Source organism: Sphaerisporangium sp. NPDC049457 (assembly GCF_055586705.1).
On record NZ_JBVJHR010000007.1, the window covers coordinates 231,372 to 330,546 of the forward strand.

The window sequence follows — 99,175 nt, forward strand, 5'->3', positions numbered from 1 at the left end:
GGGTGAGACCGTCGGCGTCGGCATGCCCATCATGGTGCGGTTCAGCGCGCCAGTGGGCGACAAGAAAGCCGTGGAACAGGCGCTGAAGGTCACCGCCGAGAAGCCGGTCGCCGGAGCCTGGCGGTGGATCGACGACAGCCTGGCCATCTACCGGACCGCCAAGTACTGGCCCGCCCACCAGAAGGTGCGGTTCGCCGCCTACCTGGAGGGCGTGCGCGCCGGCAAGGACACCTACGGCGTCCGCAACTACGCCACCACCATGAAGGTCGGCGCGGCGTGGGTCAGCAGCGTCGACGCCCGCACCCACCAGATGATCGTCCGCAAGGACGGCAAGATCGTTCAGCGGATGGCGATCAGCGCCGGCAAGGCCACCACGCGGGAGTACACCACCACCAACGGCGTGCACCTGACGATGGAGCGCGGCAACCCGGTCACCATGATCTCCCCGGGCAAGAAGAAGGGCGACCCGGGCTACTACAAGGAGATCGTCAACCACGCCGTGCGCATCTCCAACAGCGGTGAGTACGTGCACAGCGCGCCGTGGTCGGTGGGCTCGCAGGGCCGCGCCAACGTCAGCCACGGCTGCGTCAACGCCCGCCCCGACCAGGCCAAGTGGTACTACGACAACTTCCACCGCGGCGACGTCGTCAAGATCGTCGGCACCAACCGCGCGCTGGAGTGGAACAACGGGTGGGGGTACTGGCAGCTGCCGTTCAAGCAGTGGAAGAAGGGCAGCGCGCTGGCCGGCTGACCCACCCGCGACCCGGGGCCGGGTGACGGTGCCGCACAACGCGTACGACGCCGCCTACGACGCCGCGGACGTGCGAGCGGCCTGCGAACGAGGACACCGGCGACACCTCGTGACGGGCGGCGAGCCGCCCGCGGCCGGTCCTCGCGCGCGGACCGGCGCTGTCCGGCGCTCGGCGAGCGAGGCGGGCCGCGCGGTGGCGGGAAGCTCGTCCTTGCGCAGCGCGGCGGTGATGGCGAACCCGGTGCGGGGAGTGAGCTCTCCGGTGTGCGCGATGTGCAGGCGCGCCGCCAGGTCCACGCCGTACAAGTCGACGGTCGCCTCGGTCAGGTCGGCCAGGGTGGCGGCCGCCGCGCGCGACTGGACGCGCGCCGCGACGGCGACCACCGCGGCGATCAGCGCCGAGGGCCACCACACCAGGGCCAGCGCCGCGTACAGCACCGTCCAGCCGGCCAGGCGTGCCGCGGCCGTGTAGGCGGCGTGCGCGGCGGCCAGCTCGGTGCGGACGGCGTCGGGAACGATGAGCCACAGCCGGGGCCAGGCGGCGGCCAGGTCCAGGCCATAGCGGGCCTTGACGCGCGCCGCCGGCGCGCTCAGCCGGTCGCCGATCCAGGTGGGATGCTCGGGCTCGACCGGACTGATGCGCTCGCGGGCCGCGACGGCGGCCCGGACGCCGTGCGCGTCCCCGGCCACGGCGGCGTCGATCGCCGCGGCGACGCGCTTCTCGGCCTCCTTCCATCGGTCGTGCCGCCACCGGGTGGGCCGGCGCAGCGGTGCCAGCGTGCGTCCCGGCAGCGTCCACAGGTAGGCCGTGAGGCGTCCGAGCGCCGCCGCGCACAACCCGGCGCCGGCCGCGGCGAGCGACACGGCGGCGACGACCAGCAGCACGGCGCCGACGCCGGGAGTGCGCGGGCCGTCCAGCCGCGCGGTGAGCCACGTGGCGAGCGCCTGGACGTCCAGCGCGTCGCCGTGGCCGAGGCGGACCCCCATGACGGCGCAGGCCACGAACAGCAGCCCGGGCAGCACCAGGAGCGTGACCCACCGGTCCAGCAGCCGCTTGCCGACCTCGCCGAGGATCGCGGTCATGCGCCGAGCCGCTTCCTTACCAGCGGCACCCCCTGCACCGCGCATGCCGGTCCGTCCTGCGCGGCAGGATCGACGGGCAGCCAGCGGGTGCAGCGCGTCGCCGGGCAGGCCCACACCTCGATCGCGGGGTGCGGGTCGCCCGCGGCCGCGGGGCTGGGCTCGTACAGCCGCCGGGCGGGCGGCAGCAGGCCGCCGGGGATCCCGTAGGCGACGAGCTCGGCGTCCAGCGCGTCCAGGTCGCAGGCGAGGGTCGTGGTGTCGGCGCCGGAGGCGAGCACGGCGACGATACGGTGCAGGACCGGTTCGGCGCCGATCTCGGCCACGATGTCCTGCAGGTCGCCGCGTTCCATCTCACGGCACAGGGCGGCGATGCGCTCGGCCGGCTCGGTCATGGTCACCTCGGGGGGTCAGGAACCTACGTGAATGTAGGATGCCCGCAACGACGGGGTGTCCGGGGCACTGACACGCACGGACGTGACCGCGTCGTCTGCGCGGCCCAGGGTTTCCTGGTCAGCCTGGGGTTTCAGTGAGACGAGCTTCACGGTCATGGGTGCCTCGCGGAGTGAACCGTCCCGCGGCGATCAGGATCACGACGAGCGTGAGCGGCATGATCCACCCGCTCCAGCCGAGGATCGTCGCCTGCGTGGTGTCGACGTGCCGCGGTCGTCGCGAAACGCGATGCGTGCCGTGTAGTCGCCCGCCTCCAACGCGAGCGGCGTGTTCGTGATCGTCACGTCGCCGGCCCGGGTGACCTCAGGCTCTCCAAGCCCCACGAAAGCTCCCGGCAGGCCGATGATCTGTGGATTGCGGAACCCGCCGGCTGGAATCGAAGAGCGGCCCGCGGGAGCCGGTGCGCGAGCGGACCTTGACTTGACCAACGTGGTACCGGCCGCCATCGGTCGTCAGGGAGCGGGCGGGTCAACGGCGGCCACGGGGAGACGCGGGGAGACGCGGGTCACATTCGTCCATGTCACAGGGGGGCGTGCCATTTCGTCTCAGGTGGTGTAGGCACCGACGAGCACAGAGGAGCACACCATGGAAGCGCGACTGGACTACTTCGCCGACCCGACCGCCGGCAAGGTCGTCAAGTACGTGATGTCGGCGGGCAAGGCGCTGAAGGACTCACCGTTGCCGGCCACGACGCAGGAGCTGGTGGCGCTTCGCGTGAGTCAGATCAACGGCTGCGCCGTCTGCGTCGACATGCACACCAAAGAGGCCGCCGCCGCCGGTGAGACCTCGGTGCGGCTGAACCTGGTCGCGGTGTGGCGGGAGGCCACGGTCTTCACCGAGGCCGAGCGTGCCGCGCTGCTGCTGGCCGAGGAGGGCACCCGGGTCGCGGACGGGGCCGGCGGGGTCGGCGACGAGGTGTGGGCGCACGCCGCCAAGCACTACGACGAGGAGCAGCTCACCGCCCTGGTGATCCTGGTCTCGTTCATGAACCTGGTGAACCGGCTCAACGTCATCACCCGGCAGCCGGCCGGGAACTACGAGGCCGGGCAGTTCCACTGAACGATGTCGGCCGCCGGCCCGCGGCCCGGCGACGGGCCCCGGGCCTGCCGGCCTGGGGTGTCGCCCCGGCCCGCCGGTGGCCCGGATGATGGCCGGAAGACGCCCTGCGGCAGGGTGGGGTGAACCATGGGGAGGGGACTGGGCGTGAGCAAGGTCGAGGAGTTCGAGGAGTTGCGGCCCCTGCTGTTCTCGATCGCCTATCGGATCCTGGGCAGCGTGGGCGAGGCCGAGGACGCCGTGCAGGAGACATGGCTGCGCTTCGATGGCTCGGCGACCCGGCCGGAGTCGGCCAAGGCCCTTCTGTCGGCCACGGTGACGCGCATCTCGATCGACGTGCTGCGCTCCGCACGGGTGCGACGGGAGGAGTACGTGGGCCCGTGGTTTCCCGAGCCGCTGCTGAGCGATCCCTACCAGGACCCGGCGCGGTCGGCGGAGCTCGCCGACTCGGTGTCGATGGCGGCGCTGCTGCTGCTGGAGCGGCTCAGCCCGCTGGAACGGGCGGTGTTCGTGCTGCGGGAGGTGTTCGGCTTCGGGTTCGAGGAGATCGCCTCGGCGGTGGGACGGTCGCAGGCGGCGTGCCGGCAGCTGCTGGTGCGGGCGCGGCGCCATATGGAGGCCGGGCGTCCGCGCTTCGAAGCGGCCCGCGCGGAGCGGGAGGAGCTGGCGTCGCGGTTCTTGGACGCCCTTCGCGACGGCGACGTCGCCGGCGTGCGGGCACTGCTCGCCGCCGACGTGTCGATGGTCGGTGACGGAGGCGGCAAGGCGCCGCAGCTGGCCAGGCCGGTCATGGGCGCCGAGAACGTGGCGCGGCTGCTGGCCTCGCTCGTCCCCCGGATGGCCGAGATCGACGTGACGTGCGAGCCGCGCGAGGTGAACGGTCAGCCGGGTGCGATCTTCCGTGACGGGGAGGGCAGGGTGCTCACCATCCTGGCGTTCGACGTGCGCGACGGGCTGATCCAGACGGTCCGCTCGGTGATCAACCCCGACAAGCTCGGGCACCTGGGCCCGGTGGCGGACGCCTGGGCGATCGACCGCGAGGTGAGGCGGGCACGCCGGCCCACGCGGTGACCGCGACGGCAGGCTCCTACAGCAGGGCGAGCTGACGGTCGACGGCGCGGCGGGGCTGCCAGGGGGCGCGGCGGGCGCCGATGCCGTACAGGCGGGCCAGCTCGGACACCCGGCCCTCCATGCGGCGCCGGTAGTCCTCGGCGGCGATCGGCCCCGAGCCGTACAGCTCCTGGTAGCGGGGCAGCAGCCGGGGGTGCTCCTCGGCGAGCCACCGCAGGTACCACTCGCGCGAGCCGGACGGCAGGCGCAGCACCATCGGGGTGAGGCTGACGGCGCCGGCCTCGGCGACCCGGCGCACCACCGCCCGCAGCTGGTCCTCCGAGTCGGTCAGGCACGGCAGGATGGGAGCCATCAGCACCCCGCAGGGCACCCCCCGCTCGACCAGCTCGGCGCACAGTTCGAGGCGTTTCTGCGCGCTGGGCGCCCCGGGCTCGACCACGCGGCGCAGCCGGTCGTCGACGAACCCGACGGAGATGCGCGCCTCCACCTCGGCCACCTCGGCGGCCTCGGCGATCAGCTCGGCATCGCGCAGGATCAGCGCGCTCTTGGTCATCACGCGGAACGGGTTGCCGGCGTCGCGCAGCGCCGCGAGGATGCCGGGCATCAGGCGGTAGACGCGCTCGGCGTCCTGGTAGCAGTCGCCGCTCAGACCGATGCCCACCGCCTCCCCGGCCCAGCGGGGGGAGGCCAGCTCGGCCCGCAGGCGCCGCGGCGCGTCGGTCTTGACCACGATGGCCGAGCCGAAGTCGCGCTCGCCGTCCAGGCCGAGGTAGCGGTGGGAGCGCCGCGCCCCGCAGTACAGGCAGGAGTGCGCGCATCCGCGGTACGGGCTGACCGACCAGGACAGGCCGAGGCCGGTGGCCTCGGGCACCCGGTCGATGATCGTGCGCGCCGGCACCTCGTAGAAGGTCGTGTCACCCTCGGTTCGGCGGACCGCGCGCCGCTCGATGCGCGGCCGGGCCGCGAGGGGGTCGTCGACTAAGGGAAGGGCGTCGAAACGCATGACCTACAGTGGAACACGTATTCGATACCCGTGGCAAGCGATCGCGCCATGCCGAGATCGACGCGCGATGGGGAGTCAGGCCGCGGGCGAGGCGGCCTCGGTGGCGTAGGTGCGCAGGTGGCGGAGCGCCGTCTCCATGGCCACCTCCAGCGGGATCGGCGAGCCGATGGTCTGGCCCATGACCACCCCGCCCTGCAGGCAGGCCAGCACGGCCAGGGCCAGCTCGTCGGCGGCGGCCTGTGCGTGCAGCAGGCCGGCGGCCTGCATGCCGCGCAGCCCGCGGGCCAGGTGCTCGCGCCACTGGTCGAACAGGTCGGTGACCAGGGCGCGGATGCGCGGGTCGTTCCTGGGGAACGCGCTGGTCAGCGCGGTGAGCGGGCAGTATTCGAGCTTCGGGGTGTACAGCTCGACGATGAGCCGTTCCCACTGCTCCCAGGCCTCCCAGCTGTCCAGACGGTCCAGCAGGGGGCGCTGGTCGTCCAGCACCTTGCGGGCCTGGTCGTGGGCGACGGCGAGCAGCAGCTCGGCCTTGCCGCCGGGGAAGTAGTGGAACAGCTGGCTCTTGCTGGTGCTGGTGGCGGCCCGGATGTCGTCCAGGCAGGTGTCGGCGGCGCCCTTGGCCGCGACCAGCTCGGCGGTGGCCTCGATGATCCGCGCCCGCGTAGCGGCGCCCTTCCTGGTCAGCACGATCACCAGCCTAGTGGACCAAAGAGTCCAACCAGCCCGTTCCGCTCCCCGCCTGCCCCCGGCTGCCCGGCGTGTCACGGGGTCAGGGTGCCGGGAGATCACCTCCCGCACGGCTTCCATCCCCGATCCCGGACCGGCGCGCGCCACGTACCACGAAAGAGCTGTTCATCACGCGGGCCGGGCCGGACAGCGCGCGGACGAACGAGACCCGACAGGCCGGTCCCCGCTGGTGAACAAATAGGCCGCGGTCATTTGCGTTCTCGCCACGATCAGATCCATCTCACCCCACCGTCCGGACTCCAGCGGGTCGTCGCGGTGCAGGGGCGCCACGTCGGTGTCTGCTCCAAGCTGCCGGCCCCGGGCAGGTCTTAGGCAGGTCGGAGATGGTGGGCCGCTTGGCCGGCGGTTGCCGTGGGCGGGCGATCGGGATACTGTCGCCATTCAGATTTTTATCTCACGTGATCTCGTCATCTGAAATCTCGGAGGATTCATGCCCGCATCCGGCCCCGACTTGAGCCGCGTTCCCGAGGTGGATCTGACCAGGCCCGAGGTGATCGGCGACCCCTTCACCGCCTACGGGCAGGTCCGCGAGGGCTCGCCGCTGGCGCGTCTGCTCATCCCCGGCATGAACCCGTGGTGGCTGCTCACCCGGCATGAGGACGCCAAGGCGCTGCTGAGCGACCCGCGGTTCGAGATCAACTCCGACAGCTACATGCGGCCGGGCGTGCCGGACGACTGCCTGCCCTACATGCGCACCATGGCGGAGATGAGCGGGCCGGAGCACGCGCGCCTGCGCAAGCTGGTCGCCCCGGCGTTCAGCCCGCGGCGGGCCGCCGACTTCCGCCCGCGCATCCAGGCGATCGCCGACAGGCTGCTCAACGAGATGCCGGAGCGGGCGCCGGCCGGTGACGAGCCGATGGATCTGCTGCCGCACTACGCGCGGCCGCTGCCGATGGAGGTCATCTGCGAGCTGGTCGGCATCCCCGAATCAGATCGGCCGCGGTGGCGCGCCTACGGCGCCTTCATCGCGGCCGGCGCGGGCCAGGAGTTCTCCGCGGCCATCCCGGAGATCATCGAAGACGCCAAGGCGGCGGTGGCGCGCAAGCGGGCCGAGCCCGGTGACGATCTGCTGTCGGATCTCATCGGTGCGCAGGCCGACGACGGCGACCGGCTCAGCGACGTCGAGCTGGTCGCGCTGGTGTGGCTCGTGGTGCTGGCCGGCCAGACCCCGGCCAATCTCATCGCCAACGCCGTGGTGACGCTGCTCGGCCACCCCGGCCAGCTCGCGGCCCTGCGCGAGGACCCGGCGCTCATGCCCGGAGCCGTGGACGAGCTGATCCGCTGGTGCGGCCCGACGCTGCTGTCGATCCCGCGATACGCCCGGCAGGACACCGAGCTGCTCGGCACGCCGGTGCGCGCGGGGGAGGCCGTGACGGTGGCCGTCGCCGCCGCCAACCGGGACCCGCGGGCGTTCCCCGACCCCGACCGGTTCGACATCAGGCGAGACAGGGGACCGGCGGCGCATCTGGGCTTCTCCCACGGGCCGCACTTCTGCCTGGGGGCATCACTGGCTCGCGTGCAGACCCAGGTGGCGCTCACCGCGCTGCTGGCCCGCTTCCCCGGCCTGGCCCTGGCGGCGTCCGCCGGCGAGCTGCGCGCACCCGACCCCGGCAACTGGCGGGTGACCGCCGTCCCGGTGACCGTCTGAAGCCTTCTCGCCCGGGTCGCCCGCACCGTCGTGTCCTGTGGTCCGGGGTGGTCAGCGTCTGAGGCCGGCGAGGAGCCGGGCGATCGCTGATGGGCGCGGTGCCAGCCAGTCGGCGATGTCGGTGACCACGGCCGCGTCAACGTGCTGGGGCCTGTCGTAGTCGGCGGGCGTGGAGGGGCCCGAGCCGGTGAAGAACAGGTGGTCGTCGGCGTCGTAGACGCGGATGGTGACGTCCGTACGGTGGGCGAGGCCCGCCTGCCAGCCCGCGAGGTCGTCGGCGACGGTGACCTGGTAGTCGCGGCCGCCCTGCAGGATGAGCATCGGCTTGTCCAGGTCGGCCGCGGTCGCGACCGGGTCGTAGCCGCGCAGGTCGAGCCAGTACGCCCCGGAGTAGCCGAAGGGCAGCTCCGCGGCGGGCGTCTCGGCCGACAGCCGAGGGCTGTCGACGAGTGCGGCCTGCCGCGTGATGGCCTCGACCGCGGCCTGTGCGCCGGGATCGGCCGAGGCGAGGTGGCGGACGACGCGGACGGCGGCCCGGTGCATGGGCTGGGTGTCACCGGCCAGGAGCACCAGTCCGGCCACCGACGGCTCCGCTGCGGCGACCCGCGGGGCGACCTTGCCGCCCATGCTGTGCCCTGCGACGTACACCCGCGCGGCGTCGACGGCAGGGTGGCGCTGGAGCAGGTGAACGGCCGCGACGGCGTGCGGGACGTACTCATCCCTCATCGTGAAGTCCGGGATCGCCGCCACCTGGGCGGCGTGGGCGTGGGTCACCTTGTCGAAGCGCAACACCGCCACGCCGCGGCCGGCCAGCCCCCAGGCCAGGTCTTTGAGCGGTTTGTTGGGGCCGGTGGTGGCGTCCCGGTCGAACGGCCCGCCGCCGCTGAGCAGTACCACCGCGGGCCGCGGGCCGCGCCCGCGCGGCAGGCTCAGCGTGCCGGGCACGGCCAGTGCGCCGGAGCCGACGGTGACCTCGTGCTCGTCGAATCTCCCGCGGCGGGCGTACGGCGGCGGCGTCCACGGCGCGGCGAGCGGAGGCGCGAGCCGCAGGTCCTGCAGCAGGCCGGTCCCGTCGACCGCCATGACCACCGTCAGTCCGCCGCGTTCGCAGGTCACCGGGACGCTGACCTTGACCAGTTCGGCCTTGCCCGTCGCGGTCACCCAGCTTTCGGGGGCCGGCTCGCTGATCGGCGTACCGACCGCGGAGATCGGCCCGATCCTGGGGAGCTGACTCTCCCAGCCGACTTGCAAGGTCTCGGCGGAGGCCACCGCTCGCAGCGGCGGGGCGAACAATGCCGCGATGTCGGTGAAGCGTCCGCTGCGCGCCATATCGACGACCGCCGTGGCGATCGCCGCCGGATCTGCTGCCATGGCCATCCTTTCTACTATTTTGCGAACGGTAGCACAGCATGAGACCGTTGTGGTGTGGACACTTTGGAGCTTCTGGCGCATCCGGTGCGGCTGCGGATCGTGCACGCGATGCGCGGGGAACGCGAGCTGACCACCGGCCAGCTGTGCGCACGCCTCCCCGACACCTCCAAGGCCATGGTCTACCGGCACGTCGACCTGCTCGCGGCGGGCGGAATCCTCGAAGTGGCGGGCGAGCGGCGGGTGCGCGGCGCGGTGGAGCGCCGCTACCGGCTACGCCACGACCGGGCCGTCCTCGACGCCGATGCGCTCACGGCCATGACACCCGACGACCACCGGCGTGCCTTCGCCACCTCGATGGCCGTCCTGGTGACCGAATTCAACGCCTACCTCGACCGCGAGGGGGCCGACCCGGTGGCGGACCTCATCGGTTACCGGCAGCACGCCGTCTGGCTCACCCGCGGCGAGCTGGAGGAGATGATCAGGGAGTTCCGTCGCGTGATCCTGCCCCTGTTGACCAACCAGCCGACGCCGGACCGCACACAGCACCTGCTCAGCCCGATCTTCTTCCCGGTCGAACAGCCGCCCGCCGACTCCGAGCCGGGCCGGGATCGTGCCGCCCCTGGTACGTGATCAGCGGCTACGACAGTACCTGGGCGGTCATGAGACGGCGGTTGTGGTCAGACGCACAGGACGCGGTGCAGTCGGCGGGCGGCGAACCACAGGCCGCCGGCGACCATGGCCAGCAGGTAGGCGACGTGGACGAGCAGGCCCCAGCGCGGGTCGCCGGTGGACAGCCCTCGCACCAGCTCGACCGCGTGGTACAGCGGGGTGAGCCGCACCAGCACCTGCATGACCGCCGGGTAGTCGCCGACGGGGGAGAAGGTGCCGGAGAACAGGAACAGCGCGAACTGCGCGGTGGACATCAGGTCGAAATCCTGCCAGCCGCGCATGAGCGTGCTGACGGCCATGCCGACGGCGCCGAACGCCATCCCGACCAGGATCGTCGCGGGGAAGGCCGCCAGCGCCCACAGCGGCGCGGCGAGCCCGAGCGCCACCATGACGAGCACGAACATCGCGGTGTACAGCGAGCCACGGAGCATGGCCCACCCCAGCTCGCCGAGCGCGAGCTCGAACGGCCGCACCGGCGTGGCCAAGATGGCGTCGAAGGTCTTCTGGTACTTCATCTTGTGGAAGAAGTTGAACGTGGTCTCGGCCAGCGCGCCCGACATCGCCGAGACCGCGAGCATGGCCGGGGCGACGTAGGCGGCGTACGGCAGGGACCGGCCGTCCACCGGGAGGTCGCCGACCAGCGCGCCGACGCCGACGCCGAGGGACAGCAGATACAGCAGCGGTTCGAAGAAGCCCGACAGCAGCACCAGCCAGTAGGACGGGCCCGAGCGCAGCGCCCCCAGGTTGCGGCCGATCACCGCGCCGACCCGGCCGGGAGCGACCCGGGCGACGATCATCGTGGTCACCATGTGTCAGTCCTGAAGTCGCTTGCCGAATGCGTGGAAGGCCCACAGCGTGCCCGCCGCGGCGAAGACCACCAGGTAGGCCAGGTGCGCGGCGACCGGCCAGGGCGGCGTGACGCCCAGCGTGGCGGCGCGGGCGAGCTCGACGCCGTGCCACAGCGGCGAAAGGTAGGCCAGCGGCCGGACCGGCGCGGGCATCTGCTCCACCGGGAAGAACACTCCGCTGAACAGCGTGGCGGGGATCATCACGAAGCGGAACACCAGCGCGAAGTAGCTGTCGTGGTCGACGGTGGCGGCGAAGGCCATCGTGGGGGCCGCGGCGGCCAGGGCGACCAGCGCGCACACCAGCGGCGTGACCAGCGCCCACGGCGAGCGCAGCGCGCCGAACAGCGAGGTGACGCCGAGGAAGACCAGCACCGCGATCTCGGCGCGGATCAGGATGTACAGCAGCCAGCCGCAGACCATGTCGCCGACCTGGACGGGGGTGGCGCGCATGGCGTGGTAGGCGCGGCTCCACTTGAAGTCGCCGAGCACGGGGTAGGTGCACTCGCCGACCGACATCTGGAAGGCGGTGGAGGCCAGCACGCCCGGGACGATCCACGACAGGTAGTCCACCCCGCCGATGTCGCCGACGTATCCTCCGACGCCCAGGCCGATGCTGAGCAGGAACAGCACGGGCAGCCCGAAGGAGGAGAACGCCGAGGCGCTCCACAGCCGGCGGTAGAGGGTCAGGGCGCGCTCGAGCACCGCGAGCGTCGAGCGGGCCGAGACCTGGGCGGCGAACGGGGCCATCAGTCGACCAGCGTCCGGCCGGTGAGGTGCAGGAAGACGTCCTCAAGGGTGGAGCGGCGCGCCAGCACGCTGGAGGGGGTGAGCCCGCGCCGGTGGACCTCGGCGATGACGGCGTCGCCGTCGGCCGCGTACACCAGCAGGCGGTCGGGCAGCGGGTCGACGCGTTCTCCGACGCCGGCCAGCTTGGCGGCCAGGTCGGCGGGTCGCTCGTCGCCGAAGCGCAGCTCGACGACCTCAGGGGTGGAGTAGGTCTGGATGAGCGAGCGGGGGGAGCCCTCGGCGACGATGCGGCCGCCGTCCATGACGACCAGCCGGTCGCACAGTTGCTCGGCCTCGTCCATGTAGTGGGTGGTGAGGACCAGGGTGGTGCCGCGCCGCTTGAGCTGGAACAGCCGCTCCCACAGCAGGTGGCGGGCCTGGGGGTCGAGGCCGGTGGTGGGCTCGTCGAGCAGGATGATGTCGGGTTCGTTGACCATGGCGCGGGCGATGGTGAGGCGGCGCTTCATGCCGCCCGACAGCGGCTCGACCTTGCTGCCGGCGCGGTCGGACAGCTGGACGAACCGCAGCAGCTCATCGGCCCGGCGGCGGGCCTCCTGCCGGCTGAGGCCGAAGTAGCGCGCGTAGACGGTGAGGTTCTCGCGCACGCTCAGGTCGAAGTCCAGGTTGTCCAGCTGGGGGCAGACGCCGAGGCGCGCGCGGATGCGGGTGCCGTCGCGAGAGGGATCCATGCCGAGGATGCGCAGCTCGCCGGCGGTGGGCATCGACACACAGCCGATCATGCGCATGGTGGAGGACTTGCCCGCCCCGTTGGGGCCGAGGAAGCCGAACGCCTCGCCGGGCGCCACCGAGAGGTCGATGCCGTCGACCGCGGTGAAGCCGCCGAAGCGTTTCACCAGGCCACGGGCGTAGATCAAGGGTTGTTCCGACACGAGGAAGAACCCTAGCCAACGCCCCCGACAATCCCGCAACGCATTTTCCGCCCGGTACGAAGGGTCCTTCCGGCCGCGCGGAAGGACGCCGGGGACGGCGCGGTGAGGTGAGCTTCCCCTGGTCGGCCCAGGCGACGGCGCGCTCGCGAGGACGGTGCCACCGCCGGCCGCCCCTGGAGTCAGGGACCAAGGTCTCTGGAATACTCCGCGCCGACCGGGAACGCTCATATGCATGAACGAGCTTGAGCGAGTCGATGCTTTCTGGCGTGCGGCCAACTACCTGTCGGTCGGGCAGATCTACCTGCTCGACAACCCGTTGCTCGGTGAGCCCTTGCAGCCGGAGCACATCAAGCCCCGCCTGCTCGGCCACTGGGGCACGACCCCCGGCCTGAACTTCATCTTCGCCCACCTCAACCGGGTGATCAAGCGGCGCGACCAGGACATGATCTACATTGCCGGCCCCGGGCACGGCGGCCCGGCCGCGGTCGCCCACGCGTGGCTGGAGGGCAGGTACTCGGAGGTCTACCCCGAGATCTCCCAGGACGAGAACGGGATGCGCCGCCTGTTCCGCCAGTTCTCCTTCCCCGGCGGCGTCCCCAGCCACGTGGCCCCCGAGACGCCCGGCTCCATCCACGAGGGAGGCGAGCTCGGCTACTCCCTCGCCCACGCCTACGGTGCCGCGTTCGACAACCCCGATCTGGTGGTGGCGTGCGTCGTCGGGGACGGCGAGGCCGAGACCGGCCCGCTGGCCGCGAGCTGGCACTCCAACAAGTTCGTCAACCCGGCCAGGGACGGCGCCGTCCTGCCGATCCTGCACCTCAACGGCTACAAGATCGCCAACCCGACCGTCCTGGCGCGCATCCCCGAGCCCGAACTGGTCAAGCTCATGGAAGGCTACGGCTACCGCCCGCACATCGTGTCGGGCGACGACCCCGCTGTCATGCACCGGCTCATGGCCGACACCCTCGACACGGTGTTCGACCAGATCGCCGAGGTCAGGGCCGGAGCCGACAAGCGCTGGCCGATGATCATCCTGCGCACGCCCAAGGGCTGGACCGGCCCCAAGGAGGTCGACGGGCTGCCGGTCGAGGGCACCTGGCGCTCCCACCAGGTGCCGCTGGCGGTCGTCCGCGACAACCCCGGCAAGCTCGGCGACCTGGAGCGATGGCTGCGCTCCTACCGGCCCGAGGAGCTGTTCGACGAGCGCGGCCGCCCGGTGGCCGAGGTGCGCGCCCTGGTTCCCGAGGGACCGCGCCGCATGAGCGCCAACCCGCACGCCAACGGCGGCGAGCTGCTCGCCCCGCTGGTGCTGCCCGACTTCCGCGACTACGCCGTCGAGGTCAAGGCGCCGGCGACCTCCACCACCGAGCCGACGCGCACGCTGGGCGAATTCCTGCGCGACATCATCGCCGCCAACCCCCGCAACTTCCGCCTGCTCGGCCCCGACGAGGTCGCCTCCAACCGGCTGGGCGCGGCGTTCGAGGTCACCGACCGGGTGTGGAACGCCGAGCGGCTGCCCACCGACGAGCACATCGGCGCGGACGGCCGGGTGATGGAGGTGCTCAGCGAGCACCTGTGCCAGGGCTGGCTGGAGGGCTACCTGCTGACCGGCCGCCACGGGCTGTTCACCTCCTACGAGGCGTTCATCCACATCATCGACGCCATGTTCAACCAGCACGCCAAGTGGCTGGAGGCCTCCCGCAAGATCCCCTGGCGGCGCCCGGTCGCCTCGCTGAACTACCTGCTCAGCTCGCACGTCTGGCGTCAGGACCACAACGGCTTCAGCCACCAGGACCCCGGCTTCCTGGACGTGGTGGTCAACAAGAAGGCCACCGTGGTGCGCGTCTACCTGCCGCCGGACGCCAACACCCTGCTGTCGGTCGCCGACCACTGCCTGCGCTCACGCGACTACGTCAACGTCGTGGTCGCCGGCAAGCAGCCGGTGCTCGACCTGATGTCGATGGACGAGGCGATCCTGCACTGCACCCGCGGGCTGGGCATCCTGCAGTGGGCGTCCAACGACCAGGGCGTGGAGCCGGACGTGGTGCTCGCCTGCGCCGGCGACGTGCCCACCCTGGAGACGCTGGCGGCGGCCGACCTGCTGCGCCGCCACCTGCCCGATCTGAAGGTGCGCGTGGTCAACGTCGTGGACCTCATGCGGCTGCAGCCGGACTCCGAGCACCCCCACGGCCTGACCGACACCGCCTTCGACGCCCTGTTCACCGCCGACAAGCCCGTCATCTTCAACTTCCACGGCTACCCGTGGCTGATCCACCGCCTGACCTACCGCCGGCACGGCCACGACAACCTGCACGTGCGCGGGTACAAGGAGGAGGGCACCACGACCACGCCCTTCGACATGGCGATGATGAACGACATCGACCGCTACCACCTGGTCATGGACGTCATCGACCGCGTCCCCGGCCTGGCGGAGCGCTGCGGCCACCTGCGGCAGGAGATGGCCGACGTGCGTACGCGGGCACGGGCCCACACCCGCGAGTACGGAGAGGACCTGCCCGAGGTCCGCGACTGGAACTGGCAGCACTGACCCTCCCGCGCCGTACGGACGCGCACCGCGCGCAAGCAGGCGCACGAACGGGCCGGCGGCGATGCGGGACCGCCGGCTCAGGACGGAGCGCAGGTCCCGGGGCAGAACCGGGCTTCGGGATGGCGCGGGGACGGCTCGTCCAGCAGGGGCTGTGGCCGGGATCTCAGGTGCCGGTCGAGGAAGGCCGCCACGTAGGTGCGGGTGAGTTCGGCGGCGCGCGCGGCGGGCAGGACGCCGGCGGCAGGCGTGATGCCGAGCGCGTCCGCCAGCAGCGGGGTGTCGGTGAAGGACTGGTGTTCGGCGCCCGTCAGCACGATCCAGCGTTTCCATCCGGTGAGCAGCTTCCAGTCGCGGTCCCACGTGGGGAAGGGGCCTCCGGAGACGTGCTGCGCCGAGCCGAGGAACATCAACGGCCGGGAGAGGCCGCTTTCGGGGATGCGGGCGTAGCCGGTGCCGTCCATGTCGATCCCGGCCCGCACGCGGGGGTCCGTCAGCATGGTCGCGATGGCGCTGGACCCGCCGATGGACTGGCCGACCATGGCGATGCGCGACCGGTCGATCCGTCCGGAACCGTCCCACTTCGCCGGCAGCTGGTCGAGGACGAACGACACGTCGGCGGCCCGTCCTCGCACCAGCCCGGCGCCGAAGCCGGGATCGGAGTTGGCGTCGCAGGCGAGGCATCCGGCGACCCGCCCGCCGGACAGGGTGGTGGCGTAGCTCTCGTAGGTGTGGTCGACGCCGGCCACGACGTAGCCCCGGCTGGCCAGGTCCTCGGCCAGGGAGGTGAGGGTGCTCACCGGTTTGGTGAAGCCCGGGGAGAGCACCACCAGTGGCAGCGTTCCGCCCGCGGGCCGGGCGTCTTCGACGGCGTTCGTCCGGGTCTTGCTCAGCGTGTCGTACGGCGCGCCCGCGATGCCGGTGCCTTTCAGCAGCAGTTCCGATTCCGTGGGCGTCATGTACGCGGCGCGCCGCCCGTCGCGCTGATCGGTCGGGTACCACAGGGTGACCTTGAGCTCCCTGGCGTCGGCGTCGAGGTTCCAGGGGTCGGGACGGGAGGTGTCGGTCAGGTGAAGGACGGTGGTGCCGACCGGGTGGGCGCCGGTGGGGGCGGGCAGGGTCGCGGGGCCGGCCGGCGGGGTGGACGCGGCGGCTCTGGGCGGGGTGGGCGCCGAGCAGGCGGACATGGCGAGGACGGCCAGGCCCGCGGCGGCCGCCACGATCTGTCTCATGGGGAGGTCCGTTCAGTCGCGCAGCAAGGTGAGTGCCCTGGTCAGGGCGGGGTCGTGCCCGGCGGCGGCGTCCTTCGGGGTCGTGGGCACGTAGTGGTCGGGGGCCACGCCGATGCGGTCGATCACCTCGCGGTCCGGGCCGAGGTGGCGCCTGCCGGGCAGGCGCAGCGTGGTGTTGTCGCGCAGCAGGTACGGCTGCGCCGGGCCGGAGACGACTCCGGCGGTCCTGGTGCCGACCAGCCGGCCGAGGCGCAGGTCCTTGACGGCGGCGCTGAAGTGCTCGCACGCCGAGGCGCAGCCGCGGTCGACGAGCACCGCGAGCGGCAGTCCGAGCAGCTCGACGGTGTCGTCGGTCCGCAGGGGCTCGCATCTGTCGTCCACGGTGCAGTGGTAGGCGGTGACCTTGCCGTGGACGAACGCGCTCAGCAGCCGGACCGCCTCGGTGGGGCTGCCGCCGTCGTTGCCGCGCAGGTCCAGCACGACGCCGGCGAGGACGTGGTCCGCGCGCAGCCGGGCGATCGCCCGCAGGATCCGCTCCGCGGAGTCGGGCAGGAATCCGGTCGCCCGTACGTAGGCGATGTCGTCGTCCAGCAGCTTCGGCCGCACCACCCGCAGGACCGCCGGGTCCTGCGGGAACAGGCCCGGTGCGAGGGTCGCGGTCCAGCGGCGGCCGGTGCTCTGCCGCAGCAGCCGCAGCCGGACCGGGCGCGTCTGCGGGTATCGCGGGTAGAGGGCGGCGATCGCGGGGCTGGGCTCGCCGTCGACGAAGGGAGCCGAACCGTTGATGGACTCGATGACGTCGCCCGGACGCAGCCCGGCGGCCCGCGCCGCGCCGCCCCGCACCTCGGTGATGAACAGCGGGGGAAGGGCGACGCCGGGGTTGAGGTCCACCTGCGGGCCGTTGACGTTCGCCTGGAGGCCCAGCCCGTAGCCGTCGCCGTCGTAGTAGCCGGGCGGCTGCCCGACGCCGTGGACCCAGGCGGCGTGCTCGTCGCCGAGGGCGGCCACGATGGCCTCGAGGGTGACGACGGCCAAGTCGTCGCGCAGGTCGGGGACCTGGCCGGTGACCGTGCGGTAGACGGCCTCGAAGGCGGCCCAGTCGGCCGCGCGGTCGCCGGTCAGCGCCGGCATGGTGGCCCCGGGGAGGTCACGCCCGTGGCGGTCGAGTTCCTGGGTGAGGGCGGCGAACCCGGCGGTCAGCAGCGCGCGGGCGTCCAGCGTGGCGCCGCCGTAGTAGTGGCCGAGGATGCAGAGGTACGCCTGCTCGACGACGTCGATCGTGGTGGGGGTCTGCGCAGCGAGGGCTCCGCGCGGCGGCGCGCACGCGGTGCCGGCGGCCGTGCTCGCCTGGCCGCGCGGCGCCGTGGGCGCGGTGCAGGCCATTGTGAGCGGGAGAGCCAGGAGGGTGGTGAGCACGGCGGCCGCGGTCCTGGCGGCGGTCATGGCGTGCCTCGCCGGATCCACCGGAAGGCCGGCCAGGTCAGGCCGAGGGTGAGCAGGGCGTAGATCCCGGTCTCGATCCACTGGAACGGCCAGAAGCGCTCAAGGGGCTGGTAGGTCGCCTGTTGCCGGTAGCCGAGCCGGCTGATCTCCGCCAGGCAGGCGCTGGTGCCCACTGGTCCCCCTGCCGGTGCGCAGGGTCCCGACGTCGTGGCGACCGAGACCGACCGCGCGATCGTCGAAGACGGCCCCGGCCCCGCGTCGCCGCTGTCGTCGACCGTGTGTCCGGAGGGATCGAGGAGGTCGCTGGACAGGACCCAGGCGCCCGCGTGGCCGGGGACGGCCGACGTCCTCAGGAAGATCCGCACGGGTCCGCCTCCCTGCCGCTGCACGTGAAGCTGGTCCACGTTCGCCTGGCCGAGCTCGAACGTCGCGCTGACCGGCGGCATCAGGTGCGGCCGGACCAGCAGCGGCATGGCGAACTGGACGGCGGCGAAGACGGCCAGGGTGAGGGTCATGGCGGGCAGCGTGCGGCGCACCGCCATGCCCACGGTCACGCCGAGGACGAAGGCGAAGGCGGCGTACGCCATCGGGGCGATGCCGCGGGCGCTGAACACCAGGGGAGACATCTGGGCCATTTCCGGGACGGCGGACTTGTCCAGCGGGTCGGACCACCAGGTGACCGCGAGGCCGCACGCGCCGGCCGCGGCCACGGCGGCCAGGCAGGTGATCCCCAGCTTGACCGCCAGCCAGCGCCCGCGGGTGACGCTCTGGTTCCAGACCAGCAGGTGCGTGCCCGACTCCAGCTCACGGGTGATCAACGGCGCTCCCCAGAAGAGCCCGACCAGCGCCGGCAGGATCAGCACGACGAGGGTGAGGGCGAGAAACGGGAGCTGGTAGTCCTCGAAGAAGCGGTCGAAGAAGTCGGCGCAGGTGTCGTCCAGGGTGCAGCCGGCGATCCCGGTCCGGTAGGCGGTGGCCACGCCGGGGCCGGTCAGGGCCAGCACGCCGGTGAGGACGGCGAGAACGCCGGCCACCGTCGCGGCCGAGGCGCGCAGTTGCCGCCAGGTCAGCCAGATCATCCTCGCGCCTCCGAGGCGGCTCGCCGGTCGTCGGTGGCGCCCTCGTCCATGTAGGCCAGGACGAGGTCTTCCAGGCTGAGCCGCCCGGCCGTCCAGGCGGGATCGCCGGCCGGCGCTTCGCCGCGGACCACGAACGTGCTCCGCCCGTCGGCGTGCCGGACCGAGACCACGTGCCGGCCGGCGGGCGGCCGGACCGGATCGCGGCGCGGGCCGGTGAGCCGGTGATGGGTGGCCAGCAGCTGGCCGACTCCGCCGGCCACCCGCACGCGCGAGCCGACGAGCACGACCAGGAAATCGCAGACCCGTTCCAGGTCGGACACCAGGTGAGAGGAGAGCACCACACTCATGCCGTTCTCGGCGGCGGCCTCCATCAGCCCCTGCATGAACTCGTGACGGGCCAGCGGGTCGAGCGAGGCCGCGGGCTCGTCCAGGATCAGCAGCTCGGGCCGTTTGGCCAGGCCCAGGGTGAGGGCGAGCTGGGCGCGCTGGCCGCCCGACAGCCTGCCCGCCCGCCGGGCGGGGTCGAGGCCGAGCCGCGCGACGCGCTCCCGCGCCATGGCGCCGTCCCAGCGCAGGTTGAGCCGCGCCCCGAGTCTCAGGTGCTCGGCGACGGTCAGGCCCGCGTAGAGCGGGGTCTGCTGGGCGACGAAGCCGACCTTGGCCGACTGCGCGGGTGTGCCGCCCGGCCGGCCGCCGAGCACGGCGATGCCGCCCGCGCTCGGCTCGAACTGGCCGGCGGCCAGTTTCAGCAGCGTGGACTTGCCGGCTCCGTTGGGGCCCACCAGCCCCACGATGTGGCCCGCCGGTATGTCGATGGTGCAATCGCGCAGCGCCCAGCGTCCGCCGTACTTCTTGCCCAGCGCCTGGGCCCGCAGAACGGAACTCACCTCGTGTCCTCCCGAGCAGAGGTTCGGAAAAAATGGGGGGTGGTCATGAACAGCGCCTCGATCGCCGGGCCGGCCATGCCAGGCGCCGGGCCGCACCGCGGCCTGACGCCGGGAACGAAGCTAGGCGCGGCTCCCGCCGGTGCGCTTCGGCCGCGATGCCGAGATCACCTGACGCTTGGGAACGAGAGGCCGCCAGGTCATCCCTGCGATCTAGTCCCGAAGAGGGTGGAGCCCCGTCACGACGGCCGATGTGGGACCGGCGGGGCAGGCGTGACAATGTGCCGGTGGACACCGGTGAACGACGGCCGTGGTGGCGGCGCGTGCTCGACCTGTACCGCCGGCTGAACGAGGACCACTTCGATCAGGACGCGCCGGGGCGGCGCGGCGACGCGCCCCCGAGGCCGCCGAAGCCGTCTCGCCGGGCGCTCGCCGCCGACGTGGCGGTCGCGATCGTGCTGACCGTCCTCGCGGTTACCGTGGCGGCGGGGCGTCCGGCGATCGGCTCCGCCGGGCCTCAGCCCGCGGCGTTCGAGAACCTGCGGCTCCGGCCCGAACCGCCGGCCGGTCGGCCACCACCTCCCCGCCTGCCGTCCGGCGGCCCGTCGGCGCCCTTCGGCCGTCCGTTCGCCGAGCGTCCGTCCCACACCGCGCCCGCGTTCCTCGTGGCGCTGACGGCGCTGCCGCTGGCGGCGCGGCGCCGGTACCCGCTCATCGTCTTTTGGGTGGTGCTGCTCGCGGCGCGGGCCACGCACACCGACGCGACCTGGATCACGGTGCTGACGTGCACGATCGCCGCGTACGGCGCCATCGTGCACAGCCGCGACCGGGTCCTTGCGACGGGCGGTCTCGTGCTCGCGGCCGGGCTCGCCGGCGCCGGGTTCGGGGACATCGCCCCTGCGCTGCCGGGCTGGACGGGGCCGCTCTTCCTCCTGCTGGGCGTCGGCGTCGCCGGGAACCTCGTCCGTTCCTGGCGACGCCGGCTCGACGAGGTGCGGCAGGCGCAGGCGGACGCCACGCGCAGGGCCGTCGCGGAGGAGCGCTCGCGGATCGCCGCCGAACTGCACGACGTGGTGACCCACAATGTCAACGTGATGGTGATCCAGGCCGGCGCGGCCCGCAGCGTGCTGGACACAGAGCCTGACCAGTCGAAACAGGCCCTGCTCGCGATCGAGTCCGGCGGCCGGGCCGCCATGGCCGAGCTGCGCCATGTCATGGGCCTGCTCGCCGGCCCGGGCGGCGAACGCCTCGACGGGCCCGCCGACGGGCTCGAACCCCAGCCCGGGCTCGACCGGCTCGACGCCCTGATAGAACGGGTCCGCGCCGCCGGAGTGCCGGTGGACGTCGCGGCGTCCCCGCCCGGGCCGCTGCCTCCCGGGGTCGACCTCGCCGCCTACCGCGTCGTACAGGAAGCCCTCACCAACACGATCAGACACGCGCCCGGGGCCAGCGCGTCGGTGACGATCGGCCATGACGACGACTGGCTGGAGGTCGAGGTGACCGACACCGGCGGGACACGCGGCGCCGAGCCCGCCACCGGCGGCGGCCGGGGGCTGATCGGGCTGCGCGAGCGGATCGCCCTGTACGGCGGAACCCTCGACGCCGGACCGACGGCCGGCGGCGGGTTCCGGACCAGGGCCCGCGTCCGGTGGAGGAGCGCGTGACCGACTCCTTGCGCGCCGTCATCGCCGACGACCAGGCGCTGGTCCGCACGGGATTCCGCATGATCCTCACCGCCAACGGCATCGAGGTGGCGGCCGAGGCCGCCGACGGGGAGGAGGCCGTCGCGGCGGTCCGCCGTACCAGGCCCGACGTCGTGCTCATGGACGTCCGGATGCCGCGGATGGACGGCCTGGAAGCCACCCGCCGGATCCTCGCGGGCGGCGGCGGGGACACCCGCGTGCTGATCCTGACCACCTACGACCTCGATCACTACGTGTACGCCGCGCTCACCGCGGGCGCGAGCGGGTTCCTGCTCAAGGACGTCTCACCCGAGCACCTGGTGGCCGCGGTACGACTGGTGCGCTCCGGCGACGCCCTGCTCGCGCCCGCCATCACCCGCCGCCTGGTCGAGCGGTTCGCCCGCCGCGACACCGCGAAGCCGGCCCTCCACCGTGACCTGTCCGGCCTGACGCCTCGGGAGGTGGACGTGCTGCGCCTGCTCGCCACCGGCCTGAGCAACGCCGAACTCGCCGGCCGGCTGTCGCTCAGCGTGGCCACGGTGAAGACCCACGTCGCGAGCATCCTGTCCAAGCTCGGCCTGCGCGACCGGGTCCAGGCCGTGGTGGTCGCCTACGAGACCGGCCTGGTCTCTCCGGGCGGCACCGGCTGACCCGCACCGGAACACCGTGCGCGTCGCCGACGGCACCTCCGCCCGGCTCGACAGGCCCGCCTGGTCCGCTGACCCTCCCGCGCCGTGCCGACCGACGCCCGCGATGGCAGGCCACCCCGGCCGCCTCGCGGGCGTGTCCGCGTCCGGGGCGGAAGGGGCGCCGAGCCCTTCTCTGAGCCGATGTGGCCGCGGTTCAGCAGTGGTGTGGCGGGCCGGAGCATCGTTGCGTATGAGCGGCTCCGAGGTCACGAGAGGAGGTGTACGTGATGACGCCAGATGTCATTTCTTCGGTGATCGGCGACGTGATCGCGACCATGCAGGCCTGCGAGGGCATGGTGCTGTCGGTCGTTGACGGTCTTATGTGAGGTCCCCGACCGCTCTGCGGCCGCGGAGCGGTCATCATCTCTTGCGCTGAACATCTAAGGAGATGACTTCGGTGGTCAATGCCGACGTCCGGCCTTTCGTCGACCTCGACCCGTCCGGCGTGGCGCGCTTCGCCGAGCGCCTGCCCATGGAACGCGTTCCCAACATCGGGGCCTTTCGCGATCAGGGCCTTCTGCGGAAGGCGGTTCAGGGCGCCCGCGAGAGTTTCCACGAGGAGCTCCGGGTGGCGGAGAACCTGCTGGAGGACCGGTCGGTCGCCGTCGCCGTGGTCCGGTTCCCGGCCGCCGCCGGATGCACACCGCAGCAGGAGATGCTGCTGAACGCGGTCCTCGCGGTGTCGGTGGGCGGCGCGCTGACGAGAACGTCGATCGACCCGCGCAACGGCACGCCGTTCATGTTGAGCAGGTCGACGCCGGTGAACCACGACAAGCTGAGATCCGCCGGCCTTGGCACCTCGGGCCTTGCGGAGGTCCACGGATTCCACAATGACGTGCGCGTTGACCCGGCGACCGAGGACGTGTTCGTTCCCGACCGTATCGTCCTGCACAACATCTACATCGGGTTCCGCGAGCCGGGGGAGCTGATCTGGGTTCCGTACCAGCGCTGGACCTCCTTCGCGAGATATCAGGAGATCTTCGGCGTCGGCCGCCCCTACCTGATGGATCTGACGCCGGACGCGCATGAAGGCGACGATCTCGGCGCCTTCGCCAGGAGAACGGCGCTGGTCCCCGTCTTCTCCGACGAGGCGGGGGAGATGCGGGTGTGCGTCGCCGGCCAGATCAGCGGCTCGCCCGACGTCATGGATCCAGAGCTGCCACGGCGTCTTCAACGGTCTCTCGGAGAATGCCCGGCGCGGATCGTGATCCCGCAGACCACCCGCCAGGTCGTGGTGCTCGGCAACAGGTACGGCTTCCACGGGCGCGACACCTTCGCCGGGGCGACGGACGGCGTGCGGGTGCTGCTGCGCATGATGGACGGCCGCGGCGCCCGGGCGGGCCGGTCCACGCTACGAGGTGAGCATGCGCTCCTCCGCTGAGCCCGTCCACCTCGGGCGCATGACCGGCGGGCCCGAGGTGAGGTACGAACATCTGGCCAGGAACCCGGCCATCCGCTGGTGGCGCCCCGTCGCCGGCACCGCGATCGTGGCCGCGGCGATGTTCGGCTGCGCGTTGCTGGTTCTCATAGCGGTGAACCTGGTGGCGCGCAGGAGGGGGATGCCGACTCCGCTGACGCTGGAGCGGCTGTACGACGACCACGTTCTCGGATTGATCGTCGTGCTCGTGCCCGTCGCGGCCCTGCTGCCCGTGGTGTTCCTCACCGCGGCCGCCCTCCAGCGCCGTGCCCCGGGCACGCTCGCTTCGGTCGCAGGGAGACTGCGCTGGTCATGGATGCTGCGATGCGCCGGCGTGGCGCTGATCGCGGTGGCGTGCGGTCTGGGAACACAGGTGTTCGTCTATGGCGCGACCGGGCTGGGATCGCCTGTCGCCGTCGGGTGGCGAAGCTGGGACTCCTTCCTGCCGCTGCTGGCCCTCATCGTCCTGCTCGTGCCGTTCCAGGCCGCGGCCGAGGAGTACGTCTTCCGCGGCTGGCTGATCCAGGCCCTCGGCACGTTCATCAGGTCTTCCTGGCCCGCGGTGTTCGTCGGCTCGCTGGTCTTCGCGTCGCTGCACGGTTACACCGGCTGGGGGACGGTGGACGTCTTCTCCTTCGGTGTTCTCACGGGCTGGTTGACGGTTTCCACGCGGGGGCTCGAAGCCGCGATCTCCATGCACGTCGTCAACAACCTCGTGGCGTTCCTGCTCCCCGCGGCGGCGGGAGAACTGAGCGGAGCGCTCCGTCAGGGTCCGGTGCCCTGGCAGTCCCTGACCGGCTCCATGGTGCAGTTCGCCGTCTACGGCGTGTGGGTGGGTCGAATGACGCGGAGCGAGAAGACCTCCCGGTTCCGTTTCACCTCTCGTTCGGGAAGGGGAGACAAGAATGCGGATCGCCCTGAGGGGATGCGCATGGGAGTGTCCGGGGGGTGAACCGCTCATCGGTGACGAAGACCGCTCGCGCGGCCGGGAGGAGCTCGGCACCCGGCATCATGCCAACCTGGCCTTCTTCGCCATGTTCGCCGACCCGGAGCGGCCGCGGGCCGAGTACGTGCGCAGGCTGCGACGGTCGCACGTGCTGGTCCTGGGCATGGGTGGCCCGGGGGCCTGTCTGGTGCAGTGCCTGTCCGGACTCGGGGTGGGGCGGATGACATTGGTGGAGAAGGACCAGGTGGTCGCACGCGACTTCGCCCACCAGTTCCTCTACCGCCACGCCGATCTCGGTCGTTCGAAGGTCGAGCGCGCCACCGAGTGGGTCCGGGACTACGACCCGTCGATCGCCGTACGTCCGGTCGAGCGCCGCATCAGCGGACCGGAGGACCTGAGCGGCCTGCTCGACGGTGTCGATCTGGTCGCCGGCGTCCTGGACGGTCGTCTGGAGGCGCCGTTGTGGGTCGGCGAGGCCGCCGTCGGGGCGGGCGTGCCGCTGGTGCTGGGCGGCCTGGCGGGCTCGCAGATCGTTTTCTGCTCCGTCGATCCGCGAGGCGGCGCCTGCGCGCGGTGCGTCTGGAGGGATCGGCTCGCGCCGGACGAGACGACGGCGACGGCGTTCACCGGACGCGACCGGGCGGCGTTCATGCGCGCCAACGCCGTGATAGGCCCGCTGGCCATGCAGATCGGATCGCTCATGGCCTGGGAGGCGCTTCGCTACCTGACGGGATTCGAACCGCCCCGCGCCGCTGGGACGCTCGCCCTGGTGGACCCGCGAACCGGTCTGGCTCCCCGCCACCGGCCGATCACGCGGGACCCCGGATGCCCGGTGTGCGAACCGATGATGTCGGAGGAAGGGGGCGACGCACCACATCTCGGATCTTGACGGCACGGGCATTCGCCCACTTACTGGTGATCAATCCCTCATCGGAAGATCACAGATCGACGACTCAGTGGAGCGCAGCCATGGCGGGAGTGACCTTCGGCATCCTGGGCCCCGTCCATGTGTACCGGACAGACGGACGGGAGGCCGCGCTCAAAGGCAAACAGTACGCGTTGCTGGCGGCGCTGCTGCTCAACATCAACGCGCCGGTCTCCCGGGAGCGGCTGATCGACGCGTTGTGGGAAACCCCGCCCGCCTCCGCCGTCTCCAATCTGCAGACCCACGTCGCCCGCATACGCAGGACGTTCTCCTCCGACATCCGGCTGTTCACGAAGGGCACGGGCTACCTGCTCGAGGCCGCTCCGGAAGACGTCGATTTCCTGGTCTTCGACCGGGAGGTGCGACGCGCGCGAGCCGAGGTGAAGCAGGGCGACTTCATCGCCGCGGTACGCCGGTACGCACGGGCCCTGGAGTTGTGGCGAGGGCGTCCCGCCGAGGGCGCCCAGCTGTACAACTGGGCGCTGTCGCGGATGGCGGAGCTGGAGGAACAGCTCGCCGAAGCGCGCCTGGACTGCGCGGAGGCCAAGCTGGGCATCGGCCTGCACGCGGAGGTGATCACCGAGTTACGGCGGTTCCTGGGGGAACAACCCCTGTGCGAGCGCGCGTGGCGGCTCATCATGCTCGCATATGCGCGGGCCGGTCAGCGGCATCGGGCTCTGGACGCCTACCGGCAGGCGCGCACGCACCTCGTCGACGAACTGGGCATCGAGCCCGGCGACGAGTTGCGGCGGCTGCAGGCGGTCATCCTGGCCGATGCCCTGCCTGCGGCCGATCCCGAACCCCGCAAGACGCTCTGCCAGCTCCCGCCCGACTACGGCGACTTCGTCGGCCGGCGCGCGGAGCTGGCCGCGGTGACCGGCAACCTTCTCCCGGTTCACGGCCGCGACGCACCCGCCGCCGCGACCGTGCCGATCAGCGTCATCTCCGGCCAAGGGGGCGTGGGCAAGACCACCTTGGCCGTGCACATCGCGCATCGGCTCCGGCACGCCTTCCCCGACGGTCAGCTCTACATCGACCTGCGCGGGGGCGGAGGTCACCCGGTGCACGCCGCCGAAGCCCTCGGCCGATTCCTGCGCGCCCTCGGGATCGACAGCTCCGCGGTGCCGGCCGACCTGGACCAACGCGCCGAGCTCTATCGTGAGCGGCTCGCCGACCGGCGCTATCTCATCGTGCTCGACAACGCGGCGGAGGAGGCGCAGCTTCACCCGCTCATCCCGGGCACACGAGGGTGCGCCGTCCTTGTCACCAGCAGGCGACGCCTCACCACGCTGCCCACGACCCAGCGTGCCGACCTTGGCGTTCTTCCCCTCGATGAGGCCGTCGAGATGCTGGGGAACATCGTCGGCGCCGACAAGACCGCCGAGGCGCCCGGCGACGCGCACAGCCTGGTGCAGCTCTGCGGCAGGTTGCCGCTGGCCGTGCGCATCGCCGGCGCCAAGCTCGCCGCGCGCCCGTACTGGAGCCTGAGCCACATGGTCGCCCGCCTGAGCAACACCCGCGGCCGCCTCGGCCAGCTCTCCCATGGCTCCCATGAGGTCCGGGCCAGCATCGCCATCGGGTACCAGGGCCTGCCGTCCCAGGCCCAGCGGATGTTCCGCCGGCTTGGCCTGCTGGAAGCGCCCGACTTCGCGATCTGGGTCGGTGCCGCGCTGCTCGACACCTCCGAGCAGGTGGCCGAGCAACTGATCGAGCAGCTGGCCGACGTCCGCCTCCTTGAGGTGGCGGGCCACGGTCAGGACGGGCAGGTGCGTTTCCGCTTCCACGACCTGACCCGGGCGTACGCGCGGGAACGCGCCGAGGCCGACGAACAGGAGCGTGAACGGGCCGCCGCTCTCCAGCGCGCGTTCAGCGGATGGCTGGTCATGACTCAGCACGCGCATGCCCGGCTGTGCGGCGGTGACCACCGTGTCATCCACGGCACGGGCGTCCGCTGGCGCCCTGATCCGCAGACCGCGGACGGCGTGGCGGGCGACCCGCTCGCCTGGATCGAAACCGAGCGGACGGGAATCGTCGCCGGCGTACGCCAGTGCGCGGCGCAGGGACTCGACGAACTGTGCTGGGATCTTGCCGCCAGCGCCATGAATCTGTTCGAGACACGCAGCTTCCACGACGAATGGCGCACCACCCACGAGACCGCCCTGGACAGCGCCCGCCGCTCAGGCAACGTCCGCGGGCAGGCGGCCATGCTCAACGGGCTCGCGCGACTGTTCTTCGCCCAGGACGACCTGAACCGGTGCGGCCGGGCCCTGGAAGAGGCGCTCAGGATGTTCCAGGAGGCCGGGGACCGGTACGGGCATGCCCTGGCCCTGGTCAACATGGCGGAGCTCCACCGTCTCCAAGGACGCGACGCCGACACGATGGCCTGCTACGAGCAGGCCGCGGACGGCCTGGCGCGGGCCGGCGACCGCAGCACGGAGGCCACCGTCATGCGGGGCATCGGCCGGATCCACTTCGACCAGGGCCGCCTCGAACTCGCGGGCCCGTTCATCGAGCGGTCCATCCAACTGGCGCAGGAGACCGGCGACGTGCGTTCGCGGGAGTACACCAGAATCGTCCTGGGAGAGATCGAGCTCACCCGCGGCAACCTCGCCGCCGCGGAAGGCTGCTTCAGTCAGGCACTGTCGCATCTCGACCGGCTCGGCTTCCGCCCGGGGATCGCGTACGCGTCCTGGTGCCTGGCCTCGGCCAGGCTCGCCCAGCACGACTTCGCCGACGCCGAACGGTTCCTGCAGCAGGCCATGGCGATCTGCCGCGACCTCGGAGACAGCGTGAGCGCGTCCCGCGTCCTGATCACCAAAGCCGAGCTCCGGCGTCGGCAGCGGCGCTTCGACGAAGCGGTGGCGACGTTGACGGAGGTCGTGGCGATCTGCCAGGCCGTCCCCGTCCCTCGGCGCCACGGTCTCGCGCTGCAGGCCCTGGGTGACGTGCACCGCGACGCCGGAGACCTTCCCGCCGCGCTCGACGCCTGGAGACGCGCCCTCACGATCTTGGAGGCCACCTCCTCGCCGGAGACCGGGCAGGTCGCCGCGTCGCTCAAGCTGTACGCCACATGACCACCCTGACCGGCCGGTGCGCGAGCCGTGCGCCGCCCGGCGGGGCGTCAGGCCAGGCCGGCGTCGTGGGCCAGCAGCGCGATCTGGGTCCGGTTGTCCAGGCCGAGCTTGGTCAAGATGGCCGAGACGTGGGCCTTGACCGTGGCCAGGCTCATGAACAGCTCGGCGGCGATCTCGGCGTTGGCGCGGCCCTGGGCGACCGCGAGCACCACCTCGTACTCGCGCGGGCTGAGGACGGCCAGCGCGGCGCGGGCCCGCTGGTAGGCGTCGGCGTGGGTGGCCACGCGGTCCATCAGCCGCCGGGTGACCCGCGGGGACAGGATGGGCTCGCCGGCGGCGACCTGGCGGACCGCCTCGACGATCCGCGCGGGCGGGGTGTCCTTGAGCAGGAAGCCGCTGGCCCCGGCGTGCAGGGCGTGCAGGATGTTCTCGTCGGTGTCGAAGGTGGTCAGCACGATCACCTCCGGCGGGCGCGGGCGGCGCCGCAGCGCGCGGGTGGCGGTGATGCCGTCCACGCGGGGCATCCGCAGGTCCATGAGCACCACGTCGGGGGCGTGGGCGTCGGCGGCGGCGGGCACCTCCGCGCCGTCGGCGGCCTCGCCGACCACGGCGATGCCGTGGATGCCGTCGAGCATCATCGACAGCCCGGCGCGCACCAGGGCGTCGTCGTCGACGATCAGCACGCGCAGCGGCCGGGCCGCGTCGCTCGCCGTCATGCCGGACGCGCCGGCCACGGCAGCCACGCGTGCAGGCGGAACTCCCCGCCGGCGGTGACCTGGTGGTCCAGCCGGCCGCCGGCCAGGCGCACCCGTTCGGTCAGCCCGACCAGGCCGGTGCCGGTGCCCGGAGCCGCCGGCGGGGGAGCGGTCCCTTCGGGCAGCGGGTTGGTGATGTCGATGACCAGCCGCTCACCGGGTCGGCCTTCGAGCACGACCTGGACGGGGCTGCCCGCGGCGTGCTTGCGGGCGTTGGTCAGCCCTTCCTGGACGACCCGGTAGGCGGTGCGGGCGGCGGCGGCGGGCAGGGCGTCGGGGCTGCGCACCTCGTCGCGCACGCGCACGAGTTCGCCGGCGTCGCGGGACTCCTCCACCAGGCGGGGCAGGTCGGCCAGCGCGGGCTGCGGACGCCCGCCGGCGCCGTCGTCGCCGGGGTCCTCCTCGCGCAGCAGGCTGATCACCTGCCGCAGTTCCTCCAGCGCCTGGTGGACTCCGGCGCGGACCACCCCGGCGGCGTGGGCGAGCCGTTCGGGCGGGGAGTCGGGCCGGTATTCCAGGGCGCCGGCGTAGGTGGCCAGCAGGGACAGGCGGTGGGCGAGCACGTCGTGCATCTCGCGGGCGATGCGGGTGCGCTCCAGCATGCGGGCCTCGGCCACCCGCCTGCCCTGCTCGGCCTCGGCGCGGGCGGCCCGGTCGCGCAGCGAGGCCACCAGCAGCCGCCGCGCCCGGGTGAGCGCGCCCCAGCCGGTCAGCGCGCCGTACGCGACGGTGACCAGCCCCAGCCACCAGAAGAAGGAGATGCCGCCGTTGGGCCGCCACAGGCCTTGGGCGGCGTGCGCGGCCACGCCGGCGGCGGCCACCGCGGCGGCGACGGGGAAGCGGCGCCACTGGGCGACCCACAGCGCGCCCATCGTGGCCGGCGGTGTGGCGGCGGGGGACAGCACGGCCAGCGCGGTGAGCAGCAGCGCGCCGCCGACCGGCCGCCACAGCAGCAGCGGCGACAGCGCCCAGCCGGCCACCCCGGCCGCGATGTCGACGGCGGTGACGCCGGCCGCCGCGTCCGACCGCGCCCACAGCGTCAGCGCGACCAGCGCTCCCATGCCGGTGAGCACGCCGGCCACCGCCGCCGGGGCGGGGCGCGGGCGATCGGACGGCGCCACCGCCGGGCAGGACGACTCCTCTTCCACCGGGTCAGGCTAACCGCGGACACCACGGCCACGGCACCTACCAAAGTCGATGCCGGGGCGGCCGATGGTCGCGGGCGGTCCGGCCGCGCGCCCGATGCGGGGGGACGGCGCCGGCGGCGAGTCTGGCGGGGTGAAGCAGGCGGGCCGGTCGCGGCGCCCACCGGTCGGTGGCGCGCGGGACGGCCGCCCGTCCGTCGAAAGGGGACGACAGTGTCCGACCAGACCACCCCCGTCAGCGCCCGATCCCGGCGCGAAGGCGGCACGACCGTCCGGCGGGCGCTCAGCGTGGCCGGCGCCACGGCCGCGGCCCTGATCGTGTGGGCGCTGGCCGATCCGGTCGCCCACGCCGGCCTGGCCGTCCGCACGGGCGGGAACCTCCAGCCGGTCGGGCCGGCCGCGGTCGCGGCGGCGAGCCTGTTCGCCGGGCTGGCCGCGTGGGCGCTGCTCGCGGTGCTGGAACGGGTCACGACGCGGCCGCGGCGGATCTGGACCCTCGTCGCGGTGGCGGTGCTGGTCGTGTCGCTGGCCGGCCCGCTGACCCAGGCCGTCGGTGCCGCGAGCATCGTGACGCTGGCCTGCATGCATCTGGTCGTCGCCGCCGTCCTCATCCCCGGCCTGGCCCGCGGCCGCCGTCTCTGAGACGGGATCCGGCGGTCGTCCGCTGGTCGCGGCGAGTGCCGGGGCGTCGCCGCACCACTGTGTGCGGGTCCGGCGGCGGGCCGCCGGACCCCGGCCGGGGAGCCGCCGGATCCGGTGGGGCCGCCGGGCCGCGGGCGGTCGCCGAAACCCGGGGGCGTCAGGGCCGCCGGGGAGCGGCGAAGTGACCTCGGTCAGACGGCCGCGCCCGGGCCTGGCAGCAGTTCGACGTCGCCCGCGTGCATGGGCTCGCCGCAGTGGGCGCAGCGCAGGTCGACCCGGCTGATCTCCCCGCACGCGTGGTGGCGGTAGAGCACGGGCGGCCCGGCCTCGCCCGCGAGCCAGCGGTCCCCCCAGCCGGCCATGACCATGAGCAGGTCGACCAGCTCGGCGCCCTTGGTCGTCAGGTGGTACTCGTGGCGCGGCCGGTTGTCGTAGGGACGGCGTTCGAGCACGCCTTGGCCGACGAGATGGTTGAGCCGTTCGGTCAGCACCTTGCGCGAGATCCCGAGGTCGGCCTGGATCTGGTCGAACCGGCTCATGCCCGCCCACACGTCACGCAGGATCAGCGGCGACCACGGCTCCCCGATCACGTCGAGGGTGCGCGCGATGGAACAGGCCATGTCCCCGAACTGTGTGCGTTGCATGGGAACAGTCTACCAATTGGGGTTCCCTGAAGGAACTAATGACTGTTAGGCTCGTGGAGTCTCTTGAAGGAACTCCAGGAAGGATCGCGGAGATGAGCAAGGTTCTCAGCGTCCACGCGGTTTCGGTCGACGGATACATCACCGGGCGCGACCCGGGCGCCGGGCGCGGGCTGGGCGACGGCACGATGCTGTTCGACTGGTACTTCGACGGCGACACGCCCAGTCAGATGTTCGAGGGGTTCAAGCTGAGCGAGCCCAGCGCCCGCGTCTTCGACACCCTCGCCGGACGCGTCGGCGCGATCGTGGCAGGTCGCGGCACCTACGAGGACTCCGACCACTTCGGAGGCGGCAGCCCGCACCCGACGGCCCCGCTGTTCGTCCTGAGCCATCGGCCGGCGCCCGCGATCAGTGAGAAGCAGACCCTGGTCACCACCGGCGTGCAGGACGCGATCGCGGCGGCACGCGATGCCGCGGGCGACAAGGACGTCGCGCTGATGGGCGGCGGCGTGCTGGCGTCCGCGCTGGAGGCGGGCCTCGTCGATGAGGTGGTCCTGCACCAGGTGCCCGTTCTGCTGGGCGGCGGTCGCGGCTTCTTCCAGCGGCTCCCCGCGCACGTGCGCCTGCGCCTGCTCGAGGCCGTCGCTGCCCCAGGCGTGACCCACCTGCGCTACGAGGTGACCCGGTGATCCGCCGCACCGGAGGGCAGGGCACGGTCGGCGCGCACACGGCACGCGCGCTCGCCGGCCTCGGCCACCAGGCCGTCGTCGCCGCGCACCACCGGGCCGAGGCGCCGTCGTCCCCCGCCGGCCCGGGCCGGCGTGGACGTCAGGGCAGGTGGGCGGGAGCCGCGCCGACCCAGCGGCGGTAGGCGTGCGCGTCGACGTTGCTTCCGCACACGATGGTGACCACGTGCCGGCCGGCGAAGCGGTCGCGGTCTTCGAGGATCGCCGCGATGCCGAGCGCGGCCGACGGTTCGACGACGAGGCCGGCGTGGTCGAAGAGCATCCGCATGCCGGCGATGATCGACGCCTCCTGGACCAGGACGGCGTCGTCGGCGACCAGCAGCAGGTCCTCCAGGACGGCGGGGATGGGACGCCGTCCGGCGACGCCGTCGGCGATGGTGTCGGTGGAGCCGGTGGTGACGACGCGTCGCCCGCGCCAGGAGAGCGTCATCGCCGGCGCGCCCAGCGGCTGGACGCAGATCACCTCGACGCCGGGCGCCAGGGCCTTCACGACATGACCCACGCCGGTGGCCAGCGCCCCGCCGCCGAGAGCGATCAGGACGGCGTCGAACGACGGCGCGGCGCCGGCCAGTTCCAGGCCGATGGTCGCCGCGCCCTCGCAGGTCTCGATGTCCAGGCTGTCCTCGACCAGCCGGACGCCGTCGTGGCGTGCGATGGCCGCCGCTCGTTCGCGGGCCATGTCGAAGTCGCCGTCCACCAGCTCCAGCCCGGCCTCCAGCGCGCGGATGCGATCGAGCTTGGCCGCCGGCGCGAAGCGGGAGGCCACGACGGTGACGTCGAGCCCCCGGGCGCGGCCGGACCAGGCGAGGGCCAGGCCGAGGTTGCCCGCGCTGGCGCACACCACCTCTCGCCGGCCATCGCCGGCGAGCAGGCTCGCGACGACCTCGGTGCCGCGGGCCTTGAAGCTGCGGACCGGGTTCGCCGTTTCCAGCTTGACGCTCACCGCGCAGCCGAGGCCGGGCTCCAGCGCCTCGCAGCGGTACAGCGGAGAGTCGAGGAAGACCGGGTCGATCACCCGGCGAGCGGCCCGGATCCGGGCGGTGTCGAGGCGCGTAACCCGCATGGCACGGCAGCGTAGCGCCTCCGTCGCCGCTCGATCCGGGGTACGCCCGGCGGCCGGTGCCCGTACCGGGAGACGCGCGACGCCTGCGGACGGTGAACGCGGCGCGAGCCGTCCGGCCGGGCACTGTGGTGGGCGTCGCCGGCGGTGCTAAGCTCCGGTCATGTCCCTTGTCGCCCGCCTCGCCCCCGGGTGCCGCCCTCGCGGCTGCCGGGCGCCGGCGCGACGCGTGCACGGCCGCCGGGTGCGGTACGTGATCGGCTCCGACCCCGGCCAGGTCAACGGGATGCGATGGCTTCGCACGCCGCGCGTCGCGCGGGGTGCCTGAGGGGTTCTTCTTCCCGTCCCACCCGTTCCTCCCTCACGACCAGGGGCGCCGCCCCCGAGGTCTCAGGCGTGCCCCTTCGGCCCTGAGGCCGTGAGGCTGTGAAGCCCTGAAACTGTGAGGCCGTGGCCGTGGCCGTGGGCGCGGGCACGGCCGCTCGCGGGCTCGCGCCTTACGGGGAAGGAACCGGGGGAACATCCCTCCATCTCGCCGCACGCATACGTGTTCCTGACCGTCACCAGCCAGTCCGGGGCGTGCGCCCCGGCGTAGGAGCATGTCGCATGTCCAGCGAGTTCTTCATCCCTGCCCCGCGAGGGCAGGCCCCCGGCGCCGGAGGGTACTTCGGCGCGTTCGGCGGCAAGTTCATCCCCGAGGCCCTGGTCGCCGCCGTGGACGAGGCCGCCGCCGAGTACGAGAAGGCCAAGACCGATCCCGCGTTCGCCGCCGAGCTGGAGGATCTGCTCGTCAACTACGCCGGGCGTCCCAGCGCGCTGACCGAGGCGCCGCGGTTCGCCGAGCACGCCGGCGGCGGCCGGATCTTCCTCAAGCGGGAGGATCTCAACCACACCGGCTCACACAAGATCAACAATGTGCTCGGGCAGGCCCTGCTCACCAGGCGGATGGGCAAGCCCCGGGTCGTCGCCGAGACCGGCGCCGGTCAGCACGGCGTCGCCACCGCGACCGCCTGCGCCCTGTTCGGACTCGAATGCACGATCTACATGGGCGAGGTCGACATCGAGCGCCAGGCGCTCAACGTCGCCCGGATGCGGATGCTCGGCGCCGAGGTCGTCGCGGTCACCTCCGGCTCCCGCACGCTCAAGGACGCCATCAACGAGGCGTTCAGGGACTGGGTCGCGCACGCCGACCGGACGCACTACGTCTTCGGCACGGCCGCCGGACCGCACCCCTTCCCGGCCATGGTGCGCGACTTCCACCGCGTCATCGGCGTCGAGGCCCGCCGCCAGGTCCTGGAACGGGCCGGGCGGCTGCCGGACGCCGCCGTCGCCTGCGTCGGCGGCGGGTCGAACGCGATCGGCCTGTTCCACGGCTTCCTCGCCGACGGCGGCGTACGCCTGGTCGGCTGCGAGGCCGCCGGGCACGGCGTGGAGAGCGGTGAGCACGCGGCCACGCTTTCCGCGGGCCGGCCGGGCATTCTGCATGGTTCGCGGTCGTATGTCCTTCAGGACGAGGAGGGCCAGATCACCGAGCCGTACTCGATCTCCGCCGGTCTGGACTATCCGGGCATCGGTCCCGAGCACGCGTATCTGAGGGACGCCGGCCGCGCCGAGTACCGCCCGGTCACCGACGAGGAGGCGATGCGGGCGTTCCGGCTGCTGTCGCTGACCGAGGGCGTCATCCCGGCCATCGAGAGCGCGCACGCGCTCGCCGGCGCGCTCGACGTCGGCAAGGAGCTCGGGCAGGACGGAGTGATCGTCGTCAGCCTGTCCGGGCGCGGCGACAAGGACATGGACACGGCCGCCCGGTACTTCGGGCTGTGCGACGCCGCCGAGGGGGAGTCGAAGTGAGCGGGAACATCGAATTGCTGAGCGACACCCTCGCCCGGGCCACATCCGAGGGCGGCTCGGCGTTCATCGCCTATTTCCCGGCCGGCTTCCCCACCGTCGACGGCGGCATCGAGGCGGTCAAGGCGATGCTGGAGTCCGGCGCGGACGTCGTGGAGGTGGGCCTGCCGCACAGCGACCCGGTGATCGACGGACCGGTCATCCAGACCGCCGACGACATCGCGTTGCGCGGCGGTCTCAAGATCGCCGACGTGATGCGCACCGTCCGCGAGGCGCACGCCGCGACGGGCAAGCCGATCCTGGTGATGACGTACTGGAACCCGGTCGACCGCTACGGCGTCGAACGGTTCGCCGCCGAGCTCGCCGAGGCCGGCGGCGCGGGCTGCATCCTGCCCGACCTGCCCGTCCAGGAGTCGGCGGCCTGGCGCGCGCAGGCCGGCAGGCACGGCCTGGCCACCGTGTTCGTCGTCGCGCCGAGCAGCACGGAGGAGCGGCTGAGGGAGGTCACCGCGGCCGGTTCCGGCTTCGTGTACGCCGCCTCGCTGATGGGGGTCACCGGCGCCGGCGCCTCCGCCGGGCGGACGGCGGCCGCTCTGGTGCGCCGCACCAGAGCGGTCACCGGGCTGCCGGTCTGCGTCGGCATCGGCGTCTCCGACGCCGGGCAGGCGGCCGAGGTCGCGGGCTTCGCGGACGGCGTGATCGTCGGCACCGCCTTCGTCAGGGCGATGCTCGACGCGCCCGACGAGGCGGCCGGGCTCGCGGCGATCCGGACGCTCACGGCCGAACTCGCCGCCGGCGTCCGCGGCGCGGCCCGCTAGGCCCGTTAGCCGGGCTCGATACGGGCGAGGCAGGGGACGGCCGGACCACCGGATCACCGGTTCACCTTCGCGGGAGGCGTCGGCGACCTGCGGTGGAAGAACTTCCGGATGTCCTCGGCGAGCAGCTCGGGCACCTCCATCGCGGCGAAGTGGCCGCCGCGCTCGAACTCCGACCAGTGCCCGATGTCGTACAGCCGCTCGGCCAGCGGCCGCACCGGCTGCGTGATGTCGTGCGCGAACACCGCCACGCCGACCGGCACCGGGCACGGCTCGGTCCTTCTCGGGGTGTCGTGGTGCAGCCGCGCCGAGGAGGCCGCGGTGGTGGTCAGCCAGTACAGCGACACGTCGGTGAGCATGCGGTCGTCACTGATGTGCGAGCGCGGGTCGGTCCACTGCGCGAAGCGCTCGGCGATCCAGACGAGCTGGCCGACCGGCGAGTCGGTCAGCGCGTAGCCGATGGTCTGAGGGGTGAGCGCCTGCAGGGCCTGGTACGGCGGACGGTTCGCCATCAGCTTCCTGACCTTGTCCAGCCGGGCCTCGTCCGCCGCGGACAGTTCGACGCCGGCGTCCGGGTCCGGCCGGGTCGGGAGGTAGTTGACGTGCACCCCGACGACCCGCTCGGGCGCCACCGCGCCGAGCGCCAGGGAGATGCCCGCACCGAAGTCGCCGCCCTGCGCGCCGTAGCGCTCGTACCCCAGCCGGCGCATCAGCTCGGCCCAGGCCCGCGCGACGCGGACGACGTCCCAGCCCCGCTCGTGGGTCGGCCCGGAGAAGCCGTACCCCGGGATGGAGGGGATCACCAGGTGGAACTCGCGCGACAGCGGTTCGACGACGTCGAGGAACTCCAGGAACGAGCCGGGCCAGCCGTGGGTGAGGATCAGCGCGAGCGCGTCCGGCTTCGCGCACCGGACGTGGACGAAGTGGATGTTCTGCCCCTCGATCTCGGTGGTGAAGTGCGGGAGCCGGTTGAGCTCGGCCTCGTGCTCGCGCCAGTCGTACCCGGTCCGCCAGTGTTCGGCGAGCCGCTTGAGCCGCGCCAGCGGGAAGCCGTAGTCCCACCCGGCGTCGGCGACCTCGTTGGGCCAGCGAGTGCGGGCGAGCCGGTCGGCCAGGTCGTCGAGGTCTGCCTGAGGGATGTCGATGAGGAAGGGCTTGATCATGCTCTGCTCCGGGGATCGTCCATTCGACGGATAAACGTTTGTATGACTAACGTTCACTCGACGAACGATAGCAGACCGTTAGTGCACCGAACGACTTGCCGGATGTGCCGCACAGGGGATCCCTCCAGGGATCGCGACGGGCGTCCGGCCCATTTCGTCAGGGTGGCTTGACGTAAAGGTGATCTGACGAAAAACTCGGGGCATGTCGACTCCTTATGACCTTGAACGTCATTTCACGCTGCTGACCGCAGTCGCCCGCTATGAGGCGCTGAGGGCGCGCGATACGCTCGCGGCGCTGGATGACCACGACGACGGCGAGACCGGCGCGGGGGCACTTACGCGCGCCGAGACCCTGGAGATGCTCGCGCTCGGCGAGGTGATCGCACGGAAGGCCGGCTACGGCCGCCAGTTGTCCGTCCGCTCCGCACGCCGGGCCGGAGCATCGTGGGCCCAGATCGGCGCCGCGCTGGGCACCAGCAAGCAGGCGGCCTGGGAGACCCATAACCGGTGGATCGACGAGCAGGCCAGGCGACCGGACGCGCCGGGGCATTGGGGCTGGGACGACGTCGACGTCGCGGCCGCGCGAGCCCTGGCGGGCGAACCGGACGAAAAGGAGGAGGCATGACCGCGCGGCACGGACACCGATCGGGGCGGACCCGACGGCCGCGGGGCGAATCCTGCCGCCAGGGCCGGTTTCGGGTCAGGAGCTCGGGGGGCGCGGCGTCTGATCAGTGTGGTGGTCCAGCAGGCGGGTGAGCAGCCGCACGAACTGGTCGCGTTCGGCAGGGGTCAGCGGGGCGAGCAGCTCGTCGTGGAGGTCGTCCAGGACCTTGTCGAGGCGGCGCAGGCGCCTGCCGCCTTCGGCGGTGATCGTGATGACGTTGCGGCGGCGGTCGCCGGGATCAGGCGCCCGGCCGACCAGACCGCGCTCGGCCAGTTCGTTGACGATGCCGACCATGTCGCTGCGGTAGATGCCGGTGCGCCGGCTCAGCGTCGCCTGGCTGGCCGGGCCGTGCTCCTGCAACGAGGCCAGTACGGCGTAGTGCCATTTGCGGGCGTCGACCCGGGCCAGTCCCTCGTTGATCAGCCGGTCCGACTGGGCGGTCATGCCCGACAGCAGGCGACTGGCCCGCCGGCGCAGCCTGTCCGGCGTTTTCGTCTCGCCGTCGTGCGGCATGTCCGCGGCCTCGGCTCCGCTGTCCATGGCGCCGATCCTACCGCGTTGCGTTAGTCCGACTAACGATGCGGGTTCGTTCCTGGACCCGCGAGAACTGGTCTGTTCCCGGGAGGCCGCGGACACCTGCGGGAGTGCCGCCACGCACCGCCGGCGAGCACCTCGTCCGGGCGGCCGCGGTCAGATGACGCTCGGGGGCGGGATCGTTCCTAGGCCGTGCGGCGGGCGATGGCGGTGATGAGGGGTTGCAGCAGCCGGGCGGCCAGCGGGCCGAAGGCGGCGAGGATGAGCACGTACCCGGCCGACAGCGGCCCGAGGTCGGGATGGGCGCCGGCCGCGACCGCGAGCCCGGCGATGACGATGTTGAACTCACCCCGGGGGATGAGCGCGATGCCGGCGCGGGCCTGACCGGCCTTGGCGACGCCGGCGCGGCGCGCGGCGTAGGCGCCGGTGAGCAGCTTGGTGGCCATGCTGACCACGGCCAGCAGCGCCGCCAGGCCGGCCATCGGCCAGATCGCCGCCGGGTCGGTCTGCAGTCCGAAGAAGACGAAGAACACCGCGGCGAACAGGTCGCGCAGCGGGGTCAGCAGCGCGCGGGCCTCGTGCGCCAGCTCGCCCGACAGCGCGATGCCGACCAAGAACGCCCCGACCGCCGCCGAGACCTGCAGCTGCTGGGCGATGCCGGCGACCAGCAGCGCCAATCCCATCACCTTCAACAGCAGCACCTCGGAGTTGGGGCTGGCCACGAAGGTCTCGATGACGCGCCCGAAGCGAAGGGCCACCAGCAGCACCGTCCCGGCCGTGCCCAGGGCGATGGCCACGGTGACCGCGCCGGCGGCCAGGCTCACCCCGGCGAGGATGGCGGTGAGGACCGGCAGATACAGCGCCATCGTCAGGTCTTCGAAGACCAGCAGCGACAGCACCACGGGGGTTTCGCGGTTGCCGATCCAGCCGAGGTCGGACAGCACCTTGGCGGTGATGCCGGAGGAGGTGGCGTAGGTGACTCCGGCCATCGCCACGGCCGCCACCGGGCCCCAGCCGAGCAGCAGCGCGACCGCCGCGCCGGGGGCGGCGTTGAGCGCCAGGTCCATCAGCCCGCCGCGCGCGTTGCCGCGCAGGCTGGCCATCAGTTCGTCGGCGTTGTACTCAAGGCCCAGGGTGAGCAGCAGCAGGACCACGCCGATCTCGGCGCCGACCGCGATGAAGTCCTCGCTGGTGGCCAGGGGCAGGATGCCGCCCTGGCCGAACGCCAGGCCGGCCACCAGGTACAGCGGGATGGGGGAGATGCCTGCGCGCAACGCCAGCGCGCCGAGCACGCCGAGGACCAGAACGATGCCGCCGAGTTCGATGAAGAGTTCTGCCGTGTGCACGCGTGCCTATCCGCCGGCGAGGATGTCGGCGACGGCGGAGGTGCTCTCCGCGTCTCCGACGACGACCACCACGTCTCCGGCGGCGAGCCGGAAGTCGGGGGTGGGACTGGTGTTCACCTGCGCGCCGCGCACGACGGCCACGATGGAGGCGCCGGTACGGGTGCGCACCCGCGCGTCGCCCATCGGCGCTCCCGCGAAGGGGGAGCCGGCGGCGACGGGAAGCTGGACGCTGACCAGCCCTTCGACCTCGCGGTGCAGGTCGTTGAGCCGCTGGACGATGCGCGGGGCGCCGAGCAGCTCGACCAGGGCGTCGGCCTCCTCGTCGTTGAGCTGGATCGCCTCGCATGCCCGGTCGGGGTCGTGCCGGTCGTAGATGACCAGGTCCCGGCGGCCGCCGCGGTGGGACACCACCGCGATTCTGCGGCCTTGGTGGGTGGTGAACTCGTGTTTGAGTCCGATCCCCGGCAGTGCCGTCTGCTCGATCTCCACCGGCCCGTCGCCCCTATCCAGCCGTATGTCATTCGGTCGCGGTTATCACCTGTACAAGAACATGCCAAATGTTCACATATAGGTGGATGACTGTGAGGTTAGCAGGTGTGAGCGGCCCCCAGGCGGCCGAGATCATCGCCCGGACGACAGGGCCGCGGGTCCGCGACCGCGGTCAGATGACCAGGTCCAGGGCCAGCACCAGCAGCAGGCCGACCACCGAGATCACCGTCTCCATCGCCGACCAGGTCTTGATGTTCTGGCCCACGCCGAGGCCGAAGTACTCCTTCACCAGCCAGAACCCGGCGTCGTTGACGTGGGAGAAGAACAGCGACCCCGCGCCGATGGCCAGCACCAGCAGCGAGGTCTCCCCGGTGCTCAGGGCGGTGACCAGCGGGGCAAGGATGCCCGAGGCGGTGACGGTGGCCACCGTCGCCGACCCGGTGGCCAGGCGGATGAGCACGGCGACCAGCCAGGCCAGCAGCAGCACCGACAGGCCGCTGTGCTGCACCCAGTCGGCGACCAGCTTGCCGATGCCGGTGTCGACCAGCGTCTGCTTGAACCCGCCGCCGGCCGCGACGATCAGCAGGATGCCGGCGATCGGCGGCAGCGAGGCCTCCAGCGACGCGGTGATCGCCTTGCGGTCCATGGCGCCGCCGCGTCCCAGCGTGAAGATCGCGACGATGACCGCGATGAGCAGCGCCACCAGCGGCGTGCCCAGGAAGTCCAGCACCGACCGCACCGCGCCGCCCTCGGCGGCGAGCAGGTCGGCGGCGGCCTTGCCCATCATCAGCGCCACCGGCAGCAGCACGGTGGCCACGGTGACGCCGAACGAGGGCCGCCGCGCGGCGGGCTCGGCCGTCCCCGGCTCGTACAGTCCGGGCGCCGGCGCCTCCACCCAGCGGGCCGCGTAGCGGGCGAACAGCGGGCCGGCGATGACCACGGTGGGCAGCGCGACCAGCACGCCGAGTCCCAGGGTGAGGCCGAGGTCGGCCTTGAGCGCGTCGATGGCCACCAGCGGGCCGGGGTGCGGCGGCACCAGGCCGTGCATCACCGACAGCCCGGCCAGGGCCGGGATGCCGACCCTGATCAGCGAAAGACCCGAGCGGCGCGACACCAGGAAGATCACCGGCATCAGCAGCACGAGGCCGATCTCGAAGAACATCGGCAGGCCGATGATGGCGCCCACCGCGGCCATCGCCCAGGGCAGCGAGCGGGCGCTGGAGCGGCCGACGATGGTGTCGACGATCTCGTCGGCGCCGCCGGAGTCGGCCAGCAGCTTGCCGAACATCGCGCCGAGCGCGATCAGCGTGCCGACGCCGGCCGCGGTGGCGCCGAAGCCGTCGGTGAAGCTGGCGATCACATCGGCCATCGGCAGGCCGGCGATGGCGCCGACCGCCAGCGAGCCGAGCGTCAGGCTGAGGAACGGGTGCAGTTTGAAGCGCGTGATCAGCAGCACGATCAGGGCGATGCCGATCAGCGCGGCCGGCAGCAGGCGTCCGGCCGCGACCGCCGCGCCGGCCGAGGGGGCCAGCGCGATCGTGGCGGGGCTCACGGCCGTTCCCCGGGAGCCGCGGAATCGGCCGGTGGCGCCGGTGCGCCGCCGGCCGTGCGGCCGGGAGAGGCGGCGGCGAGGTAGTCCTCGACGAGCCGCTCGACGCTGCGGGTCAGGTCGAGCACGATGCCGTGCTCGTCGGGCTGCAACGGCTGCAGGGTGGCGAACTGCGAGGCGACCAGCGAGGCGGGCATGAAGTGCCCGGGCCGGCCGGCCACCCGCAGGCGCACGACCTCCTGGTCTCCGGCGAGGTGGACGAAGCACGCCTGCGGCGCGGAGGCGCGCAGCACGTCGCGGTAGGCGCGCTTGAGCGCCGAGCAGCTGACCACGCCGCCGCCCGCGGCGTGATCGGCCAGCCAGCCGCCGATCGCGCGCAGCCAGGGCAGCCGGTCGTCGTCGTCCAGCGGCACGCCCGCCGTCATCTTGGCGACGTTGGCGGGGCTGTGGAAGTCGTCGGCGTCGGCGAACGGCACCCGCAGGCGCCGGGCCAGCGCCGCGCCGACGGTCGTCTTGCCCGAGCCGGTGACCCCCATGACGACCAGCAGCGGCGGCGCCGGGGTTTGACCGGCGGGGCCGGGGGAACTCGGGGGCGGAGGATCTGTGGGGTTCATACTCGGGGGCCTCTCCACGGGGCTGCCGCACAGCTTGTCACGATTAAGCATCCTAATCAAGGATTAATGCCCGATTGATCATACTTTTGCGGCGATAGTGCGGCGCGTCGGCCGTCCCGTGGCAGGATTGGCGGTCGTGGGAGCCAAAGGCCAGACCAATACCGGTCTGCACCGCAGCGTCCTGGACGGGCTCGGCGTCCAGATCACCTCCGGCGCGCTCCCCGCCGGGCGCGTTCTGCGCATCGAGCAGCTCGAAGAGCACTTCGCGGTGTCCCGGTCGGTGATCCGCGAGGCCATCCGGGTGCTGGAGTCCATGGGACTGGTGTCCAGCCGGCGCCGCGTCGGCGTCACCGTCGCCCCGCGCGGCCGCTGGAACCTGTTCGACCCGCGCATCATCCGCTGGCGGCTGGACGGCGAGGACCGCGACCGGCAGCTGCGCTCCCTGGACGAGCTGCGCCGCGGCGTCGAGCCGGTGGCCGCCGCCCTGGCCGCCCGCGAGGCCACCCCCGAGCAGTGCGGGGTGCTCACCGGCACCGTCATGCGAATGGCCGTGCACGGCAGGGCCGGCGACCTCGCGGCCTACCTGGAGGCCGACGTGCTGTTCCACCGCACGCTGCTGGAGGCGTCCGGCAACGAGATGCTCGCGGCGCTCACCGACGTGGTCGCCGAGGTGCTCACCGGCCGCCCCCGCCACCTGGCGCCCGCCCATCCCGAGCCCTCGGCGATCCGCGGGCACGCCGAGGTCGCCCAGGCCGTGCAGGCGGGCGACGCCGAGGCCGCCGAGCGGGCCATGCGCGAGATCGTCGAAAGGGAACGCTCCGAACACGTCGAACGACGACCGCGGTAGACCGGTCCCGCCGGTCGAGGCCACGCCGTGGCCGGCATCCGCGCCGATCCGGCGCGGCAGGCCGCCCACGCCGTGGGGCTGATCGTCCTCACCGTGGGCGATGACCGGATCGCCGCCATCACCCACTTCCTGGACGGAGGGCTGCCACCCCGGTTCGGGCTCCCCGCGGCCATTTCCCCGTCCGAGCCTCAGGGGCGAGACGGCGGGGGCCGACCTTCACGGGAAGCTGCAGAGGAACCGGTAGTAGTCGCAGAGGTGATCGCAGTGGTACCGGTTCCACGGGCCGGGACCGGTGCGGGGGTGAGGTGCCGGCGGCCGGGCGTCTGCTATATCGGTGGTATCCGTTTTGTTCGGTCGCCAGAAGCGGGAGCGCCGTGCCCGGGGAACATGTGACGATCCGGGCGGTGACGCCGGAGGATCTGCAGGCCGTCGCCGCCATCTACGCCCACTACGTCCTCGGCGGCGTCGCCACCTTCGAGGAGGTCCCGCCGGATCCGGACGACTGGCGGCGGCGCCTGGACGATCTGGCGGGGCGGGCACTGCCGTTCCTGGTGGCCGACCTCGGCGGGACGGTGGCCGGGTACGCCTACGCCGGGCCCTTCCGGCCCAAGCCCGCCTACCGGCACACCGTCGAGGACAGCATCTACCTGGCCCCCGGCCACACCGGCAAGGGGCTGGGCCGGGCGCTGATGGGACCGCTGCTGGCCCGGGCGGCCAAGGCGGGCGCCCGCCAGATGGTGGCGGTCATCGCCGACACCGGGGACCCCGGCTCACGCGCCCTGCACGAGGCCTTCGGCTTCGCCCAGGCGGGCGTACTCAAAGGCGTGGGGTTCAAGCACGGCCGCTGGATCGACACCGTTCTCATGCAACGCGCCCTGGTCCCTGCCCCCTGAACACCCCCGCCGACGACCGTACCGGCCAGGCCGGAGGCCGGCGGGGCGATTCTGGGCCGTATACCCGAATTACTCTCACTTGATACGGTATCGAATGAAAAGATCATGGGTAATATCCCCTTATGACCGCTGATGTTCCGCGCAGAACCACCGCCCCGCGTGCGACCGACCCCCCGGGCGACGCCTCGCCGTTCGCCCTCGGCCTGCTGCTGCGCCAGGCGCATTGGCGCGCGGCCGCGGTGATGACGGAGGCGCTTCGCCCGCTCGGCATCGAGTTGCGGCATTTCGCCGTGCTGCTCGTGCTGGTCGACCGCGGAGCCACGATGCAGCGGGACCTGGCGGCGGCGACGGGCTCGGACAAGGCGGGGATCATGCGGGTCGTCGACGATATGGAGCGCATGGGGCTGGCCGTGCGCAAGCCCGTTCCCGGGGACCGGCGGGCCCGGGCGGTGGAGGTCACCGCCAAGGGCGTCGAGCTCTTCAACGCGGCCCACGTGGCGGCCGGACCGCTGGCCGAGCGCCTGGTCGCCGACCTGGCGCCCGGCGAGCCCGAGCAGCTGAAGCAGCTGCTGACCCGCTTCGCCTATCCCGAGGGCGGTGAGGCGTAGTCCACGGGCGCCGCGGCGGCCGCCGGCGGCCTTCGCCGGTGCGGGCCGGCCACTCCCGTACCGGCCCTGACCCCCAAGGGGGCCGCGACCGCGCCGCGGCCTTTCTCCCCAGGTGTCAGGGGAGGGTGAGGATGACCGGCCCGTCGTCGGTGACGGCCACCGAGTGCTCGAGGTGGACGGTGCGGCTGCCGTCACCGCTGCACAGTGACCAGCCGTCATCGGCCATCGCATAGGCGTCCCCGCCTCCGGCCATCAGGCTCGGCTCGATGGCGATGACCAGGCCGGGGCGCAGCCGCAGGCCGCGCCCCGGGCGGCCCTCGTTCGGCACGAACGGGTCCTCGTGCATGGCCCGTCCGATGCCGTGGCCGGCGAAGTCGGTCTGGATGCCGTAGCCGGCCCCGCGGCCGATGCGGGACATGGCCTGGCCGATGTCGCCCATCCGCGCGCCCGGCACGGCCTGCTCGATCCCGGCGGCCAGCATGCGCTCGGCCGTGCGGATCAGCTCGCCGTCGCCCGGGCGGGGCCGGCCGACGCAGAAGCTGACGGCCGCGTCGGCGTGCCAGCCGTCGACGTGGGCGGCGCAGTCGACGCTCAGCAGGTCACCGTCGCGCAGCCGGTAGCCGGTGGGCAGGCCGTGCAGCATGACCTCGTTGACCGAGGTGCAGATCACGCCGGGGTAGGGGGTCGCGCCGAACGACGGGTGGTAGCCGAGGAACGACGATGCGGCCCCGGCCTCGTACATGACCTGGCGGGCCAGCTCGTCCAGCTCGCGCAGGGACACCCCGGCGGCGGCGTGCGAGCGGACCTGGGCGTGCACCGCGGCGACGACCCGGCCGGCCTCGCGCATCACTTCGATCTCGCCGGCGGTCTTGAGCTCGATCAACTCCGGCCTCCTCACCTGATCCAATAACTATACCGGTATTAGTATTGGCTCATGGTACGAGAACCGCTGTCCATCGCCGACCGCCTGCGCGGGGAACGGCTGGGCGAGCTGCTGCGCGAGGCCAGGGGCTCGCGCAGCATCACCGACGTGGCGCTGCGGGCCGGGATCTCCCCCGAAACGCTGCGCAAGATCGAAAGGGGCCGCATCCCCACGCCGGCCTTCTTCACGGTGGTCGCCGTCGCCGAGGTCCTGGACCTGTCGCTCGACGCGCTCCTGGCGCAGGTCGGCCCGCCCGAGACCCCCGCCGCCGGGGCGGGCGAGGCCGTCGCGCGCCCCCGGGCCGGCGGCGCGCGCGAAGCCGCGGGGTGACGGCCCGCCCGGCCATCTTGCCGTGACGTCGCCCACAACCGCGCGAATAGTATTGATTGATACATTCTCGCCTGATATCGTCGCGTACATAACGGAATGGGGACGCGGTACACAGACGGGGAGATGAGGATCGTGGACGTCTACGAGGCGGTCACGAGCCGGCGGGCGGTACGCGGGTTCACCGACCAGCCCGTCCCGTTGGAGGTGCTGCGGCGGGTGCTGTCCGCGGCGGCGCGGGCGCCCTCGGGGTCCAACCTCCAGCCGTGGCGCATCTACGTGCTGACCGGCGAGCCGCTGGCCGAGCTCAAACGGCGGGCCCGTGAGCGCCTGGCGGCGGGCGACCCCTGGGACGAGCGCGAGTACGAGATGTACCCGCCCGCGCTGAGGTCCCCCTACCGCGAACGGCGCTTCGCCTTCGGCCGCGAGCGCTACGGCGCGCTCGGCATCTCGCGCGACGACCTGGAGGCACGCCAGAGGGCCGCCACCGCCAACTGGGACTGTTTCGGCGCGCCCGCCGCCCTGTTCTGCTACATCGACCGCGACATGGGCCCGCCGCAGTGGGCCGACGCCGGCATGTACCTGCAGACCGTCATGCTGCTGCTGCGCGCCGAAGGGCTGCACAGCTGCCCGCAGATGGCCTGGTCGATGTACCGCAGGACCGTCGCGGAGCTGCTGTCACCCCCGGACGGGCTCATCCTGTTCTGCGGCATGTCCATCGGGTTCGAAGACGTGACGGTGAGCCACACCCGCACCGGCCGGGCCCCGCTGGGGGAGACGGTCACCTTCGTCGGGGTCCCGTCCCGCGACCGCGCGCCGCGCCCGCCGTGCCCGCAGCGCCCCGCCCGCCCCTCGGCGGCCTCGCCGCAGCCGGCTCGCCGTGCGGCCACGGCCACCGGCAGGGCCAGGCCATGACGGGCGGCGAGGGGACGTGCTCCCGGCCGCCGCGCCGCACGGACGCGGGCCGCGGGCCGACCGGCCTGCGCGGCCTTCCCCGCCCCGTGGCGGTGGCGGTCGGCGGCGGGGGAGTGCTCGGCGCCGCGCAGGTCGGCGCCGGGTACGCGCTGGAGGAGCGAGGGTTCGTACCCGACATGATCATCGGCACCTCGGTGGGCGCCCTGAATGGAGCCATCGCGGCCGCCCACCCCGGCCAGGCCTCGCCACTGCTGGAACTGGTGTGGACCCACGCCCATCGCCGTGAGGTGTTCCCGCTCGGCCACCTGCCCTCGCGAGGCGGCATCTTCGCCGATCGCGGCCTGCGCAGGCTGATCGCCCAGGCCGGGCTGCCGTCGCGGATCGAACAGCTTCACATCCCGTTCACCGCGGTGGCCATGGACCTGGCCACCGGCGCCCAGGCGCTGCTCGACCACGGAGACCTGGAGTCCGCGCTGCTGGCCAGCGCGGCCATCCCGGGGATCCTGCCCCCGGTGGACCGCGACGGCCGCACCCTCGTCGACGGCGGAGTGATCGCCTTCGTCCCGGTATGGGCGGCCGTGCAGGCGGGGGCGGCCAGCGTGGTGGTGCTGTCCACCGGGCCGACGAGCCGGCCGCCGCGCCCGATCGTCCCGCCCCGGCGGGCGACCGCGGTCGCCGCCCGGGCGGCGCTGCTGCTGTTGCACCACCAGATCGAACGCGACCTGCACGGGGTCGCCGGGAAGATCCCGACCGTCGTGCTGCCGACCGGCGTCGAGACCTGGCCCGCCCCGTGGGACTTCGGCCAGTCCCGGCGGCTGATCACCACCGCGTTCCACGCGGCGGGCCGCTTCGTCGACGAGCTGCGCATCGACGGGCCCGGCCTCTACCGGCTCGACAACGACCCTGTGCCGGTCCCGGCCGGCCCGTCCCGCGCACGCACCGCCGTAGGGGAGGCCTGCCGATGAGCACCGTCGCGTTCGTCAACATCGCCATGCACGGGCACGTCAACCCGACGCTGCCGGTCGTGGCGGAACTCGTCCGCCGCGGACACCACGTCACCTACCACACCACGCCCGCGTTCTCCCCGCAGATCCAGGCCACCGGCGCGACCGTGTGCCTCTACCCCGACAACGGCCCCCTGCTCGCCGACCCGCCGATGCCGGTCACGATGCTGGAGGGGCTCGCGCGCACCTCCGCCGACCTGCTGCCGGCCGTGCTGGCCGATCTGCGCCGCATCCGCCCCGACCTGATCGTCCACGGCGCCGCCTGCCCCTGGGGCGCGGTCGCCGCCCGCGAACTCGGCGTCCCGGCGGCGGCGCTGCTCACCACGTTCGCGTTCAACCATCACGCGCCCAGCCCCACCCGCGCCTCGTGGGAACTGCTGGCCACGGCGGCAGCCCGGCCGCGCGTCGCCCGCGGCTACCTGCGGGCGCGGTGGGGACTGGCGCGCCGCTACGACACCCGCACCCTGCCCCTGGTCGACCTGCTGAACGTGCGCCAGCCGCTCAACCTGGTGTTCACCTCGCGTGCCTTCCAGCCCGGCGCCGGCGCCTTCGACCCGTCGTTCCGGTTCGTCGGCCCGAGCATCGGCGCCCGTCCACCCGACCCGTCGTTCCCCGCCGGCGCCCTGCGCGACCCGGTCCTGTACGCCTCGATGGGCACGGTGTTCGACGGCGGCCCGCGACTGCTGCACGAGTTCGCCACCGCCCTCGCGCCGCTGGGCGGCACCGTGGTCATCTCCACCGGGCACACCGACCCTGCCGCGCTTGCACCGCTGCCGGACAACGTGCTCGCCCGCCGCTTCGTGCCGCAGCCGGAGGTGCTGGCCCGCGCCGCGCTGTTCGTCACCCACGGAGGTATGAACAGCGTCAACGAGGCCATGCGCGCCGGAGTGCCGATGCTGGTGGTCCCCCAGGGCGCCGACCAGCCGATGGTGGCCCGGCGGGTGGTGCAGCTCGGCGCCGGCCTGTCGATCCGCGCCCAGGACGCCACCGCGCCGACCGTGAGCGACCTCGCCCGGCGCCTGCTCGACGAGCCGTGCTTCCGGGCCGCGGCCGCCACCTTGCAACTCGCCCAGCGCGAGGCCGGCGGCCATCTGCGCGCCGCCGACGAACTCGAGAACTACCTGCACCGGACGGGCCGGCCCGTCCTGGCGGGCTCGCCGCGGGAGCGGTGAGCGATGCCACCCGCCGTTGTCATCCTGCTGCTGTTCGCCGGGCTGTCGGAGGCCTGCGGGCGGATCCTGCCCATGGTGGCCCGCCGGTCCGGCGCGCCGCGGTCCCAGGCGATCCTGGCGCTGCTGGCCGGCGCCGTGATCGAAGGCGCCGTGTTCGCGCTGTGGCCGCTCACCGCATGGACCCTCGCCGGGCTCATGCCGTCGGCCCCGCCGACGGCCGCCGCCGCGCCGTCGTGGACGCCCGGCCTGGCCGCCCCGCTGCTCCTGGCCGCCGTCCTGGCCTTCCCGCTGCTCGGGCCCCTGCTGCACCTGCTGCTCCTCGCGGGCGTCGGCGCCGGCCTGGTCGCCCCGCTCGCCGCGGCGACGCACCTCGGCTGGTGGACCGCCGCGTTCTGCGTTGCCGTCGCCGGAGCCGGGCTCGGCGCCGCCGTCGACGCCGCCCGCCGCCTGATCGTGAAGATCAGCGCCATCGAGGCGCGGCAGGCGCTCACATGACCGCCTTCCCGCTGCTGGTCCTGGCGGTCGGCGCGGTCCTGCTGGCCGAAGCCCTGCTCGCCCGCTACGAGGTGATGGCCTACAGCGCCGGCTGGCGGACCCCCGCCACCGACCTCCCGCACGGCATGCCCTACGCCCGGGGCGCGGACCCCGACCGCCCTCCGGCCGCCTACCTGGTCTACCTGGACGGCATCGGCAAACGCCGCTTCCGCGACACCCGGGACGGAGGCCGGCTGGTCAAGGCGCTGATCGCCGGAGCGCCGGAGCTGCGGGTGCTCGGACAGGTGCAGCCCTACTCTCCGCTGGCCGACCCGCTCGCCGACCGGCCCCTGTGGGCGTGGCTGCGCCGCCGCGCCGGGCTGCTGCTGTTCCTGCACAACGTCATGCAGATCTTCGTCGCCGCCGACCACCGCTACCGCCCGCTGTACAACCGCGCCGTCGGCGCCCAGATCGCCCACCACCTGCGCCTGGCCGGGTATCGGCCCGGCAGCGGCATGCCCCTGGTGCTGCTCAGCTACAGCGGCGGCGCCCAGGTCGCCACCGGCGCGGTCGAAGAAGTGCACACCCTGCTGCGCATCCGGCCCCTGCTGATCACCCTGGGCGGGTTCCACAACGGCGCCAACGACCTCACCCACGCCCACCACCTGCATCGGCTCACCAGCGCCGCCGACCAGATCGAGCGGGTCTGCGTCTGGATCTTCCCGCAGCGCTGGCGGCTGTGGCGCCGCAGCGGCTGGAACCGCGCCCGCCACGCCGGGAAGATCACCGAGCACCGGCTCGACCCGGCCACCCACATGGGGCGGCGCAGCTACATCAGCCTGGACGCGCGGCTGCCCGACGGCCGCACCCACCTCGACCACACCGCCGGCGCCGTGATCGCGCTCATCCGCGCCCACAGCGGCACGGCCGCCGATCCGCCGGAGGTGAGGACCCGCTCAGGGCACGGCGGGTACGGGCGCTGAGCCGCCGTCGGCGGCCGTCTTGTGCCGCCACTGCTCGATGACCTGCTGGAACGCCTCGTTCAACAGCAGGAGAAGTTCGGTGGAGGACGCGAAGCGGGCGCCTGCCGGGGTCTCGACCCCGAGGATCTCGGCCCCGCGCCGCGACGCCGCCGCCAGGGCGTCGTTCATCCGCACGGACGCGATGAGGGACCGCAGCCAGATCTCATCGTCGATGACATAGCGTTCGCGCCGCGCGCCGGGGGCCCGTTCGCGCCTGAGCATTCCCTGCCGTTCGAGGAAGGCGACCGCGTGCGAGACCGACGCGGGGCTGACGCCGAGCCGCCGGACCAGCTCGGCGGCGGTCGAGGCGCCGGCGTCGGTGATGTACAGGCAGGCCAGCACCCTGGCCTCCATCCGGGGCAGCCCCTGCTGGACGAGCAGAGCGGTGAAGGACTCGGCGAAGTCCCGCACCGCCTCTGGATCACGTCCATGGCCGCCGTCGTGGACCGGCGGGGCCGCGGGCCGGGCCTGCTTGTGCCGGCGCGCACGATGCCGTGCCGCCTCCTGCGCCCGCCGCGCCCGGTAATCGCCGGGCCCGCCGTTGCGGGTGACCTCCCGCATGACGGTCGAGGCGGGCCGGCCGAGCCGCCGGCCGATCTCGGCGTATCCGAGCCCTTCGGCCAGCCCCGCGGCGATGTGCTCGCGGTCCTCGTCGGTGAGTCTGCCTCCGGGCATCGGCGCTCGTCTCCCATCTGCCGGCACGCGGAGCCTGGCGCCCGCGCACTCGCTGCACAGTATGCGTTCACCCGCAGCCCATTGCAATGCACCGCCTCGTCCCCCGTTGCGTTCATCTTCATATTCATTGCAATGCGAGCCGGGAAATCCCCAGAAACAGGCGACTTCGTCGGGCAATCGGCGTTGACGAATACGTAAACGCAATATAGCGTCACGGGTGTTCAGAGATTCCCGAACCATGGCGGATATCGGCGGCACCGCACAGGAAGTGCTCGTGACGGAGCACACCCCGCCCCCGCGTACCGCACGCGGGAGGCAGGAGCGCCAGGCCGGGACGGCTCTGACCGATCGAACGCCGCACGCAAGGAGATCCATGATGGAAAAGGGCAACCGCCTGTCCGAAGCAGGGCTGCGCAGACTGCGCGACGTGCTGGCACGGCACGTCGACTCCGGCGACATCCCCGGGCTCGTCGCCCTGGTCGGCCTGGGCGGCCGGACGCACGTCGAAGCGATCGGGACCATGAGCCATGACGGCGGCGCGCCGATGCGCCGCGACACGATCTTCCGGATGGCCTCCACCTCCAAGCCGGTCGCGGTCGCGGCGGCGATGGTCCTGCTGGACGAGTGCAGGCTGCGGCTGGACGACCTGGTGGAGCCATGGCTGCCCGAACTCGCCGGCCGCCGGGTGCTCAAGCGCATCGACGGCCCGCTGGACGACACCGTGCCGGCGCGGCGGCCGATCACCGTACGCGACCTGCTGACCTCCACGTTCGGGCTCGGCATGGACATGACGGCGCTGGGCGCTCCCATCATGGGCGCGATCTTCGAGCAGGGGCTCACGCCCGACCTGCCCGAGCCGATGCCCGAGCCGGACGAGTGGATGCGCCGCCTCGGCACGCTCCCGCTGATGTACCAGCCCGGAGAGCGCTGGCAGTACCACATCAGCAACGACCTGCTCGGCGTGCTCGTCGCCAGGGTCACCGGCCGGCCGTTCGAGACGTTCCTGCGCGAACGCGTCTTCGGTCCCCTGGGCATGAACGACACCGGTTTCGCCGTGCCCGCCGGCGAGATCGACCGGCTGCCGCCCCTGTACGCCCCCGACCCGCGCACCGGAGAGTTCAACGTGTGGGACGAGGCCAAAGGCGGGCGCTGGAGCCGGCCTCCGGCGTTCCAGGGCGGCGGTGGCGGGCTGGTCTCCACCGCCGACGACTACCACGCCTACTTCCGGATGCTGCTGAACCGCGGGATGCACGGCACCGAGCGGATCCTGTCCGGGCCGGCCGTCGAGCTGATGACCACCAACCGCCTCACCCCCGGGCAGCAGGCCGCCCGCACCGCCCTGGCCACCGACAACGTCCATCTGTCCTACGGCCAAGGCCAGCACGGCGGCTGGGGCTTCGGGATGGCGGTGCGCACCTACCGCGGCGACTACGCGCCCGTCGGCCAGTTCGGCTGGGACGGCGGAAGCGGCACCTCCACCTACGCCGACCCGCAGAACGGGCTCACCGGAATCCTGCTCACCCAGGTCGGGATGTCCGTCCCCAACTCCGCGCGGCTCATCCACGACTTCTGGACCACGCTCTACCAGGCGATCGACGACTGACGCCGAACCCGACACCCGAGATCAGATCAACCTGACGAAGTACTACCGGCGCTCGATGTGAGAGGGAGTTCTCGCGGCCGGGTGGACGGGCGGCAGACCGTACCTGGCCAGCAGGTCGTGTCCGCCGTCGAAGACGGTGACGCGCGCGATGCCTCCGGCGGTCACGGTGAGGACGCCCAGTCCCCACGCGCGGTGGATCCCGTCCTCGCCGCGGAGGTAGGCGGCCGCGGCGGGCCGCCCGCCGGCCAAGGCCGGGATCATCCGCCACCTCCCACGAGATCCGATCACATCGGCCAGGAAGCGCAGGCAGCTCACCCGGCCGGAGAACCACCTACCCGTCCCCGCCAGCTCGATCGCGGCGTCGGCGCGCAGCGCCCGCTCCAAAGCGGCCGTATCGGCGTTCTCGAAACCGGTGATGTACTGCTCCAGCAGCGCCCGGCTGCGCGGATCGGTGGGCTCGACGATCTGTTCGTGCTCCGGGACCGCTTCGTCGAGGCGGGCACGAGCCCGCTGCAGCGCGCTTTTGACCGCGGCGATCGACATGCCGAGCATGGCCGCGACCTCGGCGGCCGGAAAGCCGAGCACCTCTCTGAGCAGGAACACGGCCCGCTGCCGCGCGGACAGGTACCGCAGGCTCACCATGAGCGCCAAGCGCAGGCTCTCCCGTGCGGTGACGATCGCCGCCGGGTCCTGCGACTCCCGGGGCACCAGCCCGCCGGGGGTCGCCTGCGGCCACGCCCCGCCGGCCCCGGCCCCGGCCGGCGTGGCGTCGGGATCGCCGGCGGGGCCGGCCAGGCCGGACGGCAACGCCGACCGGCCGCGGCGCTCAAGGGTGGTCAGGCAGGCGTTGGTGGCGATGCGGTACAGCCAGACCCGCAGCGACGCGCGGCCCTCGAAGGTGGCGAAGGAACGCCATGCCCGCAGGTAGGTCTCCTGCACGAGGTCTTCGGCCTCGTCCGCCGAACCCAGCAGGCGATAGCAGTGCGTGAGCAACTCGCGCCGGAACGGCTCGGTACGCTCGGCGAACTCACCGGCGTCCGGCACCGCGCCTGTCCTTGGCGTCATCACCACTCCCGTGAATCACCCCGCGGCACCGTAAGGTCCCTGGGTGACGATCGAACGTTACAGTCCGAGCCTGGGCCGCACCCACGCGGCCATCCGGCTGATCGCCTCGTCAGCCTCCGGCGCCCTCCCCGCGGCCATCTGGAAGGTGTGCTGCATGCCGGGAAAGACGTCGAGCCGCACCTCGACACCGGCTTTGCGGGCGTGCTCGCCCAGCCGGCGGGCGTCGTCCAGCAGCACCTCGTCCCCGCCCACCTGGATGTAGACGGGCCCGAGGCCGGACAGGTCGGCGTACAGCGGGCCGGCCAGCGGATCGCGGCGGTCGCCACCTGTTCCCAGGAAGGCGCCGGCCAGCCCGCGCACGACCTCGGCGGAGAAGAAGGCGTCCTTGTCGCGGTTGGTCGCATAGGACTCCCCGGTGGCCTCCATGTCCACCCACGGCGAGAACGGCATCGCCGCCGCGGGCAACGGCAGGCCCCGTTCCCGGGCCCGCAACTGAGTGGTGATCGACAGCCCGCCGCCGCAGGAGTCGCCGGCGAAGGCGATGTGACGCGGACTGATCCGCTGGTCGAGCAGCCACCGGTACACCGCGGTCGCGTCGTCGACCTGCGCCGGGTGAGTGTGGGCAGGCGCGAGACGATATTCGAAGATCAGCGCCCGCGCGCCGGTCGCCTTGGCCAGATGGCCGAACAGCTTGCGGTGCGAGGCGATCGACCCCGTGACGAACCCGCCACCGTGCATGCAGAGCAGCACGCGGTCCTCGGCGGCTTGTTCCGGCACCGCCCACATCGCGGGCAGGCCGCCCGCGCCGGCCTCGGCATAGCCGACCCCCCGCGGTTCGGCCGTCAGGCCGCCCCAGGACTCGTCGTCCGGCCGCCCGGGCCGCCCGTCGGCCGAACGAAGCGAGGCCCAGTGCCGCCTGACCGCCTCGGATTCCCTGCTCGGCATCGCCGTGTCTCCCTCCTGGCTCCCCGGTCCGTGCTTCGCCGGTCACAGGGTGTGCGGCGGACAGTTGTGGAAGGCCTGCACCTGCCAGGCGCCGTCCTGCCTGGACAGCATCCACGTCTCCAGCGCCTGACTCGTGGCGTCCGGTTCGCTTCGAGCGGCGAGCAGCACCGCCCCCTCGCTGACCACGATGGCCACGTCGGCGTGGACGAACCGGATGCTCCGCACCTCATAGACGGCCTTGGAGCCCTTGAGCTCACCGGCGAACAGGGCCGCCATGCAGCCTCGGATCGCCTCTCGGCCGGACAGGTACATCCCCGGCAGGATGGCGGTGGCCGTCTCGGCGTACGGCGCGACGAAGGCGTCCGCGTCTCCCGCGGCCCAGGCGGCGTAAATCTCGTCCAGCACCGCGAACACCGCGCGGCCGGGGCCGGCGGGCGCATGGTCGTCGACCGTCATGGTCCCTCCCTTTCGGAGGTCGTGTGGCGAAGCGTTCACCAATGAAGACCGCCGGCCGCCGAAAAGGAATCGCTCCCCCCGCGAACAGATCGCAGTGGCTCATTCGCGCCCATCAGCAGATCGCGTGGCAGCGGGTCACCTCGTCGGCGGTGGTGACCGACTCCGGACGGGCGGTCGGCCGCATGAGCTGACGCAGGCCTGTAAGAGGTGGGTGCGTGGGGAGGAGATGCCCGGGCGTCCTCGCGGGGACGCCCGGGCATCCCGGTCAGCCGCGAGCGGACTCCGCACCCGCACCGGCCCCGGCGGCGGCACGGGTTCGCCTGCCGGCATCCGGCGCCTGCCGTACGGCGGCGCGGACCTGGCGGGCGGCGGCGACCATGTTGGCCAGCGCGGCCTCGACCTGCTCGTAGGTGCGGGTCTTCAGCCCGCAGTCGGGGTTCACCCACACCTGGGCGGCCGGCAGCGCGCGCAGCGCCGCCTCGATGCCGTCGGCGACCTCCCGCACGTCCGGCACGCGCGGCGAATGGATGTCGTACACCCCTGGGCCCAGGCCCCGGGCGAAGGCGGCCACGGCCGGCTGCGCGAGGACGCGCCTGTGGGAGCGGGCCGACTCCACGCTGGTGACGTCGGCGTCCAGGTCGTCGACCGCCTGCAGGATCTGCTCGGCGTCGGAGTAGCACAGATGGGTGTGGATCTGGGTGTGGTCGGCCGCGCCGGAGGTGGCCCGCCGGTAGGCGCCCACGGCCCACTCCAGGTACGCCGCCCGTCCCGAGGCGCGCAGCGGCATCAACTCACGCAGGGCCGGCTCGTCGACCTGGATGATGGCCGTGCCGGCGGCCTCCAGGTCGCGCACCTCCTCGCGGACGGCGTCGGCGACCTGGGCGACGACCTGCGGCAGCGGCAGGTCGTCGCGGACGAACGACCATGCGACGATGGTGACCGGCCCGGTGAGCATGCCTTTGACCGGCCTGTCGGTCAGCGACTGGGCGTAACGGGTCCAGCGCACGGTGATCGGCTCAGGGCGCCGCACATCGCCGTGCAGGATGGGCGGCCTCGTGCAACGGGAACCATAAGACTGCACCCAGCCGTGCCGGGTGACGGCGAAGCCCTCCAGGTGCTCGGCGAAGTACTGCACCATGTCGTTGCGCTCGGGCTCGCCGTGTACCAGGACGTCAAGGCCGAGCCGCTCCTGCAGCTCGATCACCTGGCGGATCTCCCGGCGGACCCGCTCCTCGTAGTCGTGGACGCTCAGCCGCCCGGCGGCCAGCTCGGCGCGGGCGGCGCGCAGCTCCCCGGTCTGGGGGAAGGAGCCGATGGTGGTGGTCGCCAGCGGCGGCAGCCCGAGGCGGTCGGCCTGGGCGGCCTCGCGCGCCCGCGCCGGTCCCCGGACGTGCTCACCCGGCCCCGGCGCCGGCCCGGCGGGGTCCTGCGGCGAGGGGAGCACCGGGGACGCCGGCTCCGGCGCCGCATCGGCGGCCACGGCGGGCACGAGGGCGGTGGGTGCGGCCGGCGGGCCGGCGAACGCGGCGGGGGACGCGGCGGGGGACGCGGCGGGGGACGCGGGGGACGACGTGGAGGAGGTGGCGGAGGGCTCGGGTGAGACGGCGGGGGTTTCGGCGAGGAGCGCGGCCAGTTCCACCACCTCGGCGACCTTCTGCTCGGCGAACGCCAGGCGGGCGCGCAGCCGCGGGTCCAGGCCGGTCTCCCGCTCCAGGTCGTAGGGCAGGTGCAGCAGCGAGCAGGAGGTGCCTACCACCACCTGTGCGGCGTGGCCGCGCAGGGCCAGCAGCGCGGCCATCGCCCGTTCCCGGTCGGTGCGCCACACGTCGCGCCCGCCGGCCACCCCGGCCACCACGGTCTTGCCGGCCAGCTCGGGCGTGCCGCACGCGGCCCGCAGATCGGCGGCGCCGTTCACCAGGTCCAGGCCGAGCGCCTCGACCGGCGTGCCCGCCAGGACGGGCAGCGCCGCGCCCAGCTCGCCGAAGTAGGAGGCGACCATCAGCGCGGGCCGCGCCTCCAGCGAGCCGAGCCTGCGGTAGGCCTCCCCGGCGGCGTCCAGCTCGGCGGCGGTGCGGTCGGCCGCCAACGCCGGCTCGTCCAGCTGCACCCACTCCACGCCTTCGGCGGCCAGGGCGGCCAGCACCCGCTCGTAGACGGCCAGCAGGTCGCCCAGCCGGTCCAGCGGACGAAAGTCCGCCGGCGCGGACGCGTCGGGCTCCGACAGCAGCAGGAAGGTCACCGGGCCCAGCAGCACCGGCCGGGTCGCCAGCCCTAGCGCGCGGGCCTGACGCACCTCCGCCACCGGCTTGTCGCACACCGCGCGGAACACGGTGCCAGGACCGATCTCGGGGACGATGTAGTGGTAGTTGGTGTCGAACCACTTGGTCATGCGCAGCGGCGCGGTCCCTTCGGCGCCGCGCGCCATGGCGAAGCAGGTGTCCTCGGCGGACGGGCGGCGGTGGCGGCCGGGCACCGCGTCCACCATGACCGCGGTGTCCAGCACGTGGTCGTAGAAGGAGAAGGTGTTGGACGGCAGGGCTGCCAGGCCGAGCTCGGCCAGCCGCCGCCAGGTGCGCTCGCGCAGCTCGGCGCCCGTGGCGCGCAGGTCACGCAGGCCGATGTCGCCTCGCCAGTACCTCTCCAGGGCCCGTTTGAGCTCCCGGTCCGGCCCGATCCTGGGGTATCCCAGCACGGTGGAGGCGGGGAACGGCGCGGGGCGGGCGGCGGTCATGCGAACTCCCGTTGACTCGATGCGGCGGTGAATGCCCGGCATCCTGCCCGCCCCGCACACCACCGTCGCGATCGATCGATGACGCTTATAGCTGGAGGGACGGGCCGCCGCGACCGGCGCCCGCCCCGGAACGCGGCGCGCGCCGGCCTCACTGCCCGGCGTGGGCGGGGGAGCGCCAGGGGAGCGCGGGGGCGGGGCGGGTCGGGCGGCGGCCATACTGGGCCGGTGGAACCCGCACCGACGCTGCGCGAGATCGGCTGTTTCGCCCGCGTGGCCCAGACTCTCAGCTTCTCGCGAGCCGCCGCCGACCTGGGGCTTTCGCAGCCGGCGATCAGCCAGGCCGTCGGCAGGGCCGAACGCTCGCTGGGGGTGCGCCTGTTCGAGCGCACCAGCCGGGAGGTGCGCCTGTCATCCGCCGGCGCGGCACTGCTGCCCTACGCCGAGGCGCTGCTGGAAAGCGCCGCCGCCCTGCGCTCGGAAGCCGTCCGCCTGGCCGCGCCGCCCCGCCCGGTCATTCGCCTCGCTTATGCGCCGCCGGCCGGCGGGCTGGTCGCGCAGGCCGCCCGGCGCCTTGCCCGCCGCCGTCCCGCCATCGACGTCGACCTGCGCGCCGCCGGCCGGCGCGCGGCCGTCGAGGCGCTGGCCGCGGGGGAGGTGGCGGCCGCGGTGGTGAGCGCGCCGTTCCCCGCCGGGTACGCCACCGGCGCCCGGTTCAGCGTGACCGTCGCCCACCTGGCGATCCCGGCGGGCGACCCGCTGGCCGGGGCCTTGGCCGTCCGGCCCGCCCAGCTGGCCGCCTACAAGATCCTCATGCCGCGTCACCGCCCTCGCGGCGGGATGTGGGCGCAGCTGGCCGCGGCCCTGCACGGCCCACACCAGCATCACGTCGTGGGGGAGGACATCGACGACTTCGCCGCCCTACTGGACCTGGTCGCCGCGGGCATCGGCGTGCTGCCGGTGCCCCACCTGCTGGCCTCCTCGATCCGGCGGCCCGACATCGGCTTCGTCCCCCTGGAGGCGGGGCGGCTGCGCCTCACCTACGGCCTGGCATGGTCCCCCGACCGCGCCACCCCCGAACTGATGGCCCTGATCCAGACCGTCCAGGAATCACTGTGGACCCGATGACCTCTCCCCCTGCGAGGCCACCGGACCGGCTCGGCGCCGCACAGCGGTACTTAGTGGTACCGTATAGCAGTACTCGGTGGCACGAAGTACCAGGGGGTGGAGGGGAGCCGCGATGGACGATCTGACGGAGATGTTGAAGGGCACGCTCGAAGGCTGCGTGCTCGAGATCATCGGCGGCGAGGAGACCTACGGATACGCCATCACGCGCCGGCTGAACGAACTCGGCTTCGCCGACGTCATCGAAGGGACGGTGTACACCATCTTGCTGCGGCTGGAGAGGAACGGGCTCGTCCAGGTGACCAGACGGCCGTCCGAGGTGGGCCCGCCGCGCAAGTTCTACGTGCTCAACGACGCCGGGCGCAAGGAACTGGCGAAGTTCTGGGCGAAGTGGCAATACGTCTCCTCACGCATCGACAAGCTCAAGGAGGGCGGCGGATGAGCTTCTGGGAGACCATCACCGGCAGCGATCTCACCAGGGAATGGAAGGCGTTCGAAGCCCGGGCGCAGGCGCTGCCCGCCGACCACCAGGCGGCGTGGGCACAGATCAAGGGCCACCTGTTCCCCTACGCGGGCTTCACGGGCCGCAACCTGACGCCGATCGTCGACGCCGCCCTGGGCCTGCTCGAAGAGGCATCGGCGGACGGGCACAGCGCCCGCGAGGTCCTCGGCGACGACATCGCGGGCTTCTGCACGGCGCTGGCCGGCGGAGCCGGGGCCCGGACCTATCGCGACCGGTGGCGCGAGCAGTTGAACAGGAACGTCGCGAGGAAACTGGGCCGGCTGGGAGGCTGACGTGGGCATCCAGGACATCATCGAGGGCAAGAAGCAGTGGCGCGCGCACACGGCCCGGGTCAAGGCGCTCCCGCCGGACTACCAGATCGTCTACAAGGAGATGCAGAGGTACCTGTTCAAAGTCGGGCCGATCGACCTGCCCGACGGCAACCTGCTCGCCGGAATCGTCGACTTCTTCGAGCAGGGCGCCGCCGACGGCAAGGGAGTTTTGGAACTCATCGGCGACGACGTCGCCGCCTTCTGCGACGACCTGGTCAAAGACTCGCGCACCTACGCCGACGCCTTCCAGGACTCGATCAGCGGGAAACCCCGCACGGCAGAGAAGTGACACGCCTCCTCATCACGCACCGGCCACCGACCACCCATGAAGCCGAGGTCAGAACGCAGGGCCGGCCACGTGAACCCCTGCGACCGGTTCGGCTGGACATGGACACCGGCCCGACCACCTGCGGGCATGTGTGGGGCGCCGGTGGTCAGAAGCCGCTCAGGTGCCGGGCGAAGAATCGGATCGAGCTGTCGATTTCGAAAGGCGGGACGTGGAAGTGGCCGCCGGGGTTGGCGTGCAGGGTCTTCTCGGTGGAGCCGAGCGCGTCGAACAGTTTCATGACCGAGTCCCGCGGTTCGCCTTCATCGTCCCACTGCAGTACGAACTCGACCGGGATCGTGATCCGCGCCGCGGTGCCGATGAGCCGGTCGCTTCCGACGAGGCCCAGGACCGCGGCGGTGATCCGGGGCTCGGCCGCGACCAGGCGGATGCCCATCTCGCCGCCCTGGGACAGGCCGTAGTACCCGACGGGCCGGCCGCCGCCGACGCAGGGCAGGTTCTGGAGCGCGTCCAGAGTGGTCCGCCAGTCGGGGATGAGCTGTGCCGCCACGGTGTCGTTGAGGGCGGGCCACTCCGGGCCGGACCGGAAGGGCTCGCCCGCGGCCTCCCGTCCCTGGATGAGCGCGACGAGCCGCCGGATCTGCGGGTGCTCCGGCCGGTCGCCGGTGCCCGGTGCGTCGATCGCGGCGACCGCGAAGCCGCAGGAGGTGACATAGGGCAACGCCCGGGAGACGACCTCCCATCCCTTCTTGTGCGACCCGCCGCCATGCCCGATCAGGACCAGCGGGCGGGGACCGGTGGCCTCGGCGGGCGTCCAGAGCACCCCGGGGATGTCTCCGATGGCGAACAGTCGCTCACGGACGCCGTCGGCGCACGTTTCCGAGGTGATGCGCATGACGGTATTGAAACGGCCTTCCCGCTGACGCGCGAGCCGATTATCTGCCCGCCATCAACCGGCTGCCAAAAGTACATCCGCAGGGGCATCGGCAGAAATCCGGGAGGGGGTGTCGGATCGGAGCGGCGGCGTTCGTAGCAGGGGTGAGGCCGCCCACGAGGGACGGCGCCGAGGCGAAGGAACCGCGATCATGAAGCTGACGACCATGACCCAGATCACCATCGACGGAGTGGTCCAGGGAAACGGCGGCGCGTCGGATGAGGACCGCAGCAACGGATTCGAACGCGGCGGATGGGCCCTGGGAGCGGGTGACGACGACACCAGGACGTTCATCACACAGACCTACCAGCGCGCCGAGGCGTTCCTGTTCGGCCGGCGCACCTACGAGTTGTTCACCTCCTGGGAGTCGATCGGCCGCACGCACGCGCATCCGATCGGCGTGGCCCTGAACGAAGCCCCCAAGTACGTCGCCTCGACCACGCTCACCGCGCCGCGCTGGGAGGGCACGACCGTGCTGCGCGGCGACCTCGCGGCGGCCATCGGCGAACTGAAGGCCAAGCCCGGGGGTGAACTGCAGGTACACGGCAGCGGCGCCCTGACCCGGTGGCTGCTGCGAAACGACCTGGTCGACGAGATGACTCTGATCGTGATCCCGGTGATCCTCGGCCAGGGCGCGAGACTGTTCCCGCCGACCGGTCCAGACCTCGCGCTCGACCTGGTCGAGTCGCGGGCCGACTCCAAGGGCGTGGCGACCCAGGTCTACCGGCCCGCCGGGCGCCCGCGATACGCCACGGCATGAAGCCCTCGACCACCCGGCCACGCCGGTCCGACACCACAGGAGATGATCTTCCAATGCGGTACCTGGTTTCCGTGATCGACGACAAGAGCGAGCCCGGCCGCACCGACAGGCAACCCGCCATCAGCGCGTTCAACGAACGACTGATCGCCGAAGGCCACTGGGTCTTCTCGGGCGGACTCGCCGACCCCGACGCGGCCACGGTCGTCGACAACCGGGGCGAGCAGGCGGTCATCAGCGACGGGCCTTTCGTGGAGTCGAAGGAGTACCTCGCCGGCGTCTGGGTGTGGGAGGCCCCCGATCTGGACGTGGCCCTCGAACTCGCCGCCGAGGCGTCGCAGATCTGCGATCGGAAGATCGAGGTGCGGCCGTTCCAGTGAGCGACGCCGAGGAAGCGATGACCCGCGCCCACCACGACCAGTGGGCGCGGGTGGTGGCCGCCCTGACCAGGCGCTTCGGTGACCTCGGCATCGCCGAGGAGGCGACGGCCGAGGCGTTCGCGACCGCCGTGGAACGGTGGCGGGCCGACGGCGTTCCCCCCAACCCGGGCGCATGGCTCACCACCACCGCCGTCCGCAAGGCCATCGACCGGATCCGGCGCGAGAACAAACGCGACGACAAGCACAAGGAGGCTCAGGTGCTGTACGACACCACCCCACCCGAGCCGCCGGGCGCCATCGACGACGACCGGCTCCGGCTGATCTTCACCTGCTGTCACCCGGCCCTGGCGGTGGAAGCACGCGTGGCGTTGACGCTGCGCATGGTCGGCGGCCTCACCGTGCCCGAGATCGCCCGCGCCTTCCTGGTGCGGAGGACCACCATGGAACAGCGCATCACCCGCGCCAAGGCCAAGATCAAGGCGGCCCGCATCCCCTACCGGATGCCGTCCGCCGACGACCTGCCGGCTCGCCTCTCCGGCGTCCTGGCCGTCCTGTTCCTCGTCTTCAACGAGGGCTACCTGGCCAGCGGCCCGGGCACCGATCCCGTACGGCACGAGCTGACCACCGAGGCGATCCGGCTCACCCGCCTGATCCGCGCGCTCCTGCCGCAGGACGGAGAAACAGCCGGCCTGCTGGCGCTGATGCTGCTCATCGAGGCCCGCCGCCCCGCCCGCGTCTCGGCCGGCGGCGAACTGGTCGCGCTCGACGAGCAGGACCGCGGCGCCTGGGACGCGCACCTGATCGCCGAAGGCCATCGGCTGGTGCGCGAGCGCCTGGCCGCCGCCGCTGCCGGGGCGGCTCCGGGGCGCTATCAGATCCTCGCCGCGATCAACGCGGTGCACACCTCCGCCCGCGACATCCGCGACACCGACTGGTCGCAGATCCTGGCCCTCTACGACCAGCTCGTCCGCCTGGACCCCTCGCCGGTCATCGCCCTCAACCGGGCCATCGCCGTGGCCGAACTCGACGGGCCGGAGGTGGCACTGGCCATCGTCGACCGCCTCGCCGAGGCGTTGGCCGGCTACCACGCCTACCACGCCACCCGCGCCGACCTGCTGCGCCGGCTGGGCCGAAGTCAGCAGTCACGCGCGGCCTACGACCGGGCCATCGAGCTGGCCGGCAACACCGGCGAGACCGCCTACCTCACCCGCCGCCGCGACCAACTGCGGTAACCCTCGCGCACGTGATCCAGCGATGAAAGCCGACACGGAACGCCGCACCAGCGCGACCGCAGCGATTCGCCGGGTCCCCACCGTAGGACGGCGCCGGCATTCGCCGTCCGCCGACCCGCCGACGCGGCGCCGGTGGGAATCCTCATCGGAGGTGGAAGCGCCCCGGCGGCGCAGGCGGGTCGAACCGCTGCCAAGGGGACGGTGGGCGGGCTTGGCCGAGAATGTGAGTCGGATGGGTGGGGCCGTTTGAGGCCGTTCGGCATTTCGGCGGTACGCGGCGGGTTACGGACGCCCGACGCTGAGGTAGGTGAAGCCGAGCGTCCGCATCGTGGCCGGGTCCAGCAGGTTGCGGCCGTCATAGAGCACCGGCCGCCGCATGGCCGAGGCGAGGTGCGCCCAGTCGACCTGGAGAAGCTGCGGCCACTCGGTGACCACGATCGCCGCGTCCGCGCCGTTCGCCGCCAGTTCCGGGCTGGCGTGCCGGCTGGTCGACGTCCACGGCTCGGCCTCGGCCGGGCGCGCCATCGGATCCCAGCAGCGAACTTCAGCGCCCTCGGCCAGCAACCGCGCCGCAAGCACCGCGCTCGGCGCTTCGCGCATGTCGTCGGTTCCCGGCTTGAACGTCAGCCCGAGCAGCGCCACCCGGGCGCCCGCCAGCGTGCCCAGTACGTCCTTGAGCTTCTGAATCGCCCGGCGTTTCTGCAGGTTGTTGACCTCGATCACCGCGGAGAGCAGTTGCAGGTGGTAGCCGGTGTTGCTGGCCAGTTGCCGCAGCGCCTCGGAGTCCTTGGGGAAGCAGGAGCCGCCCCAGCCGATCCCGGGACGCAGGAAGTGCCGGCCGAGACGGTGGTCCAGGCCGACGGCGTGCGCGACGTGCTCGACGTCGGCGCCGGTCTTCTCACACAGCGTGGCGATCTCGTTGATGAAGCTGATCTTCGTGGCGAGGAGGGCGTTGGAGGCGAGCTTCACCATCTCGGCGGACCGCACGTCCATCACGACGATCGGCCCGTCCACGCCCTCGTGCAGCTCCGAGATCAGGCGGGCGGTCGCCTCATCGGACGCACCCACGATGATGCGGTCGGGGTGGAGGAAGTCGCCGACCGCCGTGCCCTCGGCGGTGAACTCCGGGTTGGACGCGTACCCGACGTGCCCGAGACCGGCGGCGTCCAGCGCGGCCCGCACACGCGTGCCCGTGCCCACCGGCACGGTCGACTTCATCACCACCGCCCGCAGCCGCGCCGCGCTCTCCAGGGACCGCACGACCGACCACACACGGGAAAGGTCCGCGTCGCCGGAGGCCGACGGCGGGGTGTCCACGCACACGTAGGCGATATCGGCGCCGTCCAGGGCCTGCTGAGCATCCAGGGTGAATGCCAGGCGCTCCTTGTTCCGGGTGATCATGTCGCCCAGTCCGGGCTCGTAGATCGGCACCTCACCGGATCGCAGCAACCGGATCTTCTCGGCGTCGATGTCCCGGATCACCACTCGGTGACCAAGCTCGGCCAGGCAGGCGCCGGTCACCAGCCCGATGTAGCCGGCGCCGAATACAGCGACCTGCCGCTCCGGCTTGTCCACCATGACCGGCCCTCCATTCTCATGCGATCGAACCTCACTCCGAACCACCACGTGAAGCAGTGGTGTCCAGGTCCGAAGGAATGCCCACCCTAGCCCGCCCCGCGCCCACCTCACGCCACCAGATCGTCCGCACCGGCAGGGTGTGACGACGGCCGTCGCCGGCCGCTGGGAGCGCGACGTCCCCGGTGACCTGCCCGTACGCCGAGGGGCCGCCGTCACGGCGTCCGCGAGGTGGACATCAGGCGCCGACGTAGGCCGCCAGGTGCTCGCCGGTGATGGTGGAGCGGGCGGCGACCAGGTCGGCGGGAGTGCCCTCGAAGACGACGCGGCCGCCGTCGTGGCCGGCGCCCGGGCCGAGGTCGATGATCCAGTCGGCGTGTGCCATGACCGCCTGGTGGTGCTCGACGACGATGACCGACTTGCCGGAGTCGACCAGCCGGTCGAGCAGGCCGAGCAGCTGCTCGACGTCGGCCAGGTGCAGGCCGGTGGTCGGCTCGTCCAGGACGTACACCCCGCCCTTGTCGGCCATGTGGGTGGCCAGCTTGAGCCGCTGCCGCTCGCCGCCGGACAGCGTGGTGAGCGGCTGGCCGAGGCTGAGGTAGCCGAGCCCGACGTCGGCGAGCCGGTCGAGGATCGCATGCGCGGCCGGCGTGCGCGCCGGGCCGTCGCCGAAGAACTCGCGGGCCTCGGCCACCGGCATCGCGAGCACCTCGCTGATGTCCCGGCCGCCGAGGCGGTGCTCCAGCACCGAAGCCTGGAACCGCTTGCCCTCGCACTCCTCGCAGGTGGTGGCGACGCCCGCCATCATCGCCAGGTCGGTGTAGACGACGCCGGCGCCGTTGCAGTTGGGGCAGGCCCCCTCGGAGTTGGCGCTGAACAACGCCGGCTTGACGCCGTTGGCCTTGGCGAACGCCTTGCGGATCGGGTCGAGCAACCCGGTGTAGGTCGCCGGGTTGCTCCGCCGCGAACCGCGGATCGGAGCCTGGTCGATCGACACCACACCGGCCCCCGCGGGAATCGACCCGTGCACCAGCGAGCTCTTGCCGGAACCGGCGACCCCGGTGACCACGACCAGAACCCCGAGCGGGATGTCGACGTCGACCTCGCGCAGGTTGTGCGTCGTCGCGCCGCGGATCTCCAGCGCGCCGGTGGGCTTGCGCGCCGTCGCCTTCAAAGCGGCCCGGTCGTCGAAATGGCGGCCGGTGATGGTGTCACTGGCCCGCAGCCCCTCGACGGTGCCCTCGAAACAGACGGCGCCCCCCGCCGTACCGGCGCCGGGACCGAGGTCGACGACGTGGTCGGCGATCACGATCGTCTCCGGTTTGTGCTCCACGACGAGCACCGTGTTGCCCTTGTCCCGCAGCCGCAGCAGCAGCTCGTTCATCCGCTCGATGTCGTGCGGGTGCAGCCCGGCGGTCGGCTCGTCGAAGACGTAGGTGACGTCGGTCAGCGAGGAACCGAGATGGCGGATCATCTTGACCCGCTGCGCCTCGCCTCCCGACAGCGTGCCCGACGGCCGGTCGAGCGACAGATAGCCCAGCCCGATCTCCACGAACGAGTCGAGGGTCCGCGACAGCGTCGCGAGCAGCGGCGCCACCGACGGCTCCTCCAGGCCCCGGACCCAGCCGGCCAGGTCGCTGATCTGCATCGCGCAGGCGTCGGCGATGTTGATCCCGCCGATGCGCGAGGAACGGGCCGCCTCACTGAGCCGGGTGCCGCCGCAGTCGGGGCAGGTGGTGAAGGTGACCGCCCGGTCCACGAACGCCCGGACGTGCGGCTGCATCGCCTCGCGGTCCTTGGCCAGGAACGACTTGCGGATCTTGGGGATCAGCCCCTCGTAGGTGAGGTTGACGCCGTCGACCTTCACTTTGGTCGGCTCCTTGTGGAGCAGGTCGTTCAGCTCCCTCTTGGTGAACCGGCGGATCGGCTTGTCGGGGTCGAAGAAGCCGCAGCCGGAGAAGATGCGCCCGTACCAGCCGTCCATGCTGTAGCCGGGGATCGTGATCGCGCCCTCGTTGAGCGACTTGGCGTCGTCGTAGAGCGCGGAGAGGTCGAAATCGGTGACCGAGCCCCGTCCCTCGCAGCGCGGGCACATGCCGCCCGTGACGCTGAAGCTGCGGCGCTCCTTCACCGTCCGCCCGGCGCGCTCCATCGCGACCGCGCCCGTCCCGCTGATCGAGGCGACGTTGAAGGAGAACGCCTGCGGCGAGCCGATGTGGGGCTTGCCCAGCCGGCTGAACAGGATGCGCAGCATCGCGTTGGCGTCGGTGGCGGTGCCGACCGTGGAGCGGACGTCGGCGCCCATCCGCTGCTGGTCGACGATGATGGCGGTCGTCAGCCCGTCGAGGACGTCGACCTCGGGCCGCGCCAGCGTCGGCATGAAACCCTGCACGAAGGTGCTGTAGGTCTCGTTGATCAGCCGCTGCGACTCGGCGGCGATCGTGCCGAACACCAAAGAGCTCTTGCCCGAGCCGGAGACACCGGTGAACACCGTCAGCCGGCGCTTGGGGATCTCGACGCTGACATCCTTGAGATTGTTCACACGCGCGCCGTGCACGCGGATCAGATCGTGGCTGTCGGCATCGTGCGGCGCGGGCGACCGCGTGCCCGTCCTGGTGGCCATGCTCATCGTCTCTCCATCTGTCAGGCGGGCCGCCTTCACGCTATCCGTCGGTGTCGCCCGGCTCGAACTGACCAATTTGTAGAAGTATGTCGGTTTTTCTGGCGTCGGCGTGGTCAACCCGCACCGCCCCCGGCCCGCCCGGCCGGCGGAACCGGCCACGGTGACGCGACACCCGGCGGCCGGCACCACCCAGGCCCCCGACCCGCGAACACGCCGAACGGGGAAGCGGGGGAGCGGCGCTCACCGATCTTGAAGCAACCGCACGACACCACGCTAGCCACGGCCCGCCCACCTTCGCTTCTCCATTCCTGACCAGTCCGGAGACCGGCACGCCACCACTCCGACCGGCCACGGCCGCTGTGGCACACTGGGCAGGTGAAACGGCAAGACCTCGACGACCTCGTCCGGCTGCGGCGCGCCCGCGACCGGATGGACCGCGACTACGCCGAACCCCTCGACGTCCCGGCACTGGCACGCGACGCCCTGATGTCCCCCGGCCACTTCTCCCGCAGCTTCCGCGCCGCCTACGGCGAAACGCCGTACAGCTACCTGATGACCCGCCGCATCGAACGCGCCAAAGCGCTGCTGCGGCGCGGCGACCTCACCGTGACCGACGTCTGCTTCGCGGTCGGGTGCACATCCCTGGGCTCGTTCAGCTCGCGCTTCACCGAACTCGTCGGCGAGACCCCGAGCTCCTACCGCGCCCGTGAACACGACCATGGCGCCGCCATCCCGGCATGCGTCACCAAAATCCACACCCGGCCGATCAGAAACGGACAACCCAGCCCCGCCGTCCGCCTCTAACCCGGGACGGCATCGGCCACCAGGCCCCCAGCCGTGGCGACGCAGGACAGGCGGAGCGATCCTGGCACGTAAAACCGCCCAGGACCGGGCCGCCGCAGAGCGGGGCCGCCCACCCGGCCGCACCCTCTGCGACATCCACGAACCGCATCCACGAACCGCACGCCGGTCACCGCCGCGCCCGCCCACGCGGCCGGCTACCCCACACGGTCGAGGAAGGCGAGCACACGTTCGGTCAGCAGCGCCGCGGCGCCCTCGTCGAAGTCGGGCAGACTGCGGTCGGCGAACAGATGCTGATCGCCCGGATAGAGGAACAACTCGGCGTCGGCGCTCGCCGCGACCAGGGCACGAGCCGCCTCAACGTCACCCTCGTCGACAAAGGACGGGTCGGCGTCCATGCTGTGGATCTGGACCGGCACCCCCGCCGGCCACGCGTCGCCGAACTCCGAGACCGGAATGCACGAGTGGAGCAGCAGCGCCCCCTTGGCGCCCGCCCGCGTCTGAGCCAGCATCTGCGCCGGCACCACCCCGAGAGAGAACCCGGCATAGACCACCCCCGCGGGCAGCCCGGCGGCCGCGGCCTGCCCGCGCTTGATGATCACGTCGAAGCCCGTCTTGTGCGCGAACGCCACCCCCTCGCTGCGATCGCCGAACACGCGCCCCTCATACAGGTCGGGCACGTGAACGGTGTGACCCGCCCGCCTGAGCACCTCCGCGAACTCGCCGACCCCAGAGGTCAGCCCCTGCGCGTGATGGAACAGCAACACCTCGGCCATATCGCTCCCGCCCTTCTGTCAGGCGGCGCCCGGGCGGCCCCGCCCCACCGAGTATCACCGGCGGCACCGACATTTCCGCTGGACGGATCTCTCGGATCGTGGCCTCGGCCCTGCACAACGCGGAGGTCGCCTGGTCGGTGCGGATCGCCTCCCGGTTGAGTCCCGAGACCACGCGGCGGATCTACGCGCTGGTCGGCATCGAAGATGCGAGCCGCGCGGTGAACGAGGGGGCCGGTGACCGTCAGGAACCTATGAGTGAGGCACCTGCCGAGGACGATGACGACGTCGACTCCGGCCTCCTGGCGTTGATCAAGTCCGCGCCGGGCAACGTGAGCCTGGAGTCGATGATGACCGAGATCCGCAAGCTGGCGGCGGCGCGCTCGATCGAGCTGCCGCCCGGGTTGTTCGCCGACGTGGCGCCCAAGGCGCTGGCCGCTTGGCGGGCCCGGGCGGCGGTGGAAGCGCCCTCGCACATGCGCACGCATCCGCGCGAGCTGACGGTGCTGCTGCTGGCGGCGCTGGTCCAGGAGCGGGAGCGGGAGATCACCGACGCGCTGGTGGAGCTGATGATCGCCACCGTGCATCGGATCAAGGCGCGGGCCGACAGCACGGTGACCAAGGAGCTGATCAACGCGTTCAAGCGGGTGACCGGGAAGGAGAACATCCTGTTCAAGGTCGCCGACGCCGCGCTCGGCCGGCCCGACGATTCGGTCCGCCAGGTCATCTTCCCGGCTGTCAGTGGTGGTGAGCAGACGCTGCGGGATCTGGTGCACGAGTTCAAGACCAAGGGCCCGGCCTACCGGACCACGGTGCAGACCACGCTGCGCGCCTCCTACACCAACCACTACCGGCGCGGCCTGATCGCGCTGCTGGACATCCTGGAGTTCAAGAGCACCAACACCGCCTTCCAGCCGGTGATCGAGGCGCTGAAGTTGATCCGCCGCATCGCCGAGTTGAAGGCCGAGATGCGCGCCGAGCTGGAGTCGCTCGACACCACGCTGCCGAAGCTGGACTGGCTGGCGATCTCCGAACGTAAGTCCGGCGCGATCAAGCTGACGAAGCTCGGCCCGGCGGATGAGCCGCGGAACCTGCGCAAGATCAAGAACGAGGTGGGCCGGCACTGGGGATCGGTCCCGCTGATCGACATGCTCAAGGAGGCGGTGCTGCGCACCGGCTGCCTGAAGGCGGTCACCTCGGTGGTGGGCGGCTCCAGCCTCAAGCCCGAGGTGCTGGCCGAGCGGCTGATGCTCGCGATCTTCGGGTACGGCACCAACACCGGGATCCGGGCCGTGGCCTCCGGTGGCCACGCCCACAGCGAAGACGATATCCGCTACGTCCGGCGCCGCTATCTGACCCCGCAGGTCGCCACCGACATCGCGATCGCGATTTCACCGAGTCCGCCTCCCATCCCACCTACCAGGCCATGCTGGAGGTCGGCCGGGCGCAGAAGACCATCTTCGTCGCCCGCTATCTGCGCCTGCGCGAGCTCCAGCGAGAGATCCAGGAAGGGCTCAACGTGGTGGAGTCCTCCAACGGAGCGAACTCGGTCATCTTCTACGGCAAGGGCGGCGACATCGCCACCAACCGGCGCGAGGAGCTAGAGATGAGCGTGTTGTGCCTGCGCATCCTGCAGGCCGCGCCCGTGTACATCAACACCCTGATGCTCCAAGATGTCCTGGCTGACCCCGAATGGGCCACCATGCTCAAACCCGCCGACCAGCGCGGGCTGACCCCGCTGCTCTGGCAGCATGTCCAGCCCTACGGCGAGGTACGGCTGGATGTGGCCAAGCGCCTTTCGCTCGGCGGCGCTGCGCAAGCTCCGGAGGCGGGCAACCCGGACTAGCTTCATGATCGTGGTAGGGCGTGCGCGCCCCTGGGAAACGGGTCCCGGCGCCGCCGCCGGCCGAGGTCGCGGAACGCCCGGCTGCTTGACAGCCGCGGCGCAAGGTTACATGGTTAGCTACACATGTAGCTAACCAGTTGGGCGGCTAAGCCAACGATGGACGACGACCGACCGATCTTCCTTCAGATCGCCGAGCTGATCGAGAACTCGATCATCGACGGGTCGCTGGCGGAGGAGGCCCAGGTCCCGTCCACCAACGAGCTTGCCGCCTTTCACCGGATCAACCCGGCCACCGCGGCCAAGGGCGTCAACCAACTCGTGTCGGAGGGAACGCTCTACAAGCGACGCGGCATCGGCATGTTCGTCGCCGGTGGCGCCCGGGCCAGGCTGCGCGAGCGGCGACGGGAACGGTTCGCCGAACAGTACGTGGAACCCCTGCTCGCCGAGGCGCGCAAGCTCGGCATCGGCCACCACGAGCTGATGAAGATGATCGATTCATTCGGTGCGGTTGTCGGGAGGGACCTGGGATGACGGCGGTGGTAACCGCACACGGGGTGACCAAGCGCTTTGGTGACGTCACGGCGCTCGACGACGTGAGCTTCGCGCTGGCCGAGCACACGATCTACGGCCTGCTCGGGCGCAACGGGGCGGGCAAGACCACCCTGATGCAGATCCTCACCGGGCAGGCGTTCGCGTCGTCGGGGAAGGTGTCGGTCTTCGACGCGCCACCGGTGGAGAACCGGGCCGTCCTGTCGAAGGTCTGTTTCGTCCGGGAGAGTCAGCGCTACCCCCACTTCTACACCGTGCGCCACGTCTTTCGCACCGCACGCCGGCTGTTTGCGAACTGGGACGACACGTTCGCGCACGGCCTCGCCGCGGACTTCCAGCTACCGGCCGGGCGGCTGGTCCGCAGGCTCTCGCGGGGCATGCTGTCGGCCCTCGGCGTGACCGTCGGGCTGGCCGCGCGGGCGCCTCTGACGTTCTTCGACGAGCCGTACCTCGGGCTCGACGCCGCCGCCCGGCAGCTTTTCTACGACCGCCTGCTCGCCGACTACGCCGGGCATCCCCGCACCGTGGTGCTGTCCACCCATCTCATCGACGAGGTGAGCGATCTGGTCGAGCGGGTGCTGCTCATCGACCATGGCCGGCTGCTGCTCGATGAGGACGCCGACGACCTGCGCGGGCAGGCGGTGGCGGCCACCGGTCGGGCGGAGGCCGTGGACGGGTTCGCGGCCGGACGCACCGAGTTGCACCGCGAGCAGTCGAGCGGCCTGGTCCGGTCGACCATCCTCGGTGGGCTCGGACCGCACGCGAAGGCGCACGCGCAGACGCTCAACGTCGAGCTGGAGCCGCTGTCGTTGCAGCAACTCGTGGTCCGCCTGACCGCACCGCCGACGACAACGGCGCCGGCGGACCGGGAGGCCGCCCGATGAACCGCATCCGTCAGGTAGCCCGCCTCCAGATGCCGGCCTGGCCGCAGATCCTGGGCTGGACGTGGAGCATGACGGCAGTCACGTTCGGCATCAACCTGTTGACCTTCATGGCGAACTACGACCCGGGCGACGGCGTGACGACCACCGGCGGCCTGGTCGGCCTATACGGCATGGCGATCGGGATGGCCGCCGTCTCGGTCACTCAGATCTTCCCGTACGCGCTGGGCATGAGCGTGACCCGCCGGGAGTTCTACCTGGCCTGGTCGCTGCTCGCGGTCGTCCAGTCGGTGGTCTACGCGCTGGTGCTCTGCCTGCTGCGCGCCGTGGAACAGGCCACCGGCTACTGGGGGATGGGGATGCGCTTCTTCGGCCTGCCGTTCATGGATGACGCCAGCCCGGTGCTGCTCCTGCTCGGGTACGCGGTACCCACGCTGGTCGTGACCCACCTCGGGATCCTGCTCGGCACGTTGCACCTGCGCTGGGGCACCACCGGCGTCCTCGCCAGCTTCACCCTGGCCTTCACAGCGCTCGGGCTGGCCGCCGCGCTGATCACGTGGACCCGGCAATGGCACGCGATCGGCAGCTGGTTGCTCGACCAGTCCCCCGCGGCGCTGCTCGCCGGCTGGCCGGTCCTGGTGGCCGCCGCGTTCGCGGTCGGCGGGCACACGCTCCTCCGCCGTGCCACGGCGTAGCCGCGGCGGGCGCACGACCGCTCCGCACCACCGGACAACGCCAACGCCAACATCCGCCGTGGTGGGCCGCCAGATTGTCAGCCCTGTCCGCCCGCGTCCTTAGGAGAGATGCAATGACGAGCAACAACACGCCCCCGCCCGCAGGTCTCGGGATCTGGGCAAATCTCGGGATCTGGATCGCCTTCGGCGCTGCCTTCGGCCTCCTCGTCGCGGGTCTTTTCGACAACGTCGCTCTCGGCATCGCGCTAGGTCCGGCCCTGGGTGTGGCCGTCTGGGCCGTCTTCATCGCGCCGCGAAGGAATGGCCGCCGCGATTCCTGAGCGTCGCGCCCGAGTATCGGCTACGGGGTCGTAGGCGCCACCGGGGAGCCCAGGAAGCAACGCAACGGCGCCGGCGATGGTGGCCGCGTCAGATGATCGCGCCCCGGCGGGCCGAGATCTGGTGGCGGTTGAGTTGGATCAGCAGCCGGCGCGGAGCGCGCCACCACCATGGCGATGTGGTATCGGTACAGCTTGGTCGAACCGACGCCAGGCCAAGCGGTATTCCATACTCGGCTCACACTCAGCGTCATCGACGCAGCCGCCGGTCCAGGCGCTCCCGGCGTCGCGGCTGCCGTCATAGCACTCGCCGACCCGGATCGTCGACTGGGCGGATGGCTACGCTGCCCGTCGTACGGGGTGTCCAGGTCTCGCGGTCATAGGTCTTCGACGTAGTCGGCGGCGATGTCGTCGGGTGGGTTGGTGTACAGGCGCAGGTAGCGGTCGTTGGCGTGGCCGAGGCGGCGCTCGAGTCCGGCGCGGTTGTGGCTGGAGGCCTGCGACAGGCCGCAGGCGAAGGTGTGCCGGGCGTGTGCACCCGGGGCGTGGCGGCGCCGCGGTGACGGCGGCCCTTGAGCTCGTGGAAGGTCTCGATCCGGTCCACGACGTTCTTGACGGTGCGCACCTGGGCGGCGGCCAGCGCTCGCGGCTGCGGGGCGGGCAGTGGTAGCGGGGCGACTATCTTGGTCGGGTCGCCGTGGCGCAGCAGCCCTTCGGGGGCTGCGCGGTGATCCAGGTGAACAGCGCTGACAGGTGCGCGAGGTGGTTGTTGACGGTCGCCGGCGCCATCGGCGCGGGCGTGTTGTCGCGGCCGCGGTTGCCGGCGGCGGCCAGGTGGTCGCGCCAGGCGGCGATCTCGCGCGGGGTGACGGCCGAGAGCCGGTCATGCCCGAGGCCGCCAGTGATCCAGGCGCCGAAGCGCTCCAGATGCCGGGAGATCTTGGCGGTGACCTCAGCTGAGCGGACTCCGCGCACGGCGAGATCGAGGTAGCGCTCCGTCCAGACCGGGAGGCTGTCGTCGGCCGGATCGAAGCGTTCGGGAAGCCCGACCACCTTTCGTGAAGTGATTTCGGCGCGATCCTGCCCGGCGAGCAGGGACACCGAGCTGAGGGTGGAGGACGGCACGCAGCCACATTGCTTCACGGAAGGGCCATTTCCTGAAGAGAGTCAGCCAAGCGCGAGCTTGGGCCAGCAGCTCGTTTGGGGCTCATGACACGTTTCTTACCGGCACCCCAAGACACGCCCCCTCACCCCGGCTCCACAGCGCCCCCGAGCCGACCAGGGGAGCGGAACCCGGCCGGCCGACCTCAACGGGGAGGGCAACGACCGCAGACGGCCGGGGGAGGAGCGCCATCAGGTCGCCGGACGCCGAGCAGGTGGTGCGTCATGTCCTTCACGACTCCTCGGGCCACCTCACCGCCGGCCGGGCACCGCCGGCCGGGCACCGCCGGCCGGGCACCGTCGCCCGCCCTTCATACGAACGCCCCCGCCTCCGCCCCCGGATCGACACCCACCCTCCCGGATTAGATCCGGCTTCTCCCGAATGACACACCCGCACGCGGGGGGGGGAGCCCCACGCGCGGGGGAGGAGACCACAGCCTCCCCGAAACCACCAACGACCCCCGGCGACCAACATCCCGCTGGCACAATGGCCCGATGAACAGGGCCGCACCAGGCACAGGCGACCGGTCCACAACCCCCCGCGACGACCACCCCCGGCAACCACAAGGATCCGACTTCCTGCAGCTCACCATCGCCGACGCCCCCGCCCGCGGCCGCTCCGAATGGCTCGCCCACCGGCTCAGGCAGGCCATCTCCGACGGCCGCCTGCCCATCGGCACCCGCCTGCCCGCCACACGCGTCCTGGCCGCAGAACTACACGTCTCCCGCGGCCTGGTCACCGCCGCCTACCAACGCCTCATCGACGACGGCCACATCGCCGGACGCGGACGAGGCGGAACCATCGTCGTCGCCGCCCCCATCACCGCACCCCACCCACCACCCCCGCCCGCACACTCCCAGTACCCCGCCACCCCCGGCCACCCCGCCGACCTGTTCACCCTCACACCCGGCACCAGCGTCTTCGACGCCCTGCGCGCCGCCCCCGCCCGCATCGACCTGTCACCCGGCGTCCCCGACCTCGCCGCCTTCCCCCGCACCGCCTGGCTACGCGCCGAACGCACCATCCTCGCCGACCTGTCAGCCGCACAACTCGGCTACGGAGACCCGCGCGGCACACCCGCCCTGCGCCTGGCCGTCGCCAACTGGCTCGCCCGCAACCGCGGCATCAGAACCGACCCCGACCACGTCCTCATCGTCGCCGGCGTCGCCCAGGCCCTCGCCCTGCTCTCCCAGGTGCTCCACCGCCAGGGCATCGACCAGGTGGCCGTCGAAGACCCCGGATCCCTCGGAGCCGCCCAGCAACTACGCGACTGGGGCCTCGCCACACCCCCCGTCCCCGTCGACGACCACGGCCTGCGCGTCACCGACCTGCGCGCCACCAACGCCCCCGCCGTCCTGCTCACCCCCGCCCACCAGTTCCCGACCGGAGTCGTCCTGGCCGGCCACCGTCGCCGCGACCTCATGCGCTGGGCCACCGACGGCGGCATCATCATCGAAGACGACTACGACGCCGAACACCGCTACGACCGCCCGCCCGTCCCCGCCCTGCGGTCCATGCTCACCGAGCACGTCTTCTACGCCGGCAGCGTCTCCAAGCTCCTCGCACCCGCCCTGCGCGTCGGATGGCTCCTGGCCCCGCCCGAACACCGCGACGCCCTCATCGCCGCCAAACGCAACACCGACCTCGGCAACGCCGTCCTCACCCAGCTCGTCCTCGCCCACGTCATGGCCCAAGGAGAGATGGAACGCCAGCTCCGCTACCTGCGCCGCCGCCACCGGCGACGACGCGACGCCATGATCGACGCCATCACCGCCCACCTGCCCGGCACCACCGTGCACGGCGCCGCCGCCGGCCTGCACCTCATGATCACCTTCGATCAGGACGTCCGCGACACCGACCTCGCCGCCGCCTGCCTGACGCGCGGCGTCAAGGTCCAGCCACTGTCCTGGCACCGCCACCGGCCCGGCCCACCCGGCCTGGTCCTCGGTTACGCCGCCAGCACGGCCACCGACATCGCCCAGGGCATCGCCACCATCGCCTCTCTCATGCCCGCACGCCGCGGACCCGGGGGAGGGGGACGGCCCCGGCCGCCCGGCCCCGCCCCGGCATGAACCGCGTGCCGCCGGCAGACGCGGCCTCGGGACGCAGGGGGAGCGTCCGCGCGAACACGCGCGTCATCGCCGTGGCCATGGGAGCGGCGACGAAGGCCCGCGGGGAGCGGGTATGGCCACCACAGCGACAGAACGACACAAAGCCCACAAAACGTCGTAAACCATACAGAATTGAGCTTCTGTATGGTTTAGTGCCTTACGGTACAGAAGGGCGCCCGGAAGCCGACAGGCCCGCAGACACTCACCGGCGCGCGCCGTGGCCGCACCGGCGGCGCAACCCACACCACGCCGGCGCGAAGGGGCCGAAGGCGGATGCCCGCACATCGCGAAAGTCCTGCGGCAACGCCGCGGCGGCGGGCCCTCGAGGGACGCCACCCCTCATGATCGTTTTACGGATGATCGCCATTCCGGCCGACCCGGCACCTGATCCGAATCCAGGGCGTATCGGCGGTCGTCCGGCACGCGCCGGCGCACCGCGCGAACGGTTCGCGCCTCAGAAGCCCGGCGGCGCACAGGCCAACACGCCGAACGGAAAGGCGCAGGCGCGCACGACGCGCAGCGCCCGCCGTCCGCGCGGCCCTCTCGCCGGCCCTTCCATCCCTATTTGCAGCATAATCGCACTTATGCTGCAAACGAGGTTCGCGTCCCCCAAAGGCCCCCCACCACCCATAGCCGTCCCGTCCCGTCCCGTCCCGGCGCGTTGCGACGACGCGACGCGAACGCGTGACGAGCGGACGGCTGAGCGCTCCGCCGGACCGGCCCGGGTACGCGTTCAGCGGCGGATGCGGCGTGTCCGCGGGCCGCTTGTGCGGGTTTGATGCATAATCGCAGCCATGTGCGCCGCTTCCAGGAGGTCGCCGCTTGCCTGAGAGTGAAACCCATGGTGGATGAGCGTGATCCCCTGGTGCTGATGCGACTGCCCGAGGCCGCCGCCGAGTTCATCTCCTCACTGCGCACCAAGAAGCTCTCCCCGCACACGATCGCCGGATATGAGCGTGACCTGCACCTGGTGGCCGGCATCGCCGCAGGCCTGGCCGAAGTCCCGGCGCTCGACCTCGAGGTACGTCACCTGAGCGGGCGCCTGGTGCGCGGCGCGTTCGCCGAGTTCGCCGAGCCGCGTTCGGCGGCCAGCGTCAACCGCGCGTGGAGCGCCTGGAACCAGTTCCTGACGTTCTGTGTCGCCGAAGGCATGCTGGAGGGCAATCCGATGGCGGCGGTCCCCCGGCCCAAGCAGCCGGCCAAGGCGCCCAAGCCGCTGCTGGGCGACGGGACGGCCTCGCAGACCCTGCTGGAGCGGGTGGCGGCCGGCGCCCGCAAAGCCCGCGACCCGTGGGTGGAGCGCGACCTGGTGGTGCTGGCGCTGGCCCTGGTCACCGGGATGCGCTCGGCCGAGCTGCTGGGGCTGACGCTGGGGTCGATCGGCGGCGCCACCGGAGATCGCAGGATCCAGGTGGTCGGCAAGGGCGGCAAAACCCGGTCGTTGCCGATCGAGCCGCCCATCGAGCATCTCATCGAGGAGTATCTGGCCAGCCGGTCGCGCCGGTTCGGGCCCGCCGCGCTCCCCCGCTCCGCGGCGTTGCTGGTCGACACCAGAAACGAGCCGTTGCGGCGTGGCGGGCTGCAGTATCTGGTGCGTCAGTGTTACCGGTATGCGGGCATCCATGATCGTGTGCAGAAGGGCACGTTGGTGCACGCGTTGCGGCACGAGTTCGCCACGCGGCTGGCCGAGCGGGGGGCTTCGGCGCACGAGCTGATGGAGTTGCTCGGCCATTCCTCGATCGTGACCGGTCAGGCGTATGTGGCTTCGACGGCGCGTGAGGTGCGGGCGGCGGCGCGGGGCAATCCGGCGTACGGCGTGCTGGACCGGTTGCGCCCGGCGGGACCGCCGGACGAGACGGATGCGGCGGACGCGGCGGACGGCGTCTGAGCGGCGGCCGCGTCGACAGGGCGCGTTGCCGCCGGGGCGGGTGGAGAAGGTCCGTCAGGGCGGTGGGCGGCGAAATTGTCGGTCGGGGCCGGTACGGTGCCGTGGTTGCCCGCCGGAAGGACTGATCTATGCGGCCCGTGAAGCTGAAGCGGCTCACCGTGGAGGAGTGCGTCGACCGTTATGTGGAGCTCGTGCGCGCCAAGACGGTGACCGGGGCGCTGTCCCCCGCGACGGCCGAGGTGTACGGGCGCGATGTGGCCACCTTCGCCGAGCTGGCTGGGGTGGGGCGGGTGCTGGACGATCTGTCGGGTGAGGATGTCGACGCGGTGCTGCTGGCGTTCGCTCGCAAGCCCGACGGGCGGCGCTCCTCCCCCGCGGGTGCCTCGCAGAGTCCGTCGTCGCAGTCGCGGTTCCGGCGGTCGGTGTCGGCTTTCTTCAAGCATGCGGCGCTGTCGGGGTGGGTGCAGGTCAATCCGATGACGGCGGCGACGGTCACGGCGAAGGAGCGCGGCGGGTTGCGCGCCGAGCGGCGGGCGCTGACGCGTGAGCAGGCGCAGGGGCTGGTGGGTGCGGCGCGTGAGCAGGCGGTGTCCAAGCCCGAGGGCGGCCGGCGTGATCAGCGCACCGAGGTGCGTGACGCGCTGATCGTGTTGTTGCTGTCGACGGTGGGGCCGCGGGTGTCCGAGCTGGTGCGTGCGAACGTGGAGGATTTTTACACCAACGATGGTGTGCGTTATTGGCGTATCTTCGGCAAGGGCGGCAAGACGCGTGATGTGCCGTTGCCGGCCGATGTCACCGAGGTGCTCGACGGTTACCTCGCCGGTGCCCGGCCGGTCACGTCCGAGAAGGCGTTGCTGTTGTCGTGGCGGGGGCGGCGCCTGGCGAGGGGTGATGTGCAGGCGGTGATCGACCGTGTGCAGCGGCGGGTCGATCCGGCGCAGCGCAGGTCGGTGACGCCGCATGGGCTGCGGCATACGACGGCGACGCATCTGCTGGCCGACGCGGTCGACATGGACGCGGTGCGCCGGGTGCTGGGTCACAGCGATCTGGCGACGCTGGGGCGTTACCGGGACGAGTTGCCGGGTGAGCTGGAGGTGGCGATGCGTGCCCATCCGCTGCTGCGGGGGCGGCCGGGCGCGTAGCGCGCCGCCCGGGCCGGGCCCGTGGCCGTGGGGTCGGCCCTGGTGATGGGCGGCGGGTCGTGGGCCGTACGATCGGCGTGTGGAAAAGCGTGAGTTGGGGAGAACGGGCAGGCAGGTCGGGGTCGTCGGCCTGGGGGCGTGGCAGCTGGGCGCCGACTGGGGTGAGGTCAGCGAGGACGACGCTCTGGCGACATTGCACGCCGCCGTAGACGCCGGGGTGAGCTTCATCGACACCGCTGACGTGTACGGGGACGGGCGCAGTGAGCAGATCGTCGGCCGGTTGCTGAAGGAGCGGCCCGGTCTGACGGTGGCCACCAAGATGGGGCGGCGGGTGGCGCAGGTGCCCTCGGCGTACACCTTGGACAATTTCCGGGCGTGGAATGACCGGTCGCGGCGGAACCTCGGCGTCGACGTCATCGATCTGGTGCAGTTGCACTGCCCGCCGACGCCGGTGTACGGCGAGCAGGCGGTGTACGACGCGCTGGACACGCTGGTGCAGGAGGGCCGGATCGCCGCCTACGGGGTGAGCGTGGAGACCTGCGAGGAGGCGTTGACCGCGATCGCGCGGCCGGGCGTGGCGACCGTGCAGATCATCTTCAACGCCTTCCGGCTCAAGCCGCTGGAGCGGGTGCTTCCTGCCGCGGCGGAGGCGGGGGTGGGCATCATCGCGCGGGTGCCGTTGGCCAGTGGCCTGCTGTCGGGGCGGTATGACGAGCACACCAGCTTCGCCGCCGACGACCACCGCGCCTACAACCGGCACGGTGAGTCGTTCGATGTGGGCGAGACGTTCTCGGGGGTGGATTACGCGACCGGGCTGAAGGCGGTGGAGCGTCTGAAGCCGCTGGTTCCCGAGGGGATGTCGACCGCGCAGTTCGCGCTGCGCTGGATCATCGACCATCCGCAGGTGAGCGTGGTGATCCCCGGTGCCCGCAACGGGCGGCAGGCGGTGGCCAACGCCGCCGCCGCGGAGCTGCCGGCTCTGTCGGCGGAGACGCACGCGGCGGTGGCCGGGGTGTACGACGAGCTGATCCGCCCGCAGGTCCACCACCGCTGGTAGCCGCCTCCGACGACCCGGCCATGATCGGCCAGATCCGCGCCATGGCCAGGCAGTTTGTGGTCGCGTGGTCGCTGTGGTCCCTCACGGACGACGTGGTTCTCGTGGTCGCGGAGCTGCCGGCCAACGCCGTCGTGTACGGGGGGCCGCCGGTCCGGCTCGGCCTCGACGCTGACGAGTCCCCGAGCCCGGGGTTCGAGCGTCACTGCCGGGGGGCGGGCTGGTGTTCCGCTCCCCCGTCCGGCTGTCGTCCTCAGGTACGGGCCGGCCGCCCGGTGCCGGTCATGTCACCGCAAGGGTGGTCGGTCAAGACAGAGACTTGGCCGCGAAGCGAGGCCGCCGGTGAGGGGCTTCCCATGGCCTCGGCGATGACGGGGTCGGCGCGGACGCCACGCTGTGCCGTTGGATGTTCGAGACGCATCCGGTGGCCAGTACGGCGGGAGTGAGGCGCCGGCGGGCAGCGCGGTCTGGTGCACGCCGGCGGCTCCCGATTCGGCGGGGTCGGCGGTCGGCGTGAGCGCGATCGCGGCGGTCACGGCCCGCTCGGATCGCGTAGCGCGCGGGAGACGGCCAGGGAGCGGGCGCTGTCGCCCAGCACCTGCACGCTGTCGCAGAACTGGTCCACCGATCCGGTCGCGCGCGGGCCCGCCACCGAGGGGTCCACCGTGCCCAGCAGCGCTTCGGCGAACCGGTCGGCGCCGATCACCCGGAACGGCCGGTCGAAGTAGGCGCGCACCGACGGCTGCAGCGGTTCGGTCAGGCCGAGCCTGTTGTGCAGCGCCGCCACCCGTTCGTAGGCCCGGCACAGGTGCTCTTCCCGTTCGCGCCAGCCGCGTGCCGCCAGTGCCGCCGCGAACATCTCCCCCAGTTCCGCCGACCCGCCGAGCCGGGCGAACGCGCTGCCCAGCCACTTGGCGTAGGGCGGGTAGCGTCGGCGCATGAGCAGGCACAGGCGCATGAGCTCCTCCACCAGGCGCGCGGTGACCAGCAGCGACCCCAGGTCGTCGCCGACCTCGCCGCACCGGCCGGGGAAGCTTTCCAGCTCGCCGACCCGCCGCCATTGGCAGGCCAGGACGTGGCGCCACACCTGGTCGGGGTACCAGCGCAGGTTGGCCCTGGCCGCCGCCAGCTCTCCCAGCCCGTCGTGGAAGACCTCGCCGCTGGTCACCTCGGCCAGCCGCTGCCAGGACACCCCGAGCCAGTCGGTCGTGCCGATCGGGCCGCGGGGGTCGAATCCGAGGCGGGACCGCGCCCACTGTTCGAACACGGTGACCACCACGCCGTGGCGGGGCGGGTTGCGGTCGGACCCGAAAACGGTCGGATAGCCGCGGAACTGCTCGGGCAGCGCGGTTCCCAGCCGTTGTGACAGGGCGGTCTCCTGTCCGGGCTGGACGAACACCAGCACGCGGGGTCCCCAGTCGTGGTCGGCCGAGCGTTCGGTGTCGAACGCCAGTACCTCCGAGCCGGGGCCGATCAGCGCGGCGCTGTGTGGCACCTGGCCGATGAGCGGACGGACAACCTCCGTGTAGAACGCGCGCGACAAGGGAAGACCTGGCACGAAGCCAGCAGCGAAATCGGACATCACTCAACAACTGTGCCTTGCCGGCCGTCCCGCTTCATCTGGTTTTCCGCGCGCCGCCCGAGGCCGTCCGCCGTCCGCGATCTGTAGCGCACGTACCGGCGAGCCGGAACCGGCCGGAAGAGGCTCGGTGTCAGGTCGCCGGCGCGTCCTCGATGGTGCAGTTGATCCCGTGTGGGACGAGGGAGTCGAGGAAGGCGGCCGGGTGGTAGGCCTGGGCGGGTGCGAGTACTCCCGGCTTGGCGGGGTCGGCGATGAGACGGCGGGCGCTTTCGACGGCGATCACCGCGGTCGTGCCGTAGGTGTCGGGACCTTGGACGACGCCTCGGGCACGCCGGCCGTCGGCGCTGGTGGCGTCGAGCACGCAGGTGAAACGCTGGGTGCGGCGGCTGTCCTCATCGGGTCCTTCAGGCAGGCTTTCGATGATCTCCGGTGTGAGCGGGGTGGTCAGCCGGTCGCCCAGCGCCGCCTGGGTCAGGCCCTGGACATGCCGGACGCGGATGTGGCGGGGAATGGTCACCACCTCCGACATGGGAAAGGCCGTCACCGGGGTCGGCTGCGACTGTCCGGGCAGCGTGATCTCGGTGTGGCGGGCGGGCGTGCCGGGGCGCCAGTCGCCGTCGTCGTAGGCCATGCCTCCCGTCTTGATGGCGTCGATCGTTTCGGCCGCTGAACGCAGTGAGCCGCGCGACATGCCGCCGCCCCCGACGACCACGTGGGTGATGATGATCTCTTCGACTTCGACGGGGTCGAGGCGGCCGGCCAGGATGTGGGCCATGAGGTCTGCCGGGAGGCAGCCGTCGTTGGCAGCGGGCACCACGGTGACCCCGGCGTTCTGCGCCTCCGCGCCGAAGGTGTCGAAGATCTTCTTGACGTAGAGCTGCTCGCCTGAGGTGTCGACGTAGTGACAGCCGGCGGCGATCGCGGCGCGGACCACGGCCTCACCGCAGGAGGTGAAGGGTCCGGCGCAGTTGATGACGCCGGCGCAGCCGCGGAACGCGCTCACCAGCGCCTCATGGTCGCTGGTGAGCGCCACACGTCGTTCCACGCCGGAAAGGCCCACGGCCGAGGCGGCCTGGTTCAGGCGCGTGAGGTCACGTCCGGCCAGGACCGGCTCGATGTCGCGTCGTGCCAGTTCGGTGAGTACGAGTTTTGCCTGGTATCCACTCGCGCCATAGACGGCGATCTTCATGTGTCTCTCCACGGTCGGAGCTGCGCCGTTGCTCGGCCATCAGCACAGTAAGGCGCTGACGTAAGACGATTGAATGCGCGATCCGCTGTGATGTTTGCGTCATCGTCTCGATCGAGGTCACTGTTGGTTATGTTGGCTGCGTGGATGTTCTGTCTGATGTGGTGAGCGCGGCGCGTACCGGTCGCCCCCACTCGGGCCGGGTGACCAGGTCCGCCCCCTTCGCCCAGCGGTTCGCGGCGGTGCCGTCCGCCGGATTCCACATCGTTCTGCAGGGGACGTGCCGGCTCATCCCGTCGCAGGGCGAGCCGATCGTGCTCGGGCCGGGCGACGTGGCGTTCCTGCCGCGCGGATCCGCACACGGTCTGGCCTCCGCACACGATCTCGCCCGCGACCCGTCCACGCCGGGAAACGAGCCGCCCGCAACGCCCACCGGGGTCCATGACGGCCGCGACGAGGAAACCGTCGCCGACCGGCCGCCGACGGTCGTCATGCTCTGCGGCGCCTACCTACTGGACGGATGCGGGCCGCATCCGCTGCTGGACGACCTGCCCGAGGTCGTCCACCTGCCGACGCGGGTAGGGCGCCACAGGGAACTGCGGGCCGCGGTCGAGCTCCTCGGGGTGGAGCTGGACGGCGACGCCCGCCCAGGCTCCGACACGATCCTGCTCACCCTGCTGGATCTTCTCCTGCTCTACATCCTGCGCGCGTGGTTCGAAGAACAGCGGGTCTCCGGCCACTCCGCCACCGGCTGGGCCGCGGCGCTGCACGACCCCGCCGTCGCCGCCGCCCTGCGCGCCATTCACGGAGACCCCGGCCGGCCATGGACGGTCGAGGAGTTGGGCGCGCGGGCACGCCTGTCTCGCGCCGCCTTCGCCCGGCGGTTCACCCATCTGGTCGGCCGGCCACCGCTCACCTACCTGACATGGTGGCGGATGATCACCGCCGCCCGGCTCCTGCGCACCTGCGACGCTCCTGTCAACACGATCGCCCGGCAGGTCGGCTACAGCTCGCAGTACACCTTCACCCATGCCTTCAAACGCCAGTACGGGTCACCGCCCGGCGGTTACCGGCAACACACCGGCTCAAGCACCACACCCGGGTAGAAATCCAGAAGCTTCGGCGGCCCGTGACATGTCCGAGGCGCGTCTCCCAGGCCAGGGAAGGTGCCGGGTCCGCCCGGAGCGGGGGTACGGGCCAGCCGGAACTTCGCCGCTGTCGCGCCTCGGGAGTCAGGGTTCGATGAGGACCTTGAGGGTCTTGCGGTCGGCCATGTCCTGGTAGCCGGCCGGGACGCCGTCCAGGTCGGTGGTGGCGTCGAAGACCTTGCCCGGTTCGATGGCGCCGTCCAGGATGTCGGGCATCAGTTCTTCGATGTAGGCGCGGACCGGCGCGGGTCCGCCCGTCAGGCGCACGTTGCGGCGGAAGAGGCTGCCCATGCCGATCGGCGCGTCCTCGTACTGGGGGACGCCGACGCGGCTGATGACGCCGCCGGGGCGGACGACGCCGAGGGCCTGCTGGTAGGCGGGCATGGTGCCGACGGCCTCCAGGACCACGTGGGCGCCGTGCCCGCCGGTGAGTTCGCGCACCGCCTCGATGCCTTCCTCGCCGCGGGCGGAGACGACGTCGGTGGCGCCGAACTCGCGGCCGAGGCCGGTGCGGGCCTGGTGGCGTCCCATCAGGATGATCTGCTCGGCGCCCAGGCGCTTGGCCGACAGGACCGCCAGCAGGCCGACGGCGCCGTCCCCGATCACGGTGACCCGGGTGCGCCGGTCGACGCCGCCGGCCGCAGCGGCGTGGTGGCCGGTGCCGAGGACGTCCGAGAGCGTCAGCAGGGACGGCAGGAGGGCCGAGTCCGCTTCGACGGGCAGCTTGACCAGGGTGCCGTCGGCGAGCGGGACGCGGACCGCCTCGGCCTGGCCGCCCTCGAACGACGGCCCGCCCCAGAAGCGGGCTTGCGGGTTGGTGCAGCAGGTGTGCAGGCCCTCGCGGCAGAACCGGCAGGTGTTGTCGGAGATGGCGAACGGCGCCACGACCAGGTCGCCCCGGTTGAGGGTGGTCACCTCCGGGCCGGTGTCCTCGACGATGCCGATGAACTCGTGCCCCATCCGGGCGGGGCCGTCCTCCGGTTTCATCCCGGCGTAGGGCCACAGGTCGCTGCCGCAGACGCAGGACGCGGTGACGCGGACCAGCGCGTCGGTGGGCAGCTTGATGACCGGGTCGGGTACCTGCTCGACGCGGACGTCGCCGGCGCCGTACATCACGGTCGCACGCATCAGAAGTTCTCCGTTCCAAATGGTCGTTTCTCTCAGGTGGTGGCGGCCAGGTGCTGGCGGCGCCTCGTACGTGCTGCTCCCAGGAAACCCGCCCGGCCGCACGCGAGGCAGAGTGCGTTCACCGGGGGGACAAGCTCAACCCCCTTCACCGCCGCCACCCGCGCGAACCCTGCGACTACTGTGGAGGGCATGGACGACCGGCCCGGCCACCGCGCCCAGATCAGGGACTTCCTCGCCACCCGCCGCGCCAGGCTCACCCCCGAGCAGGTCGGGCTGCCCGCCGGCGGTCGGCGCCGTGTTCCCGGGCTGCGCCGTGAGGAGGTCGCGGTGCTGGCCGGTGTGAGTACCGAGTGGTACACCCGGCTGGAGAAGGGCCACATCAGCGGCGTATCGGAAGAGGTGCTCGACGCGGTCGCCCAGGCCCTTCGCCTGGACCAGGACGAACGCACCTACTTGTTCGACCTGGCCCAGGCCGCCCGGCCCGCCCGCCGCGCACCTTCGCGCTGCAAGGACGTCCAGGTCCCGCCGCGCGTCCAGTGGCTGCTGGACTCCATGACGATGTCGGCGGCGTTCGTACGCAACGGCCGCCAGGACATCGTCGCCCACAATGCGCTGGCTCGGGCCCTGCTCGCGCCGGTCTTCGACAGCCATGCCAGCACACGGCACGGCCGCGCCAACCTCGCACGCTACGTCTTCCTCGACCCGGGCTCCCAGCGGTTCTTCGTCGACTGGGACGCGGCCACCGCCGTCGCCGCCGCCCTGCTGCGCGCCGAGGCCGGACGCGAGCCCCACGACCGGGCCCTGCGCGACCTCGTCGGTGAGCTGTCCACGCTCAGCACCGCGTTCCGCGGCCAGTGGGCCGCCCACGACGTGCGCATCCGCCACGCCGGCGGCAAGCGGCTGCGGCACCCCCAGGTCGGCGACCTGGAGCTGACCTACCAGTCCCTCGCCCTGCCCACCTCACACCGGACGGTGTACGATCTCACCATCTACACCGCCGAACCGGGCAGCACCTCCGAAGAGCGGCTCAAGCTGCTTGCCAGCCTGGCAGCCCCCCAGCCGGCACACCCCGCCGAACAGCCGCGTTGAAGCGCGCCGGCCTGCTCACCGGCGCACACCTCCCGCGACCGCCCTCTCCGGTCGTCCGCTCGGGTCAGGGCACCGAGACCAGGCCCGCCTCGTAGGCGAGGATGACCAGCTGTACGCGGTCGCGGGCGTCGAGCTTGGCCAGCAGTCGCGTCACGTACGCCTTGACCGTGGCCACGCTGATCACCAGTTCCGCGGCGATCTCGGCGTTCGACATGCCGCGTCCGATGAGGGTCAGCACCTCACGCTCACGCGCGGTGACACCCTCCAGGCGGGGATGCCGCGGCGCCGCGACCCGCACCGGCCGTCCGGCGAACTCCCCGATCAACCGGCGGGTGACGCTGGGCGCGATCAGCGCCTCCCCTGCGGCGACCACCCGGATCGCGGTGAGGATGTCCTCCAACTCCTACGGCTCGGTGGTCTGCGCACAGGCCGCCTCCGGGCTGCGGGTGAGCGATATCGTCCTGTACGGCAGCGCGGGCGCCGCGGCGCCCGACGCCGCCGCGTTGCGCACTTCCGCCACGGTGTGGGCCGGCCGGGGAACCCGCGACTGGGTGGCTCACGTGCCGCACACCCGGCTGCGCGTTCCCTTCACCGGCATCGGCGTCGGCTTCGGGACCGACCCGGTCTCCCCCCGGTTCGGCGCCCGGGTCTTCGCCGCGGGCGACGCCGGACACAGCGACTACCTCAGACCCGGCGTGGCACTGGACAGCATCGCCCGCGTCGTCGCCGGGCAGGCGCGGTGGCAGGTGCGTCATGGCGGCTGAACTTCTCCGGCGGATCGAGGAGGCGACCCCCGCCGGCCGTGATCGGGGCCTGGACGCGCTGCGCGCCGGAGCCATCTGCGGTGTGGTGCTCGGGCACTGGCTGGTGACGGCCCTGGTCGCCGGCAGCGGCGCGATCCGCGTCGCCAGCCCTCTGCGGCACATGCCTCAGCTCGCCCCGCTGTCCTGGGTGCTGCAGACGATGGCGATCTTCTTCCTGGTGGGCGGGCACGTGGCGGCGGCAGGCAGTGCCCGGGCCCGCGCCCGCGGCCTGAGCCACCGGCGGTGGCTCGCCGCGCGCGTGGGCCGGCTGTTTCGGCCGGTGGGCGCGCTACTGGCGGTGTGGAGTGTCGCCGCCGCAGTGATGCTGGCCGCCGGAGCCGACCCGGACACCGTGTACTCGCTGGTCAAAACGGTGCTGTCGTCGATGTGGTTCCTGCTGGTGTTCGCGGCGCTGACGGCGGCGACGCCGCTGGCCGCCCGGCTGCATCCGGTGTGGCCGCTGGCGGTGGTCGCGGCGGCCGACCTGGTCCGCTACGGGCTGGGCGGGCCCGGCTGGGTCGGCTGGGTGAACGTGGCGGCCGGCTGGCTCGTCCCGTACTGCCTGGGTGCGGCGTGGGCGCGCGGCCGGCTGTGCGGACGCGGAGCCGGATGGGCGCTGCTGCTCGGCGGCGGCGCCGCGACGACGGCGCTCATCGTCTGGGCGGGTTACCCGGCCGCCATGGTCGGGGTGCCCGGCGCTCCCATCTCCAACCAGTCCCCGCCGACGCTCGCCGCCGCCGCCTTCGGCCTGGCCCAGTGCGGGGCGGCGCTGCTGGCGCTGGGCCCGCTGCGCCGGGTGCTGCGCCGTCCCGCACTGTGGGGGACGGTGGCGCTGGCCAACCTGTCGGCGATGACGGTCTTCCTGTGGCACCAGACCGCGATGATCGCGGTCACCGCGGCCGGGCTGCTGTCGGGCCGCCGGTTGCCGGGCCTGCACACCGCGCCCGACGACCACGGGTGGTTGTCGGCCCGCCTGGCCTGGCTGCCGGCGTTCGCGGCGGCGCTGCTGGTGTGCTGTGCCGCCTTCCACGGCCTCGGGGAACATCGGTACAGCCGGTGGTCGAGCACCTGGCTGCGCAGCTCGGTATCGAGGATGCGTCGGTGGTGAAGCGGTATACCGAGCGGCCCAAGACGGAGCGGTCGAGGACCTGGCCCGCAACCGCGTGAACCTGAACAAGGTGATCACGCACTGGCCGGACATGCTGAAGGTCGCCGGTTCCCTGGTCACCAACCAGGTCCGCGCCTACGACCTGCGGCTTCACCGCCTCCACCCCGGCCGTCGGAGTCCTGCGCCCGCTGCGTGATCCGGACGCTCCGGAACTGGACGAGGACGACGACGGGAGCGGGCAGGAGTAACGCGCCGGGCACGCGCGTCCTTCGGCTCAGCTCGAGCGCGGGGCCACGTGGCGCAGGCCGTCGAGGAGGACGGTGGTGATCTTTCGGGCTTCGTCGAGCCATCCCTCGGTCACGCGCATGGAGCAGATGCCGCCCAGGGCCCGCAGGAGGGTGGGGCCGGTGACGTCGTCGCGGACGGTGCCGGCCGCGCTGGCGGCGTCGAGGAGCTGGGTGAAGGCGTCGCCCATGCGGGTGCGGGCGTCGTCGAAGACCGGTGAGTCCGTCGCCATGATGCTCTCCAGCGCGACGGACATCCCCTTGCCCACGGCGGCGTGGTCCACAAGCAGCAGCAGGAACCGCCGCAAAGCTTCGTCCGGGGCGTGCTGGTGCAGCAGGTCGCCGGGTGCGGCGCACAGGTCGTCGACCTCCTTGCGGTAGACCTCCTCGATCAGCGCCTCGCGGGTCTCGAAATGGCGGTAGAGCGTGCCCACGGCGACGCCGGCACTGCGGGCGATCTCCTCCACGTGTGCGTCGGTGTCGCCGCCGAGGAACGCTTGTCGGGCTGCGGACAGCAGTGCCTCGCGATTGCGTCGTGCGTCGGCGCGCAGCGGGCGTGATGCAGGCAAGGCAACCCCCATAAGATGAGTCTGATTCCGTTTACGTGTACTGTTTCCGGAGTCAGGTTCATCTTACGGAGGAGATCTCCATGCCGGACACCGACGAGGGCCTGGAAGGCCTGCGAGTGCTGGTCACCGGCGGCAGCCGGGGCCTGGGCGCGGCAACCGTGCGCCGCTTCGTCGCCGCGGGCGCGACCGTGCTGACGGCTTCCCGCAGCCGGCCCGAGGAGGACGGCGGCGCCACCTTCGTACCGGCGGACCTCTCGACGCAGCAGGGCGTGGCCGAGCTCGGCCGCCGGGTCGTCGACCAGGTGGGCGGAGTGGATGTGCTCGTGAACAACGCCGGCGCGGCCAGCACCCCGGCGCCGACCCTGAGCCGGTCCGACGCATCCTGGCAGGCGGACCTGGAGATGAACCTCCTCAGCGCCGTGCGCCTGGACCGGGCTCTGGTACCGGGAATGGTCGAGCGGGGCTCCGGCGTCGTCGTCCATGTCTCCTCGATCGCCAGCCAACTGCCCCAGCGCACCGAGGCGTCCTACGCCGCCGCCAAGGCCGCGCTCAACACCTACAGTCGCGAACTGGCCACCGAGGTCGGCGCGCACGGGGTGCGTGTGGTCTGCGTCCTTCCCGGCTTCGTCGTCACCGACGGCGCCACCGCCCACCTCCGGCACATGGCCGAGAAGCAGGGCGTGACCACCGAGGAGGTCACACGGCGGATCGTGGACCACCTGAACGTTCCCATGGGCCGCCCCGGGGATCCCGAGGACGTCGCCGAGATGATCGCTTTCCTCGCCTCCGGCCGCGCGAAGTGGCTCACCGGGGCGCAGTTCCGCGTCGACGGCGGCATCATCCCGACCGTCTGAGCACCGACCAGTACCAGCGCGAAGAACAGGACCATCACCATGTCCATCACCCTGAGTTCCGTGATCATCGACGCTGCCGAGATCGAGGCGGAGAGCGCCTTCTGGCACCGGCTGCTCGGTGGATCGATCCATCGCACGCCGACCCATCACTTCATCCAGGCTCCCCGCCTCCCGGTCATCGTCGTCCAGTCCGCCCCCGAACACGTCGCCCCGAGCTGGCCGGACGGCACCTCCCAGCAGATGCACCTCGACTTCGGAGTCGAGGACCTCGCGACCGCCGACCGCACGGCCACCGACGCCGGCGCCACCCGGCTGCGGCCCACCGAGGAGATCACTTCGGAAACCCGCACCGGCAGCCGCGTCTACGCCAGCCCGGCCGGACATCCCTTCTGCCTGCGCGCAGCCTGACGCCCCGCCCGACCCGTTTCCCCCTGCCGCCGGCCCTGCGGGACCGCGAAACCGGTAAACCTGTGACCAGCGGAAACACCACACGGCTGACGCGGCGGGGAAGAACAAGACTGGTCTTCGGCTCCCGCCATACCTCACCCTGGGCTGATCCCAAGGCATGACCCGGCACGGCACACGACAGGGCGGACCACGGTGACCCAGGACGACCACGGCCTGCGCACGCAGATCGAAGCCGAGCAGCGCCACCTGCACACCCTGTACGAACGGCTCGACGCGCTGCGCGCCGAGACCAGGGAGCGGCTGGCGGCGGCATTGCGCGAGAGCGGCGGCACCCCGCAGGCCCGCGCGGAACGCGACGCCGACGTCGCCTGCCACGCCGAGCGGCTGACCCGGCTGGAGGCGGCCGAGGAGGGCCTGTGCTTCGGCCGGCTGGACCTGCGCGACGGCGAACGCCGCTACATCGGCCGCATCGGCCTGCGCGCCCAGGACGACGCGGGCGACCCGCTGATGATCGATTGGCGCGCCCCGGCCGCCCGGCCGTTCTACGTCGCCACCGCGCTAGCCCCCGAAGGGGTGCGCCGTCGCCGCCACATCCTCACCCGGGGCAGGCAGGTGGTGGATGTGGACGACGAGATCCTCGGCGAGCCGCCGCACGAGCCGCCCCCCGGCGGCGGGCCGACCTGCGACCGGGCCGCCACGGACGCCCCCACGCCGCACGCGGCCACCCGGCCGGGCCGCACCGGAGCCGAAGGCACCGCAACCGGGTCCCCTGCCTCCGCCCACCACGAACCCGTGCAAACCGGTGACCCCGTACCCGTGGTCGGCCAGGCCGCGCTGCTGGCCGCGATATCGGCCGAGCGGACCGGCCGCATGCACGACATCGTGGCCACCTTGCAGGCCGAGCAGGACGCCGTCATCCGCTCCGACCACCACGGCGTCCTGGTCGTCCAAGGAGGCCCGGGCACCGGCAAGACCGCCGTCGCCCTGCACCGCGCCGCCTACCTGCTCTACACCCGGCCCCGGCTCGCCTCCGGCGGCGTACTGGTCGTCGGCCCCAGCGCCGCCTTCCTCACCTACATCGGCCGGGTGCTGCCCGGCCTCGGCGAGACCGGCGCGCTGCTGTCGACCGTCGCAGGGCTGTTGCCCGGCGTCGACGCCGACCGGGTGGAAAGCGCCGCGACGGCCGAGGTCAAAGGCCGGGCCGAGATGGCCGCGGTGGTGGCCGCCGCCGTGCGCGAACGGCGGACCCCGTCCCGCGACGGCGTCACCGTCGACGCGGGCGGCGAGCGCCTGCGCCTGGACGGCGCCACGTGCCGGCGCGCCGTCGAACGCGCCGCGCGGACCGGTCTGCCCTACAACCGGGCCCGGCAGGTCTTCGCCCGCGAGATCACCGCCCATCTCGCCCAGAGGCTGGCCGGCGCCGCCCGCGACCTGGCCGACCGTCTGGAGGCCGACATCGCCGACGTACTGGCCGAGTCCGGCGTCCGGGAGGCGATCAGCGCCGACCTGGCCGCCATGGACGGCGTCTTCGACCCTGCCGACGGCCGGTCCGGACCGGGAGACCTCCTCGGCCCGGCCGACGTGCCCGCCCTGGAACGCGAGTTGCGCGACGACCCCGGCGTGCGGGCGGCGGTGCAGGCCCTGTGGCCGGCGCTGACACCCCAGCGGCTGCTGGAACAGCTGTACGCCGACCCCGCCCGCCTGGAACGCGCCGCCCCCGGGCTCACCCCCGACGAACGGTCCCTGCTGTCACGACGCCCCGGCGGCGGCTGGAGCGCCGCCGACGTGCCCCTGCTGGACGAGGCCGCCGAACTGCTCGGCGAGGACGACGAGCCCCCACGGACACAGGCCGCACGCGAACGGGCCCGGCACGTCGCCTACGCCCAAGGCGTGCTGGACATCGCCGCCGCCTCCCGCCCCGGCGACGCCACACCACGAAGAACAGGCGACACGCCGGCCGGACCCGGCGCAGGCGGCGGATCCGGCGGGGACGAGGGGCGCGACGTCCTGACCGCCGCCGACCTGATCGACGCCCGCGCGCTCGCCGAACGCCACCGCCACACCACGCACGTCACGGTGGCCGAACGAGCCCGCGCCGACCGCACCTGGGCGTTCGGCCACGTCATCGTGGACGAGGCGCAGGAACTGTCCCCGATGGCCTGGCGGATGCTCATGCGGCGCTGCCCCAGCCGCTCGATGACCGTGGTCGGCGACCTGGCCCAGACCGGGGACCCGGGCGGCGCCTCCAGCTGGGAACAGGCGCTCGCCCCGCATGTCGGCGACCGGTTCCGCCTGGCCCGGCTGTCGGTCAACTACCGCACGCCCGCCGAGATCATGACGGCGGCCGGGGACCTGCTGGCCGCGATCAGCCCGGGCACGCCCCCGCCCCGATCGGTGCGCCGGACCGGCGTGCACCCCTGGCGGACGCGCACCACCCGCGCCGCGCTGCCCCAGGTGCTGGCCGAACTGGCGGCGGCCGAGACGGCGGCCGGAGGCGGACGCCTGGCGGTGATCGTCCCTGAGGCACGGGCCGCCGAACTGGGCGCCGCGGTCGCCGAGGTCCTGCCCGGGGTCTCCTTCGGCCCGCGCCCCGACCTGACCCGACCGGCCGTGGTGCTCGGCGTCCGGCAGGCCAAAGGGCTGGAGTTCGACGTCGTGCTCGTCGCCGACCCGGCCGGCATCCTGGCCGGGTCCGCGCGCGGGCGCAACGACCTGTACGTGGCGCTGACCCGCGCCACCCGCCGCCTGGGCGTGGTGCACGCCGGCCCGCCCCCCGCCGAGATCGCCCGCACCATCCGCGCCGTATGAAGAACGCTCTGCGGGCTACGGCTTGACGGCGACGCCGCAGAACGCGGCGACCTCCTCGGGGAGCCCCCAGGCGCTGGGTTCGGGCCGCCACCGCGACACCGACACCACCCCGGGCTCCAGCAGTCGCAGCCCGTCGAAGAACGACGCGATCTGCTGGGGCGTGCGCAGCTTGTAGGGGTCCCCCGCTTCGGCGCGGGTCTTCTCGGCCTCGGCGGCCGCCTCCGGGTCGACGGCGTTGGTGCCGTCCTCCAGTACCAGGTAGCTGCCGGGCGGCAGCGCCGCCACCAGGCGGTCACGGATGGCGCGGGCCTCCTCGTCGTCCCACACGTTGCCCAGGATGCCCAGCATCATCAACGCGATCGGCCGGGTGAAGTCCAGCGTGCGGGCCGCCGCGGCCAGAATCCGCTCCGGGTCGCGGACGTCGGCGTCGATGTAGTCGCACACCCCTTCCGGGGTTCCGGCTAACAGGGCCCTGGCGTGCACCAGCACCAGCGGGTCGTTGTCCACGTAGACGATCTTGCATGACGGGTTCATCCGCTGGGCCACCTCGTGGGTGTTGTCCACCGTGGGCAGGCCGGTGCCCACGTCCAGGAACTGCGTGATCCCCTGCTCGCCCGCCAGGTGCCGCACCACCCGCCCCAGGAAGGCGCGCGACTGCCGGGCCACCTGCACGATCCCCGGATACACCTGGCGGATCTGCTCACCGACCTGCCGGTCGATCGGATAGTTGTCCTTGCCGCCCAGCCAGTAGTTCCACATCCGGGCCGAATGCGGCGTGGTGGTGTCGATCGGCGTGAGCGTATTGTCATCGGTCATGGTGGCATCCTCGCCCTCGAAGGGGCACGCCACCGACGGCCGGCGCCGGTGGCGTGCGGTCGGCCCTGATCATCGCAGGACCGGCCACCGCCCGGCACGCCTGTCCCCCACTCCGCCCGCCGTCCCTGCCGGTCGACCGCAGCGTCGGTCGCTTACTGTCAGCTGACCGGGTTTGGGTGTCGAATGTTTGTTTTCCATCGAGCAGGCGGCTTTACAAAGTAAGTTCAGTGGCCGCCGACTGCCGGCGCCTCCTGCCGGTCAGTCCAGCGTGACAGCCTGCTTGAGGAAGACGACGCCGTCGATCGTGCCGAGCCTGGCCGGGTCCAGCGGGATGTAGGCGAAGTCCTGGGAGACGCGCTGGACCGGCTTGTCGACGGCCCCGGCCAGACGGCGCGCGTCGACAACGGCGCGGTCCCACGGCAGCGTGGACAACACGCCCTCGACGGTGTCCGGGGACGGGGCGTCGCCGCCGACCCGGCCGAAGGCCGAGGCCAGGAAGGCGTACCGGTCGCCCAGCTGCGCCCCGATGATCGCCCCCGCGCTCCACCACTCCAGCGTCTGGTCGCCGAGCCGCATCAGGCTCTTGTCCCGCTGCAGGTGCGTGTTGTGGGCGAAGACCAGGGCAGGGCCGCGCTCGGCGACGGCGCGCAGGTTGGCGGCCATCATCGCGTCCCGCAGGGCCGCCAGCCGGCTCCACCGCGCCGGGGAGGTGTCGGCCATCCCATGGTGGTAGCGGAGCAGGCCGATGGCGGTGCGCCCGTACAGCGCGGCCCGCTCCCGGTCCCGCGCGCTCAGCCGCGGCACCTGGGTGTCCAGCAGCGCCACCAGGTCGTCGGCGAGCAGCCGCAGCCGCTGGGCCTCGGCGGACCGGCCGATCGACTGGGACGGATCCATGACGGTGGCCTCGTTCGACCACCGCTCGTCCGGGCCGAGCAGCGTGTCGAGGGTCTCCGCGGTGCACGGGAGCGGGCCGTCCAGGAGGGCGTACAGGGCGGTGAGCGCCTGGCGCGGGCTCGCCGCCCAGTACTCCAGCGGGCCGTCGAAGCCGAAGAACCTGAGCTTGTCGTCGTGCTCCTCGTTGTACGCGCGCATCCAGCGCACGAGCTCGCGGTTGGCCGGGGAGGCGCCGAAGCCGTGGCTGAAGCCGCGTTCCATGACGTCGTCGAGCGTGCCCGTGCCCGTCGTGAGGTGGTCGTCCACCAGCAGGCCCATGAGGCAGTCGCTCTCGACGGCGAACGACCGGTAGCCCTCGTGCTCGACCAGATGCCGGAAGATCTCGTTGCGCAGCTCGCCCAGCTCCCCCACGAAGTGCCTGGCCTCCCCCAGGCCGAGTAGCAAGGGTTCGGCGGGAAGCGACCGCAGGAACGCCGAGACGCCCGCGCCGTCGAGCGGCCGGGCCAGGTCCGTGATGTCCATGCCTTGAACGGTATCGTTGATCTTTCGGTGTGAACTTGTCCCGGAAATCCGCGCTTTCATCGCGGTGAACTCTCGAACGGCGGGCCCATGCCATCGCCGCCGTGCGCACTGCTCCCCACGTCGTAGAGTGCGCCCGCCCGCTACGACCGGCGAGGTAGCCGGGAGAGTCATCTGGGCCGACGACGGAGAGGCATTCGGCGCGGAAGCATTTCCACTGATGGACTCTCTTCGAGAAGGACACATCGACGATGCTGTTCGTAGAGCTACTGGTGCCCGCAGGTGTTTTCGACGAGCAGGAGCGCCGAAGCCTCGCCGACCGGCTGACCGGGCGGCGCCTGTTGTCGGCCGTGGACGGGGAGACGGTGGCCGCCGATCCCGGCGTGATCGACCTGCTCGACTCGCTCAGCCATGTGGTGGTGCGCGAGGAGGAGGTATGGAACGCCGGCGGGCGGCTGCTCGACGCCTCGCAGGGCTCCTGGTACGTGGTCAACGTGATCGCCGGGATGTGGGGAAAGGAGATGAGTGAGCACCTCATCTCCCGCATCACCGCGGAACTGGCGCAGGCGGAAGGCAATCCGGAGCCACGGGCCGTGGTGCACGTGATCAGCCTTCCCGAGGGCGCTTACGGCCTGCACGGCCGGGCCCAGCGCTCCTCCGACGTCCTGCGACTGATCGAGCAGGCCAAAACCGGCCGTGCGGCCCCAGTCTCGGACGACATGATCGTCGATCCGGTCTGCGGCGCCGCCGTCCCGCTCCAGGACGCTGTCGTCCTAGAGCGCGGCGGGCGGACTTACGGCTTTTGCTGCACCCACTGCCGCGGGCACTTCGTCAGGCAGTTGAGCGACGCGGAGGCGTCCTGCTGACGGTCGTGGCCGATGTCAGGGAGCAGGAGGCGTGGACCGGCGAGGACGAGCGGGCGCTACGCGACGGCCGGTTCGGTCGACGTGCCGGAGGCCTGGCGCATGACGTCGGCGAGCCTGGTGTCCTTGCCCGCGAGGATGGAGGTCACGTACCCCATGACGAAGGGCACCCGGCTCAGCCCGAGCATCACGCGCCGGACACGCAGATCGGCCGGTGAGGAGGGCAGGAACCAGCGGGCCATCGACCGGGCATTGCGTTGTTTGTCCTCGACCACGGGCCGCCACAGGCGCTCGAACTCGGCGGCGGCCCGCTCGATGGTCGGTGCATGCGCGAGCCGGTCGGCGAGCAGGAAGGCGCCGGCGATGCCGAGTGAGGCGCCCTGCCCGGCGATCAGCGACACGGCGTAGGCGGCGTCTCCGAGCAGGACGACCCGGCCGGTGCTCCACTCCGGAAGCTCGATCTGCGCGACCTGGTCGTAGTAGATCTCCTCGGCCGGCGGGCACTGCTCCAGCGCGCGCGGCGTCACCCAGCCCAGACCGGTGTAGGCGCCCTGGATCGCCGCCCGCGGGTCGTCCGGAATCGTGGGATCGGCGCTGCGGTGCACCGCGAACGCGGCGACCCGGCCGTCGCGGAGCGCGTAGAAGCCCATCTGCCGGTCGATGGAGTCGGTGAGGCAGAACGCGCGCCTGGTGGCGGCATGCACCTCCGGCGCTTCGAAGGTGAACGCCGCCGTGTGCAGGCCCAGGTAGCGCAGGTAGCGATCCTCCGGCCCGAATACCAGCCGGCGGACGGTCGAGTGGATCCCGTCGGCGCCCACGAGCAGATCGGCGTCCACGACGGTGCCGTCCTGCAGGGTCACCGCCACGCCATCGGTGCGGTCGGCCACCTCGGTCAGGGCCGTGCCGTAGCGCAGCTCGACCTCGGCCGGAAGGTTCTCGGCCAGCACGGCCTCGATGTCGGGGCGCAGGAGGCTCAGCAGCGGGCCACGCGAAAAGCTCTTGGTCCGGACCGTGGCGCGGCGGCGACCGTTCCGGTCGACCAGGTGTCCCTCGTCATAGTGGTAGGCCGCTTCTTCTAACGCGGGCAGCAGTTCCATGGCCTCGATCGCCTCCAGCCCGGGGCCGAAGAAGTCGATCATGTATCCCTGGGGGCGGAGCCCCGGGGCCCGCTCGACGATCAGGACCTCGCCGCCCTGGGCGGCGAGCCGGTGTGCCAAAGCCAGGCCGCTGATCCCGGCCCCGCTGATCACTGTTCGCACTGTCGTTCCTCCGTGGGGGATGTGGAGACGAGCCTGCGCAGCACCGCCGAGGGATCTTTCGCGTTCAGGCCCAGGCCGCGGTGCAGCAGGACGCCGTCCAGGGAGGCCGCCAGGACGGCCGCGGTCTCGAACGGGGCGGGCACCCCGTACCGTTCCAGCCACCCGCCGAACCGCTGTCCGAAGTCGGCGACCAGCCCGGCGATCCGCTCGCGCAGTTCGTCGTCGCGGGTGCTCGCCAGGTACGCCTCGATGAACAGCAGTGAGGTGGCGTCGGCGCCGGTGTACTCCTCGACCGACGCGAGCATCGTCTCGATCGCGTCGCCGGGCGACCGGGCGCTTTCCAGTAGCTCGTTCAGCCCGGTCAGCAACTCCCTCATCCGGCTGGTCGCGGCCTCGTTCAGCAGGCTCGGCAACGAGGGGAAGTGGTAGTGCACCACGCTCGGCGTCACCCCGGCGCGCTCGGCGAGGATCCGGGTGCTCACCGCCGTCCAGCCGCGTTCGGGGATGAGCTCCGCCGCCGCGTTCAGCAGCCGTTCCCGGACCGCGCGCCCGCGCTCGGCCGTTGGGGAGATCATCGTTCTCTCCGATCTAGGGCGGTCGCCCTGTACGACTGCCCTGATTGTAGGTCACGCGCTGGCCGCGTCCGAGTCGAACCGAGTTCGGGCAGGTTGATGGCAGGCCGAGAAGGCGGTGGGCCTACCGCGTGCGGATCGCCTCTGCGGTGCGGCAGCAGACCGGGTGGACCGGGTCCCCGCCGGTGGCCGCGAACGGCCGGAAGCCCGCCCCCTGGTCAGGGCGGGCTTCCGGCCGTGCCGCCGGAGAGGCTCAGATCTCCTCCACGCTGCTCGGCTCGCGCCGGGACAGGTCGATGCCGAGCTCCTCCGCCGCGCGGAAGACGTCCTCGTCGGTGTCGCGCATCTCGATGGACATGCCGTC

At 72.3% G+C, this 99,175-nt stretch carries 96 protein-coding genes and 2 pseudogenes (1 of these 98 running past the window's edge); 55 read left to right on the forward strand and 43 right to left on the reverse strand.

Annotated elements, in window-relative coordinates:
• Positions 1-751 carry the 3' portion of a L,D-transpeptidase gene (locus tag ACZ6QO_RS13560; RefSeq protein ID WP_465850530.1) on the forward strand. It extends 458 nt beyond the left edge of the window, so the window shows 751 of its 1,209 coding nt (coding positions 459-1,209); its start codon lies beyond the left edge, outside the window; its stop codon occupies positions 749-751.
• A 54-nt stretch (positions 752-805) separates the two neighbouring features.
• Here the strand turns inward: ACZ6QO_RS13560 and ACZ6QO_RS13565 are convergent, their stop codons facing one another.
• The 3 genes and pseudogenes from ACZ6QO_RS13565 to ACZ6QO_RS13575 form a co-directional block, all read right to left on the reverse strand.
• The gene (locus ACZ6QO_RS13565) at positions 806-1,834 is read right to left on the reverse strand and encodes a hypothetical protein (protein WP_465850531.1); all 1,029 of its coding nucleotides are present in this window, start codon (positions 1,832-1,834) and stop codon (positions 806-808) included.
• Positions 1,831-2,226, reverse strand: a complete 396-nt coding sequence (locus tag ACZ6QO_RS13570; protein WP_465850533.1) for a hypothetical protein — start codon at positions 2,224-2,226, stop codon at positions 1,831-1,833. The genes ACZ6QO_RS13565 and ACZ6QO_RS13570 overlap by 4 nt, the downstream gene beginning before the upstream one ends.
• 195 nt (positions 2,227-2,421) lie before the next feature.
• A pseudogene (locus ACZ6QO_RS13575) lies at positions 2,422-2,634 on the reverse strand (hypothetical protein); the annotation flags it as partial.
• Between the two features lie 235 nt (positions 2,635-2,869).
• On the opposite strand from ACZ6QO_RS13575, the gene ACZ6QO_RS13580 reads away from it, so the two are divergent.
• Both ACZ6QO_RS13580 and ACZ6QO_RS13585 read left to right on the forward strand, forming a co-directional pair.
• Complete coding sequence (locus ACZ6QO_RS13580) at positions 2,870-3,343, forward strand: carboxymuconolactone decarboxylase family protein (RefSeq protein ID WP_465850534.1); 474 nt, start codon at positions 2,870-2,872, stop codon at positions 3,341-3,343.
• A 144-nt stretch (positions 3,344-3,487) separates the two neighbouring features.
• Complete coding sequence (locus ACZ6QO_RS13585) at positions 3,488-4,411, forward strand: RNA polymerase sigma-70 factor (protein ID WP_465850536.1); 924 nt, start codon at positions 3,488-3,490, stop codon at positions 4,409-4,411.
• A 16-nt stretch (positions 4,412-4,427) separates the two neighbouring features.
• Here the strand turns inward: ACZ6QO_RS13585 and ACZ6QO_RS13590 are convergent, their stop codons facing one another.
• Positions 4,428-5,414: a radical SAM protein gene (locus tag ACZ6QO_RS13590; protein ID WP_465850537.1), complete on the reverse strand. Its 987-nt coding sequence runs from the start codon at positions 5,412-5,414 to the stop codon at positions 4,428-4,430.
• A 75-nt stretch (positions 5,415-5,489) separates the two neighbouring features.
• Positions 5,490-6,101: a TetR/AcrR family transcriptional regulator gene (locus tag ACZ6QO_RS13595; protein WP_465850539.1), complete on the reverse strand. Its 612-nt coding sequence runs from the start codon at positions 6,099-6,101 to the stop codon at positions 5,490-5,492.
• 490 nt (positions 6,102-6,591) lie between these two features.
• Between ACZ6QO_RS13595 and ACZ6QO_RS13600 the strand changes: the two genes are divergently transcribed.
• Positions 6,592-7,809, forward strand: coding sequence for a cytochrome P450 family protein (locus ACZ6QO_RS13600; protein WP_465850541.1), 1,218 nt, complete (start codon positions 6,592-6,594; stop codon positions 7,807-7,809).
• A gap of 51 nt (positions 7,810-7,860) precedes the next feature.
• On the opposite strand, the gene ACZ6QO_RS13605 is transcribed toward ACZ6QO_RS13600, so the two are convergent.
• Positions 7,861-9,180: an alpha/beta hydrolase gene (locus tag ACZ6QO_RS13605; RefSeq protein ID WP_465850543.1), complete on the reverse strand. Its 1,320-nt coding sequence runs from the start codon at positions 9,178-9,180 to the stop codon at positions 7,861-7,863.
• A gap of 54 nt (positions 9,181-9,234) precedes the next feature.
• Between ACZ6QO_RS13605 and ACZ6QO_RS13610 the strand changes: the two genes are divergently transcribed.
• A complete protein-coding gene (locus ACZ6QO_RS13610; protein WP_465850544.1) occupies positions 9,235-9,810 on the forward strand; it encodes a helix-turn-helix domain-containing protein in 576 nt (191 codons plus the stop codon).
• A 47-nt stretch (positions 9,811-9,857) separates the two neighbouring features.
• Here the strand turns inward: ACZ6QO_RS13610 and ACZ6QO_RS13615 are convergent, their stop codons facing one another.
• The 3 genes from ACZ6QO_RS13615 to ACZ6QO_RS13625 are packed head-to-tail and all read right to left on the reverse strand — an operon-like array spanning position 9,858 to position 12,373.
• Positions 9,858-10,658 carry an ABC transporter permease gene (locus ACZ6QO_RS13615; RefSeq protein ID WP_465850546.1) on the reverse strand — a complete coding sequence of 267 codons (801 nt, stop codon included), beginning with the start codon at positions 10,656-10,658 and terminating at the stop codon, positions 9,858-9,860.
• A gap of 3 nt (positions 10,659-10,661) precedes the next feature.
• Positions 10,662-11,444 carry an ABC transporter permease gene (locus ACZ6QO_RS13620; protein ID WP_465850547.1) on the reverse strand — a complete coding sequence of 261 codons (783 nt, stop codon included), beginning with the start codon at positions 11,442-11,444 and terminating at the stop codon, positions 10,662-10,664.
• Complete coding sequence (locus tag ACZ6QO_RS13625) at positions 11,444-12,373, reverse strand: ABC transporter ATP-binding protein (RefSeq protein WP_465850549.1); 930 nt, start codon at positions 12,371-12,373, stop codon at positions 11,444-11,446. Before ACZ6QO_RS13625 ends, ACZ6QO_RS13620 begins: the two co-directional genes overlap by 1 nt.
• A gap of 232 nt (positions 12,374-12,605) precedes the next feature.
• Here ACZ6QO_RS13625 and ACZ6QO_RS13630 point away from each other — a divergent pair, with 232 nt between their 5' ends.
• The gene (locus ACZ6QO_RS13630) at positions 12,606-14,921 is read left to right on the forward strand and encodes a phosphoketolase family protein (RefSeq protein WP_465850550.1); all 2,316 of its coding nucleotides are present in this window, start codon (positions 12,606-12,608) and stop codon (positions 14,919-14,921) included.
• Positions 14,922-14,998: 77 nt separating this feature from the next.
• Here ACZ6QO_RS13630 and ACZ6QO_RS13635 read toward each other — a convergent pair whose 3' ends face one another.
• The 4 genes from ACZ6QO_RS13635 to ACZ6QO_RS13650 are packed head-to-tail and all read right to left on the reverse strand — an operon-like array spanning position 14,999 to position 19,559.
• Positions 14,999-16,150: an alpha/beta hydrolase family protein gene (locus tag ACZ6QO_RS13635; RefSeq protein WP_465850551.1), complete on the reverse strand. Its 1,152-nt coding sequence runs from the start codon at positions 16,148-16,150 to the stop codon at positions 14,999-15,001.
• A gap of 12 nt (positions 16,151-16,162) precedes the next feature.
• A complete protein-coding gene (locus ACZ6QO_RS13640) occupies positions 16,163-17,593 on the reverse strand; it encodes a S41 family peptidase (RefSeq protein WP_465850553.1) in 1,431 nt (476 codons plus the stop codon).
• On the reverse strand, positions 17,590-18,672 hold the full coding sequence (locus ACZ6QO_RS13645; protein ID WP_465850554.1) for an ABC transporter permease: 1,083 nt from the start codon (positions 18,670-18,672) through the stop codon (positions 17,590-17,592). The genes ACZ6QO_RS13640 and ACZ6QO_RS13645 overlap by 4 nt, the downstream gene beginning before the upstream one ends.
• Positions 18,669-19,559: an ABC transporter ATP-binding protein gene (locus tag ACZ6QO_RS13650; RefSeq protein ID WP_465850556.1), complete on the reverse strand. Its 891-nt coding sequence runs from the start codon at positions 19,557-19,559 to the stop codon at positions 18,669-18,671. Before ACZ6QO_RS13650 ends, ACZ6QO_RS13645 begins: the two co-directional genes overlap by 4 nt.
• Positions 19,560-19,843: 284 nt before the next feature.
• Between ACZ6QO_RS13650 and ACZ6QO_RS13655 the strand changes: the two genes are divergently transcribed.
• The 6 genes from ACZ6QO_RS13655 (at position 19,844) to ACZ6QO_RS13680 (ending at position 28,289) form a co-directional block, all read left to right on the forward strand.
• Complete coding sequence (locus tag ACZ6QO_RS13655; protein WP_465850558.1) at positions 19,844-21,220, forward strand: sensor histidine kinase; 1,377 nt, start codon at positions 19,844-19,846, stop codon at positions 21,218-21,220.
• A complete protein-coding gene (locus ACZ6QO_RS13660) occupies positions 21,217-21,888 on the forward strand; it encodes a response regulator (protein WP_465850560.1) in 672 nt (223 codons plus the stop codon). The genes ACZ6QO_RS13655 and ACZ6QO_RS13660 overlap by 4 nt, the downstream gene beginning before the upstream one ends.
• Before the next feature lie 427 nt (positions 21,889-22,315).
• Positions 22,316-23,308, forward strand: coding sequence for a hypothetical protein (locus ACZ6QO_RS13665; RefSeq protein WP_465850562.1), 993 nt, complete (start codon positions 22,316-22,318; stop codon positions 23,306-23,308).
• Complete coding sequence (locus ACZ6QO_RS13670; RefSeq protein WP_465850564.1) at positions 23,292-24,296, forward strand: lysostaphin resistance A-like protein; 1,005 nt, start codon at positions 23,292-23,294, stop codon at positions 24,294-24,296. Before ACZ6QO_RS13665 ends, ACZ6QO_RS13670 begins: the two co-directional genes overlap by 17 nt.
• Positions 24,250-25,179 (forward strand): HesA/MoeB/ThiF family protein, encoded by a 930-nt coding sequence (locus ACZ6QO_RS13675; protein WP_465850565.1) that lies wholly within the window; start codon positions 24,250-24,252, stop codon positions 25,177-25,179. The genes ACZ6QO_RS13670 and ACZ6QO_RS13675 overlap by 47 nt, the downstream gene beginning before the upstream one ends.
• A gap of 80 nt (positions 25,180-25,259) precedes the next feature.
• Positions 25,260-28,289: an AfsR/SARP family transcriptional regulator gene (locus tag ACZ6QO_RS13680; RefSeq protein ID WP_465850567.1), complete on the forward strand. Its 3,030-nt coding sequence runs from the start codon at positions 25,260-25,262 to the stop codon at positions 28,287-28,289.
• A 47-nt stretch (positions 28,290-28,336) separates the two neighbouring features.
• Here ACZ6QO_RS13680 and ACZ6QO_RS13685 read toward each other — a convergent pair whose 3' ends face one another.
• Complete coding sequence (locus tag ACZ6QO_RS13685) at positions 28,337-29,005, reverse strand: response regulator (protein WP_465850696.1); 669 nt, start codon at positions 29,003-29,005, stop codon at positions 28,337-28,339.
• Complete coding sequence (locus tag ACZ6QO_RS13690) at positions 29,002-30,192, reverse strand: sensor histidine kinase (RefSeq protein WP_465850568.1); 1,191 nt, start codon at positions 30,190-30,192, stop codon at positions 29,002-29,004. The genes ACZ6QO_RS13685 and ACZ6QO_RS13690 overlap by 4 nt, the downstream gene beginning before the upstream one ends.
• Before the next feature lie 210 nt (positions 30,193-30,402).
• Between ACZ6QO_RS13690 and ACZ6QO_RS13695 the strand changes: the two genes are divergently transcribed.
• Positions 30,403-30,831: a DUF6069 family protein gene (locus ACZ6QO_RS13695; protein WP_465850570.1), complete on the forward strand. Its 429-nt coding sequence runs from the start codon at positions 30,403-30,405 to the stop codon at positions 30,829-30,831.
• A 191-nt stretch (positions 30,832-31,022) separates the two neighbouring features.
• On the opposite strand, the gene ACZ6QO_RS13700 is transcribed toward ACZ6QO_RS13695, so the two are convergent.
• The gene (locus ACZ6QO_RS13700; protein WP_465850571.1) at positions 31,023-31,475 is read right to left on the reverse strand and encodes a winged helix-turn-helix transcriptional regulator; all 453 of its coding nucleotides are present in this window, start codon (positions 31,473-31,475) and stop codon (positions 31,023-31,025) included.
• A 92-nt stretch (positions 31,476-31,567) separates the two neighbouring features.
• Between ACZ6QO_RS13700 and ACZ6QO_RS13705 the strand changes: the two genes are divergently transcribed.
• Entirely contained in the window at positions 31,568-32,161 is a 594-nt protein-coding gene (locus ACZ6QO_RS13705; RefSeq protein ID WP_465850573.1) for a dihydrofolate reductase family protein, read from the forward strand.
• Between the two features lie 139 nt (positions 32,162-32,300).
• On the opposite strand, the gene ACZ6QO_RS13710 is transcribed toward ACZ6QO_RS13705, so the two are convergent.
• A complete protein-coding gene (locus ACZ6QO_RS13710) occupies positions 32,301-33,281 on the reverse strand; it encodes a threonine ammonia-lyase (protein WP_465850575.1) in 981 nt (326 codons plus the stop codon).
• A 160-nt stretch (positions 33,282-33,441) separates the two neighbouring features.
• On the opposite strand from ACZ6QO_RS13710, the gene trpM reads away from it, so the two are divergent.
• The 3 genes from trpM to trpA all read left to right on the forward strand — a co-directional run bounded on the left by trpM (position 33,442) and on the right by trpA (position 35,944).
• Entirely contained in the window at positions 33,442-33,606 is a 165-nt protein-coding gene (gene trpM / locus ACZ6QO_RS13715; RefSeq protein ID WP_465850577.1) for a tryptophan biosynthesis modulator TrpM, read from the forward strand.
• 278 nt (positions 33,607-33,884) lie between these two features.
• On the forward strand, positions 33,885-35,129 hold the full coding sequence (gene trpB / locus ACZ6QO_RS13720) for a tryptophan synthase subunit beta (RefSeq protein ID WP_465850579.1): 1,245 nt from the start codon (positions 33,885-33,887) through the stop codon (positions 35,127-35,129).
• Positions 35,126-35,944: a tryptophan synthase subunit alpha gene (trpA, locus tag ACZ6QO_RS13725; protein WP_465850580.1), complete on the forward strand. Its 819-nt coding sequence runs from the start codon at positions 35,126-35,128 to the stop codon at positions 35,942-35,944. The genes trpB and trpA overlap by 4 nt, the downstream gene beginning before the upstream one ends.
• A gap of 53 nt (positions 35,945-35,997) precedes the next feature.
• Here trpA and ACZ6QO_RS13730 read toward each other — a convergent pair whose 3' ends face one another.
• Positions 35,998-37,104, reverse strand: a complete 1,107-nt coding sequence (locus ACZ6QO_RS13730; protein WP_465850582.1) for an epoxide hydrolase family protein — start codon at positions 37,102-37,104, stop codon at positions 35,998-36,000.
• Positions 37,105-37,306: 202 nt separating this feature from the next.
• Between ACZ6QO_RS13730 and ACZ6QO_RS13735 the strand changes: the two genes are divergently transcribed.
• On the forward strand, positions 37,307-37,729 hold the full coding sequence (locus tag ACZ6QO_RS13735; protein ID WP_465850584.1) for a hypothetical protein: 423 nt from the start codon (positions 37,307-37,309) through the stop codon (positions 37,727-37,729).
• Positions 37,730-37,804: 75 nt separating this feature from the next.
• On the opposite strand, the gene ACZ6QO_RS13740 is transcribed toward ACZ6QO_RS13735, so the two are convergent.
• From ACZ6QO_RS13740 to ACZ6QO_RS13760, 5 genes are all read right to left on the reverse strand, one after another.
• Complete coding sequence (locus ACZ6QO_RS13740) at positions 37,805-38,308, reverse strand: MarR family winged helix-turn-helix transcriptional regulator (protein WP_465850585.1); 504 nt, start codon at positions 38,306-38,308, stop codon at positions 37,805-37,807.
• A gap of 179 nt (positions 38,309-38,487) precedes the next feature.
• Positions 38,488-39,648, reverse strand: a complete 1,161-nt coding sequence (locus ACZ6QO_RS13745; protein WP_465850587.1) for a cation:proton antiporter — start codon at positions 39,646-39,648, stop codon at positions 38,488-38,490.
• A gap of 6 nt (positions 39,649-39,654) precedes the next feature.
• Complete coding sequence (locus ACZ6QO_RS13750) at positions 39,655-40,137, reverse strand: cation:proton antiporter regulatory subunit (protein WP_465850589.1); 483 nt, start codon at positions 40,135-40,137, stop codon at positions 39,655-39,657.
• A 172-nt stretch (positions 40,138-40,309) separates the two neighbouring features.
• On the reverse strand, positions 40,310-41,689 hold the full coding sequence (locus tag ACZ6QO_RS13755; RefSeq protein ID WP_465850591.1) for a GntP family permease: 1,380 nt from the start codon (positions 41,687-41,689) through the stop codon (positions 40,310-40,312).
• Entirely contained in the window at positions 41,686-42,300 is a 615-nt protein-coding gene (locus tag ACZ6QO_RS13760) for a gluconokinase (RefSeq protein WP_465850593.1), read from the reverse strand. Before ACZ6QO_RS13760 ends, ACZ6QO_RS13755 begins: the two co-directional genes overlap by 4 nt.
• A 136-nt stretch (positions 42,301-42,436) precedes the next feature.
• Between ACZ6QO_RS13760 and ACZ6QO_RS13765 the strand changes: the two genes are divergently transcribed.
• From ACZ6QO_RS13765 to ACZ6QO_RS13775, 3 genes are all read left to right on the forward strand, one after another.
• Positions 42,437-43,147, forward strand: a complete 711-nt coding sequence (locus tag ACZ6QO_RS13765) for a FadR/GntR family transcriptional regulator (RefSeq protein ID WP_465850595.1) — start codon at positions 42,437-42,439, stop codon at positions 43,145-43,147.
• 389 nt (positions 43,148-43,536) lie between these two features.
• The gene (locus ACZ6QO_RS13770; protein ID WP_465850698.1) at positions 43,537-44,040 is read left to right on the forward strand and encodes a GNAT family N-acetyltransferase; all 504 of its coding nucleotides are present in this window, start codon (positions 43,537-43,539) and stop codon (positions 44,038-44,040) included.
• A 122-nt stretch (positions 44,041-44,162) separates the two neighbouring features.
• Positions 44,163-44,648: a MarR family winged helix-turn-helix transcriptional regulator gene (locus tag ACZ6QO_RS13775; RefSeq protein ID WP_465850597.1), complete on the forward strand. Its 486-nt coding sequence runs from the start codon at positions 44,163-44,165 to the stop codon at positions 44,646-44,648.
• A 115-nt stretch (positions 44,649-44,763) separates the two neighbouring features.
• Here the strand turns inward: ACZ6QO_RS13775 and map are convergent, their stop codons facing one another.
• The gene (gene map, locus ACZ6QO_RS13780) at positions 44,764-45,531 is read right to left on the reverse strand and encodes a type I methionyl aminopeptidase (RefSeq protein ID WP_465850599.1); all 768 of its coding nucleotides are present in this window, start codon (positions 45,529-45,531) and stop codon (positions 44,764-44,766) included.
• 51 nt (positions 45,532-45,582) lie between these two features.
• Between map and ACZ6QO_RS13785 the strand changes: the two genes are divergently transcribed.
• The 6 genes from ACZ6QO_RS13785 (at position 45,583) to ACZ6QO_RS13810 (ending at position 50,445) form a co-directional block, all read left to right on the forward strand.
• Entirely contained in the window at positions 45,583-45,900 is a 318-nt protein-coding gene (locus tag ACZ6QO_RS13785) for a helix-turn-helix domain-containing protein (RefSeq protein WP_465850601.1), read from the forward strand.
• A gap of 123 nt (positions 45,901-46,023) precedes the next feature.
• Positions 46,024-46,812: a nitroreductase gene (locus tag ACZ6QO_RS13790; protein WP_465850603.1), complete on the forward strand. Its 789-nt coding sequence runs from the start codon at positions 46,024-46,026 to the stop codon at positions 46,810-46,812.
• Positions 46,809-47,777: a patatin-like phospholipase family protein gene (locus ACZ6QO_RS13795; RefSeq protein ID WP_465850605.1), complete on the forward strand. Its 969-nt coding sequence runs from the start codon at positions 46,809-46,811 to the stop codon at positions 47,775-47,777. The genes ACZ6QO_RS13790 and ACZ6QO_RS13795 overlap by 4 nt, the downstream gene beginning before the upstream one ends.
• On the forward strand, positions 47,774-48,988 hold the full coding sequence (locus ACZ6QO_RS13800) for a macrolide family glycosyltransferase (RefSeq protein ID WP_465850607.1): 1,215 nt from the start codon (positions 47,774-47,776) through the stop codon (positions 48,986-48,988). The genes ACZ6QO_RS13795 and ACZ6QO_RS13800 overlap by 4 nt, the downstream gene beginning before the upstream one ends.
• 3 nt (positions 48,989-48,991) lie before the next feature.
• The gene (locus ACZ6QO_RS13805; RefSeq protein WP_465850609.1) at positions 48,992-49,483 is read left to right on the forward strand and encodes a hypothetical protein; all 492 of its coding nucleotides are present in this window, start codon (positions 48,992-48,994) and stop codon (positions 49,481-49,483) included.
• Positions 49,480-50,445, forward strand: a complete 966-nt coding sequence (locus tag ACZ6QO_RS13810) for a hypothetical protein (RefSeq protein WP_465850611.1) — start codon at positions 49,480-49,482, stop codon at positions 50,443-50,445. The genes ACZ6QO_RS13805 and ACZ6QO_RS13810 overlap by 4 nt, the downstream gene beginning before the upstream one ends.
• Here ACZ6QO_RS13810 and ACZ6QO_RS13815 read toward each other — a convergent pair.
• The gene (locus ACZ6QO_RS13815) at positions 50,419-51,159 is read right to left on the reverse strand and encodes a helix-turn-helix domain-containing protein (RefSeq protein ID WP_465850613.1); all 741 of its coding nucleotides are present in this window, start codon (positions 51,157-51,159) and stop codon (positions 50,419-50,421) included. The genes ACZ6QO_RS13810 and ACZ6QO_RS13815 overlap by 27 nt on opposite strands.
• A 376-nt stretch (positions 51,160-51,535) precedes the next feature.
• Between ACZ6QO_RS13815 and ACZ6QO_RS13820 the strand changes: the two genes are divergently transcribed.
• Entirely contained in the window at positions 51,536-52,762 is a 1,227-nt protein-coding gene (locus ACZ6QO_RS13820) for a serine hydrolase domain-containing protein (RefSeq protein ID WP_465850699.1), read from the forward strand.
• A 42-nt stretch (positions 52,763-52,804) separates the two neighbouring features.
• On the opposite strand, the gene ACZ6QO_RS13825 is transcribed toward ACZ6QO_RS13820, so the two are convergent.
• The 4 genes from ACZ6QO_RS13825 to metE all read right to left on the reverse strand — a co-directional run bounded on the left by ACZ6QO_RS13825 (position 52,805) and on the right by metE (position 57,959).
• Positions 52,805-53,827 (reverse strand): RNA polymerase subunit sigma-70, encoded by a 1,023-nt coding sequence (locus ACZ6QO_RS13825; RefSeq protein ID WP_465850615.1) that lies wholly within the window; start codon positions 53,825-53,827, stop codon positions 52,805-52,807.
• Positions 53,828-53,884: 57 nt separating this feature from the next.
• Positions 53,885-54,772: an alpha/beta hydrolase gene (locus tag ACZ6QO_RS13830; RefSeq protein ID WP_465850616.1), complete on the reverse strand. Its 888-nt coding sequence runs from the start codon at positions 54,770-54,772 to the stop codon at positions 53,885-53,887.
• A 42-nt stretch (positions 54,773-54,814) separates the two neighbouring features.
• Positions 54,815-55,228 (reverse strand): SgcJ/EcaC family oxidoreductase, encoded by a 414-nt coding sequence (locus ACZ6QO_RS13835; protein WP_465850618.1) that lies wholly within the window; start codon positions 55,226-55,228, stop codon positions 54,815-54,817.
• 265 nt (positions 55,229-55,493) lie between these two features.
• Positions 55,494-57,959, reverse strand: a complete 2,466-nt coding sequence (gene metE / locus ACZ6QO_RS13840) for a 5-methyltetrahydropteroyltriglutamate--homocysteine S-methyltransferase (protein WP_465850620.1) — start codon at positions 57,957-57,959, stop codon at positions 55,494-55,496.
• Positions 57,960-58,184: 225 nt separating this feature from the next.
• On the opposite strand from metE, the gene ACZ6QO_RS13845 reads away from it, so the two are divergent.
• From ACZ6QO_RS13845 to ACZ6QO_RS13860, 4 genes are all read left to right on the forward strand, one after another.
• Positions 58,185-59,084 carry a LysR family transcriptional regulator gene (locus tag ACZ6QO_RS13845; RefSeq protein WP_465850622.1) on the forward strand — a complete coding sequence of 300 codons (900 nt, stop codon included), beginning with the start codon at positions 58,185-58,187 and terminating at the stop codon, positions 59,082-59,084.
• A gap of 112 nt (positions 59,085-59,196) precedes the next feature.
• Entirely contained in the window at positions 59,197-59,523 is a 327-nt protein-coding gene (locus ACZ6QO_RS13850) for a PadR family transcriptional regulator (RefSeq protein WP_465850623.1), read from the forward strand.
• Entirely contained in the window at positions 59,520-59,876 is a 357-nt protein-coding gene (locus tag ACZ6QO_RS13855) for a DUF1048 domain-containing protein (RefSeq protein WP_465850625.1), read from the forward strand. Before ACZ6QO_RS13850 ends, ACZ6QO_RS13855 begins: the two co-directional genes overlap by 4 nt.
• Before the next feature lies 1 nt (position 59,877).
• Positions 59,878-60,204 (forward strand): DUF1048 domain-containing protein, encoded by a 327-nt coding sequence (locus ACZ6QO_RS13860; RefSeq protein WP_465850627.1) that lies wholly within the window; start codon positions 59,878-59,880, stop codon positions 60,202-60,204.
• A 145-nt stretch (positions 60,205-60,349) separates the two neighbouring features.
• Here ACZ6QO_RS13860 and ACZ6QO_RS13865 read toward each other — a convergent pair whose 3' ends face one another.
• Positions 60,350-61,096 carry a dienelactone hydrolase family protein gene (locus ACZ6QO_RS13865; RefSeq protein WP_465850629.1) on the reverse strand — a complete coding sequence of 249 codons (747 nt, stop codon included), beginning with the start codon at positions 61,094-61,096 and terminating at the stop codon, positions 60,350-60,352.
• Between the two features lie 190 nt (positions 61,097-61,286).
• Between ACZ6QO_RS13865 and ACZ6QO_RS13870 the strand changes: the two genes are divergently transcribed.
• The 3 genes from ACZ6QO_RS13870 to ACZ6QO_RS13880 are packed head-to-tail and all read left to right on the forward strand — an operon-like array spanning position 61,287 to position 63,504.
• Positions 61,287-61,895: a dihydrofolate reductase family protein gene (locus ACZ6QO_RS13870; protein ID WP_465850630.1), complete on the forward strand. Its 609-nt coding sequence runs from the start codon at positions 61,287-61,289 to the stop codon at positions 61,893-61,895.
• Positions 61,896-61,948: 53 nt separating this feature from the next.
• Positions 61,949-62,272, forward strand: coding sequence for a YciI family protein (locus ACZ6QO_RS13875; protein ID WP_465850632.1), 324 nt, complete (start codon positions 61,949-61,951; stop codon positions 62,270-62,272).
• Complete coding sequence (locus ACZ6QO_RS13880) at positions 62,269-63,504, forward strand: RNA polymerase sigma factor (protein ID WP_465850634.1); 1,236 nt, start codon at positions 62,269-62,271, stop codon at positions 63,502-63,504. The genes ACZ6QO_RS13875 and ACZ6QO_RS13880 overlap by 4 nt, the downstream gene beginning before the upstream one ends.
• Before the next feature lie 282 nt (positions 63,505-63,786).
• Here ACZ6QO_RS13880 and ACZ6QO_RS13885 read toward each other — a convergent pair whose 3' ends face one another.
• Together ACZ6QO_RS13885 and ACZ6QO_RS13890 are read right to left on the reverse strand one after the other, a co-directional pair.
• Positions 63,787-65,082 carry a UDP-glucose dehydrogenase family protein gene (locus tag ACZ6QO_RS13885; protein ID WP_465850636.1) on the reverse strand — a complete coding sequence of 432 codons (1,296 nt, stop codon included), beginning with the start codon at positions 65,080-65,082 and terminating at the stop codon, positions 63,787-63,789.
• 235 nt (positions 65,083-65,317) lie between these two features.
• Positions 65,318-67,708: an ATP-binding cassette domain-containing protein gene (locus tag ACZ6QO_RS13890; protein WP_465850638.1), complete on the reverse strand. Its 2,391-nt coding sequence runs from the start codon at positions 67,706-67,708 to the stop codon at positions 65,318-65,320.
• A gap of 423 nt (positions 67,709-68,131) precedes the next feature.
• Between ACZ6QO_RS13890 and ACZ6QO_RS13895 the strand changes: the two genes are divergently transcribed.
• On the forward strand, positions 68,132-68,506 hold the full coding sequence (locus ACZ6QO_RS13895; RefSeq protein ID WP_465850700.1) for a helix-turn-helix transcriptional regulator: 375 nt from the start codon (positions 68,132-68,134) through the stop codon (positions 68,504-68,506).
• A gap of 194 nt (positions 68,507-68,700) precedes the next feature.
• On the opposite strand, the gene ACZ6QO_RS13900 is transcribed toward ACZ6QO_RS13895, so the two are convergent.
• Complete coding sequence (locus ACZ6QO_RS13900) at positions 68,701-69,279, reverse strand: dienelactone hydrolase family protein (protein WP_465850639.1); 579 nt, start codon at positions 69,277-69,279, stop codon at positions 68,701-68,703.
• A 1,145-nt stretch (positions 69,280-70,424) separates the two neighbouring features.
• Between ACZ6QO_RS13900 and ACZ6QO_RS13905 the strand changes: the two are divergent.
• The 6 genes and pseudogenes from ACZ6QO_RS13905 to ACZ6QO_RS13930 form a co-directional block, all read left to right on the forward strand.
• A pseudogene (locus tag ACZ6QO_RS13905) lies at positions 70,425-70,634 on the forward strand (Tn3 family transposase); the annotation flags it as partial.
• A 68-nt stretch (positions 70,635-70,702) separates the two neighbouring features.
• Positions 70,703-71,122, forward strand: coding sequence for a Tn3 family transposase (locus tag ACZ6QO_RS13910; RefSeq protein WP_465850641.1), 420 nt, complete (start codon positions 70,703-70,705; stop codon positions 71,120-71,122).
• Positions 71,123-71,278: 156 nt separating this feature from the next.
• Positions 71,279-71,653 carry a GntR family transcriptional regulator gene (locus ACZ6QO_RS13915; protein WP_465850642.1) on the forward strand — a complete coding sequence of 125 codons (375 nt, stop codon included), beginning with the start codon at positions 71,279-71,281 and terminating at the stop codon, positions 71,651-71,653.
• Positions 71,650-72,555, forward strand: coding sequence for an ABC transporter ATP-binding protein (locus ACZ6QO_RS13920; protein WP_465850643.1), 906 nt, complete (start codon positions 71,650-71,652; stop codon positions 72,553-72,555). The genes ACZ6QO_RS13915 and ACZ6QO_RS13920 overlap by 4 nt, the downstream gene beginning before the upstream one ends.
• On the forward strand, positions 72,552-73,247 hold the full coding sequence (locus ACZ6QO_RS13925) for a hypothetical protein (protein WP_465850644.1): 696 nt from the start codon (positions 72,552-72,554) through the stop codon (positions 73,245-73,247). Before ACZ6QO_RS13920 ends, ACZ6QO_RS13925 begins: the two co-directional genes overlap by 4 nt.
• Positions 73,248-73,360: 113 nt before the next feature.
• Entirely contained in the window at positions 73,361-73,567 is a 207-nt protein-coding gene (locus tag ACZ6QO_RS13930; RefSeq protein WP_465850646.1) for a hypothetical protein, read from the forward strand.
• A 675-nt stretch (positions 73,568-74,242) separates the two neighbouring features.
• Here ACZ6QO_RS13930 and ACZ6QO_RS13935 read toward each other — a convergent pair.
• Positions 74,243-74,665 (reverse strand): hypothetical protein, encoded by a 423-nt coding sequence (locus ACZ6QO_RS13935; protein WP_465850647.1) that lies wholly within the window; start codon positions 74,663-74,665, stop codon positions 74,243-74,245.
• Positions 74,666-75,220: 555 nt separating this feature from the next.
• Here ACZ6QO_RS13935 and pdxR point away from each other — a divergent pair.
• The 4 genes from pdxR (at position 75,221) to ACZ6QO_RS13955 (ending at position 80,924) form a co-directional block, all read left to right on the forward strand.
• Complete coding sequence (gene pdxR, locus ACZ6QO_RS13940) at positions 75,221-76,798, forward strand: MocR-like pyridoxine biosynthesis transcription factor PdxR (protein WP_465850649.1); 1,578 nt, start codon at positions 75,221-75,223, stop codon at positions 76,796-76,798.
• 880 nt (positions 76,799-77,678) lie between these two features.
• Complete coding sequence (locus tag ACZ6QO_RS13945; RefSeq protein ID WP_465850651.1) at positions 77,679-78,725, forward strand: tyrosine-type recombinase/integrase; 1,047 nt, start codon at positions 77,679-77,681, stop codon at positions 78,723-78,725.
• A 128-nt stretch (positions 78,726-78,853) separates the two neighbouring features.
• Positions 78,854-79,867 carry a tyrosine-type recombinase/integrase gene (locus ACZ6QO_RS13950; protein ID WP_465850653.1) on the forward strand — a complete coding sequence of 338 codons (1,014 nt, stop codon included), beginning with the start codon at positions 78,854-78,856 and terminating at the stop codon, positions 79,865-79,867.
• Positions 79,868-79,946: 79 nt separating this feature from the next.
• Positions 79,947-80,924 (forward strand): aldo/keto reductase, encoded by a 978-nt coding sequence (locus ACZ6QO_RS13955; protein WP_465850655.1) that lies wholly within the window; start codon positions 79,947-79,949, stop codon positions 80,922-80,924.
• 529 nt (positions 80,925-81,453) lie between these two features.
• Here the strand turns inward: ACZ6QO_RS13955 and ACZ6QO_RS13960 are convergent.
• Entirely contained in the window at positions 81,454-82,416 is a 963-nt protein-coding gene (locus tag ACZ6QO_RS13960) for a DUF4037 domain-containing protein (RefSeq protein ID WP_465850657.1), read from the reverse strand.
• A 217-nt stretch (positions 82,417-82,633) separates the two neighbouring features.
• Positions 82,634-83,692: a saccharopine dehydrogenase family protein gene (locus ACZ6QO_RS13965; protein ID WP_465850658.1), complete on the reverse strand. Its 1,059-nt coding sequence runs from the start codon at positions 83,690-83,692 to the stop codon at positions 82,634-82,636.
• 140 nt (positions 83,693-83,832) lie between these two features.
• Between ACZ6QO_RS13965 and ACZ6QO_RS13970 the strand changes: the two genes are divergently transcribed.
• The gene (locus ACZ6QO_RS13970) at positions 83,833-84,795 is read left to right on the forward strand and encodes an AraC family transcriptional regulator (RefSeq protein WP_465850660.1); all 963 of its coding nucleotides are present in this window, start codon (positions 83,833-83,835) and stop codon (positions 84,793-84,795) included.
• Positions 84,796-84,921: 126 nt separating this feature from the next.
• Here ACZ6QO_RS13970 and ACZ6QO_RS13975 read toward each other — a convergent pair whose 3' ends face one another.
• Positions 84,922-85,965, reverse strand: coding sequence for a zinc-dependent alcohol dehydrogenase family protein (locus ACZ6QO_RS13975; RefSeq protein ID WP_465850662.1), 1,044 nt, complete (start codon positions 85,963-85,965; stop codon positions 84,922-84,924).
• A gap of 189 nt (positions 85,966-86,154) precedes the next feature.
• On the opposite strand from ACZ6QO_RS13975, the gene ACZ6QO_RS13980 reads away from it, so the two are divergent.
• Entirely contained in the window at positions 86,155-87,054 is a 900-nt protein-coding gene (locus tag ACZ6QO_RS13980) for a helix-turn-helix transcriptional regulator (protein ID WP_465850663.1), read from the forward strand.
• Between the two features lie 64 nt (positions 87,055-87,118).
• On the opposite strand, the gene ACZ6QO_RS13985 is transcribed toward ACZ6QO_RS13980, so the two are convergent.
• Positions 87,119-87,454 (reverse strand): LuxR C-terminal-related transcriptional regulator, encoded by a 336-nt coding sequence (locus ACZ6QO_RS13985; protein WP_465850665.1) that lies wholly within the window; start codon positions 87,452-87,454, stop codon positions 87,119-87,121.
• Between ACZ6QO_RS13985 and ACZ6QO_RS13990 the strand changes: the two genes are divergently transcribed.
• Genes ACZ6QO_RS13990 through ACZ6QO_RS14000 form a run of 3 tightly spaced genes read left to right on the forward strand, consistent with a single transcriptional unit; the run spans position 87,444 to position 89,161 of the window.
• Entirely contained in the window at positions 87,444-87,818 is a 375-nt protein-coding gene (locus ACZ6QO_RS13990; RefSeq protein WP_465850666.1) for an alpha/beta hydrolase, read from the forward strand. The genes ACZ6QO_RS13985 and ACZ6QO_RS13990 overlap by 11 nt on opposite strands.
• Positions 87,808-88,965: an acyltransferase family protein gene (locus ACZ6QO_RS13995; protein ID WP_465850667.1), complete on the forward strand. Its 1,158-nt coding sequence runs from the start codon at positions 87,808-87,810 to the stop codon at positions 88,963-88,965. The genes ACZ6QO_RS13990 and ACZ6QO_RS13995 overlap by 11 nt, the downstream gene beginning before the upstream one ends.
• Positions 88,874-89,161: a Tn3 family transposase gene (locus ACZ6QO_RS14000; protein WP_465850669.1), complete on the forward strand. Its 288-nt coding sequence runs from the start codon at positions 88,874-88,876 to the stop codon at positions 89,159-89,161. The genes ACZ6QO_RS13995 and ACZ6QO_RS14000 overlap by 92 nt, the downstream gene beginning before the upstream one ends.
• 78 nt (positions 89,162-89,239) lie before the next feature.
• Here the strand turns inward: ACZ6QO_RS14000 and ACZ6QO_RS14005 are convergent, their stop codons facing one another.
• Positions 89,240-89,818 carry a TetR/AcrR family transcriptional regulator gene (locus tag ACZ6QO_RS14005; protein WP_465850670.1) on the reverse strand — a complete coding sequence of 193 codons (579 nt, stop codon included), beginning with the start codon at positions 89,816-89,818 and terminating at the stop codon, positions 89,240-89,242.
• Between the two features lie 80 nt (positions 89,819-89,898).
• On the opposite strand from ACZ6QO_RS14005, the gene ACZ6QO_RS14010 reads away from it, so the two are divergent.
• The 3 genes from ACZ6QO_RS14010 to ACZ6QO_RS14020 all read left to right on the forward strand — a co-directional run bounded on the left by ACZ6QO_RS14010 (position 89,899) and on the right by ACZ6QO_RS14020 (position 93,888).
• Positions 89,899-90,672, forward strand: a complete 774-nt coding sequence (locus ACZ6QO_RS14010) for an oxidoreductase (RefSeq protein WP_465850672.1) — start codon at positions 89,899-89,901, stop codon at positions 90,670-90,672.
• 60 nt (positions 90,673-90,732) lie between these two features.
• Positions 90,733-91,080 carry a VOC family protein gene (locus tag ACZ6QO_RS14015; RefSeq protein WP_465850674.1) on the forward strand — a complete coding sequence of 116 codons (348 nt, stop codon included), beginning with the start codon at positions 90,733-90,735 and terminating at the stop codon, positions 91,078-91,080.
• A 192-nt stretch (positions 91,081-91,272) separates the two neighbouring features.
• Complete coding sequence (locus ACZ6QO_RS14020; RefSeq protein WP_465850676.1) at positions 91,273-93,888, forward strand: HelD family protein; 2,616 nt, start codon at positions 91,273-91,275, stop codon at positions 93,886-93,888.
• A 15-nt stretch (positions 93,889-93,903) separates the two neighbouring features.
• Here the strand turns inward: ACZ6QO_RS14020 and ACZ6QO_RS14025 are convergent, their stop codons facing one another.
• A complete protein-coding gene (locus ACZ6QO_RS14025; RefSeq protein ID WP_465850678.1) occupies positions 93,904-94,704 on the reverse strand; it encodes an SAM-dependent methyltransferase in 801 nt (266 codons plus the stop codon).
• A 258-nt stretch (positions 94,705-94,962) separates the two neighbouring features.
• Entirely contained in the window at positions 94,963-96,120 is a 1,158-nt protein-coding gene (locus tag ACZ6QO_RS14030) for an erythromycin esterase family protein (protein WP_465850680.1), read from the reverse strand.
• 248 nt (positions 96,121-96,368) lie between these two features.
• Between ACZ6QO_RS14030 and ACZ6QO_RS14035 the strand changes: the two genes are divergently transcribed.
• Positions 96,369-96,983 (forward strand): hypothetical protein, encoded by a 615-nt coding sequence (locus tag ACZ6QO_RS14035; protein WP_465850681.1) that lies wholly within the window; start codon positions 96,369-96,371, stop codon positions 96,981-96,983.
• A gap of 56 nt (positions 96,984-97,039) precedes the next feature.
• On the opposite strand, the gene ACZ6QO_RS14040 is transcribed toward ACZ6QO_RS14035, so the two are convergent.
• Positions 97,040-98,239: an FAD-dependent monooxygenase gene (locus ACZ6QO_RS14040; protein WP_465850683.1), complete on the reverse strand. Its 1,200-nt coding sequence runs from the start codon at positions 98,237-98,239 to the stop codon at positions 97,040-97,042.
• Positions 98,227-98,814: a TetR/AcrR family transcriptional regulator gene (locus tag ACZ6QO_RS14045; RefSeq protein ID WP_465850685.1), complete on the reverse strand. Its 588-nt coding sequence runs from the start codon at positions 98,812-98,814 to the stop codon at positions 98,227-98,229. The genes ACZ6QO_RS14040 and ACZ6QO_RS14045 overlap by 13 nt, the downstream gene beginning before the upstream one ends.
• Between the last annotated feature and the right edge of the window lie 361 nt (positions 98,815-99,175).

What these genes read in the sequence shown, in the direction of transcription:
- ACZ6QO_RS13930 (WP_465850646.1), top strand. Translation starts at nt 73,361, where the DNA reads ATGACGAGCAACAACACGCCCCCGCCCGCAGGTCTCGGGATCTGGGCA.
- ACZ6QO_RS13870 (WP_465850630.1), top strand. Translation starts at nt 61,287, where the DNA reads ATGAAGCTGACGACCATGACCCAGATCACCATCGACGGAGTGGTCCAG.
- ACZ6QO_RS13645 (WP_465850554.1), bottom strand. Translation starts at nt 18,672, where the DNA reads ATGATCTGGCTGACCTGGCGGCAACTGCGCGCCTCGGCCGCGACGGTG.
- ACZ6QO_RS14025 (WP_465850678.1), bottom strand. Translation starts at nt 94,704, where the DNA reads ATGACCGATGACAATACGCTCACGCCGATCGACACCACCACGCCGCAT.
- ACZ6QO_RS13900 (WP_465850639.1), bottom strand. Translation starts at nt 69,279, where the DNA reads ATGGCCGAGGTGTTGCTGTTCCATCACGCGCAGGGGCTGACCTCTGGG.
- ACZ6QO_RS13705 (WP_465850573.1), top strand. Translation starts at nt 31,568, where the DNA reads ATGAGCAAGGTTCTCAGCGTCCACGCGGTTTCGGTCGACGGATACATC.
- ACZ6QO_RS13620 (WP_465850547.1), bottom strand. Translation starts at nt 11,444, where the DNA reads ATGGCCCCGTTCGCCGCCCAGGTCTCGGCCCGCTCGACGCTCGCGGTG.
- ACZ6QO_RS14045 (WP_465850685.1), bottom strand. Translation starts at nt 98,814, where the DNA reads ATGATCTCCCCAACGGCCGAGCGCGGGCGCGCGGTCCGGGAACGGCTG.
- ACZ6QO_RS13570 (WP_465850533.1), bottom strand. Translation starts at nt 2,226, where the DNA reads ATGACCGAGCCGGCCGAGCGCATCGCCGCCCTGTGCCGTGAGATGGAA.
- ACZ6QO_RS13675 (WP_465850565.1), top strand. Translation starts at nt 24,250, where the DNA reads ATGCGGATCGCCCTGAGGGGATGCGCATGGGAGTGTCCGGGGGGTGAA.
- ACZ6QO_RS13630 (WP_465850550.1), top strand. Translation starts at nt 12,606, where the DNA reads ATGAACGAGCTTGAGCGAGTCGATGCTTTCTGGCGTGCGGCCAACTAC.
- ACZ6QO_RS13800 (WP_465850607.1), top strand. Translation starts at nt 47,774, where the DNA reads ATGAGCACCGTCGCGTTCGTCAACATCGCCATGCACGGGCACGTCAAC.
- ACZ6QO_RS14030 (WP_465850680.1), bottom strand. Translation starts at nt 96,120, where the DNA reads ATGGACATCACGGACCTGGCCCGGCCGCTCGACGGCGCGGGCGTCTCG.
- ACZ6QO_RS13795 (WP_465850605.1), top strand. Translation starts at nt 46,809, where the DNA reads ATGACGGGCGGCGAGGGGACGTGCTCCCGGCCGCCGCGCCGCACGGAC.
- ACZ6QO_RS14010 (WP_465850672.1), top strand. Translation starts at nt 89,899, where the DNA reads ATGCCGGACACCGACGAGGGCCTGGAAGGCCTGCGAGTGCTGGTCACC.
- ACZ6QO_RS13665 (WP_465850562.1), top strand. Translation starts at nt 22,316, where the DNA reads ATGACTTCGGTGGTCAATGCCGACGTCCGGCCTTTCGTCGACCTCGAC.
- ACZ6QO_RS13735 (WP_465850584.1), top strand. Translation starts at nt 37,307, where the DNA reads ATGTCGACTCCTTATGACCTTGAACGTCATTTCACGCTGCTGACCGCA.
- ACZ6QO_RS13995 (WP_465850667.1), top strand. Translation starts at nt 87,808, where the DNA reads ATGGCGGCTGAACTTCTCCGGCGGATCGAGGAGGCGACCCCCGCCGGC.
- ACZ6QO_RS13915 (WP_465850642.1), top strand. Translation starts at nt 71,279, where the DNA reads ATGGACGACGACCGACCGATCTTCCTTCAGATCGCCGAGCTGATCGAG.
- ACZ6QO_RS13640 (WP_465850553.1), bottom strand. Translation starts at nt 17,593, where the DNA reads ATGACCGCCGCCAGGACCGCGGCCGCCGTGCTCACCACCCTCCTGGCT.
- ACZ6QO_RS13820 (WP_465850699.1), top strand. Translation starts at nt 51,536, where the DNA reads ATGGAAAAGGGCAACCGCCTGTCCGAAGCAGGGCTGCGCAGACTGCGC.
- ACZ6QO_RS13670 (WP_465850564.1), top strand. Translation starts at nt 23,292, where the DNA reads ATGCGCTCCTCCGCTGAGCCCGTCCACCTCGGGCGCATGACCGGCGGG.
- ACZ6QO_RS13635 (WP_465850551.1), bottom strand. Translation starts at nt 16,150, where the DNA reads ATGAGACAGATCGTGGCGGCCGCCGCGGGCCTGGCCGTCCTCGCCATG.
- trpB (WP_465850579.1), top strand. Translation starts at nt 33,885, where the DNA reads ATGTCCAGCGAGTTCTTCATCCCTGCCCCGCGAGGGCAGGCCCCCGGC.
- ACZ6QO_RS13805 (WP_465850609.1), top strand. Translation starts at nt 48,992, where the DNA reads ATGCCACCCGCCGTTGTCATCCTGCTGCTGTTCGCCGGGCTGTCGGAG.
- ACZ6QO_RS13875 (WP_465850632.1), top strand. Translation starts at nt 61,949, where the DNA reads ATGCGGTACCTGGTTTCCGTGATCGACGACAAGAGCGAGCCCGGCCGC.
- ACZ6QO_RS13920 (WP_465850643.1), top strand. Translation starts at nt 71,650, where the DNA reads ATGACGGCGGTGGTAACCGCACACGGGGTGACCAAGCGCTTTGGTGAC.
- ACZ6QO_RS13680 (WP_465850567.1), top strand. Translation starts at nt 25,260, where the DNA reads ATGGCGGGAGTGACCTTCGGCATCCTGGGCCCCGTCCATGTGTACCGG.
- ACZ6QO_RS13810 (WP_465850611.1), top strand. Translation starts at nt 49,480, where the DNA reads ATGACCGCCTTCCCGCTGCTGGTCCTGGCGGTCGGCGCGGTCCTGCTG.
- ACZ6QO_RS13895 (WP_465850700.1), top strand. Translation starts at nt 68,132, where the DNA reads ATGGACCGCGACTACGCCGAACCCCTCGACGTCCCGGCACTGGCACGC.
- ACZ6QO_RS13950 (WP_465850653.1), top strand. Translation starts at nt 78,854, where the DNA reads ATGCGGCCCGTGAAGCTGAAGCGGCTCACCGTGGAGGAGTGCGTCGAC.
- ACZ6QO_RS13910 (WP_465850641.1), top strand. Translation starts at nt 70,703, where the DNA reads ATGCTGGAGGTCGGCCGGGCGCAGAAGACCATCTTCGTCGCCCGCTAT.
- ACZ6QO_RS13815 (WP_465850613.1), bottom strand. Translation starts at nt 51,159, where the DNA reads ATGCCCGGAGGCAGACTCACCGACGAGGACCGCGAGCACATCGCCGCG.
- pdxR (WP_465850649.1), top strand. Translation starts at nt 75,221, where the DNA reads ATGAACAGGGCCGCACCAGGCACAGGCGACCGGTCCACAACCCCCCGC.
- ACZ6QO_RS13975 (WP_465850662.1), bottom strand. Translation starts at nt 85,965, where the DNA reads ATGCGTGCGACCGTGATGTACGGCGCCGGCGACGTCCGCGTCGAGCAG.
- ACZ6QO_RS13865 (WP_465850629.1), bottom strand. Translation starts at nt 61,096, where the DNA reads ATGCGCATCACCTCGGAAACGTGCGCCGACGGCGTCCGTGAGCGACTG.
- ACZ6QO_RS13710 (WP_465850575.1), bottom strand. Translation starts at nt 33,281, where the DNA reads ATGCGGGTTACGCGCCTCGACACCGCCCGGATCCGGGCCGCTCGCCGG.
- metE (WP_465850620.1), bottom strand. Translation starts at nt 57,959, where the DNA reads ATGACCGCCGCCCGCCCCGCGCCGTTCCCCGCCTCCACCGTGCTGGGA.
- ACZ6QO_RS13790 (WP_465850603.1), top strand. Translation starts at nt 46,024, where the DNA reads ATGAGGATCGTGGACGTCTACGAGGCGGTCACGAGCCGGCGGGCGGTA.
- ACZ6QO_RS13685 (WP_465850696.1), bottom strand. Translation starts at nt 29,005, where the DNA reads ATGACGGCGAGCGACGCGGCCCGGCCGCTGCGCGTGCTGATCGTCGAC.
- ACZ6QO_RS13615 (WP_465850546.1), bottom strand. Translation starts at nt 10,658, where the DNA reads ATGGTGACCACGATGATCGTCGCCCGGGTCGCTCCCGGCCGGGTCGGC.
- ACZ6QO_RS13965 (WP_465850658.1), bottom strand. Translation starts at nt 83,692, where the DNA reads ATGAAGATCGCCGTCTATGGCGCGAGTGGATACCAGGCAAAACTCGTA.
- ACZ6QO_RS13890 (WP_465850638.1), bottom strand. Translation starts at nt 67,708, where the DNA reads ATGAGCATGGCCACCAGGACGGGCACGCGGTCGCCCGCGCCGCACGAT.
- ACZ6QO_RS13580 (WP_465850534.1), top strand. Translation starts at nt 2,870, where the DNA reads ATGGAAGCGCGACTGGACTACTTCGCCGACCCGACCGCCGGCAAGGTC.
- ACZ6QO_RS13565 (WP_465850531.1), bottom strand. Translation starts at nt 1,834, where the DNA reads ATGACCGCGATCCTCGGCGAGGTCGGCAAGCGGCTGCTGGACCGGTGG.
- ACZ6QO_RS13775 (WP_465850597.1), top strand. Translation starts at nt 44,163, where the DNA reads ATGACCGCTGATGTTCCGCGCAGAACCACCGCCCCGCGTGCGACCGAC.
- ACZ6QO_RS14035 (WP_465850681.1), top strand. Translation starts at nt 96,369, where the DNA reads ATGCTGTTCGTAGAGCTACTGGTGCCCGCAGGTGTTTTCGACGAGCAG.
- ACZ6QO_RS13605 (WP_465850543.1), bottom strand. Translation starts at nt 9,180, where the DNA reads ATGGCAGCAGATCCGGCGGCGATCGCCACGGCGGTCGTCGATATGGCG.
- ACZ6QO_RS13785 (WP_465850601.1), top strand. Translation starts at nt 45,583, where the DNA reads ATGGTACGAGAACCGCTGTCCATCGCCGACCGCCTGCGCGGGGAACGG.
- ACZ6QO_RS13980 (WP_465850663.1), top strand. Translation starts at nt 86,155, where the DNA reads ATGGACGACCGGCCCGGCCACCGCGCCCAGATCAGGGACTTCCTCGCC.
- ACZ6QO_RS13945 (WP_465850651.1), top strand. Translation starts at nt 77,679, where the DNA reads ATGGTGGATGAGCGTGATCCCCTGGTGCTGATGCGACTGCCCGAGGCC.
- ACZ6QO_RS13990 (WP_465850666.1), top strand. Translation starts at nt 87,444, where the DNA reads ATGTCCTCCAACTCCTACGGCTCGGTGGTCTGCGCACAGGCCGCCTCC.
- ACZ6QO_RS13760 (WP_465850593.1), bottom strand. Translation starts at nt 42,300, where the DNA reads ATGAACCCCACAGATCCTCCGCCCCCGAGTTCCCCCGGCCCCGCCGGT.
- trpM (WP_465850577.1), top strand. Translation starts at nt 33,442, where the DNA reads ATGTCCCTTGTCGCCCGCCTCGCCCCCGGGTGCCGCCCTCGCGGCTGC.
- ACZ6QO_RS13825 (WP_465850615.1), bottom strand. Translation starts at nt 53,827, where the DNA reads ATGACGCCAAGGACAGGCGCGGTGCCGGACGCCGGTGAGTTCGCCGAG.
- ACZ6QO_RS13590 (WP_465850537.1), bottom strand. Translation starts at nt 5,414, where the DNA reads ATGCGTTTCGACGCCCTTCCCTTAGTCGACGACCCCCTCGCGGCCCGG.
- ACZ6QO_RS13700 (WP_465850571.1), bottom strand. Translation starts at nt 31,475, where the DNA reads ATGCAACGCACACAGTTCGGGGACATGGCCTGTTCCATCGCGCGCACC.
- ACZ6QO_RS13835 (WP_465850618.1), bottom strand. Translation starts at nt 55,228, where the DNA reads ATGACGGTCGACGACCATGCGCCCGCCGGCCCCGGCCGCGCGGTGTTC.
- ACZ6QO_RS13855 (WP_465850625.1), top strand. Translation starts at nt 59,520, where the DNA reads ATGAGCTTCTGGGAGACCATCACCGGCAGCGATCTCACCAGGGAATGG.
- ACZ6QO_RS13830 (WP_465850616.1), bottom strand. Translation starts at nt 54,772, where the DNA reads ATGCCGAGCAGGGAATCCGAGGCGGTCAGGCGGCACTGGGCCTCGCTT.
- ACZ6QO_RS13600 (WP_465850541.1), top strand. Translation starts at nt 6,592, where the DNA reads ATGCCCGCATCCGGCCCCGACTTGAGCCGCGTTCCCGAGGTGGATCTG.
- ACZ6QO_RS13740 (WP_465850585.1), bottom strand. Translation starts at nt 38,308, where the DNA reads ATGGACAGCGGAGCCGAGGCCGCGGACATGCCGCACGACGGCGAGACG.
- ACZ6QO_RS13885 (WP_465850636.1), bottom strand. Translation starts at nt 65,082, where the DNA reads ATGGTGGACAAGCCGGAGCGGCAGGTCGCTGTATTCGGCGCCGGCTAC.
- ACZ6QO_RS13730 (WP_465850582.1), bottom strand. Translation starts at nt 37,104, where the DNA reads ATGATCAAGCCCTTCCTCATCGACATCCCTCAGGCAGACCTCGACGAC.
- ACZ6QO_RS13925 (WP_465850644.1), top strand. Translation starts at nt 72,552, where the DNA reads ATGAACCGCATCCGTCAGGTAGCCCGCCTCCAGATGCCGGCCTGGCCG.
- ACZ6QO_RS13850 (WP_465850623.1), top strand. Translation starts at nt 59,197, where the DNA reads ATGGACGATCTGACGGAGATGTTGAAGGGCACGCTCGAAGGCTGCGTG.